The organism is Geodermatophilus sp. SYSU D01180 (assembly GCF_054050415.1).
This window is the reverse complement of sequence record NZ_JBJGZH010000007.1, coordinates 1-110,944: the sequence shown is the minus strand read 5'-3', so window position 1 is coordinate 110,944 and position 110,944 is coordinate 1. Positions and strand designations below refer to the sequence as shown.

The following is a 110,944-nucleotide window of genomic DNA, read 5'->3' as shown; positions in this document are numbered from 1 at the left end:
GTCGTCGGCGGGCTGACCCTCGGCGCGGACCCGGTCGCCACGGCGATGCTGCACGCGGCAGCCGGCGGCGAGGGCTTCCTCGACGCGTGCGTGGTCCGCAAGGCCGGCAAGGCGCACGGGCTGCAGCGGCGGATCGAGGGGCCCGACGTCGCCGGGCGGGCGGTGCTCGTCGTCGAGGACGTCTCCACCACCGGCAGCAGCCCGCTGACCGCCGTCGAGGCGCTGCAGGAGGCCGGAGCCGAGGTCATCGCCGTCGCGGTGGTCGTCGACCGCGGCGGGCGGGCCGCCGTCGAGGCCGCCGGCCTGGAGTACCGCGCCGCGTTCGAGCTGTCCGACCTCGGTCTGCAGTAGCCGTGCGGTTCCGCGGATGAGCGCGGGATCTGGCCGTACGGTGTGGCGGTGACCACACTCGCCACCGCGTGGGTCGACGAGCTGGCCGCCGCGCTCGGCCGTGACGGCGTCCTCACCGACCCCGACGTCACCGCCGCCTACGCCCGCGACCAGGCGATGCTCGCCGAGGCCGGCACGCCCGCCGCGGTCGTCCTCCCCCGGTGCACCGGCGACGTCGCCGCGGTCATGCGGGTCGCCTCGCGACACGGCGTCCCGGTCGTCCCGCGCGGCGCCGGCTCGGGGCTGGCCGGCGCGAGCAACGCCGTCGACGGCGCGATCACCATGGTCATGACCCGCATGGACGCCGTCCTGGAGGTCAGCGCCGCCGACCGGCTCGCCGTCGTCCAGCCCGGCGTCGTCAACAAGCAGCTGCGCGACGCCGTGGCCGGTTCCGGGCTGTTCTACCCGCCGGACCCCTCCAGCTACGACTGGTGCACGATCGGCGGCAACCTCTCGCAGAACTCCGGCGGCCTGTGCTGCGTGAAGTACGGCGTCACCACCGACTACGTGCTCGGCCTCGAGGTGGTCCTCGCCGACGGGCGGGTGCTGCGCACCGGGCGCCGCACGGTCAAGGGCGTCGCCGGCTACGACCTCGCCCGGCTGTTCGTGGGCTCGGAGGGCACCCTCGGCGTCATCACCGAGGCGACGCTCGCGCTGCGCCCGGCGCCGCAGCAGCCGGTGACACTGGTGGCCACCTTCGCCACCACCGCGCAGACCGGGCAGGTCGTCGAGCGGGTGGTCACCTCCGGGCTGGTGCCCAGCCTGCTGGAGGTCATGGACAACACCTGCATCTGCGCCGTCGACGACCTGCTGCACGCCGACCTCGACCGGAGCGCGCACGCCCTGCTCGTCGCGCAGTCCGACGCCGGGGGAGAGGCCGCCGTCCGCGAGGTCGAGGCGCTGGCCCGGCTGTGCCGCGAGGCCGGCGCGGACCTCGTGCACACCACCGCCGACCCCGCCGAGGGCGACCTGCTGCTCGCCGCCCGCCGGATGGCGCTGCCCGCGCTCGAGCAGCTGGGCAGCACGCTCATCGACGACGTCGCCGTGCCCCGCTCGCGGATCGCCGAGTTCCTCGACGGCTGCGACGGCATCGCCGTGCGGCGGGGGCTGACCATCGGCGTCGTCGGGCACGCCGGCGACGGCAACATGCACCCGACGGTCTGCTTCGACCCCACCGACCCCGACCAGCGGGCGCGGGCGTTCGCCGCCTTCGACGACGTCCTGGAGCTGGGCCTGGCGCTGGGCGGCACGGTCACCGGCGAGCACGGCATCGGCTCGATCAAGGTCGACTGGCTCGAGCGCGAGATCGGCGAGGTGTCGCTGGACGTGCACCGCCGGATCAAGGACGCCCTGGACCCGGCCGGCCTGCTCAACCCCGGCAAGGTGCTGCGCCGCCGGGGTTGAGACGGGGGCCTGTCGGGGGTTCCGCGCCCGGGAGATACTGACCGCCGACCAGCGTCGATCGACAGGAGTGCCCCGATGCCCATCGCGACCCCCGAGGTCTACGCCGACATGATCAGCCGGGCGAAGGAGGGCGGCTTCGCCTACCCGGCCATCAACTGCACCTCGTCGGAGACGATCAACGCGGCCCTGCGCGGGTTCGCCGACGCCGGCAGCGACGGCATCATCCAGTTCTCCACCGGCGGCGCGGAGTTCGGCTCCGGCACCAGGGTCAAGGACATGGTCACCGGCGCCGTCGCGCTGGCCGAGTTCGCGCACGTCGTCGCCGAGAAGTACCCGGTCAACGTCGCCCTGCACACCGACCACTGCCCCAAGGACAAGCTGGACTCCTACGTCCGGCCGCTGATCGCGCTGTCGAAGGACCGGGTCGACGCCGGCCAGGCGCCGCTGTTCCAGTCGCACATGTGGGACGGCTCGGCGATCGACCTGGAGGAGAACCTCCAGATCGCCGAGGAGCTGCTCGAGAAGACCGCGGCGGCCAAGATCGTGCTCGAGCTGGAGATCGGCGTCGTCGGCGGCGAGGAGGACGGCGTCGCCCACGAGATCAACGAGAAGCTCTACACCGCCCCCGGCGACTTCGTGGCCACCGCCAAGGCGCTCGGCCTCGGTGAGCGCGGCGTCTACCTGCTGGCGGCGACCTTCGGCAACGTCCACGGCGTCTACAAGCCGGGCAACGTCAAGCTGCGCCCGGAGGTCCTCAAGCAGGGCCAGGACGTCGTGTCGCAGGAGTTCGGCCTCGGGGACGGCGGCAAGCCGTTCAACTTCGTCTTCCACGGCGGCTCGGGCTCGCTGCAGTCGGAGATCCGCGAGGCGCTGTCCTACGGCGTCGTGAAGATGAACGTCGACACCGACACCCAGTACGCCTTCACCCGGCCGATCGCCGGGCACATGTTCAGCAACTACGACGGCGTGCTGAAGATCGACGGCGAGGTCGGCAACAAGAAGACCTACGACCCGCGCAGCTACCTCAAGGCCGCCGAGACCGGCATGGCCGCCCGCGTCGTCACCGCGTGCGAGGACCTGCTGTCGGCCGGCCAGTCGCAGGGCGCCTGAGCCGTGACCCACGCGCACCAGAACCTGCTCGGCGAGCCGCCGGCCACGCTGCTGCCCGGCGACCCCGAGGCCGAGGCCGCGCTGGCGGCCGGCACCGACCCCGCCGAGGTCGCCGCCGGCCACCCGCGGGCCAGCGCGGCCTGGGCGGCGCTGGCCGAGGCCGCGATCGAGGACGGTCGCACCATCGAGGCCTACGCCTATGCCCGCACCGGCTACCACCGCGGCCTGGACGCGCTGCGGAAGAACGGCTGGCGGGGCCACGGCCCGGTGCCGTGGTCGCACGAGCCCAACCGGGGCTTCCTGCGCTGCGTCACCGTGCTCGCCCGGGCCGCCGAGGCGATCGGCGAGACCGACGAGCAGGAGCGCTGCACCCAGCTGCTGCGCGACTGCGACCCCTCGCTGGCGCCCTGACCCGGACTCCTTCCCCGGGACCCGGCCCGGCTCACCCACGGTCACCGTGACGGGTGAGGCCGCCCCCGCACCGCTGCGTTCACCGGGCGGGGCGGCCTCACCGGGAGCACACTCCGTGACCAGCGCGCCCCGCCGGGGCGCCCGTCACAGGAGGTGTCCGTGGCAACGCTCCTCTGGATCCTCGCCGTCGTCCTGGTGGTGGCCGGGATCTTCGCGATCCTGCGCAAGCAGCTGCTCTGGGGCATCGTGCTGATCGTCGTGGGCCTGCTCGTGGGCCCCGGCGGCGTCAGCATCTTCACCTGACCAGACCCCGGGCTCGGCGGCCTAGCGGTCGCCGAGCTCGGGGTGCAGCTCCTGCAGGCGGGTGGTCAGCGCGGTGAGCTCCTCGCCGCCGGCCATGAGCCGGGTCAGGTCGTCGGCGTCGACGTCGGCGCGGGTGAGGTCGCCGGCCACCTGCCCGCGCGCCAGCAGCAGGAAGCGGTCGCCCACCAGGTGCGCGTAGCGCGGGTTGTGGGTCACGACGACGACGGCGAGCCCCTGCGCCCGCGCGCCGAGCACCGCCTGCCCGACCAGGGTGTGCTGGGCGATGGTCATCGGCTCGGTCGGCTCGTCGATCACCAGCGCCCGCGAGCCGTAGTGCACCGCCCGGGCGATCGCCAGGCTCTGCCGCGACCCGGGCAGCAGCGTGTTCACCGGCTGGTCGGGGTCGATCCCGGTCACCCCGATCCGCTCCAGGGCGCGCACGGTGGTCTCCCGGGCGGCGTCGACGTCGAGGCGGCGCAGCGGCCACGGCCGGCGGGTCGGCTCGGCGCCCAGGCACAGGTTGCGCCACACCGGCAGCAGCGGCGCGACGGCGAGGTCCTGCCAGACCGTGGCGATCCCCGCCGCCCGGGCCGCCCGGGGACTGCCGAAGTGCACCGGGACGCCGTCGAGGAGCAGCTCGCCCTCGTCGTGCCGGCGCAGCCCCGACAGCACCGACACCAGCGTCGACTTGCCCGCGCCGTTCTCGCCGAGCACGCAGGTGATGCGGCCGCCCTCCAGCGCGACCGCGACCCGGTCCAGCGCCGGCACGCCGCCGTGGCGGACGGTCAGCCCGCGCAGCTCCAGCACCGGGGGCGCGGCGGTCACGAGCGCGGCGCGGCCCGCAGCCGGCCGCGCACCACCCCTCCCACCAGCAGCGCGACCAGCAGCACGACGCCGAGCAGCGCCTGCGACCAGCGCGGGTCCCACCCGGCGAGCTCCACGCCCTCGCGGGCGGCGGCGTAGAGCAGCGCGCCGACCGCGGCGCCGGCCATCGACCCCTGCCCGCCGGTGAGCAGGCAACCGCCGATCACCGCGACCACCACGTAGTCGATGGCGCTCACCAGGGCCGGGGTCGCGCCGACGCTCGTGGCCGGCACCAGCGCCAGGGTCCCGAGCAGCCAGCCCGCCGTCGCGGTGAGCGCGTAGAGCACCAGCGTCGTCCGGCGGACCGGCACGCCCAGCTCGCGGGCCGCCCGGCGGGAGCCGCCCATCGCCAGCACCTCGTTGCCGAACCGGGTCCGCCACAGCAGCCAGCCGGCGCCGGCGGTGGCGGCCAGCCACCACAGCAGCGACACCGGGAAGGTGCCGCCGCCCACCTCGGCGGTGGCGCCGAACACCGCGGACGCCGAGGACCAGCCCGGCGCCTCGTCCAGGCCGCTGATCCGCGGCGCGCCCACGACCAGCGGCACGGCGGACAGGGTGGTGCCCTGCAGCACCAGCGCGGTGGCCAGGGTGACCAGGAAGCTCGGCAGCCCGGTGCGCACCACCAGCCAGCCGTTGACCAGCCCGACGGCGAGGGCCGCGGCCAGCGACGTCGCCAGCGCGGGCCAGATCCCCCACCCGGCGGGGCCGGCGAGCAGCGCGGTGAGGACGGCGCTGCCGAGGGTGACGGTGCCGATCGACAGGTCGAAGTGGCCGCCGACCAGGAGCAGGCCCACCGCCACGCCGCCGATGCCGAGCAGCGCCGCGGCGTCGAGGACCCCGCCCAGCCCGGCCGGGGTGAGCAGGTCGGGCGTCCGGAGCCCGAACAGGAGGAGCACGATCGCCAGCCCGAGGACCGCGATCAGGCCGGGCCGGGCGAGGGCCCGGTCGAGCAGCCGCCGGCGCGGCGGGGCGACGCGGAACGCGGGCAGGCGGTCGACGGTCACCGGGCCACCGGGGGGAACGGTCGCAGGAGGGCCTCCTCGGTCGGGAGTCCCTCCAGTGTCCACGACGGCGGCACGGGGGCGCGGCTACGGGCGCAGCCGCCAGCGCACCCGGTCGTCGGCGTACCAGGTCCAGCGGGAGACCGGCCGGGGGTAGGGGACGCCGTCGCGGGTCACCTGGGCCGGGTCGCTGGCCAGCTGCAGCGCGCGGCCGGAGCTGCGCCGCGGCGGGCGCATCAGCTGCGGGGAGACGACCACGCGGATGGTGTCGACGGCGGTCCAGTCCGGCCGCACGTCGATCCGCGCGACCATCCCGTCGGCCACCCGGGCGTCGTCGTGGTGGGCCTGCACGCCCAGCCGCGCCGCCAGCGGCAGGCGGCCCCTCTCGGCGGCCTCGTAGCGGCCGTGCTGCAGCAGCACCCCGCCGTGGTCGTCGCGGACCAGCGACAGCTCGCGCTCGCCGCCGCTGCCGATGCCGAGGTCCCGGGCCAGCCCCCGGGAGGCGCTGTCGTCGGCGGGGTCCCAGGAGACCGGGACCGCCGCCGTCCGGCCGGCGGCGTGCAGCGCGGCCAGCACGCCCGCGAGCGCCGGCACGGGCCCGCGCACCAGCAGGGAGTCCGCGTCCGGGGCCTCGGCGAGGACGGCCCGCTCGGGCGCCCGTCCGGGCGCGAGACCGCGCAGGTCGAACTCGACGGGGGACATGCCGATACCCTGCCACCTGCCAGCCGGTCGACCGCCGGTGACGAGTCCCAGGGGAGACGACAGCGAGATGCCGGCAGTCGTGCTGATCGGCGCCCAGTGGGGCGACGAGGGCAAGGGCAAGGCCACCGACCTGCTCGGGGGGCGCGTCCCGTACGTGGTGCGCTACCAGGGCGGCAACAACGCGGGGCACACCGTCATCACGCCGGACGGTGAGCGCTACGCCCTGCACCTGATCCCGTCGGGGATCCTCACGCCCGGGTGCACGCCGGTCATCGGCAACGGCGTCGTCGTCGACCCGCAGGTGCTCATCGGGGAGCTGGCGGGGCTGGAGGAGCGCCGCGTCGACACCTCGCGGCTGGTCATCTCGGCCGACGCGCACTTGATCATGCCGCACCACCGGGCCCTCGACAAGGTCACCGAGCGGTTCCTGGGCAAGCGCAAGATCGGCACCACCGGGCGCGGCATCGGCCCCGCCTACGGCGACAAGGTGGCCCGCACCGGCATCCGGGTGGCCGACCTGCTCGACCTGTCGATCCTGCGCCAGAAGCTCGAGGGCACGCTGGTCGAGAAGAACCAGGTGCTGGTCAAGGTCTACAACCGCAAGGCCATCGACGTCGACGAGGTGGTCGAGGAGTACGCCGGCTACGCCGCGCAGCTCAAGGACCGCATCGCCGACACCCGGCTGATGCTCGCGAACGCGCTCGACGCCGGCGAGTGGGTGCTGCTGGAGGGCTCGCAGGGCACCCTGCTCGACGTCGACCACGGCACCTATCCGTTCGTGACGTCGTCGAACCCGACGGCGGGCGGCGCGGCCACCGGCAGCGGCATCGGCCCCACCCGCATCTCCCGGGTGGTCGGCATCCTCAAGGCGTACACGACCCGCGTGGGCTCCGGTCCGTTCCCCACCGAGCTGTTCGACGCCAACGGCGAGTACCTGCGCAAGCAGGGCGGCGAGGTCGGCGTGACCACCGGCCGCGACCGGCGCTGCGGCTGGTTCGACGCCGTCGTCGCGCGCTACGCCAGCCGGGTCAACGGGATCACCGACTACTTCCTCACCAAGCTCGACGTGCTCTCCGGGCTGGAGACGGTGCCGATCTGCGTCGCCTACGACGTCGACGGCGTCCGGCACGAGGAGATGCCGATGACCCAGACCGGCTTCCACCACGCCAAGCCGGTCTACGAGGAGATGCCGGGCTGGTTCGAGGACATCCGGCACTGCCGGTCCTTCGACGAGCTGCCGGCCAACGCGCAGGCCTACGTCCGCCGGCTCGAGGAGCTCTCCGGCGCGCGGATCAGCGTCATCGGCGTCGGCCCCGGCCGCGACGAGAACGTCGTCGTCCACGACCTCATCGGCTGAGCGCCCCCGGCAGGGCTCGGCCCCTGCTGCGGGCAGCGGTGGGCCGAGGGCGCCCGGTGAGCAGCCGTGACGGGCTGGTGACGCCCGCTCCGGACGATCCCCTCGTCGTCTGCGCTGCAGCAGCACGCCGTGCGAGGGGGCACCGATGTCACCGCATGGAGGTCCGCGCGGGGGGACGTCCCGATCCATGGTGGCCGGCATGCTCGCGGCGGTGCTCGGCACCATCGGCCGCACGCTCTCCGGCACGGCGCGAGCGAACGGAGTGCCGCCCCGACGGTCGCGGCCGGCCTCGCGCCCAGGGGCGAGCCCCGGTGCAACGCGAAGCAACCTGCACGGGGCGGGTCTGGCCAAGAGAGTGACGATCATCGTGGATCGACAGGACCGCTTCCACGCGGACTTCTGGACGGGGATCCTCGCCGATCTGAACGCCAAGGGCCGCCTGCGCACGGTGCCGACCATCGTGCCTCTCGCCGATTGGCTCGACGAGCCGCTCAAGCCCCGTAAGCGAGTGCTCCTAAAGTTGATAGAGGAGGACACGGACGTCCTCATCCTCAACTGGGACGTGGTGAACGGGGACCCGGACTTCGGCGGGGATGCCGCCCTCCGGTGGTTCGAGCACCGCCAGTTCGCCCTGCGGCGATGGGTGAACGACGGGGGTGTCCTGATCATCGAGTCCCAGGCGGCCCAGGGCGTGCCGGCCGACCGCTACTACGCGGCGATCCTCGGGGAGGGGGAGCTCCGGGTCTCCGGGCGGGAGGACCCGCGGCGACCCGAGGCGGAGGGCGCCCGGATGGTCGGCCGGTGCAGGATGACCCGGATTGCGAGGGGGGCCCCGGAGTTCCTGTCCCTGCACGAGATCGACCCGCGCGACGACCTCGACTTCGACGACCTCTTCCCACCGAAGGCGGCCGGCCGCCTCGTCCCCCGGTACCTGCACAACGTCAACACGGGCAACCTGCTCTACCGCGGGTGGTTCCGGCGGAGGATCCGCCACGGGTCCCTGGCGTGGGTGCCCTACGTCCGCAGGGACGAGCGCTGGCCGCTCGACTTCCCGACGATGCTCGTGGCGAAGTCGGAGAAGGGAGCCGTCTTCGCGAGCACCATGCTGCTGTCGGCGACCCGGCAGACCCGGCTGATCCAGTCCATGCTCCTCACCCACGGGGACGTGGAGAACCTGCCGGAGCCCGGTGTCCTGCGCCGGGCCGCGAACCGGTACGTGGCCAAGGCCGCTGCTGGTCTGCTCACGGCCCTGCTGCTCCTGGTGTTCACGTCGGCCGATCCCGTGCGCAGGGCCCTGTTCGCGGCGGGCATCGGCCTGGCGGTGACGGTCGTCCTCGACCTGCTGCCGGCGGCCTGGCGTGCCGCGTTCCGACTCGTCCGCAGGTTCACCGGCGCCTGAGCAGGCCGGGGTCCGTCACGGACCGGGTCTCAGGCAGCCCGTGCGCCGGAGGACGTCGCGGCCCTCGGCTCAGCCCGCGGCGCCGCGAACAGCTCGGCGCGGGCGGCGACGACGACGTCGGGGTTGTCGGTGATGATCCCGTCGACGCCGAGGGCGAGCAGCAGCCGCGCGGCGCCGAGCGCGTCGCCGGCGGCGGCCGGGTCCTCGCTGCTGCGCAGGTGCAGCGGGAGGAACTCGTTCTCCGCGGCCAGCGTCCACGGCACCACCGTGAGGCCGGCGGCGTGCGCGCGGGGCAGCAGGTCGGACACGCCGGTCATCCGCTGCTCGGCGTCGCGCAGCAGGACGTCGTCGACGCACGGCGCGATGCCCTGCGCGTAGGTGGACACCGCGTGCAGCCCGGCGTTGGTGAGCAGGTGGTCGTCACCCGCCTCGGTGTCGACCAGTTGGAACATGGTCGGGCCGTCGTCGCCGAGGTCGGCGCGCAGCCGGCGCAGGGCGGCGGCGTCGAAGGACTGCAGGACGACGGTGCCGTCCGGGGAGGCCGCGTCCAGCCGCCGCAGCTCGGCGGCGACCAGCTCGGCCATCGGCTGGCCGCGCTCGGCCGACCAGCTGGGCTTCTTCAGCTCCGCGAGGACGCGCACCTGCCGCAGCGGCGTGGACCGGCGGCGGGCGATCTCGACGACCTCCTCCAGGGTGAGCACCCCGAACTGGCCGTCGTAGGCGGTGTTGAGCGGGCGCAGGTCCGGGCGCCGCTCGACGGCGCGCAGGGTGCGCAGCTCGGCGAGGGTGAAGTCCTCGGCGAACCAGCCGGTGCGCCGCTTGCGGCCCACCCGGCGGCTGGCGCGGCGATCGGCGAACTCCGGCCGGGTGGCGACGTCGGTGGTGCGCGACAGCTCGTTCTCGTGCCGCGCGATCAGCGCGCCGTCCTTCGTGACGACGATGTCGGGCTCGATGAGGTCGGCGCCCATGTCGATGGCCAGCTCGTAGCTGGCGGCCGTGTGCTCCGGTCGGTAGGCGCAGGCACCGCGGTGCCCCACCACGAGAGGACGGGAGGACCGGGCCACGGCGGGAGTCGCAAGCGACTCGATCGCGTGCATGCCGTCCAGAACACCCGACCGAGGTGTCGGGAGGGCGAACGCGGACTGGCGAGTCTCTGAGAATTGGGAGGACACCGCGCTGACCTGCGCGGGACCATCCGCCCCGTGACACATCTCTCAGGGATCGGCTGGTCCCGAGCGCGTCTGGAGCAACTACCCCCGGGGACCGAGCCCGGACGGGTGGCGCGGGTCGACCGCGGCCGGCTGACGGTGCTCACCGCCGACGGCGAGCGGCGGGTGCACCCGGCCGCCGCGCTGCACGACCCCGACGGGGTCGCGGCGCCCGCGGTCGGCGACTGGGTGGCGCTGCGCGGGGAGCTCGCCGTCGCGCTGCTGCCCCGCACCTCGGCGTTCACCCGCACGGTCGCGGGGCGCACCTCCGCCGCGCAGGTCGTGGCCGCGAACCTGGACCTGGTCCTCGTCGTCGACGCGCTCGCCGGCCCCACCCGGGCCCGCCGCGTCGAGCGCTACCTCGCCGTCGCGTGGGGGAGCGGGGCGACGCCGGTCGTCGTCCTCACCAAGGCCGACCTGTGCGACGACGTGGCCGCCGCCGTCGCGGCGGTGACCGAGGACGCCGTCGGCGCGGACGTGCTGGCCGTCAGCGCGCACACCGGCGCGGGCCTGGACGCGCTGAGGGCGCTGCTCGCCCCCGGCGTGACGGCGGCGATGGTGGGGCCGTCCGGCGTCGGGAAGTCCTCGCTGGCCAACGCGCTGGCCGGCCGGGAGGTGGCACCCACCCGGGAGGTCCGGGAGGCCGACGGCCGCGGCCGGCACACCACCACCTCCCGCGAGCTGCACGTCCTGCCCGGCGGCGGCCTGCTCGTCGACACCCCCGGCATGCGCGAGCTCGGCCTCTACGACGACGAGGGCGTGGACACCGCCTACGCCGACGTCGCCGACCTGGCCGCGCACTGCCGGTTCCGCGACTGCGAGCACCGCACCGAGCCCGGGTGCGCCGTCGCCGCGGCCATCGACGAGGGCCGGCTCGACCCGGCCCGCCTGCTGGGCTGGCGCAAGCTGCAGGCCGAGGCGCGCCGCCAGCTGCTGCGGGCCGACGCCCGCGCCCGCGCCGCCGAGCACCAGCGGGTCAAGGCGCTGCACCGGGCGTACCGCTCGCAGCCGAACCGGGTGCGGTAGCAGGCCCCGTCCAGGGCACCGCCCCGAGCGTGCGAGGGGTGGGGGGCGGGGTCCTCCATGGGTAGGGTCGCGGTCCGTGCGCGTGCTCGTGATCGGCTCCGGTGCCCGGGAGCACGCCCTGTGCGTCGCTCTGCAGTCCGACCCCGCGGTGACTGCGCTGGCCTGCGCGCCGGGCAACGCCGGCACCGCCCGCCTCGCCGAGCAGGCCGCGGTCGACGTCGCCGACCCGGTGGCGGTGGCCGCGCTGGCCACCGGCTGGGCCGCCGACCTGGTGGTCGTCGGCCCCGAGGTGCCGCTGGTCGCCGGCGCCGCCGACGCCGTGCGCGACGCCGGCACCGCCTGCTTCGGCCCGTCGGAGCAGGCCGCGCAGATCGAGGGCAGCAAGTCCTTCGCCAAGCACGTGATGGCCGCCGCCGGGGTGCCGACCGCCCGCTCGTGGCCGGTCGGCGGGCCCGCCGAGCTGGAGACCGCGCTCGACGAGGCCGGCGCGCCGTACGTGGTGAAGGACGACGGGCTGGCCGCCGGCAAGGGCGTCGTCGTCACGACCGACCGGGACGCCGCCGTCGCCCACGGGCACCGGGTGCTCGACGCCGGGGGAGCGGTGCTGGTCGAGGAGTACCTCGACGGCCCCGAGGTGTCGCTGTTCGCCGTCACCGACGGGACGACGGTGCTGCCGCTGCTGCCCGCGCAGGACCACAAGCGCCGCGACGACGGTGACGCGGGCCCGAACACCGGCGGGATGGGCGCCTACGCGCCGCTGCCGTGGGCGCCGCCCGGGCTGGTCGACGAGGTGCTGGCCACCGTGCTGCAGCCGACCGTGGACGAGATGCGCCGCCGCGGCGAGCCGTTCAGCGGGCTGCTCTACGCGGGCCTGGCGCTGACCTCCCGCGGCGTGCGCGTGGTCGAGTTCAACGCCCGCTTCGGGGACCCCGAGACCCAGGTCGTGCTGCCGCTGCTGGAGACGCCGCTGGCCGGGCTGCTGTACGCCGCGGCCACCGGCACCCTCGCCGACCACCCGCCGCTGCGCTGGCGGCCCGGGGCGGCCGTCACGGTCGTCGTCGCCGCGGCCGGCTACCCCGAGGCGCCGCGCACGGGCGACCCGGTCACCGGCGCCGACGGCGAGGGCGTGCTGCACGCCGGCACCGCCGTGGACGCCGAGGGGACCGTCCGCTCGGCCGGCGGGCGGGTGCTCGCGGTGACCGCGACCGGCGCCGACCTCGCCGCCGCGCGGCAGGCCGCCTACGAGCGGGTGGTCGCCGTCCGGCTGGCCGGTGCGCACTGGCGCACCGACATCGCGCTGGCCGCCGTCGAGGGCCGGATCGCGCTCCCGGGATGACCGACCCGGCCGACGCGGTCTGGAACCGCGCCTGTGACCCGGACGGGCCGTTCACGCACCCCGGCGACGCCGCCCTGGCCGCGGTGCTCCTCTGCCACGGGATGGCCGTGAACGGCGGGCTGCTGCACGCGGTCCAGGGTCTGGAGGCCGAGCAGCTCGAGCGCGCGGTGGCGGGCTTCCGGCTGTTCGGGCTGGAGGAGGCCGCGGACGCCGTGGAGGACGTCGCCCGGCAGGCCGCCGCGCTGCGGGAGGACGACCTCGACGCCGCCGAGCGGCTCGAGGTCGAGGCGGACCACCGCTACGCCGCCGCGCTGCCCGGGTGGGACGACACCGTCGAGCGGGCCTTCCGGGAGCACCTCCGGCGCTTCCCCGGGGCCTACGCGCCCCTCTAGCTGTAGTGCCCACGGACGTTGTTGACGTGCCGTTGAGGGCTTGATCCGCAGGAAGACCTCCGGCGGAGTGGGGATGTCTGACGTCGCCCGCTCAACCGGAGGTCTTCGTGGTCCACGCTATGCCGCGGCTGTCGCCGTGGTCTCGTCTGGAGCTGGTCAGGCGGGTGCTGGCCGGCCGCCCGGCCGCACATGTGGCCGCGGAGATGGGCGTCTTCCGCACCACGGCCTACAAGTGGCTGGCCCGCTATCGCGCCGAGGGCGTCGCCGGGCTGCTGGATCGTTCCTCCCGCCCGCACTCCGCGCCGGGTCGCACGGCGCGGGAGGTGGAGGCGGCGGTGCTGGCGCTGCGCCGGGACCGCCGGCTGGGGCCGGTCCGGATCGCGGCGATCCTGGGGCTGGCCGCCTCCACGGTGCACCGCATCCTGGTCCGCCACCGGATGCCGCGGCTGGCCTGGCTGGATCGGCCCAGCGGGGAGCCGGTGCGCCGCTATGAGCGGTCCCGTCCGGGCGAGCTGGTGCACGTGGATGTGAAGAAGCTCGGCGCCATCCGGCCCGGCGGCGGCTGGCGCGCGCACGGGCGGGGCTCGGCGCAGAACAGCTTCAGCCGCGCCGAGGTCGGCGCCGGACGCCGGATCGGCTACGACTACGTGCACTGCGCCGTCGATGACCACACCCGGCTGGCCTACGCCGAGATCCACACCGACGAGCGCGCCGCCACCTGCGCCGGCTTCTTGCGCCGCGCCGCGGCCTTCTTCGCCGCGCACGGCATCACCGGGATCGAGCGGGTGATGACCGACAACGCCTTCGCCTACCGGCACAGCCACGCCTGGCGCCAGGCGTTGGCCGACCTGGGCGCCGAGGGCCGCCGGATCCGGCCCTACCGGCCGCAGACCAACGGCAAGGCCGAACGGTTCAACCGCATCCTGCTCGAGGAATGGGCCTACGCGCGCCCGTTCGACTTCAGCTCAGACCGCGCCGCGGCCTTGCCCGGCTGGCTGCACATCTACAACCATCACCGCACCCACACCGCCCTCGGCGGCCTGCCGCCGATCAGCCGCGTGACCGTCAACAACCTCATGGGACAGAACAACTAGCCGCGGACCCCCACCGCCGGGCGGGCCCGCTCCGGGCGCGGCTCGGGCGGCCGCGGGCCGTCGTGCCGCCGGGACAGGTAGGTGCCGGCGACGTTCGCGCAGGCCACCACCGGCACCGCGATCAGCGCGCCGAAGATCCCGGCGACCAGCAGGCCCGCGGCGATCGCCAGGACGACCGCCAGCGGGTGCACGTGCACCGCCTTGCCCAGCAGCAGCGGCTGCAGGACGTGGCCCTCGAGCTGCATGACCAGCACGACGATCGCGAGCGCGATCAGCGCCTTGATCGGCCCGACGGCGACCAGCGCGACCAGCACCGCGACCGAGCCGGCCAGGAACGACCCGATGATCGGGATGAACGCGCCGAGGAACACCAGCGCCGCGAGCGGGATGACCAGCGGCACACCGAGGACGGCCAGGCCGATGCCGATGCCGACGGCGTCGACCAGGGCCACGACGACCGTGGCCCGGACGTAGGAGATGAGCGTGCGCCACGACCGGCGGGCGGCCTCGTCGAGGTAGGCGCGCGAGTCGCGGGGGAACAGGCCGACCAGCCACAGCCAGATGGACCGGCCGTCCTTGAGGAAGAAGAACAGCGTGAACAGCGCCAGGACGATGCCGGTGAACACCTCGCCGACCGTGGCGGCCGTGGTCAGCGCCCCGGTGGCCAGCGTCTCCTGGTTGGACACGATGGCGTCCTGGGCGGTGGTCACGGCGTCGTCGATCTGCCGCTGGGTGACCGGGAAGGTCTCGACGACGAAGTCGCGGATCTGGTCCAGGCCCTGGCTGACCTGGTCGGCGAGGTCGGAGAAGCCGGCGCTGAACCGCTCGACGACCAGCGTGATGATCCCGGCGACGACGGTCAGCCCGACCAGCAGCATCGCCATCGCGGCCAGCGACCGCGGCCACCCGCGCCGGATCAGCGAGGCCGCGCCCGGCTGCAGCAGCGCCGCGAGCAGCAGTGCCACCATCACCGGGACGATCACCACCGCGACGTAGGCCGCCGCGTAGAGCAGCACGTACAGCCCCGCGAGGACGGCGATCAGCCGCCACGACCAGGCCGCCGCCGTGCGCAGCGCGCCCGGCACCGCGGCGTCGCCCTGCGGGGCCTCGCGGGCCGGGCCGAGCAGCCGGCGGCCGCGCTCGGCGGCGCGGTGCGGGCGCCCGCCGTCCGGGGGGCCGCTCACCCCGCCCGGGGCCAGCGGCCCGTCGAGGTCGGGGGCGCCGGGCTCGGGGCTGCCGAGGGGCGGCTCGCCGTCGGCGAGCGGGTCGGCGGGGCCGGAGGCGGGCTCCTCGTCGTGCACCTCGTCGTCGTGCACGAGGATCGCCCGGTCACCGTCGCGCTCGGGCCACGCATGCGGGTCCCGCTCACCCGCCGCCCGGATGCGCTCGCGCGCGCGGGCGACCAGGGAGCCGGCCTGTCGCAGCATGGGGGTCCTTCCGCGGTCGGTGGGGGCCGTTCTCGATCACGCTAGCGCTGCGGGAGGATGCTCCCGTGTTCCGACGACTCGACCGGCTGCCGGGGGTACCCGCGTGATCGACCGCTACACGCTCCCCGAGATGGGCCGGGTCTGGAGCGACGAGCACAAGTACGAGCTGTGGTGCCGGGTGGAGACGCTGGTGCTGGAGGCGCACGCGGCCGCCGGGCGGGTCCCGGCCGACGTCGTGGAGCCGGTGCGCAACGCCCCGCCGCCGACCGCCGCCCGCGTCGCGGAGATCGAGGAGACGACGCAGCACGACGTCATCGCCTTCCTCACCGCGTGGGCCGACAACACCGAGCCCCGCTCGGCGGCGGCCTACGTGCACCACGGCATGACGTCGTCGGACCTGCTCGACACCGCGCTCGCCGTGCAGCTCACCGAGGCCACCGACGTGCTGCTGGCCAAGGCCGACCGGCTGGTCGCCGCGCTGCGCCACCACGGCCTGGCGCACCGGGAGACCCTCCGGGTCGGGCGGACGCACGGCGTGCACGCCGAGCCGGTGGTGTGGGGGCACCGGGTGGCCGACCTCGCGTTCGCCACGGCCCGTTCCCGCGACCGGCTGCGCGCGGCGCGCGAGCGGGTCGGCGTCGTCGCCATCTCCGGCGCCGTCGGCACGTACTCGCTGATCGACCCGTCGGTGGAGGGCACCGTCGCCGAGGCGCTCGGGCTGCGGCCGGCCGACGCCTCCACCCAGGTGGTCATCCGCGACTCGATCAGCGAGTGGGTCGCCGCGCTGGCGGTGATCGCGACCGTCTGCGAGACCATCGCGCTCGAGGTGCGGCACGGGCAGCGCACCGAGGTGCGGGAGCTGTCGGAGGCCTTCGGCTCCGGCCAGAAGGGCTCCAGCGCGATGCCGCACAAGAAGAACCCGATCCGCTCGGAGCGCATCGCCGGGCTCGCGCGGGTGGTGCGCGCCGCCGTCGTCCCGGTGATGGAGGGCATCCCGCTGTGGCACGAGCGGGACATCTCGCACTCCTCCACCGAGCGGGTGTTCCTCCCCGACGCCGCGATCACCACCGACTACCTGCTGCACCTCACCACGCGACTGGTGGAGGACCTGGCCGTCGACGTCGACCGGATGCGGGCCAACCTCGACCTCACCGGCGGGCTGATCTACACCTCCGCGGTGCTGCTGGAGCTGGTCGAGTCCGGGCTCTCGCGCGAGGACGCCTACGCGCTGGTGCAGGGCGCGGCGATGGAGACGTGGAACTCCGGGACGCCGTTCCGGTCGACGCTGCGGTCCCGCGCGGACTCCTCCGGCGTGGAGCTCGACGAGGCGCGGCTGGACGAGATCTGCCGCCCCGAGGGCTACGTGCGCAACCTCGGCCCGCTGTTCGACCGGCTGGCCGCGCTGTCGTGACCGTCGACCTACCCCTCGTCGCGCGCGGCAAGGTCCGCGAGGTCTACGACGCCGGGCCCGGCCGGCTGCTGCTCGTGGCGTCGGACCGGATCTCGGCCTACGACCACGTGCTGCCGACGCCGATCCCGGACAAGGGGCGGGTGCTCACCCAGCTGTCGGTGTGGTGGTTCGAGCAGCTGACGCCCGTGCTCGACGCCTTCGGGGCGTCGCACCACCTGCTGTCGGCCACCGACGTGCCGGCCCGCGTCGCCGGGCGGGCGGTGCTCGTGCGGCGGCTGGACATGCTGCCGGTGGAGTGCGTGGCCCGCGGCTACCTGTCCGGCTCGGGGACGAAGGAGTACGAGCGCACCGGCGCGATCGTCGACGTCGCGCTGCCCCCGGGGCTGGTCGAGGGCTCCCGGCTGCCGGAGCCGGTGTTCACGCCGTCGACGAAGGCCGAGGTGGGGGAGCACGACGAGGCGATCGCCTTCGCGCGCGTGGTGTCCCTGGTCGGGGCCGCGCGGGCGGAGGAGCTGCGGGAGCTGACGCTGGCGCTGTACCGGCGGGGCGCGGAGGTCGCCGCGGAGGCGGGCATCCTGCTGGCCGACACGAAGTTCGAGTTCGGGCTGGCTCCCTCCGGCGAGGGTCTCGTCCTGGGCGACGAGGTGCTCACCCCGGACTCGTCGCGCTTCTGGCCGGCGTCGTCGTGGGCGCCGGGCGCGCCGCAGCCCTCGTTCGACAAGCAGTACGTCCGCGACTGGCTGACCGCCTCGGGCTGGGACCGCGTCTCCCCGCCGCCGGAGCTCCCCGACGACGTCGTCGCGGCCACCCGCGACCGCTACGTCGCCGCCTACGAGCAGCTGACCGGCGCCTCCTTCGGCTGATGCGGACGCGCTCGGGCATCGGGTACCGCTCCGGCGGGTCCGGCGGGGACCTGCTCCTGCTGCTGCACGGGCTGGGCGCGACCGGCGCGGTGTGGGACCGGCTGCTGCCGCTGGTCGAGCGCGACTGGCCCGGGTCCTGGGCGGTCCCCGACCTGCGCGGGCACGGCCGCTCCGTGGCCGAGCCGCCCTACGGGTACGCGGCGCACGCGGCGGACGTGGCCGCGGTGGCGGTGGCCTGCGGCGCGGCGCGGGTGACCGTGCTCGGGCACTCCTTCGGCGGCGTCGTCGGCGCGGTGCTGGCCGGGGGCTGGTACGGCGTCGACGTCGTCCGGGTCGTCGCGGTCGGCGTCAAGATCGACTGGACGCCCGAGGAGGAGGCCGGCGCCCAGCGGATGGCCGCCCGCTCGCCGCAGGTGTTCCCGACCGCCGCCGAGGCCGCCGCGCGGCACCTGCGGCTGGCCGGGCTGACCGGGCTCGTGGACCCGTCCTCCGAGGTGGCGCTCGCCGGGGTCCGCGAGGTCGACGGCGGGTTCGCCCCGGCGCTGGACCCGCGCGCGTTCGGCGCCGTCGGCCCGCCGGTCGAGGAGGTCCTGGCGCGCGCGGCGGCGCCGCTGCGGCTGGCCGCGGGCTCCGCCGACCCGATGGTCGGTCTCGACGCGATGCGGCGGGTGGACCCCGGCGCGGTGCTGCTCGACGGCGCCGGCCACAACGCCCACTGGGAGACCCCCGAGGCCGTCTGGCGCCTGCTCGCCCCCTGACCCGGCCTGCCCTCTCCCTCGCCGAGATCACGTGATCTCGCCGCTCCGGGGGCCCGTGCGTGCCGAGATCCCGCGATCTCGACGGGGCTGTGGACGGCGTCAGCGGACAGCTGCGGTCCCGCGGCAAGGTGCCGCGGTGCCCAGTCGACGCCGTCAGCGCATCACCGGACCCACGACCCGAGCCGCTGCGCACGCGGCCGGACTCGGCGACCGGCACCTGCGCCACCCGGCCGTGCTGCGGCTGTCACGCGACACCTACCTGCCGCGTGCCTTGGTGGACGACGTCGGCGCGCGGGTCGCCGCGGTGCTGATGACCGCGCCGCCCGGTGCCGTCGTCAGCCACCGGACCGCTGCGGACCTGTGGGGTCTCCGCCTCCCACTGCAGGACCTCGCCGACCGGCGCGTCGACCTGACCGTCCCGGGAGCCACCCGCGCGGAGAGCCGCCGTGACAGGCGGGTGCACCGGCTGCCCTTGGCAGGCGACGAGGTGACGCACCGGTGGGGGCAACCGGTCACCACCCCGTCGCGCACGTGGCGCGATCTGGCCGGGGTGCTCGAACCGCCGGCCCTGCTGGCGGCGACCGACCAGCTCCTGGGCGGCCTGTGCTCGACCGCCGACCTCCAGCGTCAGCTCGCCCGCCGGCCGACGGGCCGGGGCGCGGCCCGAGCCCGGAGGGTGGTGCCCGTCGCCGACGCCCGGTCCGAGTCACCGATGGAGTCGGTGCTGCGCTGGCTGTTGCACCAGGCCAGGACACCCGCTCCGGTGGTCCAGTACGAGATCCGTGACGCGGCCGGGTTCGTGGCGCGCGTCGACCTCGCGTGGCCTGATCACGGTGTCGTCGTCGAGTTCGACGGCGACGGGCACCGCGACCGCGACGTGTTCGTCAACGACCTCCGACGCCAGAACCGCCTGGTCGCCGCCGGCTGGACGGTCCTCCGGTTCACCTCCGCCGACGTCCTCGGCCGGCCCGACGAGGTCATCGCTGCCATCCGCGCGGCGCTGCGCTGACGAGATCACGTGATCTCGACCGTCATCCGGCCCACGACCCGGCGAGATCACGTGATCTCGCCGGGCAGAGGCCCCCACGGTGGCGAGATCGCGTGATCTCGACTAGGGGGGAGAGCGCCGATCTCGCGGGGACGGGACGGGTGCGTGCGCGCGCCCGGTACGCTCGGGAGCCGTGCCGCAGGTGGTCGTCGACGTCGTCCTCAAGCCGGAGATCTCCGACCCGCAGGGGCAGGCGGTGCTCGGCGCACTCGGCCGCCTCGGCCACACGCAGGTCACCGGGGTCCGTCAGGGCAAGCACTTCGTCCTCGACGTCGAGGGCACCCCGGACGAGGCGGAGCTGAAGCAGATCGCCGAGACGCTGCTGGCCAACCCCGTCATCGAGGACGTCGAGCTGCACCTGCCGGGGGCCTGAGCCGTGCGCATCGGAGTCATCACCTTCCCGGGCTCCCTCGACGACGTCGACGCCGCCCGGGCGGTGCGGCTGGCCGGCGCCGAGCCGGTCGTCCTCTGGCACGCCGACCACGACCTGAAGGACGTCGACGCCGTCGTCCTGCCCGGCGGCTTCTCCTACGGCGACTACCTGCGCGCCGGGGCCATCGCCGCCCGCGCGCCGTTGGTGCAGGACGTCGTCGACCGGGCGCGGCAGGGGATGCCGGTCCTCGGCATCTGCAACGGCTTCCAGGTGCTCTGCGAGGCGGGGCTGCTGCCCGGCGCGCTCACCCGCAACAGCCACCTGCACTTCCGCAACCGCGACCAGCGCCTCCGGATCGAGCGGGCCGACACCGCGTGGACGTCGGCGTACGCCGAGGGCCAGGAGATCGTCGTCCCGGTCAAGAACGGCGAGGGCCGCTACGTCGCCGCGCCGGCCGAGCTGGAGCGGCTCGAGGGCGAGGGCCGGGTCGCGGTCCGCTACGTCGGCGGCAACCCCAACGGCAGCCTCCGCGACGTCGCCGGGGTCACCGGCGAGGACGGCCGGGTCGTCGGGCTCATGCCCCACCCCGAGCACGCCGTCGAGGACCTCACCGGGCCGTCGACCGACGGGCTCGGCTTCTTCACCAGCGTCCTGAAGGCGGTCGTCAGCGCATGACGCAGGGTCTCTCCGACCTCGACACGGGCCCCGGCCCGCTGGCCGACCGGCTCGACACCGTCGCGCTCGCGGAGAGCACCCCGGACGTCGGGCAGCCCTTCGCCGAGCTCGGCCTGAAGGGCGACGAGTACGCGCGCATCCGCGACATCCTCGGCCGCCGGCCCACCACCGCCGAGCTGGCCATGTACTCGGTCATGTGGAGCGAGCACTGCTCCTACAAGAGCTCGAAGGTGCACCTGCGCCGGTTCGGTGACCTGCCGCGCAGCGATCACCTGCTCGTCGGCATCGGCGAGAACGCCGGCGTGGTCGACGTCGGCGACGGCTACGCGGTGACCTTCAAGGTCGAGTCGCACAACCACCCGAGCTACGTCGAGCCCTACCAGGGCGCGGCCACCGGGGTCGGCGGCATCGTCCGCGACATCCTCACCATGGGCGCCCGGCCGGTCGCCGTCATGGACTCGCTGCGCTTCGGCCGCGCCGACGCCCCGGACACCGCCCGCGTGCTGCCCGGCGTCGTCGCCGGCGTCGGCGGCTACGGCAACTGCCTGGGCCTGCCCAACATCGGCGGCGAGCTGCTGTTCGACGAGTGCTACGCCGGCAACCCGCTGGTCAACGCGCTGTGCGTCGGGGTCATGAAGCACGAGGACGTCCGGCTGGCCAAGGCCGAGGGCGTGGGCAACAAGGTCGTCCTGTTCGGCGCCCGCACCGGCGGCGACGGCATCGGCGGCGTGAGCGTGCTGGCCAGCGAGACCTTCGACCAGGAGGGCCCGGCCAAGCGCCCGAGCGTGCAGGTCGGCGACCCGTTCACCGAGAAGCTGCTCATCGAGGCCTGCCTGGAGATCTTCGCCGCCGACCTGGTCACCGGGATCCAGGACCTCGGCGGCGCCGGGCTGTCCTGCGCCACCTCCGAGCTGGCCAGCGCCGGCACCGGCGGCATGCACGTCGACCTCGACCGCGTCCCGCTGCGCGACAGCACCCTGACGCCCGCCGAGATCCTCATGAGCGAGTCGCAGGAGCGCATGTGCGCGATCGTCGAGCCGGACAAGGTCGACGCCTTCCTCGCCGTCTGCCGCAAGTGGGACGTCCTCGCCACCGTCATCGGTGAGGTCACCGACGGCGACCGGCTCACCGTCGACTGGCACGGCGAGCGGATCGTCGACGTCCCGCCGCGCACCGTCGCGCACGAGGGCCCGGTCTACGAGCGGCCGATGCAGCGCCCCGCCGACCTCGACGCCCTGCAGGCCGACGACCCGGCCGCGCTGCCCCGTCCGGCCACGCCGGAGGAGCTCACCGCGCACTGGCTGGCCGTCGTCGCCAGCCCCGACGGCGCGGACAAGACCTGGGTCACCGAGCAGTACGACCGCTACGTCCGCGGCAACACGGTGCTCGCCCAGCCCGACGACGCCGGCGTGGTCCGCATCGACGAGGACACCCACCGCGGCATCGCGCTGGCGCTGGACGGCAACGCCCGGTTCGCCCGGCTGGACCCCTACGCCGGCGCCCAGCTCAACCTCGCCGAGGCCTACCGCAACGTCGCCGTCACGGGCGCCCGGCCGCTGGCGGTCACCAACTGCCTGAACTTCGGCTCCCCGGAGGAGCCCGAGGTCATGTGGCAGTTCGCCGAGGCCGTCCGCGGCCTGGCCGACGCCTGCCGCGACCTCGGCCTGCCGGTCACCGGCGGCAACGTGAGCCTCTACAACCAGACCGGCGACGTCGCCATCAACCCGACCCCGGTCATCGGCGTCCTGGGCGTGCACGACGACGTCCGCACGCGGATCCCCACCGGCTGGCGGGCCGGCGGCGAGACCGTGCTGCTGTTCGGCGAGACCCGGCCGGAGTTCGGCGGGTCGGCGTGGGCGAGCGTCGTCCACGGCCACCTCGGCGGCCGCCCGCCGGCCGTCGACCTGGAGGCCGAGCGCACCCTCGGCGAGCTGCTCGGGGCGCTGGGCCGCGAGGGCCTGGTCACCTCCGCGCACGACCTCGCCGACGGCGGTCTCGCCCAGGCGCTGGCCGAGTCCGCGCTCCGCTACGGCACCGGCGGCACGCTCCGGCTCGGGGACGACGCGTTCACCGCGCTGTTCAGCGAGTCCGGCGCCCGCGCCGTCGTCACCACGACCGACCCCGAGGCGGTGCGGACCACCGCCGAGTGGGCCGGCGTCGCGGTCACCGAGCTCGGCACCACCGGCGGCAGTGGTCCGGAGGCTGCGCTCGTCGTCGAGGGCGTCGGCGAGCTGCCGCTGGCCGAGCTCCGCGCGGCGTGGACGGCGACCCTCCCGGCGCTGTTCGGCACCCCGGAGGCGACCGTGGGCAGCGTCCCGGCGGGCACCGTCCCCACCAGCTGATGCCCGCGCAGCAGCCGATCCCCGCCGAGGAGCTGCGCGCCGCCGTCGACGCCGTCCGCCCCTGGCTGGCCGGGGAGGCCGAGCAGCCCCCGCGCTCGGTGCTGGGCGCTGCCGTGAAGACGACCGCGCGCTGGCTGGCCCAGCAGGTGCCCGGCCGCTCGGTGGAGCTGCGGGTGCCGCCGCACGTCGCCGTCCAGCTGGTGCCCGGGCCGCGGCACACCCGCGGCACGCCGCCGAACGTCGTCGAGACCGACGCGGCCACCTGGCTGCGGCTGGCCACCGGCGAGCTCGGCTGGGCCGAGGCCCTCGCCGGGGGCCGGGTCAGCGCCAGCGGCAACCGGGCCGACCTCTCGGCCCACCTGCCGCTGCGGCCGCTCAGCCGGTGAAGAGCGTCAGCGCGGTCTTCACCGTCTGGTACAGGCCGTAGGCCAGCGGGACGCCGACCAGCGTCCACGCGAACGCGATCAGCCCGGTGGGCGTGTGCACGGGCTGCTGCCCGTCGGACGAGGTCGTCTTCGACAGCGGCGTGCTCATCGGGCGGCGCTCCGTTCCGGGGTCGAGGGGGCGGCCGGGGCGGCGTCGCGGCGCGGCTCGTGCCACTTGCTGGCCACCGGCCGCACCAGCAGGTTCGCGACGAACCCGACGGCGAGCAGGCCGACCATGATGAACAGCGCCGGCCGGTAGTTGGCGGCCACGAGGCTGCCCGGCTCGCCCTGGGTGTCCAGGACGCTGTTGACGATCAGCGGCCCGGCCACGCCGGCCGCCGACCACGCGGTGAGCAGCCGGCCGTGGATGGCGCCCACCTGGTAGGTGCCGAACAGGTCGCGCAGGTAGGCCGGGATGGTCGCGAACCCGCCGCCGTAGAACGAGATGATCACCGCGGCGAGCAGGACGAACACCCACGTGGCGCTGCTGCCGACGGTGGCCAGCGCGACGTACAGGACCAGGCCGACGCCCAGGTACACCATGTAGATCGGCTTGCGCCCGATGAAGTCCGACGTCGAGGACCAGACGAACCGGCCGGCCATGTTGAACAGCGACAGGACGCCGACGAAGCCGGCGGCCGCGGTCGCGGCGACCGTCGAGGCGTCCCCGCTGCGGAAGAAGTCCTGGATCATCGGCGCGGCCTGCTCGAGGATCCCGATGCCCGCGGTGACGTTGCAGAACAGCACCGTCCACAGCAGCCAGAACTGCGGCGTCTTGACGGCGTTGGCGGCCGAGACGCTCTCCGTGGTGACCAGCGCCTTCTGCTTGACCGTCGACGGGTCGAAGCCGGCCGGCTTCCAGCCCTCGGCCGGCACCCGGACGATGAACGCGCCGAACATCATGAAGACGAGGTAGACCGCGGCGAAGGTGAAGAACAGCGCGGCGACGGCGCCGCCGTTGGGCACCGTGCCCGCGGTCCCGTCGTAGCCCGGGTCGTACCAGCTCATCAGCTGCCGGGACAGCGGCGAGGCGATGAGCGCGCCGCCGCCGAAGCCCATGATCGCCATGCCGGTGGCCAGGCCCGGCCGGTCGGGGAACCACTTGATCAGCGTGGAGACCGGCGAGATGTAGCCGATGCCCAGCCCGATGCCGCCGATCACGCCGTAGCCGAGGTAGAGCAGCCACAGCTGGCGGGTCTCGATGCCCAGGCCGCCGACGAGGAAGCCGGTGACCCAGAAGCACGCCGACACGAACATCGCCGCGCGCGGGCCGTTGCGGTCCACCCAGGTGCCGAACAGGGCGGCGGAGAGGCCCAGCATCACGATGGCGATGGAGAAGACGATGCCGATCGCCGTCTGGGTGGTCCCGAAGTCCTCGACCAGCGCGGTCTTGTAGACGCTGGTGGCGTAGGCCTGCCCGATGCACAGGTGCACCGCCAGCGCCGCCGGCGGGATGAGCCACCGGTTGAAGCCGGGACGGGCGACGATGCGCTCACGGCGCAGGAAGCCGGGTAGCGCCACGGGGGACCTCCACGGGGACGACGACTGTGGGGAACGCTACGGCCGGGTTCGGGAACCTGCCCGTCGGGGCGGGGTTCCCGGCCAGCGGGAGCAGCGGGCGCGGACCCCGCGGGGCCGCCCCTAGGCTCCCGGCATGGCCTACGAGGTGAGGGGCGTCGTCGCCCGCAGCAAGGGAGCACCCGTCAGCGTCGAGACGGTCCTGGTGCCCGACCCGGGGCCGGGCGAGGCGGTGGTCGACGTCGCGGCCTGCGGGGTCTGCCACACCGACCTGCACTACCGCGAGGGCGGCATCAACGACGACTTCCCGTTCCTGCTCGGCCACGAGGCCGCCGGGACCGTCGCCGCGGTCGGCGAGGGCGTCACGAACGTGGCCGTGGGCGACTTCGTCGTCCTCAACTGGCGGGCGGTGTGCGGGCAGTGCCGCGCCTGCCTCAAGGGCCAGCTGCAGTACTGCTTCAACACCCACAACGCCACGCAGAAGATGACCCTCGAGGACGGCACGGAGCTGTCCCCGGCGCTGGGCATCGGCGCGTTCGCGGAGAAGACCCTGGTCGCTGCCGGTCAGTGCACCAAGGTCGACCCGGAGGCCCCGGCCACCGCCGCCGGGCTCATCGGCTGCGGCGTCATGGCCGGCGTGGGCGCCGCGATCAACACCGGCGCGGTGCAGCGCGGCGAGTCCGTCGCCGTGTTCGGCTGCGGCGGCGTCGGGGACGCCGCGATCGCCGGGGCGAAGCTGGCCGGGGCGACGACGATCGTCGCCGTCGACGTCGACGACCGGAAGCTCGAGTGGGCGAGGCAGTTCGGCGCCACCCACACCGTCAACTCCCGCGAGACCGACGCCGTGGAGGCCATCAAGGGCCTCACCGGCGGGTTCGGCGTGGACGTCGCCATCGACGCGGTCGGCCGCCCGGAGGTGTTCGAGCAGGCCTTCTACGCCCGCGACCTGGCCGGCCGGGTCGTACTGGTCGGCGTCCCGACGCCGGACATGCAGCTGACCCTGCCGATGATCGAGCTGTTCGGCCGCGGCGGGGCGCTCAAGTCGAGCTGGTACGGCGACTGCCTGCCGTCCCGCGACTTCCCGATGCTCGTCGACCTCTACCGGCAGGGCCGCTTCCCGCTCGAGGACTTCGTGTCCGAGACCGTCGGCATCGACGACGTCGAGGCCGCCTTCGAGAAGATGCACAAGGGCGAGGTGCTGCGCTCGGTCGTGGTGTTCGAGAAGTGACCGCCCGCATCGAGAAGGCCGTCGTCAGCGGGGTGTTCAGCCTCGACGGCCAGGACTTCGACGTCGACAACAACGTCTGGCTCGTCGGCGACGACGACGAGGTGCTGGTGGTCGACGCCCCGCACCGCGCCGAGCCGATCGTCGACGCGGTCGGCGGGCGGAAGGTGACCGCGATCGTGCTCACCCACGGGCACAACGACCACGTCACCGCCGCGGTCGACCTGCGGGAGGCCACCGGCGCGCCGATCTGGTTCCACCCCGCCGACCGGGTGCTGTGGGAGATGGTCCACGAGAGCGCCGAGCCCGACGAGGCGCTGGCCGAGGGCACCCGCTTCCGGGTCGCCGGCACGTCGCTGACCGCGCTGCACACCCCGGGTCACAGCCCGGGCAGCACCTGCCTGCACGCGCCGGACCTGGCCGCCGTCTTCACCGGCGACACGCTGTTCCACGGCGGCCCCGGCGCCACCGGCCGCAGCTTCAGCGACCACCCGACGATCGTGCGGTCGATCCGCAGCAAGCTGCTGACCCTGCACGGGGACACGGTGGTGCACACCGGCCACGGCGAGGACACCCGCATCTCCGCCGAGATCGGCACCGTCCGGTAGGCCGGCGCCGGCCGGGGGTCACGCCGGGCCGGCGTCGCCCCCGGCCGCCGTCCCGCCGCTCCCGGGCGCCGCCTCGCCGCTGCGGGGCTCCTGCGCCGGGGTCTCCGGCGTGCCCGAGCGCTCCAGGCGCTGGCGGATCGCCGCGACGTTGAGCGCCAGGTCCTCCAGCGCCTCGACGGCGCGCGTGGCCAGGGCGAACGTGAGGTTCTCCCGCCGCTCCTCGGCGCTGGGCTCGTGCCGGCGCTGCCGGGTGTCGCGGTCGGTCGCCCGCCGCCACGGGTCCTCGTCCTCGCCGCTGTCGCCGCCGCGCGACGGGTCGAACAGCCCGCGCAGCATCCGCTGGGCCATCTCCAGGAAGTCGTTGGGGTCGGGCCGGTCGCTGCTCATGTCGGTTCCTCTCAGGTGGACCGTCCGTCAACGCGCCGGACCCCGGCCGGGGTTCCGCGCGTCCGTGGCACACGCCGGACCTGCGGGGCCCGCGGCCGGGTGGTCACGATCACGGCTCGGACAGGAGGTACCCCCGGGTGCGCCGGTACGCTCGTCGGTGTGCCTCGCGGTGACGGACGGCTGACGCACGACCTCGACCCCCATTCTCCCGGCCCCCAGGACGCGTGCGGCGTCTTCGGCGTCTGGGCCCCGGGGGAGGAGGTCGCGAAGCTGACCTACTTCGGCCTGTACGCCCTCCAGCACCGCGGTCAGGAGGCGGCGGGCATCGCGGTCTCCGACGGCGCCTCGGTGGTCGTCTACAAGGACCTCGGCCTGGTCAGCCAGGTGTTCGACGAGTCCACGCTGGGCAGCCTGCGCGGCCACCTCGCCGTCGGGCACACCCGGTACTCGACCACCGGCGCGTCCACCTGGGAGAACGCCCAGCCGACGTTCCGCACCACCGACGCCGGCACCGGCCTGGCGCTGTGCCACAACGGCAACCTGGTCAACACCGCGGAGCTGGCCGCCCGGGCCGCGGACGCCGGCGTGCCCGGCGCCTTCACCGCCAGCACCGACTCCGACCTGGTCACCTCGCTGATCGCCGCCCGCCCCGACATGAGCGTCGAGGCCGCGGCGATGGAGGTGCTCCCGCAGCTGCGCGGCGCGTTCAGCCTCACCTTCATGGACGAGGACACCCTCTACGCCGCCCGCGACCCGCAGGGCGTGCGTCCGCTGGTCCTCGGCCGGCTCGAGCGCGGCTGGGTGGTGGCCAGCGAGACCGCGGCCCTCGACATCGTCGGCGCCTCGGTGGTCCGCGAGGTGGAGCCCGGCGAGCTGCTGGCCATCGACGAGAACGGCCTGCGCAGCCAGCACTTCGCCCCGGCCGAGCCCAAGGGCTGCGTGTTCGAGTACGTCTACCTCGCCCGTCCCGACACCACGATCGGCGGCCGCAGCGTGCACGCCGCCCGGGTCGAGATCGGCCGCCGGCTGGCCAAGGAGCAGCCCGCCGACGCCGACCTGGTGATCCCGGTGCCGGAGTCCGGCACGCCGGCCGCCGTCGGCTACGCCGAGGCCAGCGGCATCCCCTACGGGCTCGGGCTGGTCAAGAACTCCTACGTCGGCCGCACGTTCATCCAGCCGTCGCAGACCATCCGGCAGCTGGGCATCCGGCTCAAGCTCAACCCGCTGCGCGACGTCATCCGCGGCAAGCGGCTGGTCGTCGTCGACGACTCGATCGTGCGCGGCAACACCCAGCGGGCGCTGATCCGGATGCTGCGCGAGGCCGGCGCGGTCGAGGTGCACGTGCGCATCTCCAGCCCGCCGGTGAAGTGGCCGTGCTTCTACGGCATCGACTTCGCCAGCCGCGCCGAGCTGATCGCCAACGGCCTCGACGTCGACGGCGTGCGCGCCTCCATCAACGCCGACTCCCTCGGCTACGTCTCCGAGCAGGGCCTGATCGCCGCCACCGAGCAGCCGGTCAACCGGCTGTGCACCGCGTGCTTCACCGGCCACTACCCGATCCCGCTCGGCGAGTCCGGGGTGCTCGGCAAGCACGTCCTGGAGGGCAGTCTCCCCGCGGGCGTCGCCCGCACCCCCATGCCGCGGGTGGACGACGCCGAGCGCGCCGTCACGGGCTGGACCGGCCAGCAGGCCGGCAGCCCCGCGGTGCCCGGCGGGGCCGACGACGCCCTGCGCCGTCCGTGAGCGGCGGGTTCACCTACGCGGAGTCCGGCGTCGACATCGACGCCGGTGAGCGGGCCGTCACGCTCATGCGGACGGCGGTCGAGCGGACCCGCCGGCCCGAGGTGGTCGGCGGGCTGGGCGGCTTCGCCGGGCTGTTCGCGCTCGACACCACGCGCTACCGGCGCCCGCTGATCGCCTCGTCCACCGACGGCGTCGGCACCAAGATCGCCCTGGCGCGGCAGCTGGACCGGCACGACACCGTCGGCATCGACCTGGTCGCCATGGTCGTCGACGACCTCGTGGCCTGCGGCGCCGAGCCGCTGTTCCTCCAGGACTACGTCGCCTGCGGGAAGGTCGTCCCCGAGAGGATCGCCGCGATCGTCACCGGCATCGCGGCCGGCTGCGAGCAGGCCGGGGCCTCCCTGGTCGGCGGGGAGACCGCCGAGCACGGCGACCTCATGGCCGCCGACGAGTACGACCTGGCCGCCACCGCGGTCGGCGTCGTCGAGGCCGACGCGGTGCTCGGGCCCGAGCGGGTCCGGGACGGCGACGTCGTCGTCGCGATGGCCTCGAGCGGGTTCCACTCCAACGGCTATTCGCTGGTCCGCCGCGTGGTGTCCGCCGCCGGGCTGGACCTCGCCGCCACCCCCGCCGGGCTGGACCGGCCGCTGGGCGACGTGCTGCTCGAGCCCACCCGCGTCTACGCCCTCGACTGCCTCGCCCTGGTGGACGGGCTCGGGGTCGACGGCGTGCACGCGTTCGCGCACGTCACCGGCGGCGGGCTGGCCGGCAACACCGCGCGGGTGGTGCCCGACGGGCTGGAGGCGGTGCTCGACCGCGGCACCTGGGCGCTGCCGGCCGCGGTGTCCCTGCTGGAGCAGCACGGCGTGCCGCGCGAGGAGTCCGAGCGGGCGTTCAACTGCGGCGTCGGCATGGTCGCCGTCGTCGCCGCCGAGGCGGCCGAGCGGGCGGTGGGCCTGCTGACCGGCCGCGGGGTGCCGGCCTGGGTGGCGGGCACCGTCGGGACCGGCGGGACCGGCGCGCGGCTGGTGGGTTCCTACCGCTGACCACGGCACACACCGCCGCCCCGCAGGGGACGGCGGTGTGTCGTGTCGATCAGACCGGCGGGGAGCCGACCCTCAGCGACTGGCTGCCCAGTCGTCCTCGGAGTCGTCGTCCGCCCATCGGTCGGTGTACTCGTCGTCGTCCTCGTCGTCCTTGTCGGCACGCGACGCGGTGTACGGAGACGGTGAACCGGCCAGCTCGCGCTGAAGCGCGGAGAGGTCGGTGTTGGGTGAGCTGTACTTGAGCTCACGGGCCACGCGTGTCTGCTTGGCCTTCGCTCGGCCGCGCCCCATCGGCTCGACCCCCTCGTGACGGAGAACGGGAGTCCAGCTCACGGGCTGGACGGCCCGCGTGGCGACCCCGACTGAGTGACTGTGTCTTGACCCAGCCTACGACACGGACGGGGCGCGGGCACGGGTCCTCCCCCGCGGTCCCCCGACAGGGGCGGTGGTCCCCGCCACGCCGCGGCCGACGCCGCAGGTCAGCGGGGCAGCCGGATGGTCGCCAGCCGCCCGACGGAGGCGATCCGCTGCTCGGCCAGCCGGTCGGCGGCGACCGCGGGGGAGACGCCCTCGGCCGCGGCGGTCTCGAACACCCGCAGCGCGACGTCGAAGATGCCGGCCGCCTTGGCCTCGGCGCGGGCGAAGGAGAAGCCGTGCCGCTCGTCCTCGACCTGGATGACCCCGCCGGCGTTCACCAGGTAGTCGGGGGCGTAGAGGATCCCGCGCGCGGTCAGCTGGTCCGGGATGCCCTCGTGCGCGAGCTGGTTGTTGGCGCCGCCGCAGACCACCTCGGCCTGCAGGGCGGCGACCGTCGCGTCGTCGAGCGCGCCGCCGAGGGCGCAGGGCGCGTAGACGTCGGCCGGGCAGCGCACCAGGGTCGCGGTGTCGGCGACCGCCTCGACGCCGGGGTGCCGGGTGAGGACCCGCTGCACCGCGGCCGGGTCGACGTCGGTGACGAGGACGTCGGCGCCGTCGGCCACCAGCCGGTCGACCAGCCAGCCGCCGACCTTGCCGACGCCCGCGACGGCGACGGTGCGCCCGGACAGCGTCGGCTCGCCCCAGCGGTGCTGGGCGGCGGCGCGCATGCCCTGGAAGACGCCGAAGGCGGTGAGCACCGAGGAGTCCCCGCAGCCGCCGTACACCTCGGAGCGGCCGTGGGCGAAGCGGGTCTCCCGGCCGACGAGGTCGAGGTCGGCGTTGGTCGTGCCGACGTCGCAGGCGGTCAGGTACCGGCCGCCGAGGGCCTCCACGAACCGGCCGTACGCGCGCAGCAGCGCCTCGGTCTTGTCGGTGCGCGGGTCGCCGATGACGACGGCCTTGCCGCCGCCGAGGTCGAGGCCGGCCAGGCTGTTCTTGTAGGTCATCGCCCGGGCCAGGCGCAGCGCGTCGGCGACCGCCGCGTCCTCGGTGGCGTAGGGGTGGAAGCGGGTGCCGCCGAGCGCCGGGCCCAGTGCCGTCGAGTGGACCGCGATCACCGCCCTCAGGCCGGAGGCCGGGTCGGAGCAGAAGACCACCTGTTCAGCGCCGGAGCCGAAGACGTCCACGACCGCCGAGCCTAGAACGTGCGGAAGTGCCGTCCGTCACCCCCGAGGGGGTCTCAAGTCCGCGGCCCCGGATGTCGACAAGTGCTGTGACGGATGTCGGTGACTGTGTCGTGCGGTCACGGTGTGACTTCCGTGCCGCGTGTTGCCACTGTGGCGCGTGTCCGCCGGACGACGCTGACGCCGCACCTGCACCACCCCTCTTCCCCAGGGAGCGCCCGATGCCGCAGTGCCGTCCCGCCCGGACCCGCGGCCGCCGTGGCGGCGTCCGCGCCGCCCTGGTCGGCCTGCTCTCCTGCGCGGTCCTGCTCGGCACCGCCGGGCCCGCGCTCGCCGTCCCGCCACCGCCGCCGAACCCGAGCGACGGCCAGATCGCCGACGCGCAGGCCGCCCAGGACGCCGCCGCCGCCGAGGTGGGCCGGCTCGCCGCCGAGGTCGCCGCCGCCGAGAGCGAGCTCGAGCGGCTCGGCGTCCAGGCCGAGGCCGCCGGCACCGCCTACCTCGCCGCGGAGGAGGCCCTCGCCCAGGCCCAGGCGGCCGCGGCCCAGGCCGCCGCCGACCTGCAGGCCGCGACCGACGCCGTCGACGCCGCGATCGCCCGCATCGCGGGGTTCGCCCGCGACAGCTACGTCAACGACCCCACCCTGGCCACCGCGTCCGCGCTGCTGGACTCCGCCGGCCCCGGTGAGCTCGTCCAGCGGGCCGCGCTGCTGGAGTACGTCGCCGACACCCAGGTCGACGTCCTCGAGGAGTTCGAGATCGCGCGGGTCCGGCAGGCCAACGCCGAGTCCGCCGCGCGGGCCACCCGGGACGCGGCCGCGGCGGCCGAGCAGCAGGCCGCCGACGCCAAGGCCGCGGCCGACGCGCAGGTGGCGGCGCAGCAGACCGCCGTCGCCGCGGCCGAGGCGAACAAGGCCGCGCTGGACCAGCAGCTGCAGGCGGCGCAGATCCACCTGCTGGAGCTGCAGGGCGCCCGCGACGCCTACCAGGAGTGGCAGCGGCAGAAGGCCGCGGAGGAGGCCGCCGCGGCCGCGGCCGCCGCCCGGGCCGCCGAGGAGGCCGCGGCCGCGGCCGCCGCCGCCCGCGCCGCGGCGTCGTCGGGCACCCCGACCGCCGCCGCCTCCGAGGTCAGCGGGTCCGGCTACGTGAAGCCCACCTCGGGCCGGACGTCGAGCTGCTTCGGCGCCCGCTGGGGCGTCCTGCACGGCGGCGTGGACATCGCCGCCCCGATCGGGACGCCGATCTACGCCGCCACCTCCGGCGTCGTCGTCCGGCACGGCCCGGCGACCGGCTTCGGCCTGGCGATCTACATCCGCGGCGACGACGGCGCGGTCACCGTCTACGGCCACGTCAACGCCGAGTACGTCGGCACCGGCGAGCGCGTCGTCGCGGGCGAGCTGATCGCCGAGGTCGGCAACCGCGGCCAGTCCACCGGGCCGCACCTGCACTTCGAGGTCCACCCCTCGGGGGCCCTGTACGGCGGCCAGGTCGACCCGGTGCCGTGGCTGCGTTCCCGCGGGGTGTCGATCAGCGGCTGCTGATGGAAGCCCCCCTGCCCCCCCGCCACTCGCACGCTCGCGGCGGGCCCCTGCAGGAGGGGCGGGACACGGCGACGGCCCGCCCCCCGAGCGGGGAGGCGGGCCGTCGACGTGCTGCCGGCTACGAGGTGGGGGCGGCGGCGCCGCAGTTCTGCTCGCCGAACTGCGCGACGTTGGTCGCCTCCGGGCCCTGCGCGACGGTCACGAACTGCTGGGCGGCGGCCTGCAGCTGGGCCTGGCCGTCGGGGGTGGTGAGGTCGACGGAGTTGGCGGTGTCGGAGAAGGCCTGGACGGCGTCGCCCACGACCTGCCAGTCGCTCGCGATCTCGGCCGGCGGCTGCACGGAGTCGAACGCGGCGGCCGCCTGCTGCAGCAGGCCCGGCAGCTGCTCGGGCGTCGCGGCCGTGAGCTGGTTGCCGAGCTCCTCGTACTGCCCGGCCTGCTCGCAGAACGCCGCGACGGCGGGGTCGTCGCTGCCGGCGGAGGAGCTGCTGGGGCTGCCGCTGGACTCGGCGGAGCTCGAGGTGCTCGCTGCGGTGGACTCGGCGGCCTCCTCGCTGCCCGACCCGTCGCCCCCGCCGCAGGCGGTGAGCAGGACGGCCGCGGCCACGGCCGCGACGGCGGAGCGGGACAGGTGCGCGATCGATCGCATGCCCGGAGGCTAACGGCCGGTGGGGCGGTCCGCGTGCGGGCGCGGCTACCGTGCGGTCGTGCGCGCCCCCGCCGACCCACGCGTCACCTGGGACCTCCCCGCCCCCGGCGGGCTGCCGCGGACGGCGGACCTCGAGCCGCTGGTCACCCGCGTGCTGGCCCCCAACCCGTCGGGCATGACCCTCGACGGCACCAACACCTACCTCGTCGGCGCGCCGGGCAGCGGGCAGGCCGTGGTCGTCGACCCCGGTCCCGACGACCCCGCCCACCTCGCCGCGGTGGAGGAGGCGCTGGCCGCCCGCGACGCGCGCTGCGTCGCCGTCCTGGTCACCCACCACCACGGTGACCACGCGGAGGCCGCGCTGCCGTGGGGGACCCGGTTCGGCGCGCCGGTCGCCGCCGCCGACGCCGCCGTCGCGGGGCCCGGCGGGCGGGTGCTCGAGCCGGGGGAGCGGCTGCGCCTGGCGGGCACCGCGCTGGACGTCGTCCCGACGCCCGGGCACACCCCCGACCACCTGGCCTTCCGGCTGGAGTCCGGGGCGGTGCTGGTCGGCGACCACGTCCTCGGCCGCGGCACCTCGGTGGTCACCCACCCGGAGGGCGACGTCGTCGCCTACCTGGAGTCGCTGCGGCGGGTGCACGACCTCGGGCCCAGCGCGCTGTACTGCGGGCACGGGCCGGAGCTGACCGAGGACCCGGGTGCCGTCCTCGACTTCTACCTCGCCCACCGCGCCTTCCGGGAGTCGCAGCTGCTGGCCGCGCTGGTCCGCGGGGCGGGCACCGTCGACGCGGTGGTGGCCGACGTCTACGCCGAGGTGCCGCGGGCGCTGTGGCCGGCGGCCGCGCAGTCGACCCGCGCCACGCTGGCCAAGCTCGCGGCCGAGGGGCACGTCGTCGTCGAGGGCGAGCGGGTGCGCCTGCCGTGACCGGCCCGGTCGCCGTCGTCCGGGCCGCCGACAGCGAGCGCGACCAGCGGCGGGCCGCGGCGGCGCTGCGGGCGGCCGGGCTGCGGCGCGGCGACCGGCTGCTGGTCTCGGCGGCGTCCTCCCCGGCGCTGCTGGCCGTCGTCCTCGGCGCGCTGCGCACCGGGATCGTGCCCGTGGTGCTCGACCCGGCGCTGCCCGCCGCCGAGCGGGCCGCCCTCGCCGACGACGCCGACGCCGCCCTCGACGCCGGTGCGGCACCCGAGCGGCTGCTCACCGGCGACGACGAGGCCGGCCTGGCCGACGTGCCGCTGGCCCGGCCGATGCACTACACGTCGGGCACCACCGGGCGGCGCAAGGGCGTGTGGTCCGGCGTCCTCGACGACGGCGACGCCCGCGCGCTGGCCGCCGAGGAGATCGACCTCTGGGGCTTCACCGCCACCGACCGGCACCTGGTGCTCTCGCCGCTGCACCACTCGGCGCCGCTGCGGTTCGCCGTGCACACGCTGCTGGCCGGCGGCGAGGTGCTGCTGCCCGGCCCGTTCGACGCCGCCCTGGCGGCCGCGGCGATCGGCACGCTCGCCCCGACGACGACGTTCTGCGTCCCCACCCACCTGCGCCGGCTGCTCGCCCGCGACGACGTCGACTGGTCCTCCTTCCGCGTCCTCGCGCACGCCGGCGCGCCCTGCCCCGAGCCGCTCAAGCGGGCGGTGCTCGACGCGCTGCCGGCAGACAGCGTCTGGGAGTTCTACGGCTCCACCGAGGCGCAGTTCACCGTCTGCTCGGCCGACGACTGGCTGGCGCACCCGGGCAGCGTCGGCCGCGCCCGGCCCGGCCGGCGGCTGGAGACCGACGAGCGGGGTCAGCTGTGGTGCGCGGTGCCGCGGTGGGCGCGGTTCGAGTACTGGCGCGCGCCGGAGAAGACCGCGGCGGCCTGGCGCGGCGACCGGGTCACCGTCGGCGACCTCGGCCGGGTCGACACCGACGGCACCGTCTGGCTCGACGGCCGCCGCGAGGACCTGGTGATCTCCGGCGGGGTGAACGTCTACCCGGCCGAGGTCGAGGCGGTCCTCGACGCGCACCCGGACGTGGTGGAGAGCGCGGTCGTCGGCGTCCCCGACGAGGAGTGGGGGCAGCGGGTGGTCGCCGCCTACGTGGGCGCCGCGGACCCCGCCGACCTCGCCGCCTGGGCACGCGAGCGGCTGTCCCCGGCCAAGCGGCCCAAGAGCCTGCACCCGGTGGGGGAGCTGCCGCGCACCTCCACCGGCAAGGTCCGACGGCTGGACCTGCCGGGGGTCCTCGGCCTGTGAGCTGGGACGTCGTCGTGGTGGGCGCCGGCTCGTCCGGCTGCGCGCTGGCGGCCCGCCTCGCCGACGCCGGCCGCCGGGTCCTGCTGCTCGAGGCCGGCGCCGACCACCCCCGGCCCGCCGACTTCCCGCCCGACCTGCGCGACGCCGCCACGCTGCGCGCCACCGTGCCGGGGCACCCGGCGAACTGGTCGTTCACCACCGAGCTGACCCCGGGTACGACCGCCCCGCTGCCCCGCGGGCGCGTGGTGGGCGGGTCCAGCGCCGTCAACGGCGGCTACTTCGTCCGCGCCACCCCCGCCGACCACGCCGGCTGGGCCGCCGCGGGCAACGACCTGTGGAGCCTCGCGGCCACGCTGCCGGCCTGGCGCCGGCTCGAGGACGACCGCCAGTACGGCGACCGGCCGGGGCACGGCCGCGGCGGCCCCCTGCCGGTCACCCGGCCCTCCGGCGGCTCGCCGCTGACCGCGGCGCTGGCCGCCGCGGCCGCGGAGCTCGGCGCCCCGGAGGAGCCGGACAAGAACGCCGGCGGCCCGCCCGGCTACGGGCCGGTGCCGTTCACCGTCGACGGCGGACTGCGGGTCAACGCGGCGATGGCCTACCTGTCCCCGCGCCGCGGGTCGCCGCTGCTGACGGTGCGCGGCGGGGTGCGGGTGCGGCGGGTGCTCGTCGAGGGCGGCCGTGCGGTGGGCGTGGACACCGACGCCGGCCCGGTGCGCGCCGCCGAGGTGGTGCTCGCCGCGGGCGCCGTCGGCTCGCCGCACCTGCTGCTGCTGTCCGGCATCGGCCCCGCCGGCCACCTGCGCGCGCACGGCCTCGGCGTCGTCGCCGACCTGCCCGGGGTGGGCGCCGGCCTGACCGACCACCCGCTGGTGTACCTGCCCTGGGTCCCGGTGGCGGGGCTGCCCGAGGGCGACTGGCCGCTGCCGCTGCACGGGTCGCTGAACGCCACATCCTCGGACTCGCCCGTGCCCGGCGACCTGGAGGTGCTGCCGTGGCTGCGGCCCTGGGGGCGGGTGGTCCCCGGCGGCGGCGGGGACGACCGCACGCTGTCGCTGGCCGCCGGCCTGTACCGCGAGGAGAGCCGGGGCCGGCTGTCGCTGGTCTCGCCCGACCCGGCGGCGCCGCCGCGGATCGAGCACCGGTACCTGGCGACCGCGACCGACCGGCGGCGGCTGCGCGAGGCGGTGCGCCTGGCCGACGGCCTGCTGCGCACCCGGGCGCTGGCCCCGCTGGTCGCCGCCCGTCCCGACCCGCCCGCGGAGGTCCTCGCCGACGACGCCGCCCTCGACGGCTGGGTCCGCGCGCACCTGACGACGGCGGTGCACCTGGCCGGCAGCGCCCGGATGGGCCCCGACGGCGACCCGGGCGCCGTCGTCGACCAGCGCCTGCGGGTGCGCGGCGTCGCGGGGCTGCGGGTGGCCGACACGTCGGTGCTGCCGGAGGCGCCCTCGCGCGGGCCCGCGGCGACCGCGGTGGTGGTGGGCGAGCGGGCCGCGGAGCTGATGACCGGCGGCTGACCCGTGCGACGCAGGTCACGTCCTCGGTAACGTCCCCGTGCCCGTGCCCGGACGGCGTCGTCCGGGACGTCCAGAGGAGGACCCGTTGCCCCAGGTGCAGACCGTCCGCGGCCCCGTCGACACCGCCGACCTCGGCCCGACCCTCATGCACGAGCACGTGTTCGTGCTCAACGCCGACGTCCAGCAGAACTACCCCGACGAGTGGGGCAGCGAGGACGACCGGGTCGCCGACGCGGTGCGGAAGCTGACCGGGCTGGCCGCGACCGGCGTGCGCACCATCGTCGACCCCACCGTCATCGGCCTCGGCCGCTACATCCCGCGGATCCAGCGGATCGCCGAGCAGGTCGACCTCAACATCGTCGTCGCCACCGGCTGCTACACCTACGACGACGTCCCGTTCTTCTTCCACTACCGCGGCCCGGCGCTCGACGCGGCCGTCGGCGCCGAGGTGCCCGACCCGATGGTCGACATGTTCGTCGGCGACATCACCGGCGGGATCGCCGGCACGGGGGTCCGGGCGGCGTTCCTCAAGTGCGCCATCGACCACCAGGGCCTCACCCCCGGCGTGGAGCGGGTCATGCGCGCCGTCGCCAAGGCGCACCGCGCCACCGGCGCCCCGATCACCGTGCACACCCACCCGGGCAGCCACACCGGCCTGGAGGTGCAGAAGGTCTTCACGGACGAGGGCGTCGACCCGGGCCGGGTCGTGCTCGGGCACAGCGGGGACACCACCGACGTCGACCACCTGTCCGAGCTCGCCGACGCGGGCTTCGTCCTCGGCATGGACCGGTTCGGCATCAACCTGGACACGACCTTCGAGGCCCGCGCCGACACGCTGGTCGAGATGTGCCGCCGCGGCTACGCCGACCGGATGGTGCTCTCGCAGGACGCCTCCTGCTACATCGACTGGCTGGCCCCCGGCGTCATGGACCTGCTGCCGCAGTGGCACTACACGCACATCCACGACGACGTCCTGCCCTACGTCCGCGAGCACGGCGTGACCGAGGAGCAGATCACCACGATGCTGGTGGACAACCCGCGCCGGTACTTCGAGAACACCGGGACCTACTGAGATGGCGCTGCACCCCTTCGACGAGGCAGGGGTCGAGCGCGACGCGGCCGGCGTCAAGCACTACACCGACCTGCCGGGGTCGGTCGTCGCGATGCTGCGGGCCTCGGTCGAGCGCGACCCGGACGGCGAGGCGGTCGTCGAGGTCGACGGCCCCCGGCTCTCCTTCCAGGAGCTCTGGGACGGCGCGGCGCGGGTCGCCGGCGGGCTGCGCGCGGCCGGCGTCGGCCGCGGCGACCGGGTGGCGATCCGGCTGGGCAACGGCGCCGACTGGGTGCTGGGCTTCCTCGGCACGCTGCTGGCCGGCGGCGTCGCGGTGCCGGTGAACACCCGGTTCACCGAGCCCGAGGCGCAGTACGTGGTCGACGACAGCGGTGCGCGGGTGGTGCTGGCGCCGGGGGAGCCGCTGCCCGACGGCGCCCCGTACGTGGAGGAGGGGCTCACCCGGTCCGACCTCGCGGCGATCTTCTACACCTCGGGGACGACCGGCTTCCCCAAGGGCGCGATGACCAGCCACGAGAACCTCCTGACCAACACGGAGAACGCGCGCCGGGTGGTCGGGCTGGGCCGGCACGACCCGACGCTGCGCAACCTGATCAGCGTGCCGCTGTTCCACGTCACCGGCTGCAACAGCCAGCTGCTGCCGGCGCTGGAGGGCGGCGCGGCGGCGGTGGTCATGCCGGCGTTCGACGTCGGCCGGTTCCTGCGGGTCATCCCGGAGGAGCGGATCGCGGTCGTCACCTCGGTGCCCGCGGTGTTCTGGCTGGCGGTCAACCAGCCCGCCTTCGCCGATGTCGACGTCAGCGGCGTCCGGTTCGCCACCTACGGCGGGGCGCCGATCGCGCCGGAGCTGGTGGCGCGGATCGAGCAGGCGTTCCCGGCGGCGCGGGTGGGCAACGGGTTCGGGCTGTCGGAGACGTCGTCGATCTCGACGTTCCTGCCGCACGAGTACGCCGGCACGCACGCCGACTCGGTCGGCTTCCCGGCCCCCGTGGTCGACCTGCGGGTGGCCGACCCCGACCCGGAGACCGGCGTCGGGGAGCTGCTCATCCGCGGCGCCAACGTCGTCCAGGGCTACTGGAACAAGCCGGAGGCCACCGCGCAGGCGTTCACCGACGGCTGGCTGCACTCCGGCGACCTGGCCCGCATCGACGACGACGGGTTCACCTACGTCGTCGACCGCGCCAAGGACATGATCAACCGCGGCGGCGAGAACGTGTACTGCGTCGAGGTGGAGAACGCGCTGGCGGCCGCGCCGGGGGTGTTCGAGGTCGCCGTCGTCGGGGTGCCCGACCCGGTGATGGGGGAGAAGGTCGGCGCCGTCGTCGTGCCGGTGCCCGGCACCGACCTCGACGTCGAGGCGTTCCTGGCGCACGCCCGCGCGCACCTGGCCGACTTCAAGGTGCCGCAGTTCGTGTCCGTGCGGTCGGAGGTGCTGCCCCGCAACCCCGGCGGCAAGGTGCTCAAGCCGGTGCTGCGCACCGAGTCGCAGTGGGAGCCGGTCCGCCGCTGAGCCAGCGGGTCGTCCCGGCGGCGCGCCGTCCGCAGCCGCCGGGACGCCGGACCAGAGGCCCGGTCAGCGGACCGGGCGGATCTCCGACGTCGTGGTCGTGGTCAGCGGCGACCAGGCGTCGGGGTGCGGGCGGCCGGCGTCGGCCACCCAGCCGGCGGAGCGCTCACCGGGCCGCGGCGCGGTGCGGGGAGCGGGCCGGGAGCTCAGGGCGACGATCAGGGCGAGCAGCAGGAGCAGCCCGGCGAGGACCCCGCCGGTGACCAGGAGCGTCGAGAGCACTGACTGACCGTATGCGGGGGGCTGCTCCGTGTCACAGGCAAGGAACGACGGACATCCCGGCCGACCACCGGCAGGTCCTGCCGGTTGACGAACGACACGTGCACGTCCCCGGGGTGCGGGTAGGGCAGCGGCGTGCACGACCTCGCGAGGTTGGCCGGACGACTGGCCGCGGTGCCGCTGGGCGCCCTGGCGCGCCGGCGCCGCGGCAAGCCGATGCACCCCCGCGGCGCCGTCGTCGCGGCCGTCCTGGAGCGGACCGGCGTCCCCGGCGCCTGGGGCGTGCCGTGGCTGGAGGGGCCGGCGCGCGAGGCCGCCGTCGTCCGGCTGTCCCGCGGGGCGGGCCTGCCCGCCCCGCTGCCCGACGTGCTGGGCCTCGCGGTCCGCCTGCCCGACGCCGGCCGGCCCGTGGACCTGCTGCTGTCGAGCACCGGCTCCGGCCGATGGACGCGGTTCCTGCCGGTGCCCCGGGCCGACGCCGCGACCACCTACTCCTCGATCATGGGCTACCGCTCGGCCGCGGGGACGCTGCGGCTGGCCGCGGTCCCGGACGGGCCGGAGGACCTGCCGTCGGACCCGGCGCCGGCCGCGGCCGCGGCCCCCGGGACGGCGTTCCGCCTGCTGGTCGCCCGCGGGGCGGGGGAGTGGGTGCCGTTCGCCCGGTTGACCCTCGGCGACCCGGCCGGGGACCTCGACCCCGACCTGCGCTTCGACGCCGTGCGCAACCCGCCCCCGGGCCTGCTCGCCGACGGCCCGATCGCCCGGTTCCGGGCCCCGGCCTACGCCGCCGCGCGGGAGGGCCGCACCGCCCCCGGCTGAGCCCCATCGGGTGATGCAGGCCACCCGGTGAGTCTCCACACGGTTGTGCGGCACCATCCTCGGGTATCGGAACTCCCCGGAGTTCGTCGAGGAGCACCGCCCCTGCTGTCGCAGTGCTCGACCGCAGGAGGAGTGGCCGCCCGAGTGATGCACGCACTACCGACGTCCGCGTCGTCCGCGCGGATCCGCGTCGCGACGGTGCCGCACGCCGACCCATACGTCGACGCCGTGCTGCCCGCCTCCGCGGTGCGGGTGGGTCCGGCCCACGACCCGAGCCCCTGGCTGGACCCGGCGTACCTCACCGCGCACGCCGGCCTGGTCGACGTCGTGCACCTGCACACCGGCTACGGGCACCTCCACGAGGACGAGGTGGTCAGCTGGACCGAGGCGCTGCGCCGCACCGGCGTGCCGCTGGTCGTCACCGTGCACCAGCTGCGCGACCCGGCCCGGCCCGCCCGGCACCGGCTCGCCGCCCACCTGGCCGCGCTGCTGGCCACCGCGGAGGTCGTCCTCACCCTGACCCCCGGTGCCGCCGACGAGATCGCCGAGCGCTTCGGGCGGACGGCGATCGTCGTCGCCCACCCCTCGGTCGCCGCGGCCGACCCGGACACCGGCGCCGAGCGCGGCCTGGTCGGGCTGGCGCTCGGCATCCCGGGCGCGACGGTGGCCGACCCGGTGGCGATGGTGCGGGCCGCGCTGTCGGGCGCGGTCTCCGGCGGCGGGCGGCTGCGGGTGTTCCTGGAGCCCGGGCAGGCGCTCGCCCTCGACCCGGACCTGGCCCGCGCCGAGGGGCTCGAGGTGGTCGTCCGGGACCCCGCGCGCTGGGCCGCGCAGCTGCAGGAGCTGCACGTGGCGGTGCTGCCGCAGCGCTGCGGCACGCACTCGCGGGACCTGGAGGTGTGCCGCGACGTCGGCACACGGGTGGTGGCGCCCCGCTGCGGGTGGTTCGCCGACCAGTGGTCCGACGTCGTCAGCTACGGCGATGACGAGGAGTGCGGCTTCGACCCGGTGTCGCTCGGCGTGGCGGTCGGCGCGGCGCTGACCCGGCCGATGCCCCGCCCGGCCGACCGTGCCTGGCGGGCGGAGCAGCGCGCGGCGGTGCAGGCCGTCCACGAGCAGGTCTACGACCAGGTGGTGGCCGACCGCGCCGTCCGGGTCTGAGGCATCAGGGTCTGGGTCGTCCGGGCCTGACCAGGTCGACCACCCACAGGCCGGGCAGCACCTCGCGCTCGGCCACCTCGGCGAACCCGGCCCGGGCGTAGAGCCGGCGGGCCGGGGTGTTGTCGCGGCCGGTGGAGACGGTGACCGGGCGCCGCCCGGCCCGCTCCAGCACGGCGGCGACCAGGGCCAGCCCGGTGCCCCGGCGCGCGTGCGCGGGGTCGACGACGAGCCGGTCGACGTCGACGCCGTGCCCGGTGTCCCGCCGGCCGAGGGCGCCGAGGACGGTCGCGCCGTCGCGGGCGACCAGCCAGGACAGGCCGGCGGCTCGCAGGGCGGCCAGGTCCTCGTGCAGGGCGGGGATGCGGTCGTCGCCGATGAGCCGCGCCTCGACGGCGTAGGCGGCGTGCTGGACCTCGAGCAGGCGGGCCGCGAGGCCGGCGTCCCGGGCCGGGTCGCGGGCTTCGACGACCACCGGGCTCCGGAAGAGAGGGAAGAGTGTGTGGGCAGGGGCGGGGTCGAACCGCCGACCTCTCGCTTTTCAGGCGAGCGCTCGTACCGACTGAGCTACCTGCCCCTCCCGGTGACGCTGCACCGGGGAAGCGACCCTGACGGGACTCGAACCCGCGACCTCCGCCGTGACAGGGCGGCGCGCTAACCAACTGCGCTACAGGGCCTTGCTGGTACTGCTGGTGGTGCCGTGCCCCCAACGGGGTTCGAACCCGTGCTACCGCCTTGAAAGGGCGGCGTCCTGGACCGCTAGACGATGGGGGCTCGTGTTCGCCGGGGGCAGGGAGAACGATACACGGCCCCCGGAGGGCCCCTGACACCACCCCTCGGCCAGGCGTGGCGGGCCCGCCCGGGGCCGGCCGGCTGTCACGATCCGCGGGTGTCCCGCCGTGCCCTCGCCCCGGTCCCCGCCCTGCTCACCGCGGCGCTCCTGCTGACCGGCTGCGGGGAGGAGGAGCGGCCGGCGGCGGGCGCGTCCCCGACCGCGGCGTCGCCCCCCGCGACGTCGTCCGCGACGTCGTCCGCCGGCGGGTCCGCCTCGCCGACCGGGACCGACGACGGCGACGGCGGCACCGCCGCGCCGTCGTCCCCCGCCGACACGCGGCCCGACACCGCCGACGCCTCCGCCGACGCCTCGGTGACCGTGACCGACGTGCGCACCGGCCGCCACGACGGCTTCGACCGCGTGGTGTTCGAGGCCGGCGGCACCGGGACGCCGGGCTGGGACGTCCGCTACGTCGACGTGGCGAGCTCGCAGGGCAGCGGCGAGGAGGTCGCCGTCGCCGGCGACGCGGTGCTGCAGGTGACGATCACCGGCGCCGGCTACCCGTACGACACCGGCGTCGAGGAGTACGCGGGCCCCGACCCCCTGCCGGGCGAGGGCACCGCCACGGTCACCGAGGTGGTCTTCGACGCGACCTTCGAGGGGACGACGGTCGCCTTCGTCGGCACCCGCTCGCAGGCGCCGTTCCGCGTCTACGCGCTCGAGGACCCGACCCGGGTGGTCGTCGAGGTCGCCGACCCGGACTGAGCGTTCAGCCGAGGCTGGCGGTGAGCTCCACCTGGTCGCCGGACACGCTGGTGCACTCCAGCGACAGGCTCCCGGCGGACACGGACTCGCCCTCCCCGCAGGACACGCTCGCGCCGGCGACGCTGATCTGGGCCCGCCCGTCCTGCACGCTCCCCAGCGTCACCGTGGTCCCCAGGATCTCGACCTCGCTGCCCTCCCCGTCCAGCGTGACCGTGCAGGTCGACCCGGAGCAGGAGAAGCCGTTCGAGGTGAACGAGCAGCCGGCGACGGGGACCAGGGCGAGCGCCCCGGCGAGGACACCGGCGGCCAGTCGGGGAGTCGGAGCCATGGCGCGAGCGTAGGACGGGCGGCTCAGTCCGTCGGGGAGGACGGCGTCCCGTCGCCGGTGCCGTCCTCCGTGCCGTCCTCCGTGCCGTCGGCGGGGACGTCGTCGGCGGTCCGCTCCGGGACGACGGTGCGCACGATCGTCGCCTCGGTCTCGCCGAGGCCGCCGAGGGTGATGTCGTCGTAGGCGACCAGCGCGCCGGTGTCCGGGTCGAGGTAGAGGACCGTGCAGGTCAGCGGCTCGGGGTACTCGCCCTGCAGGCCGCGCAGGCCGGCGCCGCCGGTCGACCCCTGCACCATGAGCAGCGTCCCGCCGTCGAGGGTCTCGACCTCCCGCTCGTGGGTGTGCCCGGCCAGGACCAGGGGGACGACGCCGTCCAGCGGCCCGGCCTGCTCCGGGTCGTGCACCATCGCGATCGCCGGCGTCTCCGGCTGCTCCTCGGCGACCTCCGCGAGGTCCTCGCCGGTCTGCTCGAGCGACTCGGCGTCGCCGGTGGCGTCCTTGTCGGGCGTGAACCGGGGGTCCCGGGCGCCGACCACGGTCAGGCCGGCGACCTCCGTCGCGGAGTCGTCGAGGACGGTGGCGTTGGGCTGGGAGGCGACCAGCGCGGCGGTGGTCGCCGAGTCGTGGTTGCCGCGGACGTACACGTAGGGGACGCCGAGGGCGCCGATGGCGCCGATCAGCCGGTTCTCCGGCTCGCTGCCCCAGTCGGTGATGTCGCCGGTGTCGAGGACGGCGTCGACGTCGAACTGGTCGGCCACCTGCGCGACCAGGTCGAAGCCCGCCGGGTTGAGGTGGACGTCCGAGACGTGCAGAAGGGCCACGGTGTCGGTGGGTCCGCCCGGCGCCGGCAGCGCCGACAGCGTGGAGTACAGCGTGCCGACGTTGGTGACCAGCTCCTCCAGCGACTCCCGGTAGGCGCTGAACCGGGCGACGATGTCCTCGGCGCTGCCGATCAGGCTGGTCGCGTTGACCAGCAGGCCGGTGTAGGTGGGCTGGGACAGCGCCTCGGGCCGCCAGGTGGCGGCGCCCAGGCCGGCGGTGCCGGCGAGCAGGACCACGGACACGCCGGCGGCCACCAGCGGCTCGCGCCAGCGGCGGTAGAGGAGCAGGGAGGCGACGGCGGCGCCGCCCACCCCGGCGGCGGCGGTGGTCCAGGCCAGCCGGACGACGGCGTCCTGCAGGTCGGCGCTGACCCGGTCGACCAGGCCGTCGAGCCGGGCCGGGTCGCTCACCAGCTCCTGGATGCGCGACTCGTCGACCCGGCGCAGCTGCACGTCGAGGCCGAGCGGGCCGTCGTAGGCGTCGACCTCCAGCGTGCCGAGCGGCGGCACCTCCACCGTCGCGCCGCCGCCGGTGGGGGTGAGGGCGAGGCCGGCGTCGAACGGGCCGATGGGCGCCTCGACGCGGCCGAGCAGCAGGATGCCGAGCAACGCGCCGGCGGCCGCGACGGCGAGCCGGACCGCCCAGCGCCCGGCGACCCGTGCCGGACGCCTCCAGCGTCCGGGCGCCCGCGTCGTCGGCTCGCTCATCCCGCCGAGGCTAGTTCCGGGTGCACGCCCCTGCCGAGGACGGCGACGGCCGGTCGGGAGGACTCCCGGCCGGCCGTCGCGGTGCGTCCGTGCAGCTCAGGCGGCCAGCTTCGCCGACACCTCGGCCAGCCGGCGCCCCTGGTAACGGGCCGCGGCGAGCTCGGCGTCGGAGGCGGTGGCCGACTTGCCGCCGGAGGCGTTCGAGGCGCCGTAGGGGTTGCCGCCGGCCTCGAACAGCAGCGGGTCGGTGTAGCCGGGCGGCACGATCACCGCGCCGAAGTGCGAGAAGACGTTGAAGAACGTGAGGATCGTCGACTCGTTGCCGCCGTGGACGTTCTGCGCGCTGGTGAACGCGGTGGCGCCCTTGTCGGCCAGCTTGCCGGTGAACCACAGGCCGCCGAGCGTGTCGATGAACTGCTTCATCTGCGAGGCGGGCGTGCCGAAGCGGGTGGGGCTGCCCAGCGCGTAGCCGTCGGCCCACTCCAGGTCGGCCGGCGTGGCCTCCGGGACCTCGTTCGCGGTGGCGTCGACGTGCGCCCGCCACAGGGGGTTGCTGTCGATGGCCTCCTCGGGGGCCAGTTCCGGGACCCGGCGCAGGCGCACCTCGGCGCCGGCCTCCTCGGCGCCCTCGGCCAGGGCGCTGGCGAGCTGGTGCACGTTCCCGGTGGACGAGTAGTAGATGACGGCGATCTTCGCCACGGTTCCCTCGGCTCTCGTGTCGCGTACGCGGTCTGGTGGTTGCACGTTCAACCACCACCGGGGTGTGTGCTCGCGACACGCGCGCGCCAAACACGCGACGGCGGACCGGGCCGGGGGATCAGGCGGGCTGCGGGCGGAAGACCCAGCGCAGCGCCAGGAAGCGCAGCGTCCCGATGGTCGCGGTGACCAGGGCGATGACCGCCAGCTCGGCGACGACGGCGGGCTCGCTGACGGTGGCGGCGAACCAGCTCAGCGCCAGGCTGGTGGCCACCATGCCGGCGATCGCCAGCGCGCCGCCCTCCCACTGCGCGGCGAACCAGCCGACCCGCTCACCGGCGCGGAAGGTCAGCCGCCGGTGCATCTCGTTGGCGAGCATCGACGACAGCGCCGAGCCGACGACGTTGGCCTGCACGCCGCCCAGGTCGCGCAGCAGCCAGAACAGCAGCGCGTAGACGGCGCTGGAGAACCCGCCGACCATCACGAACCGCGCGAACTGGCCCAGCGCCCGGTCGGAGCGCACCAGGGTGTTCAGGCTCGCGGCGAGGTCGGTGACCACGTCGACGACCGCGGGACGGTGCAGCAGCGACGGGCAGGTCACGGGCGCACCTCCTCGCTGGTCACGGCGTCGTCGGGGATCACTGTGCAGGATCCTCCTGACACTTACCTGGGGGCGACCGGATTACTCCCTGCGGGTCGCTGTGTCGGGTGTGCGTCCGCTCACTCCGGGTTCCTGCAGGCGGTTCCCAGGGGGCTGCCAGGGACCTGCGTCACGGTCGGGGTCATGAGGTCGCTGCTGTCCGCCGCCCTCGCCGTGGCGCTGGCCGCCGTCGCCGCGCTCACGCTCCTGCCCACCGGCGACGGGGGCTGGGCCTGGGGCTCACCCGCCGTCGAGGCGCACTGGTACCTCGCCGGGCTGGACTCGCGCGCGACCGTGCGGCAGCTGCTGGGCAACCTGCTGCTGCTGGCGCCGGTCGCCGCGGTGGCCGTGCTCCGCTTCCCGGTCCTGCGCCGGCCGGCCGTCCTCGCGGGCGCGGCCGTCGCCGCCGGCGGGGCGATCGAGGTGCTGCAGTGGCTGCTGCCGCTCGGCCGGGTCGTGTCGCCGCTGGACGCGCTGCTCAACGCCGCGGGTGCGCTCGCGGCGGGGCTGCTCGTGACCGCGCTGGTCAGCACCGTGGCCGGTGGCGTCAGGGTGGCCCGGCGGGGGTAGGAGCCCGCGCATGAGCCTGATGGGGATCCTCGACCGACTCGCGGACGTGAGCACCTTCGACCGGGCCATCGAGCCGGCCCGCAAGGCGGTCCAGGCGGTCCTGCGGCCGGGGGTGCTCAAGGACGCGCTGCACGGCACCTGGCTCGGCCACCCGCTGCACCCGGTGCTCGTGCAGGTCCCCGTCGGGAGCTGGACCTCCGCCGGCCTGCTCGACGCCGTCCCGCCGCTGCGGCCGGCGGCCACCGTCCTGATCGCCACCGGGGTCGCGGTCTCGGTGCCCGCGGCGATGTCCGGTGCGGCCGACTGGTCGGAGCAGGAGGTCGGCGTCCGCCGGCTGGGCGCGCTGCACGCCGTCTCCAACGTGGCCGCGCTGGGGCTCTACGTCGGCTCCCTGGTCGCCCGGGCCAAGGGGCGCGGCACACTCGGCCGGGTGCTCGCCTACGCCGGACTGGGCATCGCCACCGGGTCCGCGGCGATCGGCGGGCACATGTCCTACGCCCAGTCCTCCGGCGCGTCGCACTCCGCGACGGCGGCCCGCGCGCTGACCTCCGACTGGATCGACCTCGGCCCGCTCGACGACCTGCCCGAGGGCCGGCCCGCGCTGCGCACCGCCGGCGGCAGCGGGGTGGCCGCGCCGCTGGCCGCCGTGCGCCGGGGCGCGCGGGTCGACGTCTTCGTGGGCGCCTGCTCGCACCTGGCCGGGCCGCTGTACGAGGGCGCCGTCGAGGAGGTGCGCGGGCACGAGTGCCTGGTCTGCCCGTGGCACGGCTCGGCGTTCGACCTGGAGGACGGGGAGCCGCGGCGCGGACCGGCGGCGAACCCGCAGGAGAAGCTCGAGGTGCGGATGGAGGCCGGCCGGGTCATGGCGCGGCTGCCCGCCCGCCACCAGTAGCCCGCCGCCCTACCCTCGCCGCATGCGGCGGACGGCGGCGGTGCTCGCCGTGCTGCTGTGCGCCGCGTGCGGCTCCGCCGGCCCGTCGGCCGCCGAGCCGGCCTCGCCGGTGTCGCCGTCGTCCACGCCCGCTCCCGGGCCGGCCGTGCCGCCGGTGCCCGGGATCGAGGCCGAGGCGGTGGAGCTGCGCACCGACGCGGCGGTCGGCGGGCAGGTGCAGGTCCGGGTCACCGGCACCGGCGCCGAGCCGTTCACCGTCACCGCCGTGGCGATCGACTCGCCCGGCTTCGCGCCGCTGCCGGACCGGGCGCTCACCGCCGCCTACGCGCCCGGCCGCACCATCGACCTGCCCACGCCCTACGGCGAGGTGGTGTGCGACCGGGCCGCCGAGCCCGCCGCGGCGCGGCTGAGCGTCGTCCGGCCCGACGGGCGCACCGAGACCGTACGCGTGCCGCTGGCCGCCGAGGTGCTCGGCCGCATCCACGGCGAGCGGTGCGCCGTCCGCGCCGTCCTCGCCGTCGCGGGGGTCACCGTCGCCGGGCTCGCGCCGGACGGGGACGCCGTCACCGGGTCGCTCGTGCTGGCCCGCGCCGGCGGCGACGACCGCCCGGTGACCGTGACCCGGCTGGAGGGCAACGTGCTCTACGACGTCGCGGCGGACCTGCCGCGGACCCTGGAGGCGGGGGAGTCGACGCTGGAGGTCCCGGTCGAGTTCACGACGGCGCGCTGCGACCCGCACGCGCTGGCGGAGGCCAAGCAGCCGTACCTGTTCGTGCTCGGGCTGCAGGTGGGCGACGAGGACGAGGTGCCCGCGGACCTGCCGCTGGACCAGGCGCAGCGGGACGTCCTCCTCGGGCTGGTCGGCACCGCCTGCTGACCCCGGAGAAGGGACCGGCCCGGCTGTCCCGGGGGGAACGGGACGGCCGGGCCGGAGTGCTCGCGCGCGGTCGGGACCGGCGCGCTGGGGATGACCGTAGGTAGTGACCCCCGGTGCCACGATCCCCTGAACGGGTGCACGTCCCCGAGCGGGTGGCGGCTCCTCGTGACGCACGGTTGCCGACGGCGCACGGTGGGCACCTCGACCGGGTGTTCCTCTTCTTCTCCAACCGCCTGGGCTGTCTGGGCTCCCTGCTCGTGTCGGCGGTGCTGACCCTGGTCGTGCTGCTGGTGCTCGACGTGCTGTGACCCGGCGGGCAGCGCGGCCGGTGACGGGATGTGCACCGGGGGACCGCAGCCCGCTGCGCAGCGCCGGGGGGCGGGGGGTGACCGGCGTGTCCGGGACGGGCGGTCCGGGCGGCCGCCACAGGATCGGCGCCCTCGGAACCCCAGGCGTGCACGGACGTGCGCCGACGAGATCGGAGGGCACCGATGCAGGACCCGACTCCCCGACGAGCCCAGCCCGACCAGCGGCGCCGCCCCGGCCTGCGCGAGATCCCCGCCGTCCGGAGAGGTGAGGAGGACGAGCGCAGGGCCCCGGCACGGGCCGCGCGCGCCGACGCCTGAGCCGCCGGACGCGGCGCGCCCGGTCAGACCCGCCGGTCGCGCCGCGTCATCGGTCAGGCCTGGGCACGAGGAGTCGCGCCCGCCGGCGCCCAGGGCATCCGCGCGCGGCCGGCCCGCGCCAGGGCGGAGGCGCCCGCGCCGAGTGCCGCGGTGACCAGCGCCGCCGACGCCGTCGGCGGCAGCCGGCGGTCCAGCAGCCGGATCAGCAGTGCCGTCGCGCCACCGGCGGCCATCGAGCCGAGCACGGCCGAGCCGCCGAGCAGGCGCGCCCCCTCCCGCGAGTCGCGGTACGGGCGCGTGACCTCGTCCCGGACCCGCTCGACCTCGCGGTGCACCACCGCGCCGATCTCCTCGGTCAGCGGCTGCAGCAGGTCACGGCCGGGAAGTCCCGGGATCTGCGACGTCATGGCACCCTCCCCGGTCCCGACGGTCGCGGTGCCTGTGATTGTCGTCCCGGCCGGCCCGCCCGCGGGGCCCGCGCGTCCTACCGCTCGCGCTCCTCGTCCCCGCGGCCGGTGATCTTCCCGACGAAGTCCTCGATCTTCTCCGCGGGACCGCTCAGCTTCTTCTTCACGACCATCTTGGCGCCGCCCTCGAGGGCGTCCTCGAAGAGCCCGGGCAGGCCCTTGGCCTCGCTCTCGGGGTACAGGTCGAGCCGGTTCACCGCCTCCGCGAACCGCAGGTAGGTGTCCACGCTGGCGATGACGACCCGCGCGTCGACGGTCACCAGCTCGATGCCCAGCAGCGCCACGCGCACGTACGCGTCGATGACGATGCCCTTGTCCAGGACCACGTCGAGGACGTCGGCCAGGCCGCTCGGGCGGGGCGCGCGGTTGACGGTCGACACGGTCATGAGCTCCCCCAGGTCTGCGGTTGCCTCCCCACGATGGCCCGCCGCCCGCCGGCCCGCAGAGGATGTCGCCCCGGTCGCGGCACCCCGTCGTCGGACGGTCACGCCCGGTCACGGCGTCACGGATGGCCCCGGCGTGCCGTAGGGGAAGCCGCTCCGGCGGTCGCCAGCAGGCGGGATCATGCGGGGAGCCGCACCTCATCCGCGGCCGCGCGCGGGCAGGGCGGCGGGGGAAGAGGGTGCCGCCATGCCGCAGGGAACCCGACGCCGGGCCCAGCCACCCCGACGACGTCTGGACTCGACGCGCCAGGCGCCGCGGAGGACGTCGAAGCCGCAGGCGACGGCGGGTACGGGGCAGAAGCAGTCGTTCGGCAGCCAGCTCTGGAAGGGGTTCCTCGACGGCCTGCGCCGCCGAGGCTGATCTCCGAGGCCGCTGACGCCCTGCTGCGGCTGGGAGACCCGGCGGTGCCGGGCCTCTGGTGGGTGCAGAGAACGCCCTGGACCTGCTGCTCCGCCTCGCCGACGCATCGTGATCATCGGGCGGTCGGGGCGGGTGCCGTTCCTCGCTGGAGCGCAACAGCACCACGTCCGGAACGGCGCCCCTCCGAGCGGTCGTCGGTGACCTCCGTCCTCGTCCTGAGCGGCGTGCTCCGCGCGTAGCGTTGGCCTGTGGGCGATGTCCGGGAGGCTCCGGGCACGGAGTGGGACGGGCACGTCCTGCTGCTGCACCGGACCGAGGGCGAGCGGTTGGCCGGTCTGACCGCCTGGGTCCGTCGTGGGCTGGAGCTGGGCGAGAAGATCGTCTACACCGAGCTCCCGCTCGTGCCGGAGGACGCGCTGGTCCCGGTGCTGGAGGCGTGGGGTGTGGACGGTGCCGCCGCCGTCCGCGATGGGCAGCTCGTGGTGCTGCCGCCGGAGGAGTTCTATCCGCCGGAGGGTCAGCGCGTGGTCGTGGAGCGCGCGCTGGCCGAGGGGTTTCCGTCGGTGCGCATCTCGGCGGAGGTGCGGGCGGCGCTGAGTGTCCTGTCCCCCAGTGCGGTCCACGGTGTCGAGCAACGGCTCGACGCGCTCGTCGGTGATCTGCCGATGAGCGCGATGTGCCAGTACGCCGAGGCGGCCACCACCGGCACGTGGCTGGACGACGCAGTGGCCACGCACCTGTCCGGCGTGCACCAGTCGACCTTCTCCACCAGTCGGGACCTGGACGGGCTGGCCCTGCACGGAGAGGTCGACGCCACCAACACCGACGTCTTCACGGCGGTGCTGAGCGCCGCGAGCCGTCACCGGTCGCGGGTGCTGTGGGTGGACCTGGGCGAGGTCAGCTACGTCGACGCCGGTTCGTGCTGGCGGCTCGACGACGCCACCCGTGGCTTCCGGTCGTCGGGCGGCCACGTCCTGCTCGTCGCCCTCCAACCGCCGGTCGAGCTCACGATGCGCATGCTGGAGGTCGACGAGCTGCCCGGCATGCACCTGGTGGGGGGCGGGCGATGACCTCCACCACCGGACCGACCCACCTGCACGCCGCGCTCCTCTACCGCTCCGCGGAGGACCTGGTGTCCGCCGCCGTGCCGTTCCTGGCCGAGGGGCTGGCCGCCGGCGAGACGGCCGTGCTCGCCTGCCGGAACGAGAACAGCGCCCTGCTGGCCGAGGCCCTCGGCCACGACGACCGCGTCCTCGTCCTGCCGCGGGAGGGGATCTACACCCGGACCACGCACGCGATCGCCACGTTGCGCCGGATGGTCCGCCGCCAGCTGGCGGCCGGGGCTCCCGGCGTGCGGCTGCTCGGCGAGATCCCGGTCGATCGGTCCGGCGACGGATGGCACGAGTGGCACCGCTGCGAGGCGGTGCTCACCGTCGCGCTGGGACCGCTGCCGCTGTCGAGCGTGTGCGCCTACGACCGGCGCGAGCTGTCCGACGGGATCCGCGGAGGCATCGAGGAGACCCATCCCGCGGTGATGACCCCCGCGGGGCCCGTGCCCAGTCCCCGCTACCGGGACCCCGCGACCGTCCTGCGCCGGACCCCGACCACCCTGGCGGGTCGAGCGGACGATCTCGCGCCCACGCTCCAGCTGGCAGACCTGGCCGATGTCACCCGGCTGCCGGAGCTGCGCGCGCGAGTGCGCGCCGCCCTGGACGACCCGGGCCAGCCGGGGCAGCTGCGCAGCCGTTTCGCCGCGGCGGTCGCCGAGGTCCTCCTCAACGCCTTGCGGCACGGTCGCCCGCCGGTCGCCGTCCGGCTGTGGGCGACGCCGACCCGGCTCGAGTGCACGGTCACGGACTGCGGGGACGGGTTCGACGACCCGCTGGCCGGCTACACCCCGCCGAGCAACGGCCTCCCTCCTGCTGGGGCGGGTCTGTGGCTGGTCCGGGAGGCCTGCGACACGCTGGAGACGTTCCGTACCAGGGGCGGCTTCGCCGTCCGCCTGACCACCCGCCTGCCCGGATCGGACACGGCTGCCACGCCGTCGTCGGAGGCGGCGCCCGCCGACACCCCTGCCGCCCGGACGGACCGGGCCCGCGTCCACGCGAGGGAGTTGGCCCGTCGGCTGGTGGGGCAGTTCTAGGCGGCGCTGGCCGCCGGCCGTGCGCTGCTCGTGGTGGCGCCCGACGCCGGCGGTAGCCTCGCAGCGGGCCGCAGGCGCCGCCGCTGTCCCACGCGTTGTCTCGTGGGTTGTCCGGAGGGTCGTCTGCACCCACCGGGCCTCTAGCTCAACTGGCAGAGCAGCGGACTTTTAATCCGCGGGTTGTGGGTTCGATCCCCACGGGGCCCACCGTGCCGAGGCGACCGGCTGTCCCGGCGGGCGCGGCGCGGGGCGCCGATGAGTGCCGATGAGTGCTGCGGCCGCCGCTGGTCAGGACCACATGAGCGTCGCGACCCAGGCGATCCGGCTGGACATGACCCTGTCCCTCGACGGGTTCGTCGTCGGGCCGGAGGACAGCACGGAGCAGCCGATGGGCATCGGCGGGTTCCGGCTGTTCAACTGGCTGGACCACCGCCTCGACCCGGGGCCGAACGGTCAGGTGGTCGCCGAGGCGACCGCGACCCGGGCCGTCGTCTCGGGCCGCCGCACCTACGAGCACGCGAACCGCTGGAACGGTGACCACCACGACGGCGTCCCGGTCTTCGTGCTCACCCACCACGTGCCGGAGGAGCCTCCGCCGGGCAACGTGCGGTACGTGACCGAGGTCCACGCCTGCGCCGCAGAAGCGAGAGCCGCCGCCGGCGACGCCGACGTGCTGGTCCTGGGCGCCGGGGCCGGCCAGGCCCTGCTCCGGGCCGGTGAGCTCGACGAGATGGAGCTGCACGTCGTCCCCGTCCTCCTCGGGCGGGGACGGCGGCTGTTCGACCACCTGCCCGCCGAGCGGACCGAGCTCGAGCTGGTCCGTGAGCTGGACGCCTCGGATCCCGACCCCGAGCACCGTGTCCTGCACCTGCGCTACCGCGTACGGCAGCCGCCGGCCGGCCGGGACGAGGGAGCGGGCCGATGAGGACCCTGCACGTCGGCCTCCGGGTCGCCGATCCCGAGCGGGCGGTCGCCTTCTACACGGCCGTCGGCTACGAGGTGGTCGGGCGGGTGCCGGAGACCCCGATCGGACAGCTGACGATGCTCAAGCTGCCCGGCGACGACGTGGTGAGCATCGAGCTCGTCTCCGACCCCGGCGACGCCGGCAGGGACCGGGGCTCCGGCCTCAGCCACCTCGTCGTCCAGGTGGACTCCATGGACGCCACGGTCACCGACCTGCGGGCGAAGGGCGTCGACGTCGCGGAGCCCGGGTCGCCCGACGGCTCGGCGGACTTCCTGACCACCTGGATCACGGACCCCGACGGCAACCGGATCGAGCTGGTCCAGTGGCCCCCAGGCCACGCCGTCGGTCTCACCGCGGCCGACTGGGCGTGACGGGCGGTCCCGGGGTGTGACGGAGCACCGCCCGGACCGCGGACCTCGACGTCGTCCGGGCCTCCGGCGACCGGGTCGCCGAGAACTGCGTGGCGACGGGCGTGGGCGAGCTCGCCGCCCACCCGTGGCTGCGGGCGGTGCTGGCCGCGTTCGCCGAGACGGTGCGGGGACGCGGACCGGTCCTGGACGTCGGCTGCGGCCCGGGGCACGTGGCGGCGCGCCTCGCGGGCCTGGGCGTCGACGTCGCGGGGGTGGACCTGCTCCCGCGCGACGTGCTGCCCGACGTGCTGCGGTCCTTCGCCGACGCCCTGGTGCCCGGCGGCCGGGTGCTGGTCGGCACGCACGTCGGGGAGGGGGACCTCGTGCGCACCGTGGCCTACGGCGGGCGTGCCGGTGGCCTGGACGACGCACCTTGGCCTGCCCGAGCAGGTCGCCGCGATGCTCGCCGACGCAGGGCTGGAGCCCGTGGCCGAGCTGCTGCTGCCGGCGGACGCGTCCGGGCACCCCCGGGTGGCGCTCACCGCCCGGCGACCGGACTGACCGGGCGAGTCAGGAGCCCGCCAGCCAGGCCACGGTGCGGCCCCGCGACCAGCACCGGCCGACGGCCTCGGCGTGCAGGGTCGGGCCGTCGAGCACGGCCACGCCCAGGATGCTGTGGCCGGAGGCGCGGCGGTCGCCGAACGTCGGGACCGCGGGCGCGACGCCGACCCCCTCCGCGGACACCCACGCCACCGGCCGGCCGGCCGCCGCCTCGCCGAGGCGCTGCAGGAAGCGCAGCCGCGCCCCGGGCGGGAGGCGCGACAGCGCCCACGTCGTGGTGACGACGGGCAGCGCGTCCGCGGGCACCCGGGCGAGGGCGTCGGGCAGCACCTCGACGGCGTCGCCGCGCAGCAGCAGGGGAGGAGCCGACGCCGCCAGCGCGATCTCCGCCTCGAGCAGCGCCCTCCGCTCGGGCCGGTCCGGCGGCAGGCAGGCGCGCAGCCACCGGGCGTCGTCGGGATCGGTCACGTCCACCGGGTCGCGGTCGACGCCGATCCGGGCGACGACCCCGGGCACCGCCCGCATCGGGACGGGCCGGTCCCCGACGACCCGGCACGCCGTCTGCACCGGGGACGACGGGTCGCCCAGCGTCCGCCCGTCGCCGTAGGTGATGCCGACGCGGTCGAGGAACAGGTCGAACCCGGCCCCGCAGTCCACGCCGACCAGCCCGACCGCGGCCGCTCCCGCCCGGTGCGCCGCCTCGGCGACCAGCGGGTACAGCACGGCGCCGTGCCCGGTCCCGTCGTCGCGCACCGGCCGGCGCGCGGCGACGGCCGCGACCTCGTCGGCCGCCCGCAGCAGCGTGTCGACCGCCGCGTAGGCGGCGGCGTCGGCGTCCCCGGCGGCGTAGGCCGCGGCGAGCGCCGGGGCGCGCCCGGCCAGGGCGAGGTCGTGCAGCGCGGCGAGGACGACGGCGGGGGTCCGCCGGCGCGCCGGCAGGGCCCCGAGGGCGCGCAACGCATCGTCGGAGCCGCCCAGCGCGACGGCGAGGCGCTCGTACAGCGGCGACTTCGCCGCGACGCCCTCTCCGGACTTCCGGTATGCCGCTTCCGGGCCGCGGGACCGGCTCCCGGACGTGGCAGCTCCCGACGTCGGCCCTGGCATCCCAGCGACCCTAGCCGGACGGCGTCCTTCTCCCAGCTGTGCCAGCGGACGTTCGGTACCACCCGAAGGCAGCCTCTCTCGGGGTCTTCGCCTGGACGTCGCCGCGATCCGCTTCCGCAGCGTCGGCGGCGTACAGGGGAGGCCGTCACGGCGCGCTGACGGCCGGGACCGCTGCAGCCGTCGCCCCCGTTGCGGGGGATCTCGTTCCTCAAGTAGGCCGCCCATCCGGCCGATGTCCCCGAGCGCGACCCGCGTCGACGGACTGCGCGGGGATCGGACCGGAGGAGCGCCGTGTACGTCATCGAGGCCAACGAGCCGAACCGGACCGAGCAGGAGATCGTCCCTGCGTTGGCCGACCAGTCGGGGGTCCTCGTGCTGTGTCCGATGGTGGTGTACGGCGACCGGACCAGGGAACTGGACGCCATCGTCATCACCCCCCACCGCGTCACCGTGGTGGAGGGCAAGGGCACGAGGATGAGGGGCCAGCTCACGCCGGCCCTCAACGGCCCGTGGATGGTCGGCGGGGAGCGGGCCGACTTCGCCGGCCGCAAGAACCCGTACCTGCAGGCGCGGCAGGCGATGCAGGTGCTCGTCGGCGCCGCGGAGGACGCCGGAGTGGCCCGGATGCCGTTCGTGCACTTCGTGGTCGCGGTGGCCGGCGCCGGGGTGCAGACCGACACCCCGGCGCTGCAGCTGGGAGACGGCCAGGTGTGCACGATGCGGAACCTCGCGCAGGTGACCGGCCGACCTGACCAGCGGCAACAGGACGTGACCGTCGAGACCGTCACCGCGCTGCTCGCGCTGCTGGACCTGCACGTGGACGAGGCGACGCTCCGCGCGCAGGGTTTCCTCAGCGCCGGAGAAGCGGTGCAGCGGCGGATGGCGGCACGCCGCCCCTCGCCCGGCTCACCGGTCGTGGTGCGCTCGTCTCCCACCTCGGTCCCGTCGTGGCAGGTCCCGCGCCCCGCGACGCCGACCCCGTCGGGCCGGCCCGGGCGAGGAGCGGCCGGTCGCGTGGCGACCCTGGCCGTGTACCTCGGCGTCGCCGCGATCGTCGAAGCGCTGCTCTACTGGGCCTACCTGTCCCTCGACGCCGGGCTCCTCGGGAGCCTGATCCGGCTCCCCGTCAGCATCGCGATGCCGGTGGTGGCGTTGTTCGCGGTCATCCGGGTGGGAGTGCTGCTCCTCGGGCGGCCGCGGCCCGGGCGATACGGGGTCGCCGGTCGGCGGTGAACGGGGAGTCCGAGAGCACCGCGACGACAGGGGAGCGTCTTGGGGACGTACGACACGGTGCACCACGGCGACCGCTACGAGCAGGTGAAGCTGTGGGGCAAGGGCCTGCGGTACCTGCACGTCGGCGACCGGGTGGGCCTGCCGCGGGGCGGGCTCGGTCCCACGGGGACCTACACCGTCGCGATGCACACGGGCGGCTTCGCGCACGTCGTCGACGGCGTCCTCACCGGCTGGGAGGAGGAGCCCGGCGCGGGCCCGCTGCTGACGACCGGCGGCGGCCGGTTCGACCCGGCCGACTGGCCCGGCGGCCCCTTCGGCCCCTGGTACCGCGACGCCGACGCGCCGCCCGAGCGGCGGGTCTTCGCCGGCCTCGAGCGGGACTGCCCGCGGCACGGGGCGCCGGCGTTGCGGGTCGCCCGCGACGACGACCCGGACCTCCGGCGCGAGCGGGCCCTGGCCGCCGCGCGGGCCGACGTCGCCGCGCGGCTGGCCGCGGGTCTCGACGAGGCCGGGCGGGTCGAGGCGGCCCGCGGGTACCTCGCCGACCGGCGGGGCTGGGTGCAGGTGGCGAGCGCGGGCGCGGCGGGGTTCCTCGGGATCCCCGAGGAACCGGTCCGGGCGGGCGACCGGTTGGTCGCGCTGCTGTCGACCGCCGTGCCCGGCGCGCCGGAGTGGCGGAACGCCGCCTCGCTCCTGGAGGACCGCGCCGCCGGGCTGCCGGCGTCCGCGGTGGCCGAGAGCCTGCGGCTGCTGGCTGCGGCGCTGCCCCGGGACGGGGAGGCGGAGGCCGACTGGGAGGCGGAGTTCCCGGACGCCGTCGCGCACCCGGCGATCCGACGCCGGCGCCGCAGCGTCGCCCGGGCCGACGACCGGGCCCACCGACTGGGCCGCTACGACGACCTCCACTTCCGCGCCGCCGCCGAGGCGGCGGTGGCCCGACACGGAGCAGCCGTCCTGCCGGCGATCCCGCTGCCCTTCTGGGGGCGCGACATCGTGGCCGACGAGGTCGCCGCGCCCCTCCTGGTCCCCGTCCTCGGCCGGGACCTCACACCCGGGGAGCGGAACGTCCTGACCTGGGCGCTGCTCGGTGTGCCCGGGTTCCTCGCGACGCTCGACGCGGGGACCCTGGAGGCGGCTCTGCGCCGCACCCTCGCCGGCTGAGGACGGGTCCGCCGGGCTCCGGGCTTGACCCTGGACCCGGGTCACAGGCCTAGCGTCGGCCGCATGACAGCGACAGCCGTCCGCGGGCTCCGCGTCGCCGAGCTGGCGTCCGCGGCGGGGGTCCCGACGGACACCGTCCGCTACTACGAGCGCGTCGGCCTGCTGCCGGAGCCGGAGCGGACCGCGGCGGGCTACCGCAGCTACGACGCCGGCGCCGTCGACCGGCTGCACTTCATCCGCGGCGCCCAGCGCCTGGGCCTGCGGCTGTCCGACATCCGCGCCCTGCTGGCCGTGCGCGACACCGGGACGTGTCCCTGCGAGCCGGCCGAGCAGCTGCTGCGCCGTCGGCTGGACGAGGTCGACGCCGAGATCGCCCGCCTCGTGGCACTGCGCACGGAGATGCGGGCGATGGCCGACGCCCTGCCCTCGGCGCAGTGTCCACCACCCAGCCCCGGCACCTGGTGCCCGCCCGCGAGGGGAGGTGACGAACCGTGAGCGACCCGGTCGAGGACGACTGCTGCGACGAGACGTGCGACTGCTGCTGACGGCGGACGCCTGACGCGAGGGCCGCCGGGCCCGGGACCGGTGCGCTCTCCACAGCGGGACGACCTCTCGTTTGTCGACAACTGTCTATCGACTTTCGATGGATGATGCGCGACAGTCGACGCATGTCGCGTGTGCATCGGGTGGTCGTGCCCCTCCAGGTCCTGCTCGTCGTCGTGTTCGCCGCGCTGGCCGCCGCCCAGGTCCGGGCCGTGCCGGAGCTGGTGCCCGACGTCGCCGACCCGTCGCTGGAGCAGACGGCCATGGGCTGGGTCATGTGGACGGTCCTGGTGCTCGCGCTCGTGTGCGTCCAGGTCGTCATCGTCTGCACCTGGCAGCTGCTGACGCTGGTCACGGCCGACCGCATCTTCAGCGCGAGCTCCCAGCCGTGGGTGGACGCGATCGTCGGCGCGATGGCCGCCGGGTGGCTGATGCTCCTCGGCGCCTTCGTCTGCTCGTACTACTTCGTCGTCGACGAGGTCAGCGACGACCCCGTGCTCCCCGCTCTCCTGGTCGTGCTGCTGCTCGTCGGCGCCGTGGTCGGGCTGCTCGTGGTCGTCATGCGGGCGCTGCTGCGGCAGGCCACCGTCCTGCGCAGCGACATGGAAGCGGTCATCTGATGCCCATCGTCGTGCGTCTCGACGTCGAGCTGGCCCGGCGGAAGATGAGCGTGGGTGAGTTCGCCGAGCGGGTCGGGCTCACCCCGGCGAACGTCGCGGTGCTCAAGAACGGCCGGGCCAAGGCGGTCCGCTTCAGCACCCTCGAGGCGATGTGCCGGGTGCTCGACTGCCAGCCCGGCGACATCCTCGAGTGGGTGCCCGACGGGCAGGAGGCGTCGCAGCCGGCGCACGAGGCGTCCCGGTGATCGAGGTCCGCGGCCTGACCAAGCGCTACGGCGACGTCCTCGCCGTCGACGACCTGAGCTTCGACGTCGCGCCCGGGACGGTGACCGGCTTCCTCGGCCCCAACGGGGCGGGCAAGTCGACGACGATGCGGATGGTGCTCGGCCTGGACCGCCCCACCGCGGGGACGGCGCTGGTCGGGGGCCGGCGGTTCGCGGAGCTGGCCGAGCCGTTGCGCGAGGTCGGCGCGCTGCTCGACCCGGGTGCCGTCCACCCCGGCCGCACCGGGCGCGACCACCTCCGCGTGGCGGCCCGCACCAACGGCATCCCGGTGCGCCGCGTCGACGAGGTGCTCGGCCAGGTGGGGCTGGAGCGCGCCGCGCGCCGCCGCGTCCGCGCGTACTCCCTCGGCATGCGCCAGCGGCTGGGCATCGCGGCCGCGCTGCTCGGCGACCCCCGCGTCCTGCTGTTCGACGAGCCGGTCAACGGGCTGGACCTCGACGGCGTCCGCTGGATCCGCGGGCTGCTGCGCGGGCTCGCCGACGAGGGCCGCACCGTGCTGGTCTCCAGCCACCTGCTCGGCGAGGTGCAGGCGGTCGCCGACCGGCTGGTCGTCATCGGCCGCGGCCGCCTCGTCGCCGACGTCACCACCGACGAGCTCCTGCGCGGGCTGGGCCGGCCCCGGGTGCGGGTCCGCAGCCCGCAGCCGGAGGCGCTGGCGGCGCTGCTCCGGCGGCACGGCCTCTCCGTCGAGCTCGCCGGGGGAGGGGAGCTGCAGGTCGAGGGGGGCACCGCCGCGCAGGTGGGCGACCTCGCCGCGGCCGCCGGCGTCCCGCTGCACCACCTGTCGGAGACGGCCGCCTCGCTGGAGGAGGCCTACCTCGCGCTCACCGGCGAGGCCGTCGAGCACGCCGGTCGCCCGGTCCCGGCGGAGGGGGCGCGGTGACGGGGCAGGTGACCACCGGGCGGCTGCTCGCGCGCACCGCCGCCGCCGAGTGGACCCGGCTGTGGACCGTCCGCGCCACCTGGTGGTGCCTGGCGGCCGCCGCCGTGACGATGGCCGGCATCGCCGCCCTCGCCGGCGCGGAGGCGGCCGCGGACCCGCCGTCGGGGAGCGGCGCCTGGGCGGCGGTGGCCGTGCCGGTGCTGCCCGCGCAGTTCGCGCTGCTCACGCTGGTCCTGCTGGCGGTCACGTCCGACCACGCCACCGGCGGGATCGTCCCGACGCTGCAGTGGACGCCGCGCCGCGGGGTCCTGATGGCGGCGCGCACGCTCGTGCCGGTCGCCGTCGCCACCGTCCTCGGGGTGGCGATCGCGCTGGTCAGCGCGATGGCCGCCTTCGCCGCGCCGCACCCGGAGATCACCCTGTCCTGGGACGACGGCCCCGGCGTGCTCGCCGACGTGGCCCTCGTGCTCGCGGCCGGCACCGCCCTCGCCGCCGGGCTCGGGTTCCTGCTGCGCAGCACGGCCGGCGCCCTCGTCGCCGCCTTCCTCCTGCTCCTCGTGCTGCCGCTGCTGCTCCCGGCGGTCGGCGCCGGCTGGTCCGCGGCGGTCGCCGAGGTGCTGCCCGGGTCCGGGGCGGCGTTCCTCCTGCTCGGCGGGGACGTGCCGGGGGTGACGCGAGGGTCGGCGGTCGCCGTGCTGCTCGCCTGGGCCGCCGGTGCGCTGCTGCTCGGCCTCCTGCGCCTCGTCCGCACCGACGCCGACCGGTGAGCGGCCCCGACACCGCCGACGTGCTGGTCGTCGGCGCCGGGCTGGCCGGCCTGCACACCGCCACGCTGCTCGCCCGCCACGGCCACGACGTCCTGCTGGCCGACCGGCGGCGGCGCCTGGACGGCGCGATCCGCACCACGGGCATCTTCGTCCGCAAGACGCTCGACGACTTCGCGCTTCCCCCGGACTGCCTGGGCCCGCCGATCCGGCGGGTGGTGCTCTACCCGCCGGACCGGCACCGGCCGGTGGTCCTGGACAGCGACCGCGACGAGTACCGCGTGGGCGACATGGGCGCGCTCTACCTGGCCGCCGCCCGCGAGGCGGCCGACGCCGGCGTCCGGCTCGCCCTCGGCACCCGCTACGCCGGGCGCGCGGACGGTGCCTCCCTGCTGGCCGGCCCGGACGGGGTCGCGCGCGTGCGGGCGCGGTTCGTGGTCGGCGCGGACGGCGCCCGGTCCGCCGTCGCCCGCGACCTCGGCCTGGACCGCAACACGCACCTGCTGGTCGGCGCCGAGGAGGTGCTCCCGGTCGCGGACGGCGGCGGACCGCCGACGTTCCACTGCGTGCTCGACCCCTCCCTCGCGCCCGGCTACCTGGCCTGGGTGGTCGACGACGGCCGGCACGCCCACGTCGGCGTCGCCGGGTACGCCGCCCGCTTCCCGGACGGCGTGCGCGCGGCGCTGCGGCGGTTCGCGACGGCGGCGCCGGGCCTGCCGGCGGGCCGGCCGGGCGAGGTGGAGCGGCGCGGCGGCCCGATCCCCGTCGGCGGCCTGCTGCGCCGGATCAGCTGCGCGGACGGGCTGCTCGTGGGGGACGCCGCGGGCGCGGTCTCCCCGCTCACCGCCGGCGGGCTCGACCCGTGCCTGCGGCTGTCCCGGCACGCCGCCGGCGTCCTCGACGACGCGCTGCGGACCGGGCGGGCCGACGCGCTCCGGCACCACGACGGCGCCGCGCTGCGTGCCGCGTTCCGCGGCCGGCTGCTGCTGCGCCGGGGCCTGGCCGCGGTGCGCACCCCGGCGATGGCGGCGGCCGCCTTCCCGGTGCTGCGCACGGCGCCCGGACGCGCCGCGGCACGCCGCGTGCTCTTCGGGGACCGCTCGTTCCCCGACCCCGCGCGACGTACCGTCTCCTGAGGCCGGTCGTCCCCGCCGCGGGCGTCCGGCGGCCGGGGACCGGCCACCGGACGACGAGGGGGAGAGCACCGATGCGCCCGACGGGCGACCTGCTGGGCGGCCGCTACCGGCTGGACTCCGTCCTGGCCAGCGGCGGCATGGGACGGGTCTGGCGGGCGCACGACACGCTGCTCGACCGGCCGGTCGCCATCAAGGTGCTGCGCAGCGAGTACACCGGCGACCCGACCTTCCTGCAGCGCTTCCGCGCGGAGGCGCGGCACGCGGCGCTGCTGTCCGACCCGCACATCGCCGCGGTGCACGACTACGGCGAGACGGTCAGCCCGGACGGCGAGCCGCTGGCCTACCTGGTGATGGAGCTGGTGGCCGGGGAGCCGCTGTCGGCCCTGGTCGCCCGCACCGGTGGGCTGGACGCGACGGAGACGCTGCGGATCGTGCGGCAGGCCGCCGCGGGGCTGGCCACGGCGCACGCCGCCGGCGTCGTCCACCGCGACGTCAAGCCGGGCAACCTGCTCGTCACCCCGGACGGCGGCGTGAAGATCACCGACTTCGGGATCGCCTTCTCGGCGTCGTCGGTGCCCATGACCCAGACCGGGCAGGTGATGGGGACCGCCCAGTACATCTCCCCGGAGCAGGTCCAGGGCGCCAAGGCCTCGCCCGCCAGCGACGTCTACGGCCTCGGCGTCGTCGCCCACCAGTGCCTCACCGGCCGGGTGCCCTTCGACGCCGAGAGCCCGGTGCAGGTGCTCCTCATGCACGTCCAGCAGCAGCCGCCGCCGCTGCCGGCCGACGTGCCGCCGGACGTCCGCGCGCTGGTCGAGCGCGCGATGGCCAAGGACCCGGCCGCCCGCTTCCCCGACGGCGCCGCGCTGCGCGACGCCGCCGACGCGGTGCTCGCCGGCCGGTCGTCCCCCAGCGCGTCGTCGGCCACGCTCGTCCTCCCCGTCGCGGCCGCCCAGCACGCCCAGCAGACGGCCGTCCTCCCGGCCGACGTGACGGCGCCCGCCGACGTCCCCGCGGCGGCGCCGCGGCGCCGCCGGCTGGTCGCCGGCGCCCTCGCGCTGCTCGTCCTCGCCCTCGCCGGGGTGGCGGTCGTCCTCGGCACCCGGGGGGACCCGTCCCCGTCCGCGGCGCCGTCCTCGACCCCGGCGCCGTCGTCGTCGTCCGCGCCGTCGTCCTCCGCGCCGACCACCACCGAGCCCGCTCCGCCGCCCACCGTCGACGTCGTGGCCGCGGCCCTCGTCGGGCGCCCCTTCCCCGACGTCCAGGCGGAGCTGACGGCGCTCGGGCTCCAGGTGCAGCCGGGCACGGTCGTGACCGGCGACGCCCCGGAGGGGCAGGTGGTCGCCGTCGACCCCGCCGGCCCGGTCGTCGTGGGGTCGACGGTCACCGTCACCTACGCCACCCCGCCTCCGCCGCAGGGCGAGGGCGGCGGCGACAGCGGCGAGGACGAGGGCGGGGAGGACGACGGCCCCGGGAACGGCAACGGGAACGGGAACGGCAACGGCCGCGGGAACGGCAACGGCGGCGGGGACGACTGACCGCCCCCGGCCTCAGAGCACGGACAGGCCGTACATCTCCCCGAGCGGGTCGGCGATCAGCTCGATGCGGGCGCCGTCGGGGTCGCGGAAGTAGACCGAGACGCCGCTGTGCACCTCGTGCGGCACCCCGGCGTCGGTGAGCCGCCGCACCAGCTCGTGCCAGCGCTCCGGCTCGACGCTGATCGCCATGTGGTGCAGGCCGCCGAGCACCTCGGCGTAGGGGCCGACGTCCAGGCCGGGGAAGTCGAAGAACGCCAACAGGTTGCCGTTGCCGATGTCGAAGAAGAAGTGCGAGGAGCCGGGGTAGTCGCGGTTCTCGACCAGCTCGGTCAGCGGGAAGCCGAGGACGTCCTGGTAGAAGCGCACGGTCCGCTCGACGTCGCTGCTGATCAGCGCGGTGTGGTGCAGGCCGCGGGCGGTCGAGGGCGGGCGCTCCCCGGCCGGCTTCAGGTGCGCGGCGCGGATGCGGGCGCGCTCGGCCTCCAGGGCCGTCAGGTCGCGGGTCTCGGTCATCTCGGGTCTCATCTCGGGTCGTCGGGGGTCGGGTGGTCGGCGGCCGGCGCCAGCCCGAACTGGGCCCTGCGGTCGGCGGGGACGAGGTCCAGGTACTCCGGGTGCCGCCGGATGTAACCGCGGATGAACGGGCAGAACGGCAGGACCCGCGCGCCCGCCTCCCGGGCGGCGTCGAGGGCGCCGCGGGCGAGCACGGAGCCGAGCCCGCGGCCCTCGGAGGCGGGGTCGACGACGGTGTGGGTGAACGTCAGCGCCGACGCCGTCCGCCGGTACTCCGCGTAGCCGGCGACCGCGCCGTCCACGAGGACCTCGAAGCGGCTGGCCGCCGTGTCGTCGACGACCACCGGTGCACCGTCGGTCACGGGGCTGTCGGTCACGGGTCTGTCGGTCACGGGTCTCCTCCGTTCGTCCCGGGGATGATCGCGCATCCCGGCCGGGCACGGTCCCGGTCCGCCTGCGCCGCCGCCGGGACGCGCCGCGGGGTTGAGCCGAAACGGCGTCGTCGTGCGGTTTCGGCACATCCGCACGCCCGCGCGAGCGCGGAACGGTCGACATGTGGGCGGTTCGAGGAGCCGGTCACCGTCCGTGTCGGGGGCCTTCGCAACGATCCGCTTACGCCGTGTCACGCGGGCGTTCCGCGGGGCGCCGTGGCGGACCCCGCGCCCCTACGTTTCTGACATCCGCTCCGCCCTCACCCGGCGGGCGCGGGCGCCGTCGCGCTTCCCCAGCGGCGGCCCCATGGACGGGATGAACGGTGGAACCAGTGGCACTCCGCAGCAGTGAGATCAGGGTCGACGGCCAGGCACGCCTGGGCTGGTGGCTCGTCGTCGACGACGGGCAGGGACGCGACCGCCTCGTCGACGGTCCCTTCCCCGACCGGTCGGAGGCGGCCTGGGCCGCCTCCATGCACGCCGGCGACGCCCGGCCGGTCTACGGCGTCCTGCGACCCGACGGCGGCCTGCACCGCCGGCCCTCCCCGCAGGAACTGGCCTGGCTGGGCCACCTCGGCGACCAGCTCGACCGGCTGCCCGCGGACTGGGACGCCGAGCTCTCCGACGAGGACCCGCTGGCCACCCTGGTCGTCGAGGTCACCGCCGCGCTCACCGAGGCCGGCCTGCCGCTGTGGGACGCCGCCGGTGACGGCGCCGCGCTCGGCGGGGCCTGCGTCAGCGCCGAGCCGGCCCTCGACGGCGTCGTCGTCGGCTGGCGGCAGCACGACCGGATGAGCGTCGAGCAGGTGCACGGGCTGGTCGCCGACATCTCGGTGCAGGCCGTCATGAACCGCGCGCTCGCCGACGTGCTCTGGCTGCGCGGCCTCGACGTCACGCCGCTCGGCGAGGAGGCCGGCGGGCACGTCGTCCGCCACCCCGAGTAACAGCCGCACGCGCTCCACAGCACGCCCTCCCGGGACGCCGTCGACACCGACGGCGTCCCGGTGTCGTTTCCCGGGTCCCGCCGCCCGTCGGACCCCCGTGGCAGGCTCCGGCCGACCCGGGACCCCGAGGACGGAGGCGGACGTGCCCCAGGCCGAGTCCACCGACGGGCCGCACGAGGAGCGGCACCGCGACGGGTCCCTGCGCGCCCGCGGGAACGTCGCCGGCGGGCAGCCCGACGGCTACTGGGAGTGGTTCCGCCTCGACGGGACGATGCTGCGCTCCGGGTGGTTCGACCGCGGCCGCCCGACCGGCGAGTGGACCACCTACGACGGCAGCGGCGCGCCGTACAGGGCGACCAGCCGGGGCTGACCGCGCCGACACGCCGCCGTCCGGGATGACCGACCGGCCGTGGGCGCCGTCCACGCGGAGGGACGCACCGCGAGTCGACAAGACGTCGTCGGTTGCACACGGTCACCACCCCTGCGGGCGGGCGCAGACAACGATCACGTGACGCCGCCGCGGGAGCCGTGTCCAGCGGGGGCCCCGCGGGGCGCGCGGGCCCGATGCTCTCGGTGTCCCCGGCACTTCCCCGGCCGGGACGACGTCCTGGAGGAACACCGTGAGCGCGCCCACCCTGCCGGCCCCCCGCCGGACCTCCTCGTCCCCGGTCCCACCCGGGGACGGGCTCGGCATCGCCGACCTGCTCGACCTGCTCGGCCTCGAGTCCGACACCCTGACCCCCCTCGACCCGCCCCTCCCCGGCGACCCCGCCGACCGCGCGCCGGTGGACCCGGTGGCGGTCGTGCGCGGCTGGGTGCGACGGGCGGCCGACTGGGGCGCCGGCCCGCAGCGGTCCTGGTGCGCCTGGTGATGACCGCCGTCCTGGTCTGGCCGGCGGTCGCCGTCCTCGGGTTCCTCGCGACGGCCGGGCTGGTCGTCGCGCTCGGCCGCAGCTCGACTGCCCGCTACGAGTTCGAGCGCAACGCCGCGAGCCGGCGGCAGCCGCCCGCCGCTCCGCCCGCGGCGGCCGCGGCGGGTGCCGACGACACCGTCCCCGTCCTGCTGAAGACCCCGGTGCCTGCCCTCCCGACCGGCGGCGGCGAGGGGGCTGCGGCCGGCGCCGTCGCGACGGTCACCCCGGCCCGCACCGCCGTGGGGCTGGCGACCCACCCCGCCGGGCGGCGCGGCGGCTCGGCCGGCGCGCCGACGGCGTGGTGGCTGGCCGACGGGACCGGGGACCGGCCCGTCGTGCTCGCGGGGCCGTTCGAGGACCGGGTGGAGGCCGACTGGGCGGCCGTGGCCTGCGACCTCGACGGCGCGGTGCGCACCGTGCACGGCGTGCTCCGCGAGGACGGCACCGTCGCCCGGCGGCCCTCGCCGCAGGACCGGGCGTGGCTCACCGAGCTCGGCACCCAGCTCGACCGGCTGCCCGAGGACTGGGACGAGCTGCTCACCGACGAGGACGCGCTGACCACGCTGGTCGTGGAGGTCGCCGCCGCGCTGGTCGAGGCCGGCCTGTCGCTGCACGACTGCTCGGCCACCGACCCGGGGACCGCCGCGGCCGGCGGGGTGTGCCTGACGCCGGAGACCACCCACGGCGGGGTCCTGGTGAGCTGGCGCCAGCACGACCGGATGAGCCTGCAGCAGGTCCGCGGCGCCGCGCTGGACACGTCCGTGCAGCGGACCATGAACGCGCTGCTCGCCGACGTCCTCGTGCAGTTCGGGTTCGTCGTCGACCCGTTCGGGCCCGACGGCTGCTCCCTGGTCACCGCGATCCGCACCCACCCCCTCGGGGGGTGACCGGCGGGTAGCGGGTCCAGTCCGTCCGGAACCGTGCCGACCTCCGGGGCATGGCCGAGTCGACGACGACCCGCTCCCGCCGCCGCGGGGTCCCGCTGTGGTGCCACCTCACGGCGCTGGTGACCGTCCCGCTCGTCGGGGTCGGCGTGCTCACCGCGCTCATCGCGGGCGCGCGCTCGGCCGAGGTGGCCAGCGCGACCCGCGCCGAGGACGGGATCCGGGCGTTCGCCCAGCTCGACGCGCTGCGGACGGCCGCCGAGCAGGAGGTCCTGCCCGCGCTGGCCCTGACGGTGATCGACGACCCGGCGGCGGCCGCGCAGCTCGGCGTGCAGCCGTGGCTGCTGACCGGGATGCGCGGCACCGCCGAGCAGGCCCTCACCGAGCGCCGGGCGGTCACCGACCGGGCGCTGGCCGCGGTGCCCGCGGGCTCGCTGGGGTCGGAGGTCGCCGGCCGGGCGGCCGAGGCCCTGGCCTGGTGGCGGGCCCGCACCGACAGCGGCGGCGTGCGCCTCGAGCAGGTCTACCTGGGCTACCTCGACCTCTCCAACGAGATCATGACCGCCGAGCGCGCCGCCGCCTCGGCGGCCGTCTCCGAGGGGGTGCCGGCGGCCACCGTGCGGGCGGTCCAGGACGTCCAGACCGTCGCCCGGCTCGCGCAGGACGCCAGCCGGCAGATGCCGCTGTACCTCGGCTCGCTGTTCGCGGCCGACACCGCGCTCATCGGCTCCCGCCTGGCGTGGGAGACCGGCTGGCTGTCCTACACCGACGCCAAGCGGCAGATGGACGAGCTGTCCCAGGAGTCGCTGCGGCGGGCGTGGGAGGAGGTCCGCGACTCCGACCTCGTTACCGGCCTCGACCGGTTGCTCACCCCGTCCGACACCCCGGACGCCGGGTACGCGGCCGACGTCACCGGCATGGCCGAGCTGCTGTTCAGCAGCGGGGACCGCGACGCCCGGCTCGCCGGGCTGGTCGGGACCGCGGTCGGCACGGTGCTGGAGCTGGCCGCGGCCGACCGCGAGGAGGCCGCCGCCGACCTGCGCACCACGCTGCAGGTCGGGGTGGGGCTGCTGCTGCTGTCCCTGGTGGGCGCGGTGTGGACCGGCCGCACCGTCTCCCGCGAGCTCGGCGTGCTGGCCGGCCAGGCCACCCGGATCAGCGAGGGCGAGCTCGTGGAGGTCGAGGTCGCGGGCCCGCGCGAGGTGCGCACCGTGTCCGCCGCCCTCGGGGACGCCGTCGCCGGGCTGCGCCGCATCCAGGACCAGGCCCAGGCGGTGGCCCGCGGCGACCTCGACGACGCGCTGCTCGACCGGCCGCTGCCCGGCCCGCTCGGCGAGGTCGTGCACGCCTCGGTCCGGCAGATCGTGTCGTCGGTGCGCCAGCGGGAGGAGCTGCAGTTCGCCCTCGCCCACCGCGCTACCCACGACCCCCTCACCGAGCTGCCCAACCGGGCGCAGGCGCTGACCCTGGTCACCTCGGCGCTGCACCGCGCCCGCCGCTCCGGCGAGATGACCGGCCTGCTGTTCGTCGACCTCGACGGGTTCAAGGCGGTCAACGACGGCCACGGCCATGCCGCCGGCGACACGGTGCTGCGCGAGGTCGCCGCCCGGATGCGCGCCCTGGTCCGCGCCGGCGACGTCGTCTGCCGCCTCGGCGGGGACGAGTTCGTCGTCCTGGTCGAGCCGGTCGAGGCCGAGCGCGACCTGCAGGAGCTCGCCGAGCGGCTGATCGCGGGGGTGAGCGAGCCGATCGTGGTCGGCGGCGTCCCGGTGCGGGTCGGCGCCAGCGTGGGCGTCGCGGTCAGCCGGGACGGCGGCGCCGACGCCGACGTCCTGTTCGCCGAGGCCGACACCGCCGCCTACCGCGCCAAGCAGCGCGGCCGCGGCCGGGCGGAGGTCTTCGACGAGGCGCTGCGGCGGCAGCTCGCCGCCCGCGCGGAGACCGAGGCGGCGATCACCGCCGCGCTGGCGAACGGCGAGATGCGGCTGCACTACCAGCCGGTCGTCGACGTCGACGGGCAGCGACTGCACGGCTTCGAGGCGCTGGTGCGCTGGCAGCGCGACGGCGCGTTCGTCCCGCCGGACGAGTTCGTGCCGGTCGCGGAGACCTCCGGCCTGGTCTGCGAGCTGGACCGGTGGGTGCTGCACGAGGCCACCCGGCAGCTGGCCGCCTGGCGCACCGAGGTGCCGCCGGTGCCGGGCGAGCCGGAGCCGACGGTCGCGGTCAACGTCTCGGGGCGGCACCTCACCGACCCGCGCGTGGTCACCGACGTCGCCGACGCCCTGGCCGCCTCGGGGCTGCCGGCGCGCCTGCTGGTCCTCGAGGTCACCGAGACCGTCCTGGTCGACGACCCGGTCGCCATGACCCACCTCGCGCAGCTGCGGGACATGGGCGTGGCCATCGCCATCGACGACTTCGGCACCGGCTACACCTCGATCGGGCAGCTCCGGCACATGCCGGTCGACACGCTCAAGATCGACCGCAGTTTCGTCACCTCGCCCGACCCGGGGCAGCGGGAGCTCGTGGCGCTGGTCATCCGGGCCGCGCACACCTTCGGCCTCGACGTCGTCGCCGAGGGCGTGGAGGAGCCCGGGCAGCTCGAGCGGCTGCGCGAGCAGGACTGCGACCACGCGCAGGGCTACCTCATCCACCGCCCGCTGCCGCCGGAGGCCGCCGGCGCGCTGCTCCGGTCGGCGCCGGTCCCCTTGCCCGCCCCGCGCGGCGACGGCGCGCCGTGGGCGGTGCCGGCCTCCTGACCGGGCGCGCGGCCCCGTTGACCGCGGGGTCGCCGCCGGGGAGCCTCGCTGTCACCATGCCTGCCGCCGCCCGCCCGCGACACCCGGCCGCCGGCGTGCTGCTGGCGGCAGGGGTGCTGGCGGGCGGCTGCACCGCCGTCGTCCCCGGCACGGCGTCCCCGACGGGGACGGCGACCACCGACGCCACCGACGTCGAGGTGCGCGTGCACCTGGCCGAGGACGGCGACCCGGCCGACCGGGTGGCGCGCAACGCGGTGGCCGACGTCCTCGCCTTCTGGGAGCGGACCTACCCGGAGGTGTTCGGCGGGCCGTTCGGGGCGATCGAGGGCGGCTTCTGGTCGGTCGACCCGGCCGAGACCGACCCCGCCGCCCTGCCCGACGGCGTCTGCTTCCCCGACGACGTCGACGACCTCGCCGACAACGCGTTCTACTGCGGCGACGACGACGTCGTCGTGTACGACCGGGCCTGGCTGGCCGACCTGGTCGGGGACTACGGCCCTTTCATCGTCGCCGAGATCATGGCGCACGAGATCAGCCACGCCGTCCAGGCGCAGGCGGGGCTGGACGACCCCTCGATCGTCGCCGAGACCCAGGCCGAGTGCTTCGCCGGCGCGTGGACGAAGTGGGTGGTCACCGGCCGGGCCGAGCACTTCGCCGTGCGGCCCAAGGAGCTCGACCCCTACCTGCTCGGCTACCTGTACTTCGGCGACGCCGTCGGCACCTCACCCGACGCCGCGGACGCGCACGGGTCGCTGTTCGACCAGCTGTCGGCCTTCCAGGAGGGCTACGCCGACGGCCCGGAGGCCTGCGCCGCCTTCGACGGGTCCCGGCTCTACACCCAGCAGGAGGTCCACCCCCGCCCGGGCGGGCGTGACCGGTCGTACCACGCGGTGGTCGACGCCGCCGACGACGTGCTCGCCGGCTTCTGGCAGCAGGCCCTGGCCCGCGGCTTCCCGGGCACCGGCCCGCTGGGCGGCCCGTTCGCCGCGCCCGAGGTCCGGGCCGCCGACGGCGCGGGCGCGGTGTGCACCGGCGAGGGCCACGAGCTGGACCTGCAGTTCTGCCCCGAGGACGGCTCGGTCCGCTACGACGCGGCCGACCTGCTGGAGCCGGCCTTCGACGACGTCGGCGACTTCGCCGTGACGACGCTGCTCGGCCTGCCCTACGCGCTGGCGGTCCGCGAGCAGCGCGGGCTGTCGGTGGACGACGCCGAGGCGGTGACCAGCGCGGTGTGCGCCACCGGCTGGCTGGCCCGCGAGGCGCACCTCGGCGCGCTCGACGGCGCGCCGCTGGACCTCTCGCCCGGCGACGTCGACGAGGCCGCGGTGGTGCTGCTGCGGTACGCCACCGAGCCGACCGTCGTCCCGGAGCCGGAGCTGTCCGGCTTCGAGCTGGTCGACGCCTTCCGGCAGGGCTTCGTCGACGGCGGCGACGCCTGCGGGCTCTAGCGCGCGTCCCCCTGGTCGGCGTCGAGGAAGTCCTCGACCACCGGCGCCAGCTCGTCGGCCTCGGTGACCAGTGCCAGGTGGCCGCCGCGGTACACGTGCAGCCGGGCGTCGGGGATCAGCCGGGTCATGATCCGGGCGTTGACCAGCGGGACGATCGGGTCGTCGTCACCGGCCACCACCAGCGTCGGCTGCCGGACCAGGGAGAGGAACGGCAGGCTGCTCCAGCCCGAGCTCGCGGCCAGCTGGTAGTAGTAGCCGCGCCGCGGGCCCGTGCGCTCGTGCGCGTGCAGCGCCCGCGCGGCCCGCTCGGGGTCGGTGCGCACCGAGCCGCCGTAGATGACCGGCGCGATCCGCCGGGCGTACTCGGCGTCGCGGTGCCGCCGCGGCGTGAGCATCCGCGAGAGCACCCGCGGCGAGCCGGGCACCATCAGCGCGCCGGTGCCGGTGGCCGCGAGCACCAGCCGGCGGCAGCGGCGGCGGTGCTGGACGGCGAAGTGCTGCGCCAGGCCGCCGCCCCAGGACAGCCCCAGGACGTCGACCGGCCCGTCGTGGCCCAGCCGGCGCAGCACCCCGGCCACCACCGGCGTCAGCGTGCCGAGCACGTAGGGGACGACCGGCCGCGGGGACCCGCCGACACCCGGGACGTCGAACCGGACCACGGTGCGCCGCGGGTCGAGCGCGTCGACGAAGGGCTGCAGCACCTCGAGGCTCGCGCCGATGCCGTTCATGAGCAGCAGCGGCGGCGTCGTGCCGTCGCCGCGCCGCTCGGCCACCCGCAGGGTGCGGCCGAGCACGGTCAGCGTGCCGACGGACTCACTTCTCGAGGACATAGGTCCCAGGAGCGTCCCCCAGGACCGGCAGTTCCGCACTCCCGAGCGACTGCGGCGCGGGCACCTCGTCCCCCGACCGCTCGCCGAGCCAGGCCGTGAAGTCCGGCCACCAGGAGCCCTTCTCCTTCGTCGCCCGGGACAGCCACTCCTCGGGGTCGGCCGGGGTGTCCGGCGCCACCTGGAACGTCGACTTCGGGTTGCCCGGCGGGTTGACCAGCGAGGCGATGTGGCCGTTGGTGGAGAGCACGAACCGGCTCTCCCCGCCGAGCAGCTGGGTGGTGCGGTAGCAGGCCTGCCACGGGCAGAGGTGGTCGGCGATCCCGGCGGTGACGTAGGCGTCGACGTCGACGGCGGACAGGTCCACCGGCGTGCCGAGCATCGTCGCCCGCCCCGGCTCGGCGAGGGCGTTGCCGACCGCGACCTCGATGAAGTCCCGGTGCAGCGCCGCGCTCATCCGGGTGGTGTCGGCGTTCCAGAAGAGGATGTCGAAGGCAGCCGGCGGCTTGCCCTGCAGGTAGTTGTTGACCCAGTAGTTCCACACCAGGTCGTTGGGGCGCAGCCAGGCGAACACCTCGGCGAGCATCGCGCCGTCGAGGTAGCCCTTCCTCCGGGACTTCTCGGTCGCCTCCCGCACCGCCTCGGGGTCCATCAGCGCCGACACGGTGCCGGCCCGCGCCCAGTCGAGGACGGTGACGGCGAAGCTGGCGGCGGCCACCCGGTCGAGCCGGCCGGTGGCGGCCAGGTGGGCGAGCACCATCGCGGTGATGATCCCGCCGGAGCAGAACGCCTGGAGCGCCACCCGCTCGCTGCCGGTGATGCGCTGCGCGGCGTCCATCGCGTCCACGACGGCCTGGCCGTAGGCGTCCAGCCCCCGGTCGGCGTGCCGCTCGTCGGGGTTGCGCCAGCTGATCATGAAGACCTGCTGGCCGGCGGCCACGTAGTGCTCCACGATGCTGCGGCCGGGCGCGAGGTCGGTGATGTAGTACTTGTTGATCGTCGGCGGCACCATCAGCAGCGGGACGGCGCGGACGGTCTCCGTCGTCGGCCGGTACTGGATCAGCTCGAACACGTCGGTCCGCAGGACGACGGCGCCCGGGGTGACCGCGAGGTCCTCGCCCACGGTGAAGGCGTCGGGCTCGACCATCGAGGGCACCCGCGGCGGGGACACCAGGTCCGAGACCATCCGGCGCAGCCCGCTCACCGCGTTGCGGCCGCCGGTGTCGATGACCGCCTTGAGCGCCAGCGGGTTGAGGAACGGGACGTTGGACGGCGCCAGCGCGTCGACGACGTTGGTCATCGTGAACCGGATCCGCTCGTCGTCCTGCCAGTCGAGGTCGGCGTCCTCGACCAGGCGCGCGGCGGCCTGCGCGGCGGCGATGTGCGCCTGCATGGTCCGCCGGAGGAACGGGTTGCCGGTCCAGGCGGGGTCGGCGAAGCGGCGGTCCTTCGGCGAGGGGGCGACCTCCGAGCGGCCCACCGCGATCCGCCCCAGCTCGCGCACCAGGTCCCCGCCGGTCCGGACGACGGTCCCGGGCCGGCGCGCCAGCGACGCGCCGAACCGGGCGACCGTGCGGGCCGGCGGGACCATCCGCCGCAGCGGCCCGCGGGCGCCGTCGACCAGCACCATGTCCAGGCCGGTGACCGCCTCGGACGCCTCCGGGGAGGAGGGCTGGCCCCCGTCGGGGGCCGCGGCGGGACGCGGACGGGGCGGGGCGGACGGGCGCGGGGCGGTGGTGGTCATCCCGGGCTCCTCGGGTCTTGAGGCCTCCTGTGACCTCAGTCACTCAACCACAGGCGGCGTCGCGCGGCAGACCTCACCCCGGCCGGCCGACCACCAGCAGCGCCACCGCCCCGACGAGCAGGCCCAGCCCGACGCCGCCGACGACGTCCAGCGGCAGGTGCGCCGCGGTCCACACCCGCGCCAGGCAGACCAGCACCACGAGCACCACCCCGGCGATCCGCCCGCGGCGGCCCAGCCACGGCCAGGCCACGGTGAGCACGGCGGTCACGACGGCGGCGTGCCCGGAGAGGAACCCGCGGCCCTGCGCGGCCGCCCCCCGGACGACGACGTCCTCGAGCAGCCCGCCGGGCCGGCCGCGCACGACGACGTCCTTGATCCCCTTCGCGGCCAGGTAGGTGCTGACGCCGGCGAGCAGCAGCCCGAGCGCGAGCCGCCACTTCCGCAGCGCGGCGGCGACCACGGCAGCCGCCGGCACGACGAGGAAGTTGCCCAGCTGCATGACCGGCCAGACCAGCACGAACGGCACGACGTCGACCCCGTTGACCGCCCGGAACACCGCCGCCTCGGCCGGGGGCACCGACGTCCGCTCGACCGGCAGCGCGGCCAGCACGAGCAGCAGCGCGCCGACGGCGGCGAGGACCACCTCGCGACCGCCCCGGGCGACCGGCGGGCGCGGGCGGGTGGCCGCCCGGCCGGTCACGCCGTCTCCGGCACCAGGTCCGTGCGCGGCGCGGAGTTGGGCTCCCGCCGCCACGAGCGGTTGTGCCGCCAGAACAGGTAGGTGCCGATGCCGAGGGGGATGGGCAGCAGGTAGGTGAGGCCCCGGAAGACGAGCACCGCCGCGGCCACCAGCGACCGGTCCCCGCCGTACGCCGACATGCCGGTGATGAGCGCCAGTTCGATGACCCCCAGCCCGCCGGGGGTGAACGGGATCGCGGTGAGCAGCCGGGCGAAGGCGAAGACCGTGAGGGCCTCCACCACGCTGACCTGCCCGGCGGACACGCCCACCGCGCGCAGCGCGATGAGCAGCACGAGGAACAGGGACAGGTGGCTGACCAGCGTGGCGAGGGTGAGCCAGTGCCAGCGGGCGCGCAGCAGCAGCGCGGTCCGGTCGCGGAACTTCGTCGTCGCCTTGTCCCAGCCCTGCACGGGCGGGCGGCCGAACGGCCGGATCAGCGCGGAGGCGACCCGCCCGCTGCCCCGGCCGATCCGGGCGGCGCCCTCCCGGCTGTGCAGCAGCAGGCCGAGCACGACCACGGCCGCGACCAGCCCGGCCACCCCGGCGATCCCCGCGGCCACCCGGCCGGGACCGGGCGTGGAGGAGGTGAAGGCCATCAGCACGAGGGCGACCACCGGCAGGGCGAGCTTGGCGAAGTTGTTCCACAGCCCCGACAGCAGCAACGACACCGACGTCCGGGACCGCGAGAACCCCCACGACGAGTTCATCGCGTAGGTCAGCCCGAGCGAGATCGCCGCCCCGCCGATGACGGTGTTCGACACCGCCGTGGTGGTGAGGGTGGAGACCGTCGCCTCCCGCAGCCGGAGGCCGGGCATGGTCACGACCATCACGAACTGGTAGGTGGCCAGGTTCCAGGCGGCCGCGGCCACGAGAAGCAGCAGCGACGCCCACGACAGGTCGACCACCGCGTCCCAGACCTGCGTCATGTCGGCGAAGCGCGGCAGGAACCACAGGAAGACGGCGGCGACCAGCGCGAGCGAGAACAGCGGGGCGAGCACCCGGCGCCACAGGGGCTTGCGCCGGGACGGCCGTTCGGGGGGCGCCTGCGGGGTCACGGCGGTCATGGCGGGTCCCCCTCGTCCTCGGGGCGGGCGGCGTCGGCGGGCGGCGGGTCGAGCTGCAGCCGGCCGCCGCTCTCCTCGTGCACCTCGGTGGCGAGCACCTCGCGGCTCACCACGCCCAGGCTCTGCGTGGCGAGCGCCAGGGGCTCCCCGCGGTTGTCGCCGGAGAGCGTGAACACCACGGTCAGGCAGCCGCCGGGGAACACGTAGTAGCGGCGGCCCAGGTACTCCGGGGTCACCCGGACGACCCGCTCGAAGCGCGTAAGCCCGTCCCGCTCGCTGGGGATCTCGGTGGCCCCCGAGGTGTCGCAGCCGGCGGTCAGCCGCACCTCGATGGCGTGGTAGCCGTCGCGGTCGGAGTTCAACCAGAACCGCGCCGAGCCCGAGTGGGCGTCCAGGCCGGCGAAGGTCCAGCCCACCGGGACGCTCTCCACGCACGGCACCCAGGACGCCGTCGGCACCGCCTGGGCCATGAGCACGACGCCGTGGGCGGCCCGGTCGTCGTCGCCGGTGCGGCAGGCGGGCAGCTCGCCGCTGACGGTCGGGGTGCCCGGCGCGCACCCCGCGGTCAGCAGGGCGGCCGCCAGCACCGCTGCCGCGGCCGGGCGCCGGGCGCCGCTCACAGCGGGGACCCGAGCAGGTCGACGGCGACGGCGGCGGTGAGGACGAGGACCAGCGCGGTGACCACGCACAGCCCCGCCCTGCGCCAGGTCCACCGCTGGATGCGCACCGGCGGGAGCCGGTAGGGCAGCAGCTCGAGGAAGTCCCGGTGCAGGTCGCGGCCCTGCGCGCGCAGCATCCGGCGCAGCTGCGAGGGCATGGTGAGCCCGCGGGTGGCGGCGAAGGCCTCGGCCAGCTCCTCGTCGGAGAACTGCAGGCGCGCCCGCTCGTAGACGGTCCGGGCGTCGGTGCGCAGCGCGAGGACCAGCAGCATGTTGGCCAGGTCCACGGCCTGCCGCCACGGGCTGGGGCGCACCTCGGCGAACGCCGAGTCGATGAGGAACAGCGTGCCGTCGCGCACCATCACGTTGGCCGGCTTGATGTCGCGGTGGGCCATGCCGATCTCCCACATCCGCCGCACCACGGCCAGCCCCTGGTCGATCACCGCGTCGTCCACGACGACCTGGGGGTCGCCGATCTCCCGCGCGCCCTGGAGGAACTCGGCGACCAGCAGGTACTCCCGCTCCGGGGTGATCTCCACGATCCCCAGCGGGTGCGGCACGGGCAGGCCGGCGTCGGAGAGCAGCCGCAGGACGTAGTCCTCGTACTGCACCAGCCGCCGCACGCTGTGGTACGGCTTCTCGTCCTCGAGCCGCCCGTAGAGCAGCGTGCGCCCCAGCTTGAACCAGCGGTCGGACCGCACGTGCGTGGCGGCGTAGAGCTTGCCGAAGACGCAGCTCTCCTCCTGGTCGGCGGCGTCGGTGGCCTTGACGGTGATCTTCAGCGGCGTGGACCCGCCCGAACCCGCCAGGCCGAACGGCTTCACCGAGGTGGCGACCAGCCCGAGCTGGTCCTGCAGCGCCCGGACGATGGCCTCCCCGCGGGCGCCGGTGACGTCGAGGTGCGCCGGGCTGCCGCGCCGGTAGCGGACCGGGTACACCTCGTTGGGCGTCAGCAGCCGGAAGGCGGCCAGCGGAGCGGCGACGCCGAGGACGACCCCGGCGAGGACGTCGGTGGGGTGGTCCTGGGCCAGGTACAGCCGGGAGGCCGCGGTGACCAGCAGCAGGCCCCACACCACCCACTTGCCGACGTCCCGGAGGTGGCCCGCGGGCACCAGCGAGTAGAGGGTGCTGACGAGGAAGGTGGCCAGCACGGTCATCGGCACCGACGGCATCGAGAAGCCCGACCAGCTGCCGAGGATCTCCACCTCGTAGGGCCGCGGGCGCTGCAGCGTGGCGGCCAGGGTCGCGGCGGTGTTCACCACCAGCAGGCCGACCCCGATCCACACGAACAGGTGCCGCCAGCGGCGGAAGACCGCCAGCACCACGAGGTTGGCCAGCCACAGCAGGTGGATCGCCCGGCTGGTGCCGAGGACGCCGGCCACCTCGGCGACGTCGGTGAGGCCGGGGGAGCGGAGGGCGGCGATCGCCTGCAGCACCCGGGTGTCGACCAGGTCGAAGAACGCCGCGCTGCCGGTGAGGAGCACGACGCCCCAGGTGACGACGACGCCGCCGCTGAGCGCCAGCCACCACTTGCCCGAGGCGTTGAGGTGCCGCGGCAGCGGCGGCGGCTCGCCGGAGGGGCGGCGCCGGCGGTGGACGTGCTGGATGGGCGGGAGGTCCGGCCGCCGGACCTGTCCTCCCGCGGGTTGCTGCGCCGCAGGCCCCGTCGCCGGTGCCTGGGGCGCCGGAGCGCGGCCTGGCGCCTGGGGCGCCGGGGTCCGCGCCGTGGCCGCCATGCCGCCCGATGCTGCACCGGTTGCGCTCGCGGGACCATCGACCTTGGTCCCGAGCAGGGCTAGCGTGGCGTCCCTGCGCCAGTCCGCCCGCGGGGCGTCGCCTCCTGTCCCGGGAGGGTCCGTGATGCGTCGTCGACCGCTCGTCGCGCTGCTCCTCGCCGTCGCCGTCCTGGGCGCCTGCGGCTCCCCGGCCGCGGACGCCGGCCCGCCCGCCGAGGGCGTCGTGCGGGTGGCGTCCTACGACTTCCCGGAGAACCAGACACTGGCCGAGGTGTACGCCGAGGCGGTCCGGCGGGCCGGGTTCGAGGTGGCGGTGCAGCACGGCATCGGCACCCGCGAGGTGGTCTTCCCGGCGCTCGAGCAGGGCGTCGTCGACCTCGTCGTCGACTACCTGGGCACCGCGTCGGAGTTCCTGGAGGCCGGTGCGGGGACGGCGTCCCACGACCCCGCCGTCCTCCGGGAGTGGCTGGCCGCCGCCCTCGCGCCGCGCGGGCTGACCGTCCTGGCGCCGGCCGAGGCCGAGGACCAGAACGGGTTCGTCGTGCTCACCGACCTCGCCGCCCGGCGGGGCGTGACGACGCTCAGCGAGCTCGCCGCGATCGCCCCGGAGCTGGTGTTCGGCGGCCCGCCCGAGTGCAGCGAACGGCGGTTCTGCCTGCCCGGGCTGCGCGAGGTGTACGGCATCGAGTTCGCCGAGGTGCGCAGCATGCCGTCGCGGGCGGCCACGGTGGAGGCGCTGCTCACCGGGCAGGTCGACGTCGGGATGCTGGAGACGACCGACGCCCGGCTCACCGACGCCTCGCTGAACCTGCTGCGCGACGACCGGGCGCTGCAGCCGCGGGAGAACGTGGTGCCGCTCCTGCGGACCGAGGTGGCCGCCGAGGGCGGCGAGCGGCTGCGCGCCGCGCTCGACGCGGTCAGCGCCCAGCTGACGACGATCGACCTGATCCGGCTCAACCGCTCCGTCGCCGTCGACGGGCTCACCCCCGCCGAGGCCGCGGCCCGGTGGTGGGACGGCCGGTGACGAGGGGTCCTGCCGCTCAGGTGATGGCGCTCGTGCCGGTGATCGCGCGGCCGACGATGAGGCTGTTGACCTCGCGGGTGCCCTCGTAGGAGTAGATCGCCTCGGCGTCCGCCACGAACCGGCCGACGTGGTTCTCCAGCAGGATCCCGTTGCCGCCCATGAGCTCCCGCGCCCAGCCGACGGTCTCCCGCATGCGCATGGTGCTCCAGCCCTTGGCCATCGAGGCGTGCTCGTCGCGCAGCATCCCGCAGTCCTGCAGCTGGGACGCCCGCGCGCACAGCGCCGCCGAGGCGGTGATGTTGCCGAGCATCCGGAACAGCAGGTCCTGCACCAGCTGGAACGAGGTGATCGGCCGGCCGAACTGCTCGCGCTCCATCGCGTAGCGCAGCGCGTGCTCGTAGGCGCCGCGCGAGCACCCGACCGCCGACCACGCCACGCTGACCCGGGTGGCCCGCAGGACGTTCGCGGTGTCGCGGAAGGAGTTCGCGTTCTGCAGCCGGTTCTCCTCCGGCACGCGGACGCCGTCGAGGGTGATGTGCGCGTTCTGCACCGCCCGCAGCGCGATCTTGTCCTCGAGGTCGACGGCGCTGAAGCCCGGCGTCGGCGCCTCGACGACGAAGCCGAGCACCCGGTCGGTGTCGACGTCGCGCGCCCAGATGACCACCAGGTCGGCGAAGCTGCCGTTGCCGATCCACTTCTTCTGCCCGTCGAGGACCCACTCGTCGCCGTCGCGGCGGGCGGTGGTCTGGATGCCGCGGGCGACGTCGGAGCCGTGCTCGGGCTCGGTCAGCCCGAAGGCGCCGATGGTCTCCATCCGCGCCATCGCGGGCAGCCAGCGCTCCTTCTGCTCCTCGGAGGCGCACAGGTGCAGGGTGCCCATGGCCAGCCCGCCGTGGACGCCCATGAAGGTGGCCACCGAGGGGTCCCCGCGGCCGAGCTCCATCGAGACCATGCCGTCGAACAGCGAGGAGCGGCCGGGGGAGCCGTACCCGGAGTACTGCGCCCCCGCGATGCCCAGCTCGGCCAGGCCCGGGATGAGCTCGCGGGGGAACTGCGCCCGGGTCCAGTACTGGTTGATCACCGGCTCGACCTGCTCGTCCATGAACGCCCGGACGCGCATCAGCGTCGCCCGGTCCTCCTCGTCGAGGAGGGCCTCGAGCTCGTAGAAGTCCGACGTGACGGTGGGCCGGTCGGCCATGACGCTGCCTCCTCCGGGTGCCGGGACCCCGCTGTCCCGTGGGTCCGGGCTACCCCCGCCCCCGGGCGGCAACCCGTGCCGGCGGCATGACGGCGCGCCGATCGGGGCACGGACCGGCGGATCCGACCGCACCCGTTCCGAGGAGGGCCCCGTGCCCCGTTCCATCGCCGACCAGACCGACGACGAGCTGGGAGGTCCCGGCAGCGTCCTGGTGCGTCAGCGGGCGGACCACGTCGAGCTCGACCGGCTGCTGCACGAGCTCGACGGCACCACCGGCCGCGCGCAGGAGGCGGTGCTCACGCGCATCGACCGGCTGGTGTTCAGCCACGCGTTCGCCGAGGAGACCGTGCTCTGGCCGGTCATCCGCCGGGTGCTGCCCGACGGCGACGCGCTGACCCGGCGGATCGAGACCGAGCACCAGGAGGTCAACGAGCTGGTCGCGGCGCTGGAGGAGGGCGGCCCCGACCACCCCGAGCGGCCCGCCCGGCTCGCCCGGCTGGTCGAGGTGCTGCGCGAGGACGTCCGCGACGAGGAGGACGTGCTGTTCCCCCGGCTGCAGGAGCGGCTCGACCCCGCCGAGCTGCGCCGGCTGGGCCGCCGGTGGGAGCTGGTGCGGCGGATCTCGCCCACCCGCGCGCACCCCACGGTGTCCCGCCGCCCGCCGGGCAACGCGCTGTCGGGCCTGCCGCTGTCGCTGCTGGACCGCAGCCGTGACGTCGTCGACACCCTCGTCCGGCGGGCGCCCGCCCCGCTGGCCCCGGCCGGTCAGGCGGTCAGCCGGGGGCTGGCCGCGGTGGCCGCCGTCATCGAGCGCACCCCGCCGGCCCGCCGCGGCGACGGCCCGCCCACCGCCCGCTGAGCACACGACGAGGGCCCCTCCCGATCCCGGGAGGGGCCCTCGTGCTCGGCCTCCCCTGCGGGGGCCCGCCGCGAGCGGAGCGAGTGGTGGGGGGCAGGCAGGCCCTTCCTCAGTGGGTGTTGCGGGGCTTGGGCTCGGCGCGGGCGTCGAGCTGGATCTCCTTCTCCGCCCCGGGGACGCCCTCCTTGAGCTCGGTCGTCCGCTCCTTCTCGGCGTCGAACTCGATGCCGAACAGCAGGGCCAGGTTGATCAGCCAGAACCAGATGAGGAACACGATGACGCCGGCCAGCGCGCCGTAGGTCTTGTTGTAGCTGCCGAAGTTCGCCACGTAGAAGGCGAAGGCGGCCGAGGCCAGGACCGCGACGAGGATCGCCACGCCGGCGCCGGGGCTGATGAACCGGAAGCCGCGCAGCTTGACGTTCGGCGTCGAGTAGTAGAGGACGGCGATCATCAGGGCCAGGACCACCAGGATCACCGGCCACTTGACGACGTTCCACACCGTGAGCGCGGTGTCGCCCAGGCCGATGGCCGAGCCGACGGCCTCGACCACCGGGCCGCTGAGGACCAGCATCGCCACGATGACGGCGGCGAACAGGATGCCGATCAGGGTGATCAGCAGCTGCAGCGGCTTGAGCTTCCAGATCTTGCGGCCCTCGGGCGTCTCGTAGACGACGTTGGACGCGCGGGTGAAGGCGCCGACGTAGCCCGACGCCGACCAGATCGCGAGGGCGAGACCGACGACGAGCCCGAAGCCGGCGGTGCTCTGGTTGCCGGCGACCTGCTCGATGACCGGGCCCATCGTGTCCGCGGCACTGGCGGGGACGACGGTGGTCAGCGCGTCGGTGAGCTGCTGGGGGGTGGTCAGCAGGCCGACGATCGACGTCAGCGCGATCAGCGCCGGGAAGAGCGCGAGGACGCCGTAGTAGGTCAGCGAGGCTGCCCAGTCGGTGAGGTTGTCCTCCTGGAACTCCTTGACGGTCCGCTTGACCGTCCCGAAGAAGGTCGGCGTGGTGTCCGTCCCGCGCGGCGCGTTGTCGAAGCGGGTGGAATTGACCTTGTCGTCGTGCGGCGCGGGGTCCCCGGCGGTGTTGCCGGAGAAGCGTGCCGGCTTCGCCGTGTCGGTGCTCGCGGCGCGGGAGCCGTGCGGGCGGGCCATGGTCGTCCTCCGGGTCTGGGGGCGGGTCGATCGGACCCTGGGTTCCCCGGACGGGCCGCTTCCATGCGCCCCGGTGATCATCCCGGCGCGTCGCGGGCGTCAGCGGATGCCGGACACCGGGGACCACTCGCCGGCGCCGGCGGTCGCCCGCTCGACGTCGTGGAGGTCGTCGGGACCGCCCGGCCCGCTGCGCCGGGCCTGCACCATCCCGGCCAGGCTGACCAGCGCCACCGCGGCCGCCGCACCCGCGCCGAGCAGGGCCACCGCGGTGAACCCCGAGGCCCGCGGCAGGCCGGTGGCCGGGTCGGTGGTCGCGCCGAGCAGCGCCACGGTGAGCGTGCTGCCCACCGCCTGGCCGAGCGAGCGGGCGATCGAGTTGACCGCGTTCGCGACGCCGGTCTCGCTGCGCCGTACCGCGTGGACCACGAGGGTCGGCAGCGCCGCGTAGGCGACGGTCACCCAGGCCTGCGACAGCAGCCCCGCGACGACCACCACCGCCGGCTCGGACCGGCCCAGGGCGAACACCACGAACCCGGCGACGCCGGCGACCGCGCCGGTGAGCAGGGTGGGCAGCGCGCCGATCCGGTCGACGACCTTGCCGGCCAGCGGCGCCAGCAGGATGCCGACCACACCGCCGGGCAGCAGGTAGACGACGGCCGCCTCGAGCACCGGCGCGCCGAACCCGTAGCCGGCCGCGCCGGGCGGCGTCTGCACGTACTGCATGACGGCGAGGAAGGAGACGAACAGCCCGATGCCGGTCGTGAAGCCGGCGATGTTCGGCACCAGCATCCGCGGGTCGGTGAGCAGCGCCGGGCGCACCAGCGGCTGGGCGCGGCGGCGCTGCAGCAGCACCCAGCCGGTGAGGACGGCCAGCGCCCCGGCCGCGCAGCCGAGCGTCTGCGGGGAGGTCCAGCCCCAGGTGTTGCCCTGCGACACCGGCAGGAGCAGCAGCACGAGCCCGATCCCCAGGACGACGGCGCCGAGCCAGTCGACCCGCCCGCGGGCCGTCGCCGGGCGGCGGGGCAGCAGGACGGCGCCGAGTGCCAGGGACAGCAGGGTCACGCCGAGCCCGATCCAGAACGGCCGGTGGTAGTCGCCGCCGTCGCCGGTGAGCAGGCCCGCGGCGACCAGACCGACGACGCCGCCGACGCCGAGGGTGCTGCTGACGACCGACATCGCCACGCTCAGCCGCTCGGGCGGGAGCTCGCGGCGCAGCACGCTGATCGACAGCGGGAACAGCCCGTAGGAGGAGCCCTGCAGGACCCGCGCGACGATCAGCAGCGGCAGCGAGCGGGTGACGATCGCCAGCAGCGTGCCGATCGCGACCGCGACCAGGATGCCGAGGATCACCGGTCGCTCGCCCCGGGTGTCGCCGAGCCTGCCGAGCACCGGGGTGAGGACCGCGGCGGCCAGCAGGTTGGCGGTGAGCACCCAGCCGGCCGCGGCCGGCGAGACACCGAGCTGCTCGCCGATCGGCCCGAGCACCGGGACCACGAGGCTCTGCAGCAGGGACAGCGTCGTGACGCCGAGTGAGAGGGTCAGGACCAGCAGCGCGGGCCGCGTGCGGGCGGGCGGGGTGTCGGGGCCGGCGGTGGAGACCTCGGCACCTGCGGACACGCCTCGATGACACCACGCGCCGGATCCGGCGGCGCACCGGGCTCCGACGGCCCCGACGGGTGAAGTCGGTCACAGCCTGTCAGGTGAACACTGCGTAGCGACGATTGAGAGGGCGGTTCGCTGGGGACACAGTCCCCAGAGACGAGCCGCCGGGCCCGCCGCCCGGCCGGCGTCACGAGACGAGCAAGGGGACGTTCGAGATGCTTCTGTGGCCTGCAGTCACCCTGGTCGGGTTCCTGGTCCTGACCGCCCTGGTGATCGCGATGGGCACGTCGACCACGGCGCGGTACGAGCGCGAGCAGCGGGCGGCCGCCCGCCGCGAGACCGCCCCGGCCGGTGCCGCCGTCGAGGCGGTGGGGATGGCCCGGGCGGCGTAGTCGAAGGACCCCCTCGACCACCGCCGCTCGCGAGCTCGCGGCGGGACCCCACGAGGGGGCCGGCCCCGGACGACCCGCGCCCCGCCGCTCCTCCCGGAGCCGCGGGGCGCGAGTGCGTTCAGAGGTGGGCGTCGGGGGTGTCGAGCACCGTCCGGTCCAGGGACTCCAGCAGGTCCAGCCAGGTGTGCACCCTGGGCAGCTCCCAGTGCTGGAAGTACCGCGCCGCGGCGCGCTTGCCCTCGTGGAAGTCGCTGGTCTCGTCGCGCGTGGCCAGGGCCTGCTCCAGCCACAGCCAGCCGACGACGGTGTGCCCGGCCGCGTCGAGGTAGGCGCTGGCGTTGGCCAGGGCCAGCGCCGGGTCGCCGGTGCCCCAGAGCGTGCCGGTCACCGCGACCAGCCGGGCGACGGCGGCGTCGACGTCCGCGGCCAGGTCGGCGAACGGCGTCCCGGCCGCCCGCGCCGTCGTCGCCGCGATCGTCTCGGCCAGCAGCCGCAGCCCGGCGCCGCCCTGCATGGTCACCTTGCGGCCGAGCAGGTCCAGGGCCTGGATGCCGTTGGTGCCCTCGTGGATGGGGTTGAGCCGGTTGTCCCGGTAGAACTGCTCGACCGGGTAGTCGCGGGTGTAGCCGTAGCCGCCGTGCACCTGGATGGCCAGGTCGTCGGCGACCGGGCCCCACTGCGAGGGCCACGCCTTGGCGATCGGCGTCAGGGTGTCGAGCAGCAGGTGGGCGCGGCTGCGGTCGTCCTCGGTCTCCCCGGTCCGCTCCTCGTCGACCAGGCGGGCGCAGTACAGGCCCAGCGCCAGGCCGCCCTGCGCGTAGCTCTTGGCGGCCAGCAGCATCCGGCGGACGTCGGGGTGGTCGACGAGCCGGACCATCGGCGACGACGGGTCCTTGCTGCTCGCCGAGCGGCCCTGGGTGCGGGTGCGGGCGTACTCGAGCGCGTGCAGGTAGCCGGTGTAGCCGAGGACGGTCGCGCCCATCCCGACGCCGATCCGCGCCTCGTTCATCATGTGGAACATGTAGGAGAGCCCCTTGTGCGGCTCGCCCACGAGGTACCCGACCGCGCCGGCCCGGCCGCCGGGGGTGTGCACGCCCTCGCCGAAGTTGAGCAGCGTGTTCGTCGTGCCGCGGTAGCCCATCTTGTGGTTGAGGCCGGCCAGGACGACGTCGTTGCGCTCGCCCAGCGACCCGTCCTCCCCGACGAGCACCTTCGGCACGATGAACAGCGAGATGCCCTTCACGCCCGCCGGGCCGCCGGGGATCTTGGCCAGCACCAGGTGGACGATGTTCTCGGTCAGCTCGTGGTCGCCGGCCGAGATCCACATCTTGTTGCCGGTGAGCCGGTAGGTGCCGTCGTCCTGGGGCTCGGCGCGGGTGGTGATGTCGGCCAGCGAGGACCCGGCCTGCGGCTCGGACAGCGCCATCGTGCCGAACCAGCGGCCCTCGAGCATCGGCCGGACGAAGCGGTCCTTCTGCTCCTGCGAGCCGTGCGCGAGCAGCAGCCGGGCGTTGCCCATGGTCAGGAACGGGTAGCTCGAGGTCCCGACGTTGGCCGCCTTGAACCAGGCGAACGCCGCCTGCCCGACGGTCTGCGGCAGCTGCATGCCGCCGTACTCCTCGTCGAAGGTCCCGGCCATGATCCCGGACTCGCGGAACACCGCGAGCGCCTTGGCGACCTCGGGGATCATCTCCACCTTGCCGTCGACGAACCGCGGCTCGTTCTCGTCGGCCTTCCGGTTGTGCGGCGCGAAGTGCTCCGTGGCGATCTGCTGCGCCAGCTCCATGACCGCGTCGAACGTCTCGCGCGAGTGCTCGGCGAAACGGGGCCGCTTGGTGAGGGTCTCGACCTCGAGCCACTCGTGGAGCAGGAAGTCCAGGTCGCGCGGCGACAGGATGAGGTTGGGGGACACGGGGCCTCCACGGACGACGGCGGCGGGAGAGCCGGGCGCGCGGCCCGACCGGCCCACGATAGGCCGGGGGCGGGAGGGGTCAGCGGGCGCCGCGGCCCGCCGGGGCCCGGCCCGCTCGTGTCGATCATCGGCTGCGTGCACGCGACACGGCACGACGCGCCGCCGCACCGTGCACGCGTCCGATGCTCATCCCCTGAGCGACAGGAATGGCCATTTCTGCCGCACCACGAGGAGAGGCCCCTCCCCGGTGCGGGGAGGGGCCTCTGACGTGCTGGAACGGCCTCAGGCGCGGTGCCGGCCCGCGGGCTCGGCGTCGCCGGGGCGCCCGGCGGGGGGAGCCGTCGACGTCGGCACCGCGGCACCGGCGGCCTGGGCCACCTGCGCGCCGGCGTCGTCCCCGGTCGGCTCGCCGGCGGTCTGGCGGGCGGCCTGCTGGGCCTGGATGCCGGACTGGTTGCTCAGCGCCAGCTGCGGCAGGAACAGGAACACGAAGAACCCGATCGCCACGACGCAGGCGGCGATGAGGAACACCAGGTCGATCGAGTTCGAGAACCCGGTCTTGAACGGCGCCGCGAGGAACGACGGCAGCGTCTGGATGAACGAGGTGTCCGACAGGTCGCCGCCGCCCTGCAGCTGACCGCTCTGCAGCGCCTGCTGCACCCGCGGGTCGGTCGACGACGTCAGCGCCGACTCGATGTCCACCGGCAGCCGGCTGAACAGCACCGACAGGAAGACCGCGGTGCCGATCGTGCCGCCCATCTGCCGGAAGAACGTGACCGACGAGGTGGCCACGCCCATCTCCCGCGGGGAGACGGCGTTCTGCACGGCGAGGATCGTCGGCTGGAAGTTGAAGCCCAGCCCCAGGCCCAGCAGGACCATGAACGGCACCAGCGTCCACACCGAGGTGTCGGCGTCGACGACGAACGACATCGACAGCAGCGCGACGGTCATGAACACGATGCCGACCAGCGGGAAGACCTTGTACCTGCCGGTCTTGGAGATCGCGATGCCCGAGCTCATCGCGCCGGTCATGATGCCGGCGACCAGCGGGATCATCTGCAGGCCGGCGACCGTGGCGCTCGAGCCGTGGACGATCTGCAGGTACTGCGGCAGCAGGAGCAGGCCGCCGAACATGCCCGCGCCCATCACCACGCTGCCGACGCCGACGACGCTGAAGCTGCGGTTGCGGAACAGCCGCAGGGGCAGCAGCGCCTCGTCGCGGTAGGCGCGCTCGGCGAGGATGAACAGCACGAAGCCGACGGCGCCGACGGCGTAGCAGACCAGCGAGCGGGTCGAGCCCCAGCCCCAGATGCGGCCCTGCTCGGCGACGATCAGCAGCGGCACCAGGAAGGTGACCAGTGCCAGCGCGCCGGGCCAGTCGATGCGGTGCTCGCGCCGCTCGTGCGGCAGGTGCAGCACCCGGAAGACGGCGGCGAAGGCGAGCAGGCCCAGCGGGACGTTGACGTAGAAGATCCAGCGCCAGCCGTCGATGCCGAGCAGCGAGTCCTGGCCGGCGAAGAAGCCGCCGATGACCGGGCCCAGGACGCTCGAGGTGCCGAAGACGGCCATGAAGTAGCCCTGGTACCGGGAGCGCTCCCGCGGCGGCACGATGTCGCCGATGATCGCCAGCGCCAGCGACATCAGGCCACCGGCGCCGATGCCCTGGACCGCGCGGAACGCGGCGAGCTCGTACATCGAGTCCGCCAGGCCGCAGAGCATCGAGCCGACGACGAACACGGCGATGGCGAACAGGTAGAACGGCCGCCGGCCGTAGATGTCGGAGAGCTTGCCGTACAGCGGCGTGGCGATCGTCGAGGTGATGAGGAACGCCGTCGTCGCCCAGGCCTGCAGGTCGTAGCCCTGCAGGTCGTCGGCGATGGTGCGGATGGCGGTCGCGACGACGGTCTGGTCGAGGGCCGCGAGGAACATCGCGACCATCAGGCCGACGATGATCGTGACGATCTGGCGGTGCGTGAAGGCGCCGGAGGAGTCCGGTGCGGCCGCCGCGGCGCGGGCGCCGCTGCGCCCACCCGTGGGGTGGGCGGTGGTCTGGCTCATGGTCTCTCTCTCGGGACGGGGAGTGCAGAGGGGGAGCGGGGGTCGGACGGCAGCGCTGCCGTCAGGTCGTCGAGCAGGCGCCCGAAGAGCTCGGTGAGCGTGGCGAGGTCGGCGTCGGACCAGCCGGGGAGCATCGCGGCGAGCTGGGTGGTGCGCTCCTCGGCCAGCCGCTCGACGGCGGCCCGGCCGGCGTCGGTGACGACGAGGCGCGTGGCGCGGCCGTCGGTCTCGTCGGCCACGCGCTGCACCAGGTCGTGCTCGACCAGCCAGGCCACGTGCCGGCTGACCGTCGACGGGTCGGCGTGCACCAGCTCGGCCAGCGCGCTCTGCCGCAGCGGCCCCAGGCGGGTCAGCGGGAAGAGCAGCACCAGCGCCGCCCGCTCCCGCCCGTCGGCGGCGGCGGACGGGAGGCTCTTGAACGCGTGCACCAGCCGCATGAAGCGCGGCATCTGCTCGGAGAGCCGGCGGACCTCCGCTGCGCGCTGTGGCGACGGCGCGGCGGGGCCGGCGTCACGGGGCGCGGACGGGGACATGGGGGACTCCGGGGAACGGGATGAGCGGATGCATGCACGGTACAAGTCCGTGTGCGCTACATGCAACCAGTTGCACCGTGCACGCATCGTGAGGTGAGTGACAGCGGGTCCACCTCCGGTACCCGCGGGTGCCGCTGGGTGCACCTCGCGCGGGAAGGGTCCGGCGCTCCGGCGCGTTGGAGCCCATGGCCCTGCGGTCCCGGACGTCCGGCGGCGCGGGCCGGACCTGCGATCCTGGGGGCGGTGGCCCCCGTGGCCACCCGTCCCCCCACCCCGGAAGGGAGTCGAGCGCGCCCGTGACCGCGACCCTCGCGGACCTCCGGTCCCGGCTGGCCGCGCTGACCCTCGACGACGAGCACCGGCTCGGCCGCCGGCTCGAGGGCCTGCGCCGCACCCGCGACGAGGCCGCGCGCGAGCGGGCCCTCGGCAAGATCACCGCCGACGTCGCCGCCGCGGAGGAGCGCATCGCCCGCCGCCGGGCCGCCCTCCCCGCGATCACCTATCCCGAGCAGCTGCCGGTCAGCGCCCGCCGCGACGACATCGCCGCCGCGCTGCGCGAGCACCAGGTGGTCGTCGTCGCCGGGGAGACCGGCTCGGGCAAGACCACCCAGCTGCCCAAGATCGCCCTCGAGCTCGGCCGCGGCGTGCGCGGCCGGATCGGGCACACCCAGCCGCGGCGGATCGCCGCGCGCACGGTGGCCGAGCGGATCGCCGAGGAGCTCGGCACGCCGCTGGGCGGGGCGGTCGGCTGGAAGGTGCGCTTCACCGACCAGGTGGGCGACGGCACGCTGGTCAAGCTCATGACCGACGGCGTGCTGCTGGCCGAGATCGCGCACGACCGGCTGCTGCGCCAGTACGACACGATCATCGTCGACGAGGCGCACGAGCGGAGCCTCAACATCGACTTCCTGCTGGGCTACCTCGCCCAGTTGCTACCGCGCCGGCCCGACCTCAAGGTCGTCATCACCTCGGCCACCATCGACGTCGACCGGATCGCCAAGCACTTCAGCGTCGACGGCGCCGAGGTGCCCGTCGTCGAGGTCAGCGGCCGCACCTACCCGGTGGAGGTCCGCTACCGGCCGGTGGTGGACCCCGACGACCCCGACGCCGATCCGGACCGCGACCAGGTCACCGCCATCGGCGACGCCGTCGAGGAGCTGGCGCACGAGGGCCCGGGCGACGTGCTGGTCTTCCTCGCCGGCGAGCGCGAGATCCGCGACACCGCCGACGCCCTGACCGAGCGCTTCCCCGGCGTCGAGGTGCTGCCGCTCTACTCCCGGCTGTCGGCCGCCGACCAGCACCGGGTGTTCCAGCCGCACACCGGCCGCCGGGTCGTGCTGGCCACCAACGTCGCCGAGACGTCGCTGACCGTGCCCGGCATCCGCTACGTCGTCGACCCCGGCACCGCGCGCATCTCCCGCTACAGCGCGCGCACCAAGGTGCAGCGGCTGCCGATCGAGCCGATCAGCCAGGCCTCGGCGCGGCAGCGCTCGGGCCGCTGCGGCCGCGTCGCCGAGGGCGTCGCGATCCGGCTGTACACCGAGGACGACTTCGACGCCCGGCCCGAGTACACCGACCCGGAGATCCTCCGCACCAGCCTCGCCTCGGTGCTGCTGCAGATGGCCGCGCTCGACCTCGGCGCCGTCGAGGACTTCCCGTTCGTCGACCCGCCGGACCGGCGCGCCGTCGCCGACGGCCGGGCGCTGCTCGAGGAGCTCGGCGCCCTCGACGACGCCGGCCGGCTCACCGACACCGGGCGGGCGCTCGCCCAGCTCCCGCTCGACCCGCGGCTGGGCCGGATGGTCGTCGAGGCCGACCGGCGCGGCGTGCTGGAGGAGGTGCTCGTCGTCGCCGCGGGCCTGACCATCCAGGACCCCCGCGAGCGGCCCACCGAGCACCAGCAGGCCGCCGACCAGATGCACGCCCGGTTCGCCGACGAGCACTCCGACTTCCTCACCCTGCTCAACCTCTGGCGGTACCTGACCGAGCAGCAGGAGGCGCTGTCGGGCAGCGCGTTCCGCCGGACGGTCAAGCGCGAGTTCCTCCACTACCTGCGCATCCGCGAGTGGCAGGACCTGCACGGCCAGCTGCGCAGCACCGCGCGCCGCCTCGGCATGACCCCCGGCTCGCTCGCCGCCGAGCCCGACGAGCGCGGCATCACCACCGCCCTGCTCGCCGGCCTGCTGTCGCAGGTGGGCCTGCAGGTGGAGGACACCAAGCGGCGCGACGGCGACCGGCGGCGCGGCGGCCGCGAGTACCTCGGCGCCCGCGGCGCCCGGTTCGTCATCGCCCCCGGCACCCCGCTGGCGAAGAAGCCGCCGCGCTGGGTGGTGGCCGCCGAGCTGGTGGAGACCAGCCGGCTGTTCGCCCGCACGGTGGCCCGCGTCGACCCCGACGACGTCGAGCGGCTGGCCGGCCACCTGGTCCGGCGCGAGTACTCCGAGCCCCGGTGGGACGCGAGGCGCGGGTCCGTCGTCGCCACCGAGCGGGTCACCCTGTACGGCATCCCGCTCGTCGTCGGCCGGCGGGTGCAGTACGGCTCGATCGACCCGGTCGTCTCCCGCGAGCTGTTCATCCGGCACGCCCTCGTCCAGGGCGAGTGGACGACGCACCACCGCTTCTGGGCCGACAACCAGCGCGCCCTCGAGCGGGTCGCCGAGCTGGAGGAGCGGGCCCGTCGCCGGGACATCCGGGTCGACGACGAGACGCTGTTCGAGCTCTACGACGCCCGCATCCCCGCCGACGTCGTCTCCACCCGGCACTTCGACCGCTGGTGGAAGCAGGCCCGCCGCGAGACGCCGGACCTGCTCACCCTCACGCCGGAGGTGCTCACCGACGCGGCCGCGGCCGGGCAGGTGGACCCCGCGGACTTCCCCGACGAGGTGCCGCTGACGCAGGGGCTGACCCTGCCGCTGTCCTACGCCTTCGCCCCCGGCGCGCCGGAGGACGGCGTCACCGTCGACGTGCCGCTCGCGGTGCTCGACACCGTCGCCGAGCGGACGTCGGGGGAGTCGCTGGCCTTCACCGTGCCCGGCCTGCGCGAGGAGCTGGTGACCGCGCTGCTGCGGACGCTGCCCAAGCAGCTGCGCCGGGCGCTGGTGCCGATCCCCGACCGGGTCCGCGAGGTGCTGCCGCGCATCGCCCCGACCGAGCCCCTGCTGCCGGCGCTGGAGCGCGAGCTGCGCCGGGCCGCGGCCGTCGTCGTCCCGCCGGACGCCTGGCGCCCGGCGGAGGTGCCCGCGCACCTGCGCGCCACCTTCCGCGTGCTCGACGACAAGCAGCGGCCGCTGGCCACCGGCAAGGACCTGCAGGCGCTGCGCCGCGAGGTCGCGCCGCAGGCCCGGGCGAGCCTGGCCCGCGCCGCCTCCGAGCTGGAGCGCACCGGGCTGACCGCCTGGACGATCGGCGAGCTGCCGCGCACCGTCGAGGTCCGCCGCGGCGGGCACGTGGTCACCGCGTACCCGGCGCTGGTCGACGAGGGGGCGACGGCCGGCGTCCGGGTGGTGGCCACCGAGGCCGAGGCCACGCGGCTCACCTGGCGCGGCGCCCGGCGGCTGCTCGTGCTCGTGGCCGGCTCGCCCACCCGGCAGGTGGTCAAGGGGCTCTCCCCGAAGAGCCGGCTGGCGCTGCAGTTCAACCCCGACGGCGAGATCCCCGCGCTGGTCGACGACTGCGTGGACGCCGCGGCCGACGAGCTGGTCGCCGCCGCCGGCGGGCCGCCCCGCGACGAGGCCGCCTTCACAGCCCTGGTGACGACGGCGAGGCAGCAGCTGCTGCCGCTCACCCAGGACGCCGTGCGGCGGGTCGAGGCGGTGCTGACCCAGGCCCGCGAGGTCGCCGTCGCGATCGGCGCGGCGCCCGGGCGGCGGGTGCCCGAGGCGGCGGTCGCCGACCTGCGCCGCCAGATGGCGGGGCTGCTGCACCGCGGCTTCGTGGCCGACGCCGGCCGCCGGCGGCTGCCCGACCTGGTGCGCTACCTCAAGGGCATGGCGCTGCGGCTGGAGAAGCTCCCGGCCAACGCGGTGCGCGACGCCCTCTGGACGGACCAGGTCGCCGCGGTCACCGCCGAGTACGAGCAGCTGCGCCACGAGGTGCCGCCCACCGGCGCCCCCGACGACCCGGTCGCCCGCGTCCGGTGGATGGTCGAGGAGCTGCGCGTGGGCCTGTTCGCCCAGCAGCTCGGCACGCCGCGGCCGATCTCGGAGCAGCGCGTCTACAAGGCCATCGACGCGCTGACGGCCTAGGCCGTCCCGCCGTTCCGGCCGGGCTGGTCCCGGAGCAGGGCCGAGATGCGCTGGCGGGTGACGCCGAACATCGCGGCGATCCGGTTGATGCTCACCTGCTCGGCCTGCAGCGCGCGGGCCTGGGCGCGGCGCCACGTCGACCCGGCGCCGGCCAGGGCGCCGAGGACGGTGGTGATCCGCTCGACGACCAGCGGGCGGGACTCCTCGGTGACGATGGCGAGCCAGCTGTCCCCCGAGCGGCGCTGGCACAGCAGCTGCTCGGCGCGGGTGCGGGCGTCCTGCAGCTCGGCCGCGCACCGGTCGATCTCCCGCACCAGCTGCTCGAGCGCCGCGACCGCGTCGTCCCCGGGTGCCGGCGTGGCGGTCACCGACGGTCCTGTGGCCACGGGGCCTCCTCGCAGTCGGGCGGGCCGCGCCCGCGACCGGTCGTGCCCGATCGTAGGGAACGGGTGTTGCACGCAAGGGGAGTTGCGCTCCGGCGGCGGCAGGCTCGTCCGGTCCGTCCCGGCGGGTGACCGGGGCCGGAGTTTGACCGCGGGGCCCGCCGGGGAGGGCTGGAGGGACCGAAGCCGTTCGACGGAGGAGATGGGATGAGCGAGCCCACCAGCCACACCGAGGCCGCCGGCGAGGGCCTGTCCGACGAGGAGATGGCGCAGACCGTCGCCGACCAGACCGACAGCGCCTCCGGGCACGCCTACAAGGCCGGCAAGGACTGGGACGGCGACGCCAGCCAGGCGCCCGCGCCCCCGGACACCGACGCCTGAGCTGACACACTCCTCCCGCCCGGCACCGGCCGGGCGGGAGGTGCTGTGACGACGACGTCCCCGCGGCCGGCCCGGTCCGCTCCGGGCGTCCCGGCCGCGACGGCGCGCCTGCTGCGCCCGGCCCGCACGGCCACCCGCTACGCGCTGGGCCACGGCCTCCCCGCCCTCTACCTCGCGCGCGCCGCCCGCCGGGGCGACCCGGTCGCCCGGCTGCTGCGCGACCCGGCCTCCCGCGAGGACCCCCACGGCCTGTACGAGCAGCTGCGCGCCCGCGGCCCGCTGTCCGGTGGCGCGCTGGGCCCGGTCACCACCTCGCACGCCGTCGCCACCGCGGTGCTGCGCTCGGACGCCGCCTCTGTCGGCTGGGACCGGTCGCAGGCGCCGGCCCTCGTCCGGTGGGCGCTGCGCTTCGGCGACGAGCTCGACGCCACCGGGGTGGCCGAGCCGCCGTCGATGCTGGTCACGGACCCGCCCGACCACACCCGCTTCCGCCGGCTGGTCAGCCGTGCCTTCACCCCGCGCGCCACGCTGGCCTCCGAGCCGATGGTGCGGCGCACCGCCGAGGCGCTGCTGGACCGGCTGGCCGGCCGCGACGACGTCGTCGACCTGGTCGGCGTCTACGCCGCGCAGCTGCCGGTGCTGGTCATCGCCGACCTGCTCGCCGTCCCCACCGACCGACGCGAGGACTTCCTGCGCTGGGGCGCCGCCGCGGCCGCCACCCTCGACCCCGGCCTGCCGCTGCGCCGCTACCTGGCCGCCGAGCGCGGCCTGCGCGCCATGCACGCCTTCCTCCGCGGGCACTTCGCCCGGCTGCGCGCCGACCCCGGCGAGGACCTGGTCAGCCGGCTGGTCACCCTCCCCGACGACGAGGCGCTCTCCGAGCGGGAGCTGCACGCCACGGTGATGCTGCTGCTCGGCGCCGGCTTCGAGACCACGGTCAACCTGCTCGGCAACGCCGTCGTGCTGCTCGACGCGCACCGCGACCAGTGGGACGCCCTGCGGGAGGACCCGGCGGGCTGGGGCGGCGCGGTGGAGGAGGTGCTGCGCCACGACAGCCCGGTCCAGCTCACCGGCCGCGCCATCACCCGCGACACCGAGGTGGCCGGGGTGCCCCTGCCGGCCGGCGCGAGGGTGACCCTGCTGCTCGGCGCGGCCAACCGGGACCCGGCGGTGTTCGCCGACCCCGCCCGCTTCGACGCCACCCGGGCCGACGCCCGCGAGCACCTGGCCTTCTCCGGCGGGATCCACTACTGCCTGGGCGCGGGCCTGGCCCGGCTGGAGGGCGTCGTCGGGCTGCGGGCGCTCACCGAGCGGTTCCCGCGGCTGCGGGTGGCCGGCCGCCCGGTCCGCCGCGACCTGCAGACGCTGCGCGGCTTCGAGGTCCTCCCGGTGCGGCTGACCTGAGGTCTACCGGTGCGGCGGGAGCATCCCGGCGCCGACGGTGGCGTTGGTGGCCTCGTCGACCAGGATGAACCGGCCGGTGACCCGGTTGCTGTTGTAGTCGTCGACGAACAGCGGCTGCGTGGTGCGCAGCTTGACCCGGCCGATGTCGTTGAGGCCGAGCTCGGTGGCCTCGAGGTCGCGGTGCAGCGTGTTGACGTCGAGCCGGTAGGTCAGCTCCTTGACCACCGCGCGCACCGAGCGGGTCGTGTGCTTGACCGCCAGCCGCTGCCGCGGGCGCAGCGGCTCCTCGGCCATCCAGCACACCAGCGCGTCGAGGTCCTGCGTCACCTGCGGCACGTTGCCCGGCCGGCAGACCAGGTCGCCGCGGGACACGTCGACGTCGTCGGCCAGGCGCACGGTCACCGCCATGGGCGGGAAGGCCTCGGCGACCGGGCCGCGCGGGCCGTCGATCGCCGCGACCGTGGTGGTCAGGCCGCTGGGCAGCACCTGCACCTCGTCGCCGGGGCGCAGCACGCCGCTGGCCACGGTGCCGGCGTAGCCGCGGTAGTCGTGGAAGGCGTCGGACTGCGGCCGGACGACGTACTGCACCGGGAAGCGGGTGTCGACGAGGTTGCGGTCGCCGGCGACGTGCACGTGCTCGAGGTGGTGCAGCAGCGAGGGCCCGCCGTACCAGGGCGTGTTCTCCGACCGGGTCACCACGTTGTCGCCGTGCAGCGCCGAGATCGGGACGACGGTCAGGTCGTGGATCGACAGCTTCGTCGCGAACGCGGTGAACTCGTCGCGGATGCGCTCGTAGACGTCCTCGGACCAGTCGACGAGGTCCATCTTGTTCACCGCGACGACCAGGTGCGGCACCCGCAGCAGCGACGCGAGGAAGGCGTGCCGGCGGCTCTGCTCGACCAGGCCCTTGCGCGCGTCGACCAGCACGATCGCCAGGTCGGCCGTGGAGGCGCCGGTGACCATGTTCCGCGTGTACTGCACGTGGCCGGGGGTGTCGGCCAGGATGAACGTCCGCCGCGGGGTGGCGAAGTACCGGTAGGCGACGTCGATGGTGATGCCCTGCTCGCGCTCGGCGCGCAGGCCGTCGGTGAGCAGCGCGAGGTCGACGTAGTCGCCCTTGCTGGCCCGCTCGATCGCCGCGTACTGGTCCTCGAACACGGCCTTGCTGTCGTAGAGCAGCCGGCCGATCAGCGTGCTCTTGCCGTCGTCGACCGAGCCGGCGGTGGCGATGCGGAGGATGTCCTTGCGCGCCGTCGCGATCTCGGCTGCCTGCTCGGCGGCGGGGGAGTGGACGTCGACCGCGGACTGCTCGGGCATGGCCCCCATCGTCCCAGCCGCGGCACCGGGGCCCGCGATCGGGGACGCTGGTGTGAGCGGGACCACCCGGGTCCCGCGGGGAGGAGCAGCCGTGGGCGGCTTCGTGTTCCTCGTCCCGGTGCTGCTGGTCGTCGTCGCGGGGTACGCGGTCGGTTACGTCGTCGCGGAGGCGCTCGGCGTCGCGGCGCCCGAGGCGGTGGCCTGGCCGGCGGGGCTGCTGCTGCTCGCCGTCACCGCCGTCGCCCTGCTGCGCTTCCGCCGCCGGCGTCGCGCTAGAAGTAGCCCTCCTTCTTCCGGTCCTCCATCGCCGCGTCGCTGACCTTGTCGTCGCCGCGGGTGGCGCCGCGCTCGGTCATGCGGGTCACCGCGATCTCGGCGATGACCTCCTCCACCGTGCAGGCCTCCGAGCGCACCGCCGCGGTCAGGTTGGCGTCGCCGACGGTGCGGTAGCGCACCGTCTCGCGGGACACCCGCTCACCCTCCCGCGGGCGCACGAACTCGTTGACCGCGTAGAGCATCCCCTGCCGCTCGACGACCTCCCGCTCCTGCGCGAGGTACAGGGCCGGGATCTCGATGCCCTCCCGGGCGATGTACTGCCAGATGTCGAGCTCGGTCCAGTTCGACAGCGGGAACACCCGGATCGACTCGCCCAGGTGGATGCGCCCGTTGTAGAGGTCCCACAGCTCCGGCCGCTGGTTCTTCGGGTCCCACTGGCCGAACTCGTCGCGGAAGGAGAACACCCGCTCCTTGGCCCGCGCCTTGTCCTCGTCGCGCCGGGCGCCGCCGAACAGCGCGGTGAAGCCGTGCTCCTCCACCGCCTCGAGCAGCACCGGCGTCTGGATCCGGTTGCGCGAGCCGTTGGGCTCCTCGCGGACCAGGCCGCGGGCCATCGCGTCGGGCACCGAGGCGACGACGAGCTCCACGCCCAGCTCGGCCACCCGCTTGTCCCGGAACTCGAGGACGTCGGGGAAGTTCAGGCCGGTGTCGACGTGCATCACCGGGAACGGGATGCGCGCCGGCGCGAACGCCTTGCGGGCCAGCTCCAGCATGACGATGGAGTCCTTGCCGCCGGAGAACAGCAGCACCGGCCGCTCGAGCTCGGCGGCCACCTCCCGGATGACGTGGATCGACTCGGCCTCGAGCGTCTCCAGCTGCGTGAGCCGGTAGTCGGGGGTCGTCACCCCACCAGTGTCCGTCACCGGGTCGAGCGTCCCGGCCCGGCCCCTCGCCGGCTACCGGCGCACGGCGGTCAGCAGGTCCGCGGCCAGCTCGGGGCGGCACACCAGGAGGTCGGGCAGCGAGGGGTCGGGCTGGTTGTAGCGGAGCGGCGACCCGTCCAGCCGGACCGCGGTCAGCCCCGCGGCCAGCGCGACGGCGACCGGCGCCGCCGAGTCCCACTGGTACATCCCGCCGGCGTGCACGTAGGCGTCGACCTCGCCGCGGACCACCGCGGTCACCTTGAACCCGGCCGAGCCCAGCGGCACCAGCTCGCCGCCGACCGCCGCGGCGGCCGCGTCGGCCTGCGCCGGCGGCCGGGTCCGGCTCACCGCGATCCGCGGCGGGCGGGCCACCGGCGGGGGCAGGGCCGGCGCCGGGTCGGTCACCAGCACCTCCCCGACGGCGGGCAGCGCGACGGCGCCGGCGGCCAGCGTCCCGCGCACCCACAGCGCCACGTGGACGGCGAAGTCGGACCGTTCCGTCTCGCCGTACTCCCGGGTGCCGTCCAGCGGGTCGACGATCCACACCCGCCCGGCCTCCAGCCGGCTGCGGTCGTCGGCCGCCTCCTCGCTGAAGACGACGTCGTCGGGGCGCTCGGCGGCGAGGACGGCGGTGATCGCCCGCTGGGCCGCGGCGTCGCCGGCGTCGCCGAGGGGGCGGCCGTTCAGCCCGCCGGCACGCAGGTCGGTCAGGACGCCCGCGGCCGCCCGGGCGGCGGCCGCGGCGACCTCGACGTCCCTCACTCCCCGGCTCCGGGGGCGGTGGCGTCGGTGGGGCGCGAGGGCGGGGCGTGCCGGCCGGAGGCGTCGGTGACCCGCGCGAAGTACTCGGCGCGCAGGTCCTCGCGCGGCAGCACGAACACCGCCCGCGCCTCGACCAGCGGCCGGTCGGGCGCGTCGGCGAGCGCGATGGTGCCGGTGACGACCGACTTGCGGCCGCCGGCCTCGGTCACCCGGCCGCGGCAGACGACGGGGGTGTCCAGCGGCACCGGCCGCCGGTAGTCCAGCTCCAGCCGGGCGGTCATGCCCCACAGTCCCGCGCGGATCGTGGCCGCGCCCAGCACCTGGTCCATCACCAGGCCGCTCATCCCGCCGTGCAGGAAGCCGGGCGGCCCCTCGTAGGCCAGGCCGAAGGACACCTCGCCGACGACGCCGCCGGGTTCCTCGCGCAGCCGCAGCGGCGGCGCGAAGGCGCTGCCGACCCCGGCCACCGGGTTGTAGACGCGCCGGAAGCGCACCGGGTCGTCCAGCGCCGGCAGCTGCCCCGGCGGGCGGACCGCGGCGGTGAGCCGGCCGGTGGCGGCCCGCACGGCCGCGGCGACCTCCTGCAGGTCCGCGGCGGGGACGGCGGTGCGCACGGAGGCGTGGACCAGGCCGCGCAGGGCGTCGCCCAGGTCGGCGACCGCGGTCATCAGCGCGGCGTCGTAGGGGGCTCCTCCGCTGTCAGTGCTCACCGGCGGACGGTAGCCCCGCGGGCTCGGCGGGCTGCCCGGGGGGACCGGCGGGCGCGGGCCCGGGCGCCGCGCCGGGGGTGCCGCCCGGGACGCCGGGCACCTCGGGACCCGAGCGGGGGAGCCGCACGGTGAAGGCCGCGCCGCGGCCGGGGGCGGTGTCCAGGGAGACCTCCCCGCCGTGCGCGGCGACCAGCGAGGCCACGATCGACAGGCCCAGCCCGGTGCCGCCGGCCACCCGGCTGCGCGAGGCGTCGGCCCGGTAGAAGCGCTCGAACACCCGGGCGGCGTCCCCGGGCGCCATGCCCGGGCCCTCGTCGGCCACCCGCAGCACCACCAGGTCACCGCCGCCGCTGGTGTCCTCGCCGATGGAGACGGTCACCCGGGCGGTCTCGGGCGTGTGCACCAGCGCGTTGGTCACCAGGTTCCCGACCACCTGGCGCAACCGCGCCTCGTCGCCGAGGACCACCGGGACCTCGGTGAGGGAGTCGTCCAGGTGCAGGCCGACCGGCCGGTCCGGCTGCAGGACCCGCGCGTCGTGGACGGCGTCGCCGGCGACCTCGGCCAGGTCGACCGGCGCGATCGACAGCGGCCGCTGCATGTCCAGCCGGGCCAGCTGCAGCAGGTCCTCGACCAGGACGCCCATCCGGCCGCCCTCGCTCTCGATGCGCTGCATCAGCCGGGCGGTCTCCTCCGGGTCGGTGACGGCGCCCTGCCGGTAGAGCTCGGCGAAGCCGCGGATGGAGGTCAGCGGCGTCCGGAGTTCGTGGCTGGCGTCGGCGACGAACCGGCGCATCCGCTCCTCCGACGCCCGGGCCTGCTCCTCGGAGGCCCGCTGGGCGCGGAACGAGTCCTCGATCCGGGCGAGCATGCCGTTGAGCGCCTGGGACAGCCGGCCGACCTCGGTGCGGCTGTCGCCCGGCGCCACCCGCTGCGAGAGGTCGCCGGCGGCGATCGCCTGCGCGGTGCGCTCCACCTCGGCGAGCGGGCGCAGGCTGCTGCGCACCAGCCAGTACCCGGCCACGCCCAGGGCGCCCAGCACCACCAGGCCGACGACGACCTCGATGGCCACCAGCCGCGCGATCACCCGGTCGTCGCGGTCGAGGTCCCCGCCGACGACGAGCACCAGCCCACCGGGCAGCTCCGCAGCCGTGACCCGCCAGTAGGTGTCGCCGTCGCCGGAGGCCACCGTCTGCGCCAGCGACCGGCCGGGGCCGCCGTCCTGGGGCGGTCCGCCGGGTTCCGCCGCCCGGGCCGCGATCGCGGCGACGTCGTCGGAGTCGAGGGCGGGCAGGTCGTCCTCGTCGTCCGGGCCGGAGAGCACCACCGGCTCCTCGTCCCCGGGCACCACGCACGCCAGGTAGTTGCCCGGGGCCAGGTAGCGCTGGCGGCTGCCGAACAGGCAGTCGGTGAGGTAGTCCTGCGAGCCGGCCGTCTCGCGCAGCGTGCTCTCCAGCTGCTGGTCCAGCTGGTCGACCAGGTAGCGCTTCAGCAGCGACGTCGCCGCCACCCCGGTGGCGACCAGCGCGAGGGTCACCAGGACCAGCAGCATCGCGACGAGCGTGAACCGCAGCGGCACCCGCGGGAGGCGGGGGCCGCTGCGGGGCGCCGCTCCGGGAGGAGGACCCGGGGGAGTGCTCACGCGCCGCGGGGCAGGCGCAGGGTGTAGCCCACCCCGCGGATGGTGTGCAGCAGGCGCGGCTCGGTGGTGTCCACCTTGCGCCGCAGGTAGGAGATGTAGGACTCGACGACGTTGGCCTCGCCGTTGAAGTCGTAGTTCCACACGTGGTCCAGGATCTGCGCCTTCGACAGCACCCGCCCGGCGTTGGCCATGAGGTAGCGCAGCAGCTTGAACTCGGTGGGGGACAGGCTCACCACCTGCCCGGCCTTGACCACCTCGTGCGACTCCTCGTCGAGCTCGATGTCGGCGAAGGTGAGCCGGCTGGTCTCGACGGCGCGCTGCTGGCCGGCGCTGCGGCGCAGCACCGCCCGGATGCGGGCGAGCACCTCGTCGAGGCTGAACGGCTTGGTCACGTAGTCGTCGCCGCCGAGGGTGAGCCCGGAGACCTTGTCCTCGGCCGCGTCCCGCGCGGTGAGGAACAGCACCGGTGTGTGCCGGCCGCTCTCGCGCAGCCGGCGGACGACGCCGAAGCCGTCCAGGCCCGGCATCATCACGTCGAGGACCAGCAGGTCGGGGCGGAACGTCGAGGCCAGGGCGAGCGCCTGCTGGCCGTCGGACGCCGTCGCCACCTCGAAGCCGGCGTAGCGCAGGCTTGCGGAGAGCAGCTCGCGGATGTTGGGCTCGTCGTCGACCACCAGGAGGCGCGCCTCCGGGGCGGCCGGTCGAGCGGTGCGGGCTCCCGTCACGACAACTCCCGTCGGACGCCTGGCTGCTGTCGTCATGCCCCGAGACTCTGCCGCGGAACTGCAGTCCCCCTGGACGCTACCTGTGAGTTCCCTGGGGACGGCCCCGCTAGCCCGCGGGCGCCATCGCGCGGCCGCGCCGCCAGTAGCCGATCGCGTGGTGCTGGGCGCGGGTGAGCCCCCAGCGGCCGCGCAGGTCGGCGCGCACCGCCCGGACGGCGGCCGACTCGGCGGCCACCCAGGCGAAGACGTCCTCGCCGGCCGGGCGCTCGGTCGCGGCCACGGCGTCGGCGAGCAGGGTGCTCTCGCCGGGCGGCGTCCCGCCGCGGTGCAGCCAGCGGACCTCGACGCCGGCCGGCGCGGCGAGCGACTGCTCCTCCTCCGGCCCGGCGACCTCGAGCAGCGCCGTCCCGACCGTGTCCGGGCCGGCCGCGGCCAGGATGCGGCTGATGGCCGGCAGCGCCGTCTCGTCGCCGGCGAGGAGCAGCGTGCCGGCCGGCCGGTCGCCCAGCGGGCCACCGCCGGCCACGCCCAGCAGGGCGCCCGGTGCCGCCGCGCCGGCCCAGGCGGCGGCCGGGCCGTCGCCGTGCAGCACGAAGTCGATCTCCACCTCGCCGCAGGCGGTGTCCTGGCGGCGGGCGGTGTAGCTGCGCAGGCTGACGCCGTGCGCCCCGGCCGGCCACACGACGCGGCCGTCCCGGGCGACCGCCGGCCACCGCGGCTCCGGGTCCCCCACGCGGGGCACCAGCAGGTTGACCGTGGGCCCGGCCGCGGCGACGGCGTCCGGGGTCCCCGAGAGCACGACCCGGCGCACCGACGGGGTGACGTCGGCGACGGAGACGACGGTGAGGACGTCGACGGGGCGGGGGCTGCCCGGCAGGTGGTCCCCGTCAGCGGGAGCGGGCGGGCCGGCGGGATCGGTCACGCCGGCGAGCGTAGGGACCGGGCTGTGAACGGGGCCGACCCGGCCGACCCCGGGGGAATGGGGTCGACCGGGCCGGCGATCGAGGACGGGCGCCTCACCGAGCGTCACCGCTGCTCGACTCTCAGCAGGAGGTTCGCTCGTCCGGTCCCCGTCACCGGACACGCTACGTGAGCGCGGCGGTCCTGCCACCGCACGAGCGGGTGACGCTGGCGCTCCGGAGGGTGATCTCCGTCGCTGCCGGTACCGATGTGTGTGCGCTCCGGACGCCGGGCACGGGGGAGGGACGACCCGACGACGTGGAGGTCCGACGATGGCCGACGACTTCGAGAAGGGTGACCACGTCACCTGGAACAGCCACGGCAGCAAGGCCGAGGGGACCGTCACCCGGAAGATCACGGAGGAGACGGAGGCCGGCGGCCGGAAGGTGAAGGCCAGCTCGGACGACCCCCAGTACGAGGTGAAGAGCGACAAGAGCGGCAAGACGGCGGTGCACAAGCCCTCCGCGCTCGACGAGAAGTAGTCACAGGGACAGGGAGGCGATCGTGAGCGAGATGGACGACGGGTTCGCTGGTGTGTCGTCGCGCAGCAACAAGCACAACCCGCGGCTCGACGAGGAGCTGGAGCACGAGATCCAGGGGATGCTGAAGGCCGAGCGGGCCACCCGGGCCGAGGAGTTCCGGGAGGTCGAGCCGGTCGCCGAGGGCGAGCCGGACATCGCCGCGGACCCCGCGGGCACCCTGGTCGGCGGCGTCCCCGTCGGGATGACCGAGGAAGCCGTGGTCGCCCGCGCGGAGCTGGCGCGCTGGCTGGTGCGGGCCGACTTCCCGAACGACGGCCCGGGGCTGGTCGAGGCCGCGCTCGACCACCGGGCGACCGACGCGGTGGTCGACGAGCTGCGCCGGCTGCCCGAGGGCGAGACCTACGAGCGGATCGGCGACGTCGCTCGCGCGCTGGGGTACCCGACCGAGACCTGACCGGCGGGACGAGCGGGAGTCGAGGGGGCTCAGGAGCCGGTGCGCTCCTGGGCCCCCTCGGCGTTCTCGTCCTCGGCGATCTCATCGCGGCCGCGCCGGCGGAACAGCTTGGAGCCGGGGAAGCCCTTCACCACCTCGCGGATGTCCTGCATCGTGTCGACGAGGTCGTGGACGTCGCTGCCGACGTCGCCCAGCGACTCCAGCACCGGCAGCATCGTCTCGTCGAGGTGCGTGACCAGCTCCGGCAGCCGGTCCACCAGCCGGACGAGCGCCTCCACCTCGTGCGGGTCGAGCGTCTCGGCCAGCCGCCGCACCGACGGCGCCAGCCGCGTCAGCGGCTCCTCGTAGCCGGCCAGCAGCGGGTCGATCCGCCCGACCAGCCCCTCGGCGGCGGTGACCGCGCCGTCCGCCCGCCCGAGCGTGCCCTCGGCGCGGTCGACCGCGCCCTCGGCCCGCCCGACGGCGTCCTGTGCCCGCCCGATGGTGGTGCCCACCGCCGCGATGGCGTCGTCGGCCTTCCGCTGCGTGCCCTCGACGGCCTCGATCGCGCGGTCGGCGCGCGTCTGGGTGCCCTCGACGGCGCCGATGGCGGCGTCGGCGCGGGACTGGGTCTGCTCGACGGCGCCGATGGCGGCGTCCGCGCGGGACTGGGTCTGCTCGACCGCACCGATGGCGGCGTCCGCGCGGCGCTGGGTGCCCTCGACGGCGCTGATCGCGGCGTCGGCCTTCTGCTGCGTCCCGCCGACCGCGGTGATCGCGGCGTCGGCCGCCTGCAGCGTCGACCCGGCGCCGGCGACCAGCTCGTCGGCGCGCTGCCGCGTGGAGTCCAGGGCGGTCACCGCGCCGTCGACCCGGTCGACCAGGCGTTCCGCGCGGTCCACGACGGCGTCGACGCGGACGAGCAGCCCCTCGAGCCGCCCGACCGCCGCGGCCACCCGGGGCAGGAGCGCGAGCGCCTCGGCGACGCCGTCGCGCAGGCTCTCGACGGCGGAGAAGACGTCGGAGGGACCGGGGATCGAGGGCAGCCGCACGCGCCGACGCTACGTCCGCGCGCGGGACGCCGCCCGTCCGCCGACCGCCCCTCCCTCGTTCGTGGCCTGCGGATACGCGACCCGCCCGGCGGGTCACGCCGCGCGCAACCGGTCGCAAGGGCCTTCCGCCCGTATCGTTGAGTACTGCCGCGCGTGCGGTGTGCAACGGCACGGACCACGACGATGGGATCGACAGCGGTGCGGGACGAGCGGGGGGACGACCGGGCCGAGGGCGGCGACGCGCCGGGTCCGGTGACCGTCGAGCAGTTGCTCGCCCGCCAGGGCGGCGCCACCGGCCGCCGCGCCGCGCGCCGCACCGGTGAGGTGCCCATCCCGCTGGAGCCCGGCGAGTCGCTGCCCCCGCACCGCGGGCCGAAGCCGCCCGTGCCCGGCACCGCCGCCGCGCCGCCGCCCGCCCCGTCCCCGGCGGCCACCCCCGCCGAGGAGCCCCGCCGCGGGCTGCCGCCGGTCCCCGCCGCGCCGGCCGGCGTCCAGTACTCGCGCCCCGTCCCGCCGCTGCCCGGCACCCCGCCGACGGGCGTCCCGCGCCCCGCCTCGGTCCCGCCACTGCCCAGCACCCCGCCGACGGGGGTCCCGCGCCCCGCCTCGGTCCCGCCGGCCGGCGTGCAGCACTCCCGCCCCGTCCCGCCGCTGCCCGGCACGCCGGCCGTGGGTGTCCAGTACTCCCGCCCGGTCCCGCCGCTGCCCGGCCGCCCCGCACACCCGCCGATCCCCGGCCTCGACGGCCCGGCGATGTCCGGCGCCGGCAGCACCCGCCGGCCCGTGACCCCCCGCCCGCCGCGCAGCCCCGGCCGCCGCCGGCTGGTCCGCGCCGCCGTGGCCCTCGGCGTGCTGTTCGGCCTCGTGGTCGGCTACCACGCCGGCCTGTACGCCTACGTCGACCGCAGCATCGCCCGCGTCGCCGCCCTCGCCCCCGAGGGGCCGGAGGTCATCGCCCCGCAGCTGCAGGACGGGTCGACCACCTACCTCGTCGTCGGCACCGACCTCCCCGGCACCGACGGGCCGGCCTCGGTCACCACGCTGCTGGTGCACGTCGCCGCGGACGAGCAGCGCGCGGTCCTGGTCAGCGTCCCGCCGACGGCGTGGGTCGACACCCCCGCCTGCCGGACCGACGACGGCGCCGCCCGCGAGCCCGTCTCCGAGGCGTTCGCTGCGTCGTTGCTGGCCGGCGGCCCCTCGTGCATGGTCCGCGCGGTGCAGCAGCTGTCCGGGCTGCGCGTCGACCACTACCTCGCCGTCGACCTCGGCCGCCTCCCGGCGATGGTCGACGCCGTCGGCGGCGTCAGCGTCTGCCTGCCCACCACCGGTCCCGCCGACGCCGCCTCGGCCGCGCCGCTGCCGGCCGGCACGTCGGAGCTGACCGGGGCGCAGGCCGGCCGCTACCTCGCGCCCGGCGACGCCGGCTCCGACGTCACCGGGGTCGCCGCCGCCGAGCGCACGCAGGTGCTGCTGTCGGCCACCCTGCGCTCGGCGATGACCGTCGGGACGCTGGCCAACACCTACGACCTCACCCGCTTCCTCACGCGGTCCGCCGACGCGCTCACCGTCGACGAGCAGACGACGCTCGGCGACCTCCGCACGCTGGCCTCGGCGCTGGGCGACCTCGAGGGGGACGCGGTCCAGCGGGCGAGCCTGCCGGTGGCGCAGGTCGGCTACGTGCCGGCCGGCAGCGACCAGGCGTACGTGCTGCTCGACGGCCCGGCCACCCGCACGCTGTTCGACGACGTCATCGAGGACAGCACCGTGCCCGCCGAGCTGGCCACCCCGGTCGCCGCGGCGGCCGCCACTCCGGCGGACCCGGCCGCGGCCGAGGCCCCGGAGGCGACCCCGGCGGCCGACCCCGCCGCCACCGCGCCCGAGCAGCCGCCCGCCAGCCCGGCCGCCCAGCCGCTCACCGTGGCGCCGGCCGCCGTCACCGTCGACGTCCTCAACGGCACCGCCACCACCGGGCTGGCCTCGACCGTGGGCGACCTGCTGCGCCAGCAGGGCTTCACCGTGGGCCAGGTCGGCAACGAGCGCGGCACGGTCAACCAGACCGTCGTCCGGCACGGCCCCGGGGTGGTCGAGCAGGCGCGCACCGTGGCCGCCGCCGTCCCCGGCGCCGTCCTGCAGCCCAGCGACGCCATCGGCGACACCGTCCAGTTGGTCCTCGGCCCCGGCTACACCGGCGTCGTCCCGGTGCAGGTGCCCCCCGCCCCCGCCCCGGCCGTGGCCGCCGCGCCTCCGGCTCCCGAGACCCCGGCGGCGCCCTCCACGACGACCGCCGCCGCGCCCGTCAGCTGCTGACCGAGCGCCCCGCCGGGTGGGGCTCCGTGCAGCCGCTCGTGCTCTGCCCCGTCTCACGGGGCAGGGCACGAGCGCGCGAGAGGGAGGGGCGCGGGCCGGCTCGTGCCCTGGTCCGCATCGGCGGCAGAGCACGAGCGCGCGCAAGGACCCCGGGTGCCGAACGGCCGCGGGCCCGGTCAGCAGCAGCTGACCGGGCCCGCGGACGGAGCGGAGGGGATCACCCGAAGCGGCCGGAGATGTAGTCCTCGGTCGCCTTCTGGTCGGGGTTGCTGAAGATCTTCTCGGTCGGGTTGAACTCGATGAGCCGGCCGGGCTGGCCCACGCCGTTGAGGTTGAAGAACCCGGTGGACTGGCTCACCCGCGCCGCCTGCTGCATGTTGTGCGTGACGATGACGATGGTGAACCGCTCCTTGAGCTCGGTCATCAGGTCCTCGATGGCCAGCGTGGAGATCGGGTCCAGGGCCGAGCAGGGCTCGTCCATGAGCAGCACGTCGGGCTCGACGGCGATCGCGCGGGCGATGCACAGCCGCTGCTGCTGACCGCCCGACAGGCCCGAGCCGGGGCGGCCCAGCCGGTCCTTGACCTCGTCCCACAGGTTGGCGCCGCGCAGCGAGCGCTCGACCAGCTCGTCGGTCTCGGACTTCTTCATCCGCTTGTTGTTGAGCCGGTTGCCGGCGATGACGTTGTCGTAGATCGACATCGTCGGGAACGGGTTGGGCCGCTGGAAGACCATGCCGATCTGCCGGCGGACGTCGACCGGGTCGGTGTCGGCGCCGTAGAGGTCCTGGCCGTCCATGACGACCTTGCCCTCGACGCGGGCGCCGGGGATGACCTCGTGCATGCGGTTGAGCGAGCGCAGGAAGGTCGACTTCCCGCAGCCCGACGGCCCGATCAGCGCGGTGATGCTGCGCGGCTCGATGGAGACGTTCACGCCCTCCACGGCCAGGAAGTTGCCGTAGTAGATGTTGAGGTCGGAGACCTCGATGCGCTTGGCCACGGGGGGATCCTCCGGGTCGGGGTCGGTCAGCGACCGGTCTTGGGGGCGAAGAAGCGGCTGATCAGGCGGGCCACGACGTTGAGGACCATCACCAGGATGATGAGGACGAGTGCCGCCGTCCAGGCCCGGTCGAGGAACGCCTGGGTGTTGGTACCCGGCTGCGTGAGCTGGTAGTAGGCGAACACCGGGAGCGTCGCCATCCGCCCGTCGAACGGGTTGAGGTTCGTGCCGGTGATCAGGCCGACGGTGATGAGCAGGGGCGCGGTCTCGCCGATGACGCGCGCCACGGCGAGGGTGATGCCGGTGCCGAGACCGGCGACGGCGGTCGGCAGGACCACCTTGACGATCGTCCGCCACTTGGGCACGCCCAGGGCGTAGCTGGCCTCGCGCAGCTCGTTGGGGACGAGCTTGAGGACCTCCTCGCAGGAGCGGACGACGACCGGGATCATGAGCACCGAGAGGGCCGCGGACCCCATGAGGCCGAGCCGGACGTCGTTGCCGAACAGCAACGTGAACAGCGCGAACGCGAACAGGCCGGCGACGATCGACGGGATGCCGGTCATGACGTCGACGAAGAAGGTGATCGCCTTCTTCAGCCGGCCGGTGCCGTACTCGACGAGGTAGATCGCGGTCAGCAGGCCGATCGGCACCGAGATCACCGCGGTCACGGCGGTGATGATCACCGTGCCGAGGATGGCGTGGTAGGCGCCGCCGCCCTCGCCCACGACCCGGAACATCGAGTTGCTGAAGAACATGGCGTCGAAGCGGGCCAGGCCCTTCTCGAGCACCGTGTAGACCAGCGAGACCAGCGGGATCATCGCGATCGCGAAGGCGGTGGTCACCAGCGCGGTGACCAGGCGGTCGGAGGCCTTGCGGCTCCCCTCGACGACCCGGGACCCGACGTACACGGCCAGCGTGCCCAGGACCGCGCCGTAGACGACCGTCAGCGCGATGCTGAAGCCGGTGAGCGCCGACAGGAGCGCCCCGACGGCGATGCCGGCGGCGTAGAGCCCCACCGCGGCGAACCGGGGGAGGCGGGACCGGCGCGGGACCGGGCCGGACGGGTCCGGGGCGACCTGCAGCGTCGACTGCGTGGAGGTGCTCATCAGTTGGCTCCGGAGAAGTCGGCGCGCCGGTTGACGATCCAGCGGGCGATCATGTTGACCGCGAGGGTGATGACGAAGAGCACCAGGCCGCTGGCGATCAGGGTGTTGATGCCCAGGCCGGTGGCCTCGGGGAAGCGCAGGGCGATGTTCGACGCGATCGTCGACGGGTTCGAGCTGCTGATCAGGTTGAGCGTGGCCCCGGCGCCGCCCGAGAGCACGATGGCCACCGCCATGGTCTCGCCGAGCGCGCGGCCCAGGCCCAGCATCGCGCCGGCGATGACGCCGGACTTGCCGTAGGGCAGCACCGCCATCTTGATCATCTCCCAGCGCGTCGCGCCGAGGGCGAGGGCGGCCTCGCGGTGCAGGGCCGGGGCCTGGCTGAAGACCTCGCGGGAGATGGCCGAGATGATCGGCAGGATCATGACCGCGAGCACCAGCCCGACGGTGAACATCGTGCGGCCGCTGGTGGAGGCCGGGCCGGCGAAGAACGGCAGCCAGCTCAGGTTGTCGGCGGCCCACACGTGGAACGGCACCAGCGACGGCGCGAGGACCGCGAGCCCCCAGAAGCCGTAGACGACGCTGGGGATGGCCGCGAGCAGGTCGATCACGTAGCCGAGGCCGGCCGCGATGCGGCGGGGCGCGTAGTAGGTGACGAAGAGCGCGATGCCCACCGCGAGCGGCGTCGCCACGATCAGGGCGAGGACGGCGCCGAGGAGCGTGCCGAGGATCAGCGGGCCGATGTAGGTGGCCAGGCCCTCGCCGCCGGGGATGTCCTCCGCCGGGGCGGTGAGGGCGGGGATCGCCTCGCTGATGAGGAACGCGGCCACGCCCGCGAGCACCAGCAGGATGAAGATGCCGGAGCCCTTGGCGCTGCCGGCGAAGATGCGGTCCCCCGCCCGGCGCACGACGCGCTCCTGCGACGGGGGTGGGGTCGGGGCCTTCGTGGCGGTCACCGTTGCTCCGGGGTCGATCGGTGGTGCGGGGAGCCCGTCTCCGGGCGGGGCGGTGGCCCGGGGCGTCGGTCGACGCCCCGGG

At 75.6% G+C, this 110,944-nt stretch carries 112 protein-coding genes and 4 tRNA genes (1 of these 116 cut by a window edge); 67 read left to right on the top strand and 49 right to left on the bottom strand.

Features of this window, described 5'->3' with window-relative positions:
* The 5 genes from pyrE to ACI8AA_RS08965 all read left to right on the top strand — a co-directional run.
* A protein-coding gene (gene pyrE, locus ACI8AA_RS08985; protein WP_457044127.1) for an orotate phosphoribosyltransferase crosses the window boundary here: on the top strand, nt 1-351 show its 3' portion. The gene continues 204 nt to the left of window position 1, outside the view; only the last 351 of its 555 coding nucleotides appear in the window; its start codon lies beyond the left edge, outside the window; the stop codon is at nt 349-351.
* A 48-nt stretch (nt 352-399) separates the two neighbouring features.
* Nucleotides 400-1,794: an FAD-binding oxidoreductase gene (locus tag ACI8AA_RS08980; protein WP_457044126.1), complete on the top strand. Its 1,395-nt coding sequence runs from the start codon at nt 400-402 to the stop codon at nt 1,792-1,794.
* 75 nt (nt 1,795-1,869) lie between these two features.
* Complete coding sequence (fbaA, locus tag ACI8AA_RS08975) at nt 1,870-2,904, top strand: class II fructose-bisphosphate aldolase (protein WP_457044125.1); 1,035 nt, start codon at nt 1,870-1,872, stop codon at nt 2,902-2,904.
* A gap of 3 nt (nt 2,905-2,907) precedes the next feature.
* A complete protein-coding gene (locus ACI8AA_RS08970) occupies nt 2,908-3,315 on the top strand; it encodes a DUF3151 domain-containing protein (protein WP_456942407.1) in 408 nt (135 codons plus the stop codon).
* Nucleotides 3,316-3,474: 159 nt separating this feature from the next.
* Nucleotides 3,475-3,618 (top strand): GPGG-motif small membrane protein, encoded by a 144-nt coding sequence (locus tag ACI8AA_RS08965; RefSeq protein ID WP_457044124.1) that lies wholly within the window; start codon nt 3,475-3,477, stop codon nt 3,616-3,618.
* A 21-nt stretch (nt 3,619-3,639) separates the two neighbouring features.
* Here the strand turns inward: ACI8AA_RS08965 and ACI8AA_RS08960 are convergent, their stop codons facing one another.
* The 3 genes from ACI8AA_RS08960 to ACI8AA_RS08950 form a co-directional block, all read right to left on the bottom strand.
* A complete protein-coding gene (locus ACI8AA_RS08960) occupies nt 3,640-4,443 on the bottom strand; it encodes an ATP-binding cassette domain-containing protein (RefSeq protein ID WP_457044123.1) in 804 nt (267 codons plus the stop codon).
* Nucleotides 4,440-5,486: an ABC transporter permease gene (locus ACI8AA_RS08955; protein ID WP_457044122.1), complete on the bottom strand. Its 1,047-nt coding sequence runs from the start codon at nt 5,484-5,486 to the stop codon at nt 4,440-4,442. The genes ACI8AA_RS08960 and ACI8AA_RS08955 overlap by 4 nt, the downstream gene beginning before the upstream one ends.
* Before the next feature lie 84 nt (nt 5,487-5,570).
* Nucleotides 5,571-6,185 carry a hypothetical protein gene (locus ACI8AA_RS08950; RefSeq protein WP_457044121.1) on the bottom strand — a complete coding sequence of 205 codons (615 nt, stop codon included), beginning with the start codon at nt 6,183-6,185 and terminating at the stop codon, nt 5,571-5,573.
* Nucleotides 6,186-6,252: 67 nt separating this feature from the next.
* Between ACI8AA_RS08950 and ACI8AA_RS08945 the strand changes: the two genes are divergently transcribed.
* Both ACI8AA_RS08945 and ACI8AA_RS08940 read left to right on the top strand, forming a co-directional pair.
* Nucleotides 6,253-7,542 carry an adenylosuccinate synthase gene (locus ACI8AA_RS08945; protein ID WP_457044120.1) on the top strand — a complete coding sequence of 430 codons (1,290 nt, stop codon included), beginning with the start codon at nt 6,253-6,255 and terminating at the stop codon, nt 7,540-7,542.
* 367 nt (nt 7,543-7,909) lie between these two features.
* Nucleotides 7,910-8,941: a hypothetical protein gene (locus ACI8AA_RS08940; protein ID WP_457044119.1), complete on the top strand. Its 1,032-nt coding sequence runs from the start codon at nt 7,910-7,912 to the stop codon at nt 8,939-8,941.
* A gap of 29 nt (nt 8,942-8,970) precedes the next feature.
* Here ACI8AA_RS08940 and ACI8AA_RS08935 read toward each other — a convergent pair whose 3' ends face one another.
* Nucleotides 8,971-9,981 carry a glycerophosphodiester phosphodiesterase family protein gene (locus ACI8AA_RS08935; RefSeq protein WP_457044118.1) on the bottom strand — a complete coding sequence of 337 codons (1,011 nt, stop codon included), beginning with the start codon at nt 9,979-9,981 and terminating at the stop codon, nt 8,971-8,973.
* Nucleotides 9,982-10,218: 237 nt separating this feature from the next.
* Here ACI8AA_RS08935 and rsgA point away from each other — a divergent pair, with 237 nt between their 5' ends.
* The 4 genes from rsgA (at nt 10,219) to ACI8AA_RS08915 (ending at nt 13,997) form a co-directional block, all read left to right on the top strand.
* Nucleotides 10,219-11,175 (top strand): ribosome small subunit-dependent GTPase A, encoded by a 957-nt coding sequence (gene rsgA, locus ACI8AA_RS08930; protein ID WP_457044117.1) that lies wholly within the window; start codon nt 10,219-10,221, stop codon nt 11,173-11,175.
* Between the two features lie 76 nt (nt 11,176-11,251).
* Nucleotides 11,252-12,511: a phosphoribosylamine--glycine ligase gene (purD, locus tag ACI8AA_RS08925; RefSeq protein WP_457044116.1), complete on the top strand. Its 1,260-nt coding sequence runs from the start codon at nt 11,252-11,254 to the stop codon at nt 12,509-12,511.
* Complete coding sequence (locus tag ACI8AA_RS08920) at nt 12,508-12,903, top strand: DMP19 family protein (RefSeq protein WP_457044115.1); 396 nt, start codon at nt 12,508-12,510, stop codon at nt 12,901-12,903. The genes purD and ACI8AA_RS08920 overlap by 4 nt, the downstream gene beginning before the upstream one ends.
* Nucleotides 12,904-13,010: 107 nt before the next feature.
* Nucleotides 13,011-13,997 (top strand): IS481 family transposase, encoded by a 987-nt coding sequence (locus ACI8AA_RS08915; protein WP_457044114.1) that lies wholly within the window; start codon nt 13,011-13,013, stop codon nt 13,995-13,997.
* Here ACI8AA_RS08915 and ACI8AA_RS08910 read toward each other — a convergent pair.
* Nucleotides 13,994-15,424: an AI-2E family transporter gene (locus ACI8AA_RS08910; protein WP_457044113.1), complete on the bottom strand. Its 1,431-nt coding sequence runs from the start codon at nt 15,422-15,424 to the stop codon at nt 13,994-13,996. The genes ACI8AA_RS08915 and ACI8AA_RS08910 overlap by 4 nt on opposite strands.
* A 103-nt stretch (nt 15,425-15,527) precedes the next feature.
* On the opposite strand from ACI8AA_RS08910, the gene purB reads away from it, so the two are divergent.
* From purB to ACI8AA_RS08870, 8 genes are all read left to right on the top strand, one after another.
* Nucleotides 15,528-16,835 (top strand): adenylosuccinate lyase, encoded by a 1,308-nt coding sequence (purB, locus tag ACI8AA_RS08905; protein ID WP_457044112.1) that lies wholly within the window; start codon nt 15,528-15,530, stop codon nt 16,833-16,835.
* Nucleotides 16,832-17,698 carry a phosphoribosylaminoimidazolesuccinocarboxamide synthase gene (locus tag ACI8AA_RS08900; RefSeq protein WP_457044111.1) on the top strand — a complete coding sequence of 289 codons (867 nt, stop codon included), beginning with the start codon at nt 16,832-16,834 and terminating at the stop codon, nt 17,696-17,698. The genes purB and ACI8AA_RS08900 overlap by 4 nt, the downstream gene beginning before the upstream one ends.
* Nucleotides 17,698-18,456, top strand: a complete 759-nt coding sequence (locus ACI8AA_RS08895) for an alpha/beta fold hydrolase (protein WP_457044110.1) — start codon at nt 17,698-17,700, stop codon at nt 18,454-18,456. Before ACI8AA_RS08900 ends, ACI8AA_RS08895 begins: the two co-directional genes overlap by 1 nt.
* A gap of 136 nt (nt 18,457-18,592) precedes the next feature.
* Entirely contained in the window at nt 18,593-19,465 is an 873-nt protein-coding gene (locus ACI8AA_RS08890) for a DUF559 domain-containing protein (protein WP_457044109.1), read from the top strand.
* A gap of 172 nt (nt 19,466-19,637) precedes the next feature.
* A complete protein-coding gene (gene purS / locus ACI8AA_RS08885) occupies nt 19,638-19,877 on the top strand; it encodes a phosphoribosylformylglycinamidine synthase subunit PurS (protein ID WP_387992145.1) in 240 nt (79 codons plus the stop codon).
* Between the two features lie 3 nt (nt 19,878-19,880).
* Complete coding sequence (gene purQ / locus ACI8AA_RS08880) at nt 19,881-20,552, top strand: phosphoribosylformylglycinamidine synthase subunit PurQ (RefSeq protein WP_457044108.1); 672 nt, start codon at nt 19,881-19,883, stop codon at nt 20,550-20,552.
* The gene (gene purL, locus ACI8AA_RS08875) at nt 20,549-22,894 is read left to right on the top strand and encodes a phosphoribosylformylglycinamidine synthase subunit PurL (protein WP_457044107.1); all 2,346 of its coding nucleotides are present in this window, start codon (nt 20,549-20,551) and stop codon (nt 22,892-22,894) included. Before purQ ends, purL begins: the two co-directional genes overlap by 4 nt.
* Nucleotides 22,894-23,280 carry a sterol carrier family protein gene (locus ACI8AA_RS08870; protein WP_457044106.1) on the top strand — a complete coding sequence of 129 codons (387 nt, stop codon included), beginning with the start codon at nt 22,894-22,896 and terminating at the stop codon, nt 23,278-23,280. Before purL ends, ACI8AA_RS08870 begins: the two co-directional genes overlap by 1 nt.
* On the opposite strand, the gene ACI8AA_RS08865 is transcribed toward ACI8AA_RS08870, so the two are convergent.
* Nucleotides 23,270-23,428 carry an MFS transporter small subunit gene (locus ACI8AA_RS08865; RefSeq protein ID WP_456927475.1) on the bottom strand — a complete coding sequence of 53 codons (159 nt, stop codon included), beginning with the start codon at nt 23,426-23,428 and terminating at the stop codon, nt 23,270-23,272. The two genes, ACI8AA_RS08870 and ACI8AA_RS08865, sit on opposite strands and share 11 nt — an antisense overlap.
* Nucleotides 23,425-24,840 (bottom strand): OFA family MFS transporter, encoded by a 1,416-nt coding sequence (locus tag ACI8AA_RS08860; RefSeq protein WP_457044105.1) that lies wholly within the window; start codon nt 24,838-24,840, stop codon nt 23,425-23,427. Before ACI8AA_RS08860 ends, ACI8AA_RS08865 begins: the two co-directional genes overlap by 4 nt.
* A gap of 133 nt (nt 24,841-24,973) precedes the next feature.
* Between ACI8AA_RS08860 and ACI8AA_RS08855 the strand changes: the two genes are divergently transcribed.
* Nucleotides 24,974-26,065, top strand: a complete 1,092-nt coding sequence (locus tag ACI8AA_RS08855; RefSeq protein ID WP_457044104.1) for an S-(hydroxymethyl)mycothiol dehydrogenase — start codon at nt 24,974-24,976, stop codon at nt 26,063-26,065.
* Nucleotides 26,062-26,670, top strand: a complete 609-nt coding sequence (locus ACI8AA_RS08850; RefSeq protein ID WP_457044103.1) for an MBL fold metallo-hydrolase — start codon at nt 26,062-26,064, stop codon at nt 26,668-26,670. Before ACI8AA_RS08855 ends, ACI8AA_RS08850 begins: the two co-directional genes overlap by 4 nt.
* 18 nt (nt 26,671-26,688) lie before the next feature.
* Here the strand turns inward: ACI8AA_RS08850 and ACI8AA_RS08845 are convergent, their stop codons facing one another.
* A complete protein-coding gene (locus ACI8AA_RS08845; RefSeq protein WP_457044102.1) occupies nt 26,689-27,057 on the bottom strand; it encodes a hypothetical protein in 369 nt (122 codons plus the stop codon).
* Between the two features lie 159 nt (nt 27,058-27,216).
* On the opposite strand from ACI8AA_RS08845, the gene purF reads away from it, so the two are divergent.
* Both purF and purM read left to right on the top strand, forming a co-directional pair.
* A complete protein-coding gene (purF, locus tag ACI8AA_RS08840) occupies nt 27,217-28,800 on the top strand; it encodes an amidophosphoribosyltransferase (RefSeq protein WP_457044101.1) in 1,584 nt (527 codons plus the stop codon).
* A complete protein-coding gene (purM, locus tag ACI8AA_RS08835) occupies nt 28,797-29,846 on the top strand; it encodes a phosphoribosylformylglycinamidine cyclo-ligase (protein ID WP_457044100.1) in 1,050 nt (349 codons plus the stop codon). Before purF ends, purM begins: the two co-directional genes overlap by 4 nt.
* Nucleotides 29,847-29,918: 72 nt before the next feature.
* Here purM and ACI8AA_RS08830 read toward each other — a convergent pair whose 3' ends face one another.
* Nucleotides 29,919-30,137 carry a DUF3073 domain-containing protein gene (locus ACI8AA_RS08830; RefSeq protein ID WP_456903551.1) on the bottom strand — a complete coding sequence of 73 codons (219 nt, stop codon included), beginning with the start codon at nt 30,135-30,137 and terminating at the stop codon, nt 29,919-29,921.
* 188 nt (nt 30,138-30,325) lie between these two features.
* Nucleotides 30,326-31,390, bottom strand: coding sequence for a Glu/Leu/Phe/Val family dehydrogenase (locus tag ACI8AA_RS08825; RefSeq protein ID WP_457044099.1), 1,065 nt, complete (start codon nt 31,388-31,390; stop codon nt 30,326-30,328).
* A gap of 218 nt (nt 31,391-31,608) precedes the next feature.
* Here ACI8AA_RS08825 and ACI8AA_RS08820 point away from each other — a divergent pair, with 218 nt between their 5' ends.
* Nucleotides 31,609-32,928 (top strand): M23 family metallopeptidase, encoded by a 1,320-nt coding sequence (locus tag ACI8AA_RS08820; protein WP_457044098.1) that lies wholly within the window; start codon nt 31,609-31,611, stop codon nt 32,926-32,928.
* A 118-nt stretch (nt 32,929-33,046) separates the two neighbouring features.
* On the opposite strand, the gene ACI8AA_RS08815 is transcribed toward ACI8AA_RS08820, so the two are convergent.
* The gene (locus tag ACI8AA_RS08815; protein ID WP_457044097.1) at nt 33,047-33,577 is read right to left on the bottom strand and encodes a hypothetical protein; all 531 of its coding nucleotides are present in this window, start codon (nt 33,575-33,577) and stop codon (nt 33,047-33,049) included.
* 58 nt (nt 33,578-33,635) lie between these two features.
* Between ACI8AA_RS08815 and ACI8AA_RS08810 the strand changes: the two genes are divergently transcribed.
* The 5 genes from ACI8AA_RS08810 (at nt 33,636) to ACI8AA_RS08790 (ending at nt 39,908) form a co-directional block, all read left to right on the top strand.
* On the top strand, nt 33,636-34,502 hold the full coding sequence (locus ACI8AA_RS08810; RefSeq protein ID WP_457044096.1) for an MBL fold metallo-hydrolase: 867 nt from the start codon (nt 33,636-33,638) through the stop codon (nt 34,500-34,502).
* The gene (locus tag ACI8AA_RS08805) at nt 34,499-35,809 is read left to right on the top strand and encodes a class I adenylate-forming enzyme family protein (RefSeq protein WP_457044095.1); all 1,311 of its coding nucleotides are present in this window, start codon (nt 34,499-34,501) and stop codon (nt 35,807-35,809) included. The genes ACI8AA_RS08810 and ACI8AA_RS08805 overlap by 4 nt, the downstream gene beginning before the upstream one ends.
* Nucleotides 35,806-37,326, top strand: a complete 1,521-nt coding sequence (mftG, locus tag ACI8AA_RS08800) for a mycofactocin dehydrogenase MftG (RefSeq protein WP_457044094.1) — start codon at nt 35,806-35,808, stop codon at nt 37,324-37,326. Before ACI8AA_RS08805 ends, mftG begins: the two co-directional genes overlap by 4 nt.
* Before the next feature lie 94 nt (nt 37,327-37,420).
* The gene (locus ACI8AA_RS08795) at nt 37,421-38,398 is read left to right on the top strand and encodes a phosphotriesterase family protein (protein ID WP_457044187.1); all 978 of its coding nucleotides are present in this window, start codon (nt 37,421-37,423) and stop codon (nt 38,396-38,398) included.
* Nucleotide 38,399: 1 nt separating this feature from the next.
* The gene (locus ACI8AA_RS08790; protein ID WP_457044093.1) at nt 38,400-39,908 is read left to right on the top strand and encodes a class I adenylate-forming enzyme family protein; all 1,509 of its coding nucleotides are present in this window, start codon (nt 38,400-38,402) and stop codon (nt 39,906-39,908) included.
* Nucleotides 39,909-39,971: 63 nt separating this feature from the next.
* Here the strand turns inward: ACI8AA_RS08790 and ACI8AA_RS08785 are convergent, their stop codons facing one another.
* Nucleotides 39,972-40,187 (bottom strand): hypothetical protein, encoded by a 216-nt coding sequence (locus ACI8AA_RS08785; protein ID WP_457044092.1) that lies wholly within the window; start codon nt 40,185-40,187, stop codon nt 39,972-39,974.
* 132 nt (nt 40,188-40,319) lie between these two features.
* Between ACI8AA_RS08785 and ACI8AA_RS08780 the strand changes: the two genes are divergently transcribed.
* Both ACI8AA_RS08780 and ACI8AA_RS08775 read left to right on the top strand, forming a co-directional pair.
* Nucleotides 40,320-41,003: a phosphodiesterase gene (locus tag ACI8AA_RS08780; protein ID WP_457044091.1), complete on the top strand. Its 684-nt coding sequence runs from the start codon at nt 40,320-40,322 to the stop codon at nt 41,001-41,003.
* Nucleotides 41,004-41,150: 147 nt separating this feature from the next.
* A complete protein-coding gene (locus tag ACI8AA_RS08775) occupies nt 41,151-42,164 on the top strand; it encodes a hypothetical protein (RefSeq protein ID WP_457044186.1) in 1,014 nt (337 codons plus the stop codon).
* Nucleotides 42,165-42,168: 4 nt separating this feature from the next.
* On the opposite strand, the gene ACI8AA_RS08770 is transcribed toward ACI8AA_RS08775, so the two are convergent.
* The 4 genes from ACI8AA_RS08770 to ACI8AA_RS08755 form a co-directional block, all read right to left on the bottom strand.
* Nucleotides 42,169-42,636 (bottom strand): GNAT family N-acetyltransferase, encoded by a 468-nt coding sequence (locus tag ACI8AA_RS08770; RefSeq protein ID WP_457044090.1) that lies wholly within the window; start codon nt 42,634-42,636, stop codon nt 42,169-42,171.
* 28 nt (nt 42,637-42,664) lie between these two features.
* A tRNA-Phe gene (locus tag ACI8AA_RS08765) sits at nt 42,665-42,738 on the bottom strand.
* Between the two features lie 26 nt (nt 42,739-42,764).
* Nucleotides 42,765-42,838: transfer RNA gene (locus ACI8AA_RS08760), tRNA-Asp, on the bottom strand.
* Between the two features lie 24 nt (nt 42,839-42,862).
* Nucleotides 42,863-42,935, bottom strand: a tRNA-Glu gene (locus tag ACI8AA_RS08755).
* Nucleotides 42,936-43,050: 115 nt separating this feature from the next.
* Between ACI8AA_RS08755 and ACI8AA_RS08750 the strand changes: the two genes are divergently transcribed.
* A complete protein-coding gene (locus tag ACI8AA_RS08750) occupies nt 43,051-43,701 on the top strand; it encodes an AMIN-like domain-containing (lipo)protein (RefSeq protein WP_457044089.1) in 651 nt (216 codons plus the stop codon).
* Between the two features lie 4 nt (nt 43,702-43,705).
* On the opposite strand, the gene ACI8AA_RS08745 is transcribed toward ACI8AA_RS08750, so the two are convergent.
* From ACI8AA_RS08745 to ACI8AA_RS08730, 4 genes are all read right to left on the bottom strand, one after another.
* Entirely contained in the window at nt 43,706-44,029 is a 324-nt protein-coding gene (locus ACI8AA_RS08745; RefSeq protein ID WP_457044088.1) for a hypothetical protein, read from the bottom strand.
* Nucleotides 44,030-44,052: 23 nt separating this feature from the next.
* Nucleotides 44,053-45,558: a metallophosphoesterase family protein gene (locus ACI8AA_RS08740; protein WP_457044087.1), complete on the bottom strand. Its 1,506-nt coding sequence runs from the start codon at nt 45,556-45,558 to the stop codon at nt 44,053-44,055.
* 96 nt (nt 45,559-45,654) lie between these two features.
* Nucleotides 45,655-46,257, bottom strand: a complete 603-nt coding sequence (gene wrbA / locus ACI8AA_RS08735; protein ID WP_457044086.1) for an NAD(P)H:quinone oxidoreductase — start codon at nt 46,255-46,257, stop codon at nt 45,655-45,657.
* Nucleotides 46,258-46,375: 118 nt separating this feature from the next.
* Nucleotides 46,376-46,855: a GtrA family protein gene (locus ACI8AA_RS08730; RefSeq protein WP_457044085.1), complete on the bottom strand. Its 480-nt coding sequence runs from the start codon at nt 46,853-46,855 to the stop codon at nt 46,376-46,378.
* A 183-nt stretch (nt 46,856-47,038) separates the two neighbouring features.
* Here ACI8AA_RS08730 and ACI8AA_RS08725 point away from each other — a divergent pair, with 183 nt between their 5' ends.
* The 4 genes from ACI8AA_RS08725 to ACI8AA_RS08710 all read left to right on the top strand — a co-directional run bounded on the left by ACI8AA_RS08725 (nt 47,039) and on the right by ACI8AA_RS08710 (nt 49,541).
* Nucleotides 47,039-47,464 (top strand): VanZ family protein, encoded by a 426-nt coding sequence (locus ACI8AA_RS08725; RefSeq protein ID WP_457044084.1) that lies wholly within the window; start codon nt 47,039-47,041, stop codon nt 47,462-47,464.
* A 10-nt stretch (nt 47,465-47,474) separates the two neighbouring features.
* Nucleotides 47,475-48,356, top strand: a complete 882-nt coding sequence (locus ACI8AA_RS08720; RefSeq protein WP_457044083.1) for a Rieske 2Fe-2S domain-containing protein — start codon at nt 47,475-47,477, stop codon at nt 48,354-48,356.
* Nucleotides 48,357-48,378: 22 nt separating this feature from the next.
* Nucleotides 48,379-49,233 carry a hypothetical protein gene (locus ACI8AA_RS08715; protein WP_457044082.1) on the top strand — a complete coding sequence of 285 codons (855 nt, stop codon included), beginning with the start codon at nt 48,379-48,381 and terminating at the stop codon, nt 49,231-49,233.
* A 134-nt stretch (nt 49,234-49,367) separates the two neighbouring features.
* Nucleotides 49,368-49,541 carry a hypothetical protein gene (locus tag ACI8AA_RS08710; RefSeq protein WP_457044081.1) on the top strand — a complete coding sequence of 58 codons (174 nt, stop codon included), beginning with the start codon at nt 49,368-49,370 and terminating at the stop codon, nt 49,539-49,541.
* Between the two features lie 371 nt (nt 49,542-49,912).
* On the opposite strand, the gene ACI8AA_RS08705 is transcribed toward ACI8AA_RS08710, so the two are convergent.
* Both ACI8AA_RS08705 and gvpJ read right to left on the bottom strand, forming a co-directional pair.
* Entirely contained in the window at nt 49,913-50,266 is a 354-nt protein-coding gene (locus tag ACI8AA_RS08705) for a phage holin family protein (protein WP_457044080.1), read from the bottom strand.
* A 77-nt stretch (nt 50,267-50,343) separates the two neighbouring features.
* Nucleotides 50,344-50,712, bottom strand: a complete 369-nt coding sequence (gene gvpJ, locus ACI8AA_RS08700) for a gas vesicle protein GvpJ (protein ID WP_457044079.1) — start codon at nt 50,710-50,712, stop codon at nt 50,344-50,346.
* Between the two features lie 666 nt (nt 50,713-51,378).
* Between gvpJ and ACI8AA_RS08695 the strand changes: the two genes are divergently transcribed.
* The 6 genes from ACI8AA_RS08695 (at nt 51,379) to ACI8AA_RS08670 (ending at nt 55,148) form a co-directional block, all read left to right on the top strand.
* Nucleotides 51,379-52,200, top strand: coding sequence for an MEDS domain-containing protein (locus ACI8AA_RS08695; RefSeq protein WP_457044078.1), 822 nt, complete (start codon nt 51,379-51,381; stop codon nt 52,198-52,200).
* Entirely contained in the window at nt 52,197-53,273 is a 1,077-nt protein-coding gene (locus ACI8AA_RS08690; protein ID WP_457044077.1) for an anti-sigma factor RsbA family regulatory protein, read from the top strand. Before ACI8AA_RS08695 ends, ACI8AA_RS08690 begins: the two co-directional genes overlap by 4 nt.
* Nucleotides 53,274-53,407: 134 nt before the next feature.
* Nucleotides 53,408-53,480 (top strand) — tRNA-Lys (locus tag ACI8AA_RS08685).
* A gap of 91 nt (nt 53,481-53,571) precedes the next feature.
* Complete coding sequence (locus ACI8AA_RS08680; RefSeq protein WP_457044076.1) at nt 53,572-54,198, top strand: dihydrofolate reductase family protein; 627 nt, start codon at nt 53,572-53,574, stop codon at nt 54,196-54,198.
* On the top strand, nt 54,195-54,608 hold the full coding sequence (locus ACI8AA_RS08675) for a VOC family protein (RefSeq protein ID WP_457044075.1): 414 nt from the start codon (nt 54,195-54,197) through the stop codon (nt 54,606-54,608). Before ACI8AA_RS08680 ends, ACI8AA_RS08675 begins: the two co-directional genes overlap by 4 nt.
* 393 nt (nt 54,609-55,001) lie before the next feature.
* Nucleotides 55,002-55,148, top strand: coding sequence for a hypothetical protein (locus ACI8AA_RS08670; RefSeq protein ID WP_457044074.1), 147 nt, complete (start codon nt 55,002-55,004; stop codon nt 55,146-55,148).
* A 9-nt stretch (nt 55,149-55,157) separates the two neighbouring features.
* Here the strand turns inward: ACI8AA_RS08670 and ACI8AA_RS08665 are convergent, their stop codons facing one another.
* Entirely contained in the window at nt 55,158-56,252 is a 1,095-nt protein-coding gene (locus tag ACI8AA_RS08665; protein WP_457044073.1) for a DUF2332 domain-containing protein, read from the bottom strand.
* A 291-nt stretch (nt 56,253-56,543) separates the two neighbouring features.
* Here ACI8AA_RS08665 and ACI8AA_RS08660 point away from each other — a divergent pair, with 291 nt between their 5' ends.
* The 9 genes from ACI8AA_RS08660 to ACI8AA_RS08620 all read left to right on the top strand — a co-directional run bounded on the left by ACI8AA_RS08660 (nt 56,544) and on the right by ACI8AA_RS08620 (nt 64,415).
* Nucleotides 56,544-57,485 (top strand): nuclease-related domain-containing protein, encoded by a 942-nt coding sequence (locus ACI8AA_RS08660; protein ID WP_457044072.1) that lies wholly within the window; start codon nt 56,544-56,546, stop codon nt 57,483-57,485.
* Between the two features lie 39 nt (nt 57,486-57,524).
* On the top strand, nt 57,525-58,646 hold the full coding sequence (locus tag ACI8AA_RS08655; RefSeq protein ID WP_457044071.1) for a hypothetical protein: 1,122 nt from the start codon (nt 57,525-57,527) through the stop codon (nt 58,644-58,646).
* A 63-nt stretch (nt 58,647-58,709) separates the two neighbouring features.
* The gene (locus tag ACI8AA_RS08650; protein ID WP_457044070.1) at nt 58,710-59,141 is read left to right on the top strand and encodes a heavy metal-responsive transcriptional regulator; all 432 of its coding nucleotides are present in this window, start codon (nt 58,710-58,712) and stop codon (nt 59,139-59,141) included.
* A 173-nt stretch (nt 59,142-59,314) separates the two neighbouring features.
* On the top strand, nt 59,315-59,809 hold the full coding sequence (locus ACI8AA_RS08645) for a DUF2975 domain-containing protein (RefSeq protein ID WP_457044069.1): 495 nt from the start codon (nt 59,315-59,317) through the stop codon (nt 59,807-59,809).
* Nucleotides 59,809-60,054 carry a helix-turn-helix domain-containing protein gene (locus tag ACI8AA_RS08640; protein ID WP_456927527.1) on the top strand — a complete coding sequence of 82 codons (246 nt, stop codon included), beginning with the start codon at nt 59,809-59,811 and terminating at the stop codon, nt 60,052-60,054. Before ACI8AA_RS08645 ends, ACI8AA_RS08640 begins: the two co-directional genes overlap by 1 nt.
* The gene (locus ACI8AA_RS08635; protein WP_457044068.1) at nt 60,051-60,977 is read left to right on the top strand and encodes an ABC transporter ATP-binding protein; all 927 of its coding nucleotides are present in this window, start codon (nt 60,051-60,053) and stop codon (nt 60,975-60,977) included. Before ACI8AA_RS08640 ends, ACI8AA_RS08635 begins: the two co-directional genes overlap by 4 nt.
* A complete protein-coding gene (locus ACI8AA_RS08630; RefSeq protein ID WP_457044067.1) occupies nt 60,974-61,744 on the top strand; it encodes a hypothetical protein in 771 nt (256 codons plus the stop codon). The genes ACI8AA_RS08635 and ACI8AA_RS08630 overlap by 4 nt, the downstream gene beginning before the upstream one ends.
* Nucleotides 61,741-62,877, top strand: a complete 1,137-nt coding sequence (locus tag ACI8AA_RS08625; RefSeq protein WP_457044066.1) for an FAD-dependent oxidoreductase — start codon at nt 61,741-61,743, stop codon at nt 62,875-62,877. The genes ACI8AA_RS08630 and ACI8AA_RS08625 overlap by 4 nt, the downstream gene beginning before the upstream one ends.
* A gap of 71 nt (nt 62,878-62,948) precedes the next feature.
* Nucleotides 62,949-64,415 (top strand): serine/threonine protein kinase, encoded by a 1,467-nt coding sequence (locus tag ACI8AA_RS08620; protein ID WP_457044065.1) that lies wholly within the window; start codon nt 62,949-62,951, stop codon nt 64,413-64,415.
* A gap of 12 nt (nt 64,416-64,427) precedes the next feature.
* On the opposite strand, the gene ACI8AA_RS08615 is transcribed toward ACI8AA_RS08620, so the two are convergent.
* Together ACI8AA_RS08615 and ACI8AA_RS08610 are read right to left on the bottom strand one after the other, a co-directional pair.
* A complete protein-coding gene (locus ACI8AA_RS08615) occupies nt 64,428-64,928 on the bottom strand; it encodes a VOC family protein (protein WP_456942476.1) in 501 nt (166 codons plus the stop codon).
* An 8-nt stretch (nt 64,929-64,936) separates the two neighbouring features.
* A complete protein-coding gene (locus ACI8AA_RS08610) occupies nt 64,937-65,320 on the bottom strand; it encodes a GNAT family N-acetyltransferase (RefSeq protein WP_457044064.1) in 384 nt (127 codons plus the stop codon).
* 371 nt (nt 65,321-65,691) lie between these two features.
* On the opposite strand from ACI8AA_RS08610, the gene ACI8AA_RS08605 reads away from it, so the two are divergent.
* From ACI8AA_RS08605 to ACI8AA_RS08580, 6 genes are all read left to right on the top strand, one after another.
* On the top strand, nt 65,692-66,303 hold the full coding sequence (locus ACI8AA_RS08605; protein ID WP_456927531.1) for a hypothetical protein: 612 nt from the start codon (nt 65,692-65,694) through the stop codon (nt 66,301-66,303).
* Between the two features lie 142 nt (nt 66,304-66,445).
* Nucleotides 66,446-66,673 carry a toxin-antitoxin system YwqK family antitoxin gene (locus ACI8AA_RS08600; RefSeq protein ID WP_457044063.1) on the top strand — a complete coding sequence of 76 codons (228 nt, stop codon included), beginning with the start codon at nt 66,446-66,448 and terminating at the stop codon, nt 66,671-66,673.
* Between the two features lie 250 nt (nt 66,674-66,923).
* Nucleotides 66,924-67,175 carry a hypothetical protein gene (locus tag ACI8AA_RS08595; protein ID WP_457044062.1) on the top strand — a complete coding sequence of 84 codons (252 nt, stop codon included), beginning with the start codon at nt 66,924-66,926 and terminating at the stop codon, nt 67,173-67,175.
* Nucleotides 67,175-68,104 carry a hypothetical protein gene (locus ACI8AA_RS08590; RefSeq protein ID WP_457044061.1) on the top strand — a complete coding sequence of 310 codons (930 nt, stop codon included), beginning with the start codon at nt 67,175-67,177 and terminating at the stop codon, nt 68,102-68,104. The genes ACI8AA_RS08595 and ACI8AA_RS08590 overlap by 1 nt, the downstream gene beginning before the upstream one ends.
* A 50-nt stretch (nt 68,105-68,154) precedes the next feature.
* Nucleotides 68,155-70,857, top strand: coding sequence for a putative bifunctional diguanylate cyclase/phosphodiesterase (locus tag ACI8AA_RS08585; RefSeq protein ID WP_457044060.1), 2,703 nt, complete (start codon nt 68,155-68,157; stop codon nt 70,855-70,857).
* A 56-nt stretch (nt 70,858-70,913) separates the two neighbouring features.
* Nucleotides 70,914-72,305, top strand: coding sequence for a neutral zinc metallopeptidase (locus ACI8AA_RS08580; protein WP_457044059.1), 1,392 nt, complete (start codon nt 70,914-70,916; stop codon nt 72,303-72,305).
* On the opposite strand, the gene phaZ is transcribed toward ACI8AA_RS08580, so the two are convergent.
* From phaZ to ACI8AA_RS08550, 6 genes are all read right to left on the bottom strand, one after another.
* Entirely contained in the window at nt 72,302-73,135 is an 834-nt protein-coding gene (gene phaZ / locus ACI8AA_RS08575; protein WP_457044058.1) for a poly(3-hydroxyalkanoate) depolymerase, read from the bottom strand. The genes ACI8AA_RS08580 and phaZ overlap by 4 nt on opposite strands.
* A complete protein-coding gene (locus ACI8AA_RS08570; protein WP_457044057.1) occupies nt 73,119-74,876 on the bottom strand; it encodes a PHA/PHB synthase family protein in 1,758 nt (585 codons plus the stop codon). Before ACI8AA_RS08570 ends, phaZ begins: the two co-directional genes overlap by 17 nt.
* A 73-nt stretch (nt 74,877-74,949) precedes the next feature.
* Nucleotides 74,950-75,576 carry a phosphatase PAP2 family protein gene (locus ACI8AA_RS08565; protein ID WP_457044056.1) on the bottom strand — a complete coding sequence of 209 codons (627 nt, stop codon included), beginning with the start codon at nt 75,574-75,576 and terminating at the stop codon, nt 74,950-74,952.
* Nucleotides 75,573-76,679: a lysylphosphatidylglycerol synthase transmembrane domain-containing protein gene (locus ACI8AA_RS08560; protein ID WP_457044055.1), complete on the bottom strand. Its 1,107-nt coding sequence runs from the start codon at nt 76,677-76,679 to the stop codon at nt 75,573-75,575. Before ACI8AA_RS08560 ends, ACI8AA_RS08565 begins: the two co-directional genes overlap by 4 nt.
* Nucleotides 76,676-77,299 (bottom strand): hypothetical protein, encoded by a 624-nt coding sequence (locus ACI8AA_RS08555; protein ID WP_457044054.1) that lies wholly within the window; start codon nt 77,297-77,299, stop codon nt 76,676-76,678. Before ACI8AA_RS08555 ends, ACI8AA_RS08560 begins: the two co-directional genes overlap by 4 nt.
* Nucleotides 77,296-79,074, bottom strand: a complete 1,779-nt coding sequence (locus tag ACI8AA_RS08550) for a phosphatase PAP2 family protein (protein WP_457044053.1) — start codon at nt 79,072-79,074, stop codon at nt 77,296-77,298. The genes ACI8AA_RS08555 and ACI8AA_RS08550 overlap by 4 nt, the downstream gene beginning before the upstream one ends.
* Nucleotides 79,075-79,198: 124 nt before the next feature.
* Here ACI8AA_RS08550 and ACI8AA_RS08545 point away from each other — a divergent pair, with 124 nt between their 5' ends.
* On the top strand, nt 79,199-80,098 hold the full coding sequence (locus ACI8AA_RS08545; protein WP_457044052.1) for an ABC transporter substrate-binding protein: 900 nt from the start codon (nt 79,199-79,201) through the stop codon (nt 80,096-80,098).
* 16 nt (nt 80,099-80,114) lie between these two features.
* Here ACI8AA_RS08545 and ACI8AA_RS08540 read toward each other — a convergent pair whose 3' ends face one another.
* Nucleotides 80,115-81,296 carry an acyl-CoA dehydrogenase family protein gene (locus ACI8AA_RS08540; protein ID WP_457044051.1) on the bottom strand — a complete coding sequence of 394 codons (1,182 nt, stop codon included), beginning with the start codon at nt 81,294-81,296 and terminating at the stop codon, nt 80,115-80,117.
* A 151-nt stretch (nt 81,297-81,447) separates the two neighbouring features.
* On the opposite strand from ACI8AA_RS08540, the gene ACI8AA_RS08535 reads away from it, so the two are divergent.
* Nucleotides 81,448-82,155, top strand: a complete 708-nt coding sequence (locus tag ACI8AA_RS08535; RefSeq protein WP_457044050.1) for a hemerythrin domain-containing protein — start codon at nt 81,448-81,450, stop codon at nt 82,153-82,155.
* Between the two features lie 109 nt (nt 82,156-82,264).
* On the opposite strand, the gene ACI8AA_RS08530 is transcribed toward ACI8AA_RS08535, so the two are convergent.
* The gene (locus tag ACI8AA_RS08530; protein ID WP_457044049.1) at nt 82,265-83,311 is read right to left on the bottom strand and encodes a YihY/virulence factor BrkB family protein; all 1,047 of its coding nucleotides are present in this window, start codon (nt 83,309-83,311) and stop codon (nt 82,265-82,267) included.
* A 99-nt stretch (nt 83,312-83,410) separates the two neighbouring features.
* Nucleotides 83,411-84,928, bottom strand: coding sequence for an MFS transporter (locus ACI8AA_RS08525; protein WP_457044048.1), 1,518 nt, complete (start codon nt 84,926-84,928; stop codon nt 83,411-83,413).
* Between the two features lie 200 nt (nt 84,929-85,128).
* On the opposite strand from ACI8AA_RS08525, the gene ACI8AA_RS08520 reads away from it, so the two are divergent.
* On the top strand, nt 85,129-85,305 hold the full coding sequence (locus ACI8AA_RS08520; protein WP_456927548.1) for a hypothetical protein: 177 nt from the start codon (nt 85,129-85,131) through the stop codon (nt 85,303-85,305).
* A gap of 118 nt (nt 85,306-85,423) precedes the next feature.
* On the opposite strand, the gene ACI8AA_RS08515 is transcribed toward ACI8AA_RS08520, so the two are convergent.
* The 3 genes from ACI8AA_RS08515 to ACI8AA_RS08505 form a co-directional block, all read right to left on the bottom strand.
* Nucleotides 85,424-87,217, bottom strand: coding sequence for an acyl-CoA dehydrogenase (locus ACI8AA_RS08515; RefSeq protein ID WP_457044047.1), 1,794 nt, complete (start codon nt 87,215-87,217; stop codon nt 85,424-85,426).
* Between the two features lie 282 nt (nt 87,218-87,499).
* Nucleotides 87,500-89,275: an MDR family MFS transporter gene (locus tag ACI8AA_RS08510; RefSeq protein ID WP_457044046.1), complete on the bottom strand. Its 1,776-nt coding sequence runs from the start codon at nt 89,273-89,275 to the stop codon at nt 87,500-87,502.
* The gene (locus ACI8AA_RS08505) at nt 89,272-89,808 is read right to left on the bottom strand and encodes a MarR family winged helix-turn-helix transcriptional regulator (RefSeq protein ID WP_457044045.1); all 537 of its coding nucleotides are present in this window, start codon (nt 89,806-89,808) and stop codon (nt 89,272-89,274) included. The genes ACI8AA_RS08510 and ACI8AA_RS08505 overlap by 4 nt, the downstream gene beginning before the upstream one ends.
* Before the next feature lie 296 nt (nt 89,809-90,104).
* On the opposite strand from ACI8AA_RS08505, the gene hrpA reads away from it, so the two are divergent.
* Nucleotides 90,105-94,052 carry an ATP-dependent RNA helicase HrpA gene (gene hrpA / locus ACI8AA_RS08500; protein WP_457044044.1) on the top strand — a complete coding sequence of 1,316 codons (3,948 nt, stop codon included), beginning with the start codon at nt 90,105-90,107 and terminating at the stop codon, nt 94,050-94,052.
* Here the strand turns inward: hrpA and ACI8AA_RS08495 are convergent.
* Entirely contained in the window at nt 94,049-94,438 is a 390-nt protein-coding gene (locus tag ACI8AA_RS08495) for a hypothetical protein (protein WP_457044043.1), read from the bottom strand. The genes hrpA and ACI8AA_RS08495 overlap by 4 nt on opposite strands.
* A gap of 204 nt (nt 94,439-94,642) precedes the next feature.
* On the opposite strand from ACI8AA_RS08495, the gene ACI8AA_RS08490 reads away from it, so the two are divergent.
* Both ACI8AA_RS08490 and ACI8AA_RS08485 read left to right on the top strand, forming a co-directional pair.
* Nucleotides 94,643-94,816 carry a hypothetical protein gene (locus ACI8AA_RS08490; RefSeq protein WP_456941527.1) on the top strand — a complete coding sequence of 58 codons (174 nt, stop codon included), beginning with the start codon at nt 94,643-94,645 and terminating at the stop codon, nt 94,814-94,816.
* A gap of 45 nt (nt 94,817-94,861) precedes the next feature.
* Nucleotides 94,862-96,220 carry a cytochrome P450 gene (locus ACI8AA_RS08485; protein WP_457044042.1) on the top strand — a complete coding sequence of 453 codons (1,359 nt, stop codon included), beginning with the start codon at nt 94,862-94,864 and terminating at the stop codon, nt 96,218-96,220.
* Between the two features lie 3 nt (nt 96,221-96,223).
* Here the strand turns inward: ACI8AA_RS08485 and ACI8AA_RS08480 are convergent, their stop codons facing one another.
* Nucleotides 96,224-97,537 (bottom strand): sulfate adenylyltransferase subunit 1, encoded by a 1,314-nt coding sequence (locus ACI8AA_RS08480; RefSeq protein WP_457044041.1) that lies wholly within the window; start codon nt 97,535-97,537, stop codon nt 96,224-96,226.
* A gap of 91 nt (nt 97,538-97,628) precedes the next feature.
* On the opposite strand from ACI8AA_RS08480, the gene ACI8AA_RS08475 reads away from it, so the two are divergent.
* Complete coding sequence (locus ACI8AA_RS08475; protein WP_457044040.1) at nt 97,629-97,856, top strand: hypothetical protein; 228 nt, start codon at nt 97,629-97,631, stop codon at nt 97,854-97,856.
* Here ACI8AA_RS08475 and cysD read toward each other — a convergent pair.
* The 6 genes from cysD to ACI8AA_RS08445 form a co-directional block, all read right to left on the bottom strand.
* The gene (cysD, locus tag ACI8AA_RS08470) at nt 97,810-98,718 is read right to left on the bottom strand and encodes a sulfate adenylyltransferase subunit CysD (RefSeq protein ID WP_457044039.1); all 909 of its coding nucleotides are present in this window, start codon (nt 98,716-98,718) and stop codon (nt 97,810-97,812) included. The two genes, ACI8AA_RS08475 and cysD, sit on opposite strands and share 47 nt — an antisense overlap.
* A gap of 51 nt (nt 98,719-98,769) precedes the next feature.
* Nucleotides 98,770-99,498: an inositol monophosphatase family protein gene (locus ACI8AA_RS08465; protein ID WP_457044038.1), complete on the bottom strand. Its 729-nt coding sequence runs from the start codon at nt 99,496-99,498 to the stop codon at nt 98,770-98,772.
* Nucleotides 99,495-100,208, bottom strand: coding sequence for a PaaI family thioesterase (locus ACI8AA_RS08460; protein WP_457044037.1), 714 nt, complete (start codon nt 100,206-100,208; stop codon nt 99,495-99,497). Before ACI8AA_RS08460 ends, ACI8AA_RS08465 begins: the two co-directional genes overlap by 4 nt.
* Nucleotides 100,198-101,784: a sensor histidine kinase gene (locus ACI8AA_RS08455; RefSeq protein WP_457044036.1), complete on the bottom strand. Its 1,587-nt coding sequence runs from the start codon at nt 101,782-101,784 to the stop codon at nt 100,198-100,200. The genes ACI8AA_RS08460 and ACI8AA_RS08455 overlap by 11 nt, the downstream gene beginning before the upstream one ends.
* A gap of 59 nt (nt 101,785-101,843) precedes the next feature.
* Nucleotides 101,844-102,572, bottom strand: a complete 729-nt coding sequence (locus ACI8AA_RS08450) for a response regulator transcription factor (RefSeq protein WP_456936567.1) — start codon at nt 102,570-102,572, stop codon at nt 101,844-101,846.
* Nucleotides 102,573-102,678: 106 nt separating this feature from the next.
* Entirely contained in the window at nt 102,679-103,494 is an 816-nt protein-coding gene (locus ACI8AA_RS08445) for a siderophore-interacting protein (protein ID WP_457044035.1), read from the bottom strand.
* Between the two features lie 310 nt (nt 103,495-103,804).
* Between ACI8AA_RS08445 and ACI8AA_RS08440 the strand changes: the two genes are divergently transcribed.
* Both ACI8AA_RS08440 and ACI8AA_RS08435 read left to right on the top strand, forming a co-directional pair.
* On the top strand, nt 103,805-104,014 hold the full coding sequence (locus tag ACI8AA_RS08440; protein ID WP_457044034.1) for a DUF2945 domain-containing protein: 210 nt from the start codon (nt 103,805-103,807) through the stop codon (nt 104,012-104,014).
* Between the two features lie 31 nt (nt 104,015-104,045).
* Entirely contained in the window at nt 104,046-104,468 is a 423-nt protein-coding gene (locus tag ACI8AA_RS08435) for a DUF2795 domain-containing protein (protein ID WP_457044185.1), read from the top strand.
* Between the two features lie 29 nt (nt 104,469-104,497).
* Here ACI8AA_RS08435 and ACI8AA_RS08430 read toward each other — a convergent pair whose 3' ends face one another.
* Nucleotides 104,498-105,499, bottom strand: a complete 1,002-nt coding sequence (locus ACI8AA_RS08430; RefSeq protein ID WP_457044033.1) for a hypothetical protein — start codon at nt 105,497-105,499, stop codon at nt 104,498-104,500.
* Between the two features lie 183 nt (nt 105,500-105,682).
* Here ACI8AA_RS08430 and ACI8AA_RS08425 point away from each other — a divergent pair, with 183 nt between their 5' ends.
* Nucleotides 105,683-107,806 (top strand): LCP family glycopolymer transferase, encoded by a 2,124-nt coding sequence (locus ACI8AA_RS08425; protein ID WP_457044032.1) that lies wholly within the window; start codon nt 105,683-105,685, stop codon nt 107,804-107,806.
* 217 nt (nt 107,807-108,023) lie between these two features.
* On the opposite strand, the gene pstB is transcribed toward ACI8AA_RS08425, so the two are convergent.
* Genes pstB through pstC form a run of 3 tightly spaced genes read right to left on the bottom strand, consistent with a single transcriptional unit; the run spans nt 108,024 to nt 110,862 of the window.
* Complete coding sequence (gene pstB / locus ACI8AA_RS08420) at nt 108,024-108,803, bottom strand: phosphate ABC transporter ATP-binding protein PstB (protein ID WP_456927567.1); 780 nt, start codon at nt 108,801-108,803, stop codon at nt 108,024-108,026.
* A 26-nt stretch (nt 108,804-108,829) separates the two neighbouring features.
* On the bottom strand, nt 108,830-109,909 hold the full coding sequence (gene pstA / locus ACI8AA_RS08415) for a phosphate ABC transporter permease PstA (RefSeq protein ID WP_457044031.1): 1,080 nt from the start codon (nt 109,907-109,909) through the stop codon (nt 108,830-108,832).
* A complete protein-coding gene (pstC, locus tag ACI8AA_RS08410) occupies nt 109,909-110,862 on the bottom strand; it encodes a phosphate ABC transporter permease subunit PstC (RefSeq protein WP_457044030.1) in 954 nt (317 codons plus the stop codon). Before pstC ends, pstA begins: the two co-directional genes overlap by 1 nt.
* Nucleotides 110,863-110,944: the final 82 nt, after the last annotated feature.

Bases quoted from the DNA above. Each gene is read 5' to 3' on its own strand.
- ACI8AA_RS08945 (WP_457044120.1), top strand. From the start codon at position 6,253: ATGCCGGCAGTCGTGCTGATCGGCGCCCAGTGGGGCGACGAGGGCAAG.
- ACI8AA_RS08645 (WP_457044069.1), top strand. From the start codon at position 59,315: ATGTCGCGTGTGCATCGGGTGGTCGTGCCCCTCCAGGTCCTGCTCGTC.
- ACI8AA_RS08550 (WP_457044053.1), bottom strand. From the start codon at position 79,074: ATGGCGGCCACGGCGCGGACCCCGGCGCCCCAGGCGCCAGGCCGCGCT.
- ACI8AA_RS08790 (WP_457044093.1), top strand. From the start codon at position 38,400: ATGGCGCTGCACCCCTTCGACGAGGCAGGGGTCGAGCGCGACGCGGCC.
- ACI8AA_RS08830 (WP_456903551.1), bottom strand. From the start codon at position 30,137: ATGGGGCGCGGCCGAGCGAAGGCCAAGCAGACACGCGTGGCCCGTGAG.
- ACI8AA_RS08920 (WP_457044115.1), top strand. From the start codon at position 12,508: ATGACCGACCCGGCCGACGCGGTCTGGAACCGCGCCTGTGACCCGGAC.
- ACI8AA_RS08715 (WP_457044082.1), top strand. From the start codon at position 48,379: ATGCGGCGGACGGCGGCGGTGCTCGCCGTGCTGCTGTGCGCCGCGTGC.
- ACI8AA_RS08725 (WP_457044084.1), top strand. From the start codon at position 47,039: ATGAGGTCGCTGCTGTCCGCCGCCCTCGCCGTGGCGCTGGCCGCCGTC.
- ACI8AA_RS08585 (WP_457044060.1), top strand. From the start codon at position 68,155: ATGGCCGAGTCGACGACGACCCGCTCCCGCCGCCGCGGGGTCCCGCTG.
- ACI8AA_RS08510 (WP_457044046.1), bottom strand. From the start codon at position 89,275: ATGAGCCAGACCACCGCCCACCCCACGGGTGGGCGCAGCGGCGCCCGC.
- ACI8AA_RS08590 (WP_457044061.1), top strand. From the start codon at position 67,175: ATGACCGCCGTCCTGGTCTGGCCGGCGGTCGCCGTCCTCGGGTTCCTC.
- ACI8AA_RS08640 (WP_456927527.1), top strand. From the start codon at position 59,809: ATGCCCATCGTCGTGCGTCTCGACGTCGAGCTGGCCCGGCGGAAGATG.
- ACI8AA_RS08570 (WP_457044057.1), bottom strand. From the start codon at position 74,876: ATGACCACCACCGCCCCGCGCCCGTCCGCCCCGCCCCGTCCGCGTCCC.
- gvpJ (WP_457044079.1), bottom strand. From the start codon at position 50,712: ATGACCGTGTCGACCGTCAACCGCGCGCCCCGCCCGAGCGGCCTGGCC.
- ACI8AA_RS08650 (WP_457044070.1), top strand. From the start codon at position 58,710: ATGACAGCGACAGCCGTCCGCGGGCTCCGCGTCGCCGAGCTGGCGTCC.
- ACI8AA_RS08435 (WP_457044185.1), top strand. From the start codon at position 104,046: ATGGACGACGGGTTCGCTGGTGTGTCGTCGCGCAGCAACAAGCACAAC.
- ACI8AA_RS08490 (WP_456941527.1), top strand. From the start codon at position 94,643: ATGAGCGAGCCCACCAGCCACACCGAGGCCGCCGGCGAGGGCCTGTCC.
- ACI8AA_RS08775 (WP_457044186.1), top strand. From the start codon at position 41,151: ATGCACGCACTACCGACGTCCGCGTCGTCCGCGCGGATCCGCGTCGCG.
- ACI8AA_RS08560 (WP_457044055.1), bottom strand. From the start codon at position 76,679: ATGACCGCCGTGACCCCGCAGGCGCCCCCCGAACGGCCGTCCCGGCGC.
- ACI8AA_RS08740 (WP_457044087.1), bottom strand. From the start codon at position 45,558: ATGAGCGAGCCGACGACGCGGGCGCCCGGACGCTGGAGGCGTCCGGCA.
- ACI8AA_RS08480 (WP_457044041.1), bottom strand. From the start codon at position 97,537: ATGCCCGAGCAGTCCGCGGTCGACGTCCACTCCCCCGCCGCCGAGCAG.
- ACI8AA_RS08820 (WP_457044098.1), top strand. From the start codon at position 31,609: ATGCCGCAGTGCCGTCCCGCCCGGACCCGCGGCCGCCGTGGCGGCGTC.
- ACI8AA_RS08665 (WP_457044073.1), bottom strand. From the start codon at position 56,252: ATGCCAGGGCCGACGTCGGGAGCTGCCACGTCCGGGAGCCGGTCCCGC.
- ACI8AA_RS08950 (WP_457044121.1), bottom strand. From the start codon at position 6,185: ATGTCCCCCGTCGAGTTCGACCTGCGCGGTCTCGCGCCCGGACGGGCG.
- ACI8AA_RS08615 (WP_456942476.1), bottom strand. From the start codon at position 64,928: ATGACCGAGACCCGCGACCTGACGGCCCTGGAGGCCGAGCGCGCCCGC.
- ACI8AA_RS08705 (WP_457044080.1), bottom strand. From the start codon at position 50,266: ATGACGTCGCAGATCCCGGGACTTCCCGGCCGTGACCTGCTGCAGCCG.
- ACI8AA_RS08845 (WP_457044102.1), bottom strand. From the start codon at position 27,057: ATGAGCAGCGACCGGCCCGACCCCAACGACTTCCTGGAGATGGCCCAG.
- phaZ (WP_457044058.1), bottom strand. From the start codon at position 73,135: ATGTCCTCGAGAAGTGAGTCCGTCGGCACGCTGACCGTGCTCGGCCGC.
- pstA (WP_457044031.1), bottom strand. From the start codon at position 109,909: ATGAGCACCTCCACGCAGTCGACGCTGCAGGTCGCCCCGGACCCGTCC.
- ACI8AA_RS08545 (WP_457044052.1), top strand. From the start codon at position 79,199: ATGCGTCGTCGACCGCTCGTCGCGCTGCTCCTCGCCGTCGCCGTCCTG.
- ACI8AA_RS08720 (WP_457044083.1), top strand. From the start codon at position 47,475: ATGAGCCTGATGGGGATCCTCGACCGACTCGCGGACGTGAGCACCTTC.
- ACI8AA_RS08675 (WP_457044075.1), top strand. From the start codon at position 54,195: ATGAGGACCCTGCACGTCGGCCTCCGGGTCGCCGATCCCGAGCGGGCG.
- ACI8AA_RS08865 (WP_456927475.1), bottom strand. From the start codon at position 23,428: ATGAGCACGCCGCTGTCGAAGACGACCTCGTCCGACGGGCAGCAGCCC.
- ACI8AA_RS08870 (WP_457044106.1), top strand. From the start codon at position 22,894: ATGCCCGCGCAGCAGCCGATCCCCGCCGAGGAGCTGCGCGCCGCCGTC.
- ACI8AA_RS08505 (WP_457044045.1), bottom strand. From the start codon at position 89,808: ATGTCCCCGTCCGCGCCCCGTGACGCCGGCCCCGCCGCGCCGTCGCCA.
- ACI8AA_RS08520 (WP_456927548.1), top strand. From the start codon at position 85,129: ATGCTTCTGTGGCCTGCAGTCACCCTGGTCGGGTTCCTGGTCCTGACC.
- ACI8AA_RS08815 (WP_457044097.1), bottom strand. From the start codon at position 33,577: ATGCGATCGATCGCGCACCTGTCCCGCTCCGCCGTCGCGGCCGTGGCC.
- purL (WP_457044107.1), top strand. From the start codon at position 20,549: ATGACGCAGGGTCTCTCCGACCTCGACACGGGCCCCGGCCCGCTGGCC.
- ACI8AA_RS08620 (WP_457044065.1), top strand. From the start codon at position 62,949: ATGCGCCCGACGGGCGACCTGCTGGGCGGCCGCTACCGGCTGGACTCC.
- ACI8AA_RS08580 (WP_457044059.1), top strand. From the start codon at position 70,914: ATGCCTGCCGCCGCCCGCCCGCGACACCCGGCCGCCGGCGTGCTGCTG.
- fbaA (WP_457044125.1), top strand. From the start codon at position 1,870: ATGCCCATCGCGACCCCCGAGGTCTACGCCGACATGATCAGCCGGGCG.
- ACI8AA_RS08895 (WP_457044110.1), top strand. From the start codon at position 17,698: ATGCGGACGCGCTCGGGCATCGGGTACCGCTCCGGCGGGTCCGGCGGG.
- ACI8AA_RS08745 (WP_457044088.1), bottom strand. From the start codon at position 44,029: ATGGCTCCGACTCCCCGACTGGCCGCCGGTGTCCTCGCCGGGGCGCTC.
- ACI8AA_RS08540 (WP_457044051.1), bottom strand. From the start codon at position 81,296: ATGGCCGACCGGCCCACCGTCACGTCGGACTTCTACGAGCTCGAGGCC.
- ACI8AA_RS08690 (WP_457044077.1), top strand. From the start codon at position 52,197: ATGACCTCCACCACCGGACCGACCCACCTGCACGCCGCGCTCCTCTAC.
- ACI8AA_RS08530 (WP_457044049.1), bottom strand. From the start codon at position 83,311: ATGGCCCGCCCGCACGGCTCCCGCGCCGCGAGCACCGACACGGCGAAG.
- ACI8AA_RS08680 (WP_457044076.1), top strand. From the start codon at position 53,572: ATGAGCGTCGCGACCCAGGCGATCCGGCTGGACATGACCCTGTCCCTC.
- ACI8AA_RS08425 (WP_457044032.1), top strand. From the start codon at position 105,683: ATGGGATCGACAGCGGTGCGGGACGAGCGGGGGGACGACCGGGCCGAG.
- ACI8AA_RS08910 (WP_457044113.1), bottom strand. From the start codon at position 15,424: ATGCTGCGACAGGCCGGCTCCCTGGTCGCCCGCGCGCGCGAGCGCATC.
- ACI8AA_RS08855 (WP_457044104.1), top strand. From the start codon at position 24,974: ATGGCCTACGAGGTGAGGGGCGTCGTCGCCCGCAGCAAGGGAGCACCC.
- ACI8AA_RS08440 (WP_457044034.1), top strand. From the start codon at position 103,805: ATGGCCGACGACTTCGAGAAGGGTGACCACGTCACCTGGAACAGCCAC.